Annotated in this window: 123 protein-coding genes, 1 pseudogene, 2 riboswitches and 1 other annotated feature (2 of these 127 cut by a window edge); of the genes and pseudogenes, 17 read left to right on the forward strand and 107 right to left on the reverse strand. The window is 41.3% G+C overall.

The window, feature by feature from the left end; translation table 11 throughout:
• The 4 genes in view from AB685_RS03515 to AB685_RS31650 are tightly spaced (at most 60 nt apart) and all read right to left on the reverse strand, a layout consistent with a single transcriptional unit that may run on beyond the window.
• A protein-coding gene (locus tag AB685_RS03515; protein WP_047969132.1) for a DUF3221 domain-containing protein crosses the window boundary here: on the reverse strand, positions 1-390 show its 5' portion. 216 nt of this gene lie to the left of the window's left edge; the window shows 390 of its 606 coding nt (coding positions 1-390); its start codon is at positions 388-390; its stop codon lies off the left edge, out of view.
• Between the two features lie 60 nt (positions 391-450).
• A complete protein-coding gene (locus AB685_RS03520; RefSeq protein WP_047969133.1) occupies positions 451-1242 on the reverse strand; it encodes an SDR family oxidoreductase in 792 nt (263 codons plus the stop codon).
• A 3-nt stretch (positions 1243-1245) separates the two neighbouring features.
• Positions 1246-2223, reverse strand: coding sequence for an MBL fold metallo-hydrolase (locus tag AB685_RS03525; protein WP_241773231.1), 978 nt, complete (start codon positions 2221-2223; stop codon positions 1246-1248).
• A 58-nt stretch (positions 2224-2281) separates the two neighbouring features.
• Positions 2282-2533: a hypothetical protein gene (locus tag AB685_RS31650; protein WP_198530447.1), complete on the reverse strand. Its 252-nt coding sequence runs from the start codon at positions 2531-2533 to the stop codon at positions 2282-2284.
• Positions 2534-2809: 276 nt separating this feature from the next.
• Between AB685_RS31650 and proC the strand changes: the two genes are divergently transcribed.
• Positions 2810-3649, forward strand: coding sequence for a pyrroline-5-carboxylate reductase (gene proC, locus AB685_RS03535; RefSeq protein ID WP_047969136.1), 840 nt, complete (start codon positions 2810-2812; stop codon positions 3647-3649).
• A 61-nt stretch (positions 3650-3710) separates the two neighbouring features.
• Here proC and AB685_RS03540 read toward each other — a convergent pair whose 3' ends face one another.
• From AB685_RS03540 to AB685_RS03555, 4 genes are all read right to left on the reverse strand, one after another.
• Positions 3711-4379: a hypothetical protein gene (locus tag AB685_RS03540; protein WP_047969137.1), complete on the reverse strand. Its 669-nt coding sequence runs from the start codon at positions 4377-4379 to the stop codon at positions 3711-3713.
• 99 nt (positions 4380-4478) lie between these two features.
• Positions 4479-5306 carry a GNAT family N-acetyltransferase gene (locus AB685_RS03545; RefSeq protein ID WP_047969138.1) on the reverse strand — a complete coding sequence of 276 codons (828 nt, stop codon included), beginning with the start codon at positions 5304-5306 and terminating at the stop codon, positions 4479-4481.
• Positions 5307-5336: 30 nt separating this feature from the next.
• Entirely contained in the window at positions 5337-5828 is a 492-nt protein-coding gene (locus AB685_RS03550) for an NUDIX domain-containing protein (protein ID WP_047969139.1), read from the reverse strand.
• A 628-nt stretch (positions 5829-6456) separates the two neighbouring features.
• The gene (locus tag AB685_RS03555; protein ID WP_047969140.1) at positions 6457-8058 is read right to left on the reverse strand and encodes a M20/M25/M40 family metallo-hydrolase; all 1602 of its coding nucleotides are present in this window, start codon (positions 8056-8058) and stop codon (positions 6457-6459) included.
• Between the two features lie 138 nt (positions 8059-8196).
• Between AB685_RS03555 and namA the strand changes: the two genes are divergently transcribed.
• The gene (gene namA / locus AB685_RS03560; RefSeq protein WP_047969141.1) at positions 8197-9213 is read left to right on the forward strand and encodes an NADPH dehydrogenase NamA; all 1017 of its coding nucleotides are present in this window, start codon (positions 8197-8199) and stop codon (positions 9211-9213) included.
• Between the two features lie 45 nt (positions 9214-9258).
• Here the strand turns inward: namA and AB685_RS03565 are convergent, their stop codons facing one another.
• The 5 genes from AB685_RS03565 to rnz all read right to left on the reverse strand — a co-directional run bounded on the left by AB685_RS03565 (position 9259) and on the right by rnz (position 13299).
• A complete protein-coding gene (locus AB685_RS03565; RefSeq protein WP_047969142.1) occupies positions 9259-10200 on the reverse strand; it encodes a hypothetical protein in 942 nt (313 codons plus the stop codon).
• 157 nt (positions 10201-10357) lie between these two features.
• Positions 10358-10858 carry a GNAT family N-acetyltransferase gene (locus tag AB685_RS03570; RefSeq protein ID WP_047969143.1) on the reverse strand — a complete coding sequence of 167 codons (501 nt, stop codon included), beginning with the start codon at positions 10856-10858 and terminating at the stop codon, positions 10358-10360.
• A gap of 33 nt (positions 10859-10891) precedes the next feature.
• Positions 10892-11587: a class I SAM-dependent methyltransferase gene (locus AB685_RS03575; RefSeq protein ID WP_047969144.1), complete on the reverse strand. Its 696-nt coding sequence runs from the start codon at positions 11585-11587 to the stop codon at positions 10892-10894.
• 346 nt (positions 11588-11933) lie between these two features.
• On the reverse strand, positions 11934-12353 hold the full coding sequence (gene fosM, locus AB685_RS03580) for a FosM family fosfomycin resistance protein (protein ID WP_047969145.1): 420 nt from the start codon (positions 12351-12353) through the stop codon (positions 11934-11936).
• 25 nt (positions 12354-12378) lie between these two features.
• A complete protein-coding gene (gene rnz / locus AB685_RS03585) occupies positions 12379-13299 on the reverse strand; it encodes a ribonuclease Z (protein WP_047969727.1) in 921 nt (306 codons plus the stop codon).
• 106 nt (positions 13300-13405) lie between these two features.
• Here rnz and AB685_RS03590 point away from each other — a divergent pair, with 106 nt between their 5' ends.
• From AB685_RS03590 to AB685_RS03600, 3 genes are all read left to right on the forward strand, one after another.
• Positions 13406-14242: an HAD family hydrolase gene (locus tag AB685_RS03590; protein ID WP_047969146.1), complete on the forward strand. Its 837-nt coding sequence runs from the start codon at positions 13406-13408 to the stop codon at positions 14240-14242.
• 111 nt (positions 14243-14353) lie between these two features.
• Positions 14354-14560, forward strand: a complete 207-nt coding sequence (locus AB685_RS03595; RefSeq protein WP_047969147.1) for a hypothetical protein — start codon at positions 14354-14356, stop codon at positions 14558-14560.
• Positions 14550-14750: a hypothetical protein gene (locus AB685_RS03600; protein ID WP_047969148.1), complete on the forward strand. Its 201-nt coding sequence runs from the start codon at positions 14550-14552 to the stop codon at positions 14748-14750. Before AB685_RS03595 ends, AB685_RS03600 begins: the two co-directional genes overlap by 11 nt.
• Here the strand turns inward: AB685_RS03600 and yunB are convergent, their stop codons facing one another.
• The 3 genes from yunB to AB685_RS03615 all read right to left on the reverse strand — a co-directional run bounded on the left by yunB (position 14751) and on the right by AB685_RS03615 (position 17467).
• Entirely contained in the window at positions 14751-15548 is a 798-nt protein-coding gene (yunB, locus tag AB685_RS03605; protein ID WP_047969149.1) for a sporulation protein YunB, read from the reverse strand. It abuts the gene before it with no gap.
• 129 nt (positions 15549-15677) lie between these two features.
• Positions 15678-16931: a DNA polymerase IV gene (locus AB685_RS03610; RefSeq protein ID WP_047969150.1), complete on the reverse strand. Its 1254-nt coding sequence runs from the start codon at positions 16929-16931 to the stop codon at positions 15678-15680.
• 110 nt (positions 16932-17041) lie between these two features.
• Positions 17042-17467, reverse strand: a complete 426-nt coding sequence (locus AB685_RS03615; protein WP_047969151.1) for a MarR family transcriptional regulator — start codon at positions 17465-17467, stop codon at positions 17042-17044.
• A gap of 176 nt (positions 17468-17643) precedes the next feature.
• Here AB685_RS03615 and AB685_RS03620 point away from each other — a divergent pair, with 176 nt between their 5' ends.
• Entirely contained in the window at positions 17644-18066 is a 423-nt protein-coding gene (locus AB685_RS03620; RefSeq protein ID WP_047969152.1) for an organic hydroperoxide resistance protein, read from the forward strand.
• Positions 18067-18558: 492 nt separating this feature from the next.
• On the opposite strand, the gene AB685_RS03625 is transcribed toward AB685_RS03620, so the two are convergent.
• The 4 genes from AB685_RS03625 to mce all read right to left on the reverse strand — a co-directional run bounded on the left by AB685_RS03625 (position 18559) and on the right by mce (position 22325).
• Positions 18559-19032: a chemotaxis protein CheW gene (locus tag AB685_RS03625; RefSeq protein ID WP_047969153.1), complete on the reverse strand. Its 474-nt coding sequence runs from the start codon at positions 19030-19032 to the stop codon at positions 18559-18561.
• An 83-nt stretch (positions 19033-19115) separates the two neighbouring features.
• Positions 19116-20234: a tripeptidase T gene (locus tag AB685_RS03630; protein WP_047969154.1), complete on the reverse strand. Its 1119-nt coding sequence runs from the start codon at positions 20232-20234 to the stop codon at positions 19116-19118.
• 128 nt (positions 20235-20362) lie between these two features.
• A complete protein-coding gene (locus AB685_RS03635; protein ID WP_241773232.1) occupies positions 20363-21916 on the reverse strand; it encodes a carboxyl transferase domain-containing protein in 1554 nt (517 codons plus the stop codon).
• Positions 21906-22325 (reverse strand): methylmalonyl-CoA epimerase, encoded by a 420-nt coding sequence (mce, locus tag AB685_RS03640; RefSeq protein ID WP_047969155.1) that lies wholly within the window; start codon positions 22323-22325, stop codon positions 21906-21908. The genes AB685_RS03635 and mce overlap by 11 nt, the downstream gene beginning before the upstream one ends.
• Before the next feature lie 159 nt (positions 22326-22484).
• Here mce and prli42 point away from each other — a divergent pair, with 159 nt between their 5' ends.
• Positions 22485-22580 (forward strand): stressosome-associated protein Prli42, encoded by a 96-nt coding sequence (prli42, locus tag AB685_RS31185; RefSeq protein ID WP_010194162.1) that lies wholly within the window; start codon positions 22485-22487, stop codon positions 22578-22580.
• Between the two features lie 159 nt (positions 22581-22739).
• On the opposite strand, the gene AB685_RS03645 is transcribed toward prli42, so the two are convergent.
• The 28 genes from AB685_RS03645 to AB685_RS03780 all read right to left on the reverse strand — a co-directional run bounded on the left by AB685_RS03645 (position 22740) and on the right by AB685_RS03780 (position 47979).
• Positions 22740-23285 carry a hypothetical protein gene (locus AB685_RS03645; RefSeq protein ID WP_047969156.1) on the reverse strand — a complete coding sequence of 182 codons (546 nt, stop codon included), beginning with the start codon at positions 23283-23285 and terminating at the stop codon, positions 22740-22742.
• A gap of 1 nt (position 23286) precedes the next feature.
• Positions 23287-24138, reverse strand: coding sequence for a hypothetical protein (locus AB685_RS03650; RefSeq protein WP_047969157.1), 852 nt, complete (start codon positions 24136-24138; stop codon positions 23287-23289).
• The gene (locus AB685_RS03655; protein WP_047969158.1) at positions 24131-24664 is read right to left on the reverse strand and encodes a GNAT family N-acetyltransferase; all 534 of its coding nucleotides are present in this window, start codon (positions 24662-24664) and stop codon (positions 24131-24133) included. Before AB685_RS03655 ends, AB685_RS03650 begins: the two co-directional genes overlap by 8 nt.
• Before the next feature lie 141 nt (positions 24665-24805).
• On the reverse strand, positions 24806-26086 hold the full coding sequence (locus tag AB685_RS03660) for a TRAP transporter large permease (RefSeq protein ID WP_047969159.1): 1281 nt from the start codon (positions 26084-26086) through the stop codon (positions 24806-24808).
• Positions 26083-26562, reverse strand: coding sequence for a TRAP transporter small permease (locus AB685_RS03665; protein WP_047969160.1), 480 nt, complete (start codon positions 26560-26562; stop codon positions 26083-26085). Before AB685_RS03665 ends, AB685_RS03660 begins: the two co-directional genes overlap by 4 nt.
• 95 nt (positions 26563-26657) lie before the next feature.
• The gene (locus AB685_RS03670; RefSeq protein WP_047969161.1) at positions 26658-27665 is read right to left on the reverse strand and encodes a TRAP transporter substrate-binding protein; all 1008 of its coding nucleotides are present in this window, start codon (positions 27663-27665) and stop codon (positions 26658-26660) included.
• A gap of 28 nt (positions 27666-27693) precedes the next feature.
• Positions 27694-28194, reverse strand: a complete 501-nt coding sequence (locus AB685_RS03675; RefSeq protein WP_047969729.1) for an FAD synthetase family protein — start codon at positions 28192-28194, stop codon at positions 27694-27696.
• 57 nt (positions 28195-28251) lie between these two features.
• Positions 28252-28443, reverse strand: a complete 192-nt coding sequence (locus tag AB685_RS03680; RefSeq protein WP_047969162.1) for a 2-hydroxymuconate tautomerase — start codon at positions 28441-28443, stop codon at positions 28252-28254.
• Between the two features lie 12 nt (positions 28444-28455).
• The gene (locus AB685_RS03685; RefSeq protein ID WP_047969163.1) at positions 28456-29229 is read right to left on the reverse strand and encodes a fumarylacetoacetate hydrolase family protein; all 774 of its coding nucleotides are present in this window, start codon (positions 29227-29229) and stop codon (positions 28456-28458) included.
• Positions 29230-29242: 13 nt separating this feature from the next.
• Positions 29243-30256 carry a 4-hydroxy-2-oxovalerate aldolase gene (dmpG, locus tag AB685_RS03690; protein WP_047969164.1) on the reverse strand — a complete coding sequence of 338 codons (1014 nt, stop codon included), beginning with the start codon at positions 30254-30256 and terminating at the stop codon, positions 29243-29245.
• A 19-nt stretch (positions 30257-30275) separates the two neighbouring features.
• Positions 30276-31175, reverse strand: a complete 900-nt coding sequence (locus AB685_RS03695; protein ID WP_047969165.1) for an acetaldehyde dehydrogenase (acetylating) — start codon at positions 31173-31175, stop codon at positions 30276-30278.
• A 217-nt stretch (positions 31176-31392) separates the two neighbouring features.
• Entirely contained in the window at positions 31393-32172 is a 780-nt protein-coding gene (locus AB685_RS03700; RefSeq protein ID WP_053073715.1) for a 2-keto-4-pentenoate hydratase, read from the reverse strand.
• A 23-nt stretch (positions 32173-32195) separates the two neighbouring features.
• On the reverse strand, positions 32196-33671 hold the full coding sequence (locus AB685_RS03705; RefSeq protein WP_047969731.1) for an aldehyde dehydrogenase: 1476 nt from the start codon (positions 33669-33671) through the stop codon (positions 32196-32198).
• Between the two features lie 250 nt (positions 33672-33921).
• Positions 33922-34383 carry a RidA family protein gene (locus AB685_RS03710; RefSeq protein WP_047969166.1) on the reverse strand — a complete coding sequence of 154 codons (462 nt, stop codon included), beginning with the start codon at positions 34381-34383 and terminating at the stop codon, positions 33922-33924.
• The gene (locus tag AB685_RS03715) at positions 34331-35386 is read right to left on the reverse strand and encodes an amidohydrolase family protein (protein ID WP_241773254.1); all 1056 of its coding nucleotides are present in this window, start codon (positions 35384-35386) and stop codon (positions 34331-34333) included. Before AB685_RS03715 ends, AB685_RS03710 begins: the two co-directional genes overlap by 53 nt.
• A complete protein-coding gene (locus AB685_RS03720) occupies positions 35377-35916 on the reverse strand; it encodes a 3-hydroxyanthranilate 3,4-dioxygenase (RefSeq protein WP_047969168.1) in 540 nt (179 codons plus the stop codon). Before AB685_RS03720 ends, AB685_RS03715 begins: the two co-directional genes overlap by 10 nt.
• Before the next feature lie 33 nt (positions 35917-35949).
• Complete coding sequence (locus AB685_RS03725; protein ID WP_047969169.1) at positions 35950-36699, reverse strand: IclR family transcriptional regulator; 750 nt, start codon at positions 36697-36699, stop codon at positions 35950-35952.
• A gap of 284 nt (positions 36700-36983) precedes the next feature.
• Positions 36984-38459 (reverse strand): 4-hydroxyphenylacetate 3-hydroxylase N-terminal domain-containing protein, encoded by a 1476-nt coding sequence (locus AB685_RS03730; protein WP_047969170.1) that lies wholly within the window; start codon positions 38457-38459, stop codon positions 36984-36986.
• 323 nt (positions 38460-38782) lie between these two features.
• Positions 38783-39283 (reverse strand): L,D-transpeptidase, encoded by a 501-nt coding sequence (locus tag AB685_RS03735; protein WP_128755810.1) that lies wholly within the window; start codon positions 39281-39283, stop codon positions 38783-38785.
• 63 nt (positions 39284-39346) lie between these two features.
• A complete protein-coding gene (locus tag AB685_RS03740; protein ID WP_047969172.1) occupies positions 39347-40312 on the reverse strand; it encodes an aromatic acid exporter family protein in 966 nt (321 codons plus the stop codon).
• Between the two features lie 87 nt (positions 40313-40399).
• Complete coding sequence (gene pepF, locus AB685_RS03745) at positions 40400-42268, reverse strand: oligoendopeptidase F (RefSeq protein WP_053073716.1); 1869 nt, start codon at positions 42266-42268, stop codon at positions 40400-40402.
• A 97-nt stretch (positions 42269-42365) separates the two neighbouring features.
• A complete protein-coding gene (locus AB685_RS03750) occupies positions 42366-43085 on the reverse strand; it encodes a hypothetical protein (protein ID WP_047969173.1) in 720 nt (239 codons plus the stop codon).
• The gene (locus AB685_RS03755) at positions 43082-43789 is read right to left on the reverse strand and encodes a hypothetical protein (RefSeq protein ID WP_047969174.1); all 708 of its coding nucleotides are present in this window, start codon (positions 43787-43789) and stop codon (positions 43082-43084) included. Before AB685_RS03755 ends, AB685_RS03750 begins: the two co-directional genes overlap by 4 nt.
• Positions 43789-44643: an ABC transporter ATP-binding protein gene (locus AB685_RS03760; protein WP_047969175.1), complete on the reverse strand. Its 855-nt coding sequence runs from the start codon at positions 44641-44643 to the stop codon at positions 43789-43791. The genes AB685_RS03755 and AB685_RS03760 overlap by 1 nt, the downstream gene beginning before the upstream one ends.
• A 5-nt stretch (positions 44644-44648) precedes the next feature.
• Positions 44649-45248 carry a TetR/AcrR family transcriptional regulator gene (locus AB685_RS03765; RefSeq protein WP_047969176.1) on the reverse strand — a complete coding sequence of 200 codons (600 nt, stop codon included), beginning with the start codon at positions 45246-45248 and terminating at the stop codon, positions 44649-44651.
• A gap of 477 nt (positions 45249-45725) precedes the next feature.
• Positions 45726-46448: an amino acid ABC transporter ATP-binding protein gene (locus AB685_RS03770; RefSeq protein WP_047969177.1), complete on the reverse strand. Its 723-nt coding sequence runs from the start codon at positions 46446-46448 to the stop codon at positions 45726-45728.
• Complete coding sequence (locus tag AB685_RS03775) at positions 46441-47067, reverse strand: amino acid ABC transporter permease (protein WP_047969733.1); 627 nt, start codon at positions 47065-47067, stop codon at positions 46441-46443. The genes AB685_RS03770 and AB685_RS03775 overlap by 8 nt, the downstream gene beginning before the upstream one ends.
• A 120-nt stretch (positions 47068-47187) precedes the next feature.
• Positions 47188-47979, reverse strand: a complete 792-nt coding sequence (locus tag AB685_RS03780; RefSeq protein ID WP_047969178.1) for a transporter substrate-binding domain-containing protein — start codon at positions 47977-47979, stop codon at positions 47188-47190.
• A 268-nt stretch (positions 47980-48247) separates the two neighbouring features.
• Between AB685_RS03780 and AB685_RS03785 the strand changes: the two genes are divergently transcribed.
• Positions 48248-48655 (forward strand): hypothetical protein, encoded by a 408-nt coding sequence (locus AB685_RS03785; RefSeq protein WP_047969179.1) that lies wholly within the window; start codon positions 48248-48250, stop codon positions 48653-48655.
• Positions 48656-48788: 133 nt separating this feature from the next.
• Here the strand turns inward: AB685_RS03785 and AB685_RS03790 are convergent, their stop codons facing one another.
• The 3 genes from AB685_RS03790 to AB685_RS03800 are packed head-to-tail and all read right to left on the reverse strand — an operon-like array spanning position 48789 to position 52203.
• Positions 48789-49295 carry an RNA polymerase sigma factor gene (locus AB685_RS03790; protein WP_047969180.1) on the reverse strand — a complete coding sequence of 169 codons (507 nt, stop codon included), beginning with the start codon at positions 49293-49295 and terminating at the stop codon, positions 48789-48791.
• Positions 49296-51533 carry a HAMP domain-containing sensor histidine kinase gene (locus tag AB685_RS03795; RefSeq protein ID WP_047969181.1) on the reverse strand — a complete coding sequence of 746 codons (2238 nt, stop codon included), beginning with the start codon at positions 51531-51533 and terminating at the stop codon, positions 49296-49298.
• Entirely contained in the window at positions 51511-52203 is a 693-nt protein-coding gene (locus AB685_RS03800; protein ID WP_047969182.1) for a response regulator transcription factor, read from the reverse strand. The genes AB685_RS03795 and AB685_RS03800 overlap by 23 nt, the downstream gene beginning before the upstream one ends.
• A gap of 419 nt (positions 52204-52622) precedes the next feature.
• Here AB685_RS03800 and AB685_RS03805 point away from each other — a divergent pair, with 419 nt between their 5' ends.
• The gene (locus tag AB685_RS03805) at positions 52623-52877 is read left to right on the forward strand and encodes a hypothetical protein (RefSeq protein ID WP_198530448.1); all 255 of its coding nucleotides are present in this window, start codon (positions 52623-52625) and stop codon (positions 52875-52877) included.
• Between the two features lie 85 nt (positions 52878-52962).
• On the opposite strand, the gene AB685_RS03810 is transcribed toward AB685_RS03805, so the two are convergent.
• From AB685_RS03810 to AB685_RS03820, 3 genes are all read right to left on the reverse strand, one after another.
• The gene (locus AB685_RS03810; RefSeq protein ID WP_053073717.1) at positions 52963-53376 is read right to left on the reverse strand and encodes a hypothetical protein; all 414 of its coding nucleotides are present in this window, start codon (positions 53374-53376) and stop codon (positions 52963-52965) included.
• Between the two features lie 121 nt (positions 53377-53497).
• Positions 53498-55000, reverse strand: a complete 1503-nt coding sequence (locus AB685_RS03815) for a glycosyl hydrolase family 18 protein (protein WP_047969184.1) — start codon at positions 54998-55000, stop codon at positions 53498-53500.
• Between the two features lie 284 nt (positions 55001-55284).
• Positions 55285-55722 carry a BrxA/BrxB family bacilliredoxin gene (locus AB685_RS03820; protein ID WP_047969185.1) on the reverse strand — a complete coding sequence of 146 codons (438 nt, stop codon included), beginning with the start codon at positions 55720-55722 and terminating at the stop codon, positions 55285-55287.
• 252 nt (positions 55723-55974) lie between these two features.
• A riboswitch (SAM riboswitch) is annotated at positions 55975-56085 on the forward strand.
• 66 nt (positions 56086-56151) lie between these two features.
• Positions 56152-56344, forward strand: a riboswitch (cobalamin riboswitch).
• Between the two features lie 151 nt (positions 56345-56495).
• On the opposite strand from AB685_RS03820, the gene metE reads away from it, so the two are divergent.
• A complete protein-coding gene (gene metE / locus AB685_RS03825; RefSeq protein ID WP_047969186.1) occupies positions 56496-58787 on the forward strand; it encodes a 5-methyltetrahydropteroyltriglutamate--homocysteine S-methyltransferase in 2292 nt (763 codons plus the stop codon).
• Positions 58788-58869: 82 nt separating this feature from the next.
• Here metE and meaB read toward each other — a convergent pair whose 3' ends face one another.
• From meaB to AB685_RS03840, 3 genes are read right to left on the reverse strand one after another with little or no spacing between them, the layout of a single operon-like run.
• A complete protein-coding gene (gene meaB / locus AB685_RS03830; RefSeq protein WP_053073718.1) occupies positions 58870-59895 on the reverse strand; it encodes a methylmalonyl Co-A mutase-associated GTPase MeaB in 1026 nt (341 codons plus the stop codon).
• Positions 59888-62068: a methylmalonyl-CoA mutase gene (scpA, locus tag AB685_RS03835; protein WP_082153484.1), complete on the reverse strand. Its 2181-nt coding sequence runs from the start codon at positions 62066-62068 to the stop codon at positions 59888-59890. The genes meaB and scpA overlap by 8 nt, the downstream gene beginning before the upstream one ends.
• Positions 62058-63917: a methylmalonyl-CoA mutase subunit beta gene (locus AB685_RS03840; protein WP_047969188.1), complete on the reverse strand. Its 1860-nt coding sequence runs from the start codon at positions 63915-63917 to the stop codon at positions 62058-62060. Before AB685_RS03840 ends, scpA begins: the two co-directional genes overlap by 11 nt.
• A 203-nt stretch (positions 63918-64120) precedes the next feature.
• Here AB685_RS03840 and AB685_RS03845 point away from each other — a divergent pair, with 203 nt between their 5' ends.
• Positions 64121-64549 (forward strand): hypothetical protein, encoded by a 429-nt coding sequence (locus tag AB685_RS03845; protein ID WP_047969189.1) that lies wholly within the window; start codon positions 64121-64123, stop codon positions 64547-64549.
• Between the two features lie 64 nt (positions 64550-64613).
• Here AB685_RS03845 and AB685_RS03850 read toward each other — a convergent pair whose 3' ends face one another.
• The 9 genes from AB685_RS03850 to AB685_RS03890 all read right to left on the reverse strand — a co-directional run bounded on the left by AB685_RS03850 (position 64614) and on the right by AB685_RS03890 (position 76633).
• Positions 64614-65588 (reverse strand): NAD(P)-dependent alcohol dehydrogenase, encoded by a 975-nt coding sequence (locus tag AB685_RS03850; RefSeq protein ID WP_047969190.1) that lies wholly within the window; start codon positions 65586-65588, stop codon positions 64614-64616.
• A 154-nt stretch (positions 65589-65742) separates the two neighbouring features.
• Complete coding sequence (locus AB685_RS03855; protein WP_047969191.1) at positions 65743-67062, reverse strand: dihydrolipoamide acetyltransferase family protein; 1320 nt, start codon at positions 67060-67062, stop codon at positions 65743-65745.
• 220 nt (positions 67063-67282) lie between these two features.
• Positions 67283-68266 carry an alpha-ketoacid dehydrogenase subunit beta gene (locus AB685_RS03860; protein WP_047969192.1) on the reverse strand — a complete coding sequence of 328 codons (984 nt, stop codon included), beginning with the start codon at positions 68264-68266 and terminating at the stop codon, positions 67283-67285.
• A 12-nt stretch (positions 68267-68278) separates the two neighbouring features.
• Positions 68279-69271 (reverse strand): thiamine pyrophosphate-dependent dehydrogenase E1 component subunit alpha, encoded by a 993-nt coding sequence (locus AB685_RS03865; RefSeq protein ID WP_047969193.1) that lies wholly within the window; start codon positions 69269-69271, stop codon positions 68279-68281.
• 221 nt (positions 69272-69492) lie between these two features.
• Positions 69493-70917: a dihydrolipoyl dehydrogenase gene (lpdA, locus tag AB685_RS03870; protein WP_047969194.1), complete on the reverse strand. Its 1425-nt coding sequence runs from the start codon at positions 70915-70917 to the stop codon at positions 69493-69495.
• 16 nt (positions 70918-70933) lie between these two features.
• On the reverse strand, positions 70934-72061 hold the full coding sequence (gene buk, locus AB685_RS03875; protein WP_198530449.1) for a butyrate kinase: 1128 nt from the start codon (positions 72059-72061) through the stop codon (positions 70934-70936).
• Between the two features lie 155 nt (positions 72062-72216).
• Positions 72217-73320, reverse strand: coding sequence for a branched-chain amino acid dehydrogenase (gene bcd, locus AB685_RS03880; protein ID WP_047969196.1), 1104 nt, complete (start codon positions 73318-73320; stop codon positions 72217-72219).
• Between the two features lie 226 nt (positions 73321-73546).
• Complete coding sequence (gene yqiS / locus AB685_RS03885; RefSeq protein ID WP_047969197.1) at positions 73547-74446, reverse strand: phosphate butyryltransferase; 900 nt, start codon at positions 74444-74446, stop codon at positions 73547-73549.
• Between the two features lie 135 nt (positions 74447-74581).
• On the reverse strand, positions 74582-76633 hold the full coding sequence (locus tag AB685_RS03890; protein WP_047969198.1) for a sigma-54-dependent Fis family transcriptional regulator: 2052 nt from the start codon (positions 76631-76633) through the stop codon (positions 74582-74584).
• Positions 76634-76830: 197 nt separating this feature from the next.
• On the opposite strand from AB685_RS03890, the gene AB685_RS03895 reads away from it, so the two are divergent.
• Positions 76831-77067 carry a DUF2627 domain-containing protein gene (locus tag AB685_RS03895; protein ID WP_047969199.1) on the forward strand — a complete coding sequence of 79 codons (237 nt, stop codon included), beginning with the start codon at positions 76831-76833 and terminating at the stop codon, positions 77065-77067.
• A gap of 63 nt (positions 77068-77130) precedes the next feature.
• Here AB685_RS03895 and AB685_RS03900 read toward each other — a convergent pair whose 3' ends face one another.
• Positions 77131-77865: a glycerophosphodiester phosphodiesterase gene (locus AB685_RS03900; RefSeq protein WP_047969200.1), complete on the reverse strand. Its 735-nt coding sequence runs from the start codon at positions 77863-77865 to the stop codon at positions 77131-77133.
• 92 nt (positions 77866-77957) lie between these two features.
• On the opposite strand from AB685_RS03900, the gene AB685_RS30115 reads away from it, so the two are divergent.
• Positions 77958-78110: a YycC family protein gene (locus tag AB685_RS30115; protein WP_082153486.1), complete on the forward strand. Its 153-nt coding sequence runs from the start codon at positions 77958-77960 to the stop codon at positions 78108-78110.
• Positions 78111-78227: 117 nt separating this feature from the next.
• On the opposite strand, the gene spo0A is transcribed toward AB685_RS30115, so the two are convergent.
• The 16 genes from spo0A to AB685_RS32330 form a co-directional block, all read right to left on the reverse strand.
• Positions 78228-79016: a sporulation transcription factor Spo0A gene (gene spo0A / locus AB685_RS03905; protein WP_047969201.1), complete on the reverse strand. Its 789-nt coding sequence runs from the start codon at positions 79014-79016 to the stop codon at positions 78228-78230.
• Positions 79017-79288: 272 nt separating this feature from the next.
• Positions 79289-80584 (reverse strand): SpoIVB peptidase, encoded by a 1296-nt coding sequence (spoIVB, locus tag AB685_RS03910; RefSeq protein WP_082153487.1) that lies wholly within the window; start codon positions 80582-80584, stop codon positions 79289-79291.
• Between the two features lie 447 nt (positions 80585-81031).
• Entirely contained in the window at positions 81032-82738 is a 1707-nt protein-coding gene (recN, locus tag AB685_RS03915) for a DNA repair protein RecN (RefSeq protein WP_047969202.1), read from the reverse strand.
• Positions 82739-82760: 22 nt separating this feature from the next.
• Entirely contained in the window at positions 82761-83210 is a 450-nt protein-coding gene (argR, locus tag AB685_RS03920) for a transcriptional regulator ArgR (protein ID WP_010194884.1), read from the reverse strand.
• Positions 83211-83321: 111 nt separating this feature from the next.
• Entirely contained in the window at positions 83322-84158 is an 837-nt protein-coding gene (locus AB685_RS03925; protein WP_047969203.1) for a TlyA family RNA methyltransferase, read from the reverse strand.
• 6 nt (positions 84159-84164) lie between these two features.
• Positions 84165-86057, reverse strand: a complete 1893-nt coding sequence (dxs, locus tag AB685_RS03930; RefSeq protein WP_047969204.1) for a 1-deoxy-D-xylulose-5-phosphate synthase — start codon at positions 86055-86057, stop codon at positions 84165-84167.
• A gap of 19 nt (positions 86058-86076) precedes the next feature.
• A complete protein-coding gene (locus AB685_RS03935; protein ID WP_047969205.1) occupies positions 86077-86682 on the reverse strand; it encodes a hypothetical protein in 606 nt (201 codons plus the stop codon).
• A 761-nt stretch (positions 86683-87443) separates the two neighbouring features.
• Complete coding sequence (locus AB685_RS03940; RefSeq protein ID WP_047969737.1) at positions 87444-88328, reverse strand: polyprenyl synthetase family protein; 885 nt, start codon at positions 88326-88328, stop codon at positions 87444-87446.
• Positions 88329-88340: 12 nt separating this feature from the next.
• Positions 88341-88577, reverse strand: a complete 237-nt coding sequence (locus AB685_RS03945; protein ID WP_047969206.1) for an exodeoxyribonuclease VII small subunit — start codon at positions 88575-88577, stop codon at positions 88341-88343.
• Positions 88570-89925 (reverse strand): exodeoxyribonuclease VII large subunit, encoded by a 1356-nt coding sequence (gene xseA / locus AB685_RS03950; protein WP_047969207.1) that lies wholly within the window; start codon positions 89923-89925, stop codon positions 88570-88572. Before xseA ends, AB685_RS03945 begins: the two co-directional genes overlap by 8 nt.
• Before the next feature lie 144 nt (positions 89926-90069).
• Positions 90070-90945, reverse strand: coding sequence for a bifunctional methylenetetrahydrofolate dehydrogenase/methenyltetrahydrofolate cyclohydrolase FolD (gene folD, locus AB685_RS03955; protein WP_047969208.1), 876 nt, complete (start codon positions 90943-90945; stop codon positions 90070-90072).
• A 29-nt stretch (positions 90946-90974) separates the two neighbouring features.
• Positions 90975-91370, reverse strand: coding sequence for a transcription antitermination factor NusB (gene nusB / locus AB685_RS03960; protein ID WP_047969209.1), 396 nt, complete (start codon positions 91368-91370; stop codon positions 90975-90977).
• Between the two features lie 371 nt (positions 91371-91741).
• Positions 91742-92146 carry an Asp23/Gls24 family envelope stress response protein gene (locus AB685_RS03970; protein WP_047969211.1) on the reverse strand — a complete coding sequence of 135 codons (405 nt, stop codon included), beginning with the start codon at positions 92144-92146 and terminating at the stop codon, positions 91742-91744.
• 21 nt (positions 92147-92167) lie between these two features.
• The gene (accC, locus tag AB685_RS03975; protein ID WP_047969212.1) at positions 92168-93520 is read right to left on the reverse strand and encodes an acetyl-CoA carboxylase biotin carboxylase subunit; all 1353 of its coding nucleotides are present in this window, start codon (positions 93518-93520) and stop codon (positions 92168-92170) included.
• Between the two features lie 16 nt (positions 93521-93536).
• Complete coding sequence (accB, locus tag AB685_RS03980) at positions 93537-94040, reverse strand: acetyl-CoA carboxylase biotin carboxyl carrier protein (RefSeq protein WP_047969213.1); 504 nt, start codon at positions 94038-94040, stop codon at positions 93537-93539.
• Between the two features lie 371 nt (positions 94041-94411).
• Positions 94412-94543, reverse strand: a complete 132-nt coding sequence (locus AB685_RS32330) for a hypothetical protein (RefSeq protein ID WP_277814267.1) — start codon at positions 94541-94543, stop codon at positions 94412-94414.
• 284 nt (positions 94544-94827) lie between these two features.
• Between AB685_RS32330 and AB685_RS03985 the strand changes: the two genes are divergently transcribed.
• Positions 94828-95808 (forward strand): nuclease-related domain-containing protein, encoded by a 981-nt coding sequence (locus AB685_RS03985; protein ID WP_047969214.1) that lies wholly within the window; start codon positions 94828-94830, stop codon positions 95806-95808.
• A 58-nt stretch (positions 95809-95866) separates the two neighbouring features.
• Here AB685_RS03985 and AB685_RS03990 read toward each other — a convergent pair whose 3' ends face one another.
• The 9 genes from AB685_RS03990 to AB685_RS04035 all read right to left on the reverse strand — a co-directional run bounded on the left by AB685_RS03990 (position 95867) and on the right by AB685_RS04035 (position 101909).
• Entirely contained in the window at positions 95867-96520 is a 654-nt protein-coding gene (locus AB685_RS03990; protein ID WP_047969215.1) for a SpoIIIAH-like family protein, read from the reverse strand.
• A gap of 3 nt (positions 96521-96523) precedes the next feature.
• The gene (spoIIIAG, locus tag AB685_RS03995; RefSeq protein ID WP_047969216.1) at positions 96524-97192 is read right to left on the reverse strand and encodes a stage III sporulation protein AG; all 669 of its coding nucleotides are present in this window, start codon (positions 97190-97192) and stop codon (positions 96524-96526) included.
• A gap of 6 nt (positions 97193-97198) precedes the next feature.
• Positions 97199-97822 (reverse strand): stage III sporulation protein AF, encoded by a 624-nt coding sequence (gene spoIIIAF / locus AB685_RS04000; RefSeq protein ID WP_047969217.1) that lies wholly within the window; start codon positions 97820-97822, stop codon positions 97199-97201.
• 12 nt (positions 97823-97834) lie between these two features.
• On the reverse strand, positions 97835-99007 hold the full coding sequence (spoIIIAE, locus tag AB685_RS04005) for a stage III sporulation protein AE (RefSeq protein ID WP_047969218.1): 1173 nt from the start codon (positions 99005-99007) through the stop codon (positions 97835-97837).
• Between the two features lie 251 nt (positions 99008-99258).
• Positions 99259-99648 (reverse strand): stage III sporulation protein AD, encoded by a 390-nt coding sequence (gene spoIIIAD, locus AB685_RS04010; RefSeq protein ID WP_082153489.1) that lies wholly within the window; start codon positions 99646-99648, stop codon positions 99259-99261.
• A 16-nt stretch (positions 99649-99664) separates the two neighbouring features.
• The gene (gene spoIIIAC, locus AB685_RS04015; RefSeq protein ID WP_010194848.1) at positions 99665-99868 is read right to left on the reverse strand and encodes a stage III sporulation protein AC; all 204 of its coding nucleotides are present in this window, start codon (positions 99866-99868) and stop codon (positions 99665-99667) included.
• 237 nt (positions 99869-100105) lie between these two features.
• Positions 100106-100621, reverse strand: coding sequence for a stage III sporulation protein SpoIIIAB (spoIIIAB, locus tag AB685_RS04025; protein ID WP_047969221.1), 516 nt, complete (start codon positions 100619-100621; stop codon positions 100106-100108).
• On the reverse strand, positions 100618-101550 hold the full coding sequence (gene spoIIIAA / locus AB685_RS04030; protein ID WP_053073719.1) for a stage III sporulation protein AA: 933 nt from the start codon (positions 101548-101550) through the stop codon (positions 100618-100620). Before spoIIIAA ends, spoIIIAB begins: the two co-directional genes overlap by 4 nt.
• A gap of 77 nt (positions 101551-101627) precedes the next feature.
• Positions 101628-101909 carry a YqhV family protein gene (locus AB685_RS04035; RefSeq protein WP_047969222.1) on the reverse strand — a complete coding sequence of 94 codons (282 nt, stop codon included), beginning with the start codon at positions 101907-101909 and terminating at the stop codon, positions 101628-101630.
• A gap of 154 nt (positions 101910-102063) precedes the next feature.
• On the opposite strand from AB685_RS04035, the gene AB685_RS04040 reads away from it, so the two are divergent.
• Both AB685_RS04040 and AB685_RS31655 read left to right on the forward strand, forming a co-directional pair.
• Positions 102064-103569, forward strand: a complete 1506-nt coding sequence (locus tag AB685_RS04040; protein ID WP_047969223.1) for a BCCT family transporter — start codon at positions 102064-102066, stop codon at positions 103567-103569.
• A 40-nt stretch (positions 103570-103609) separates the two neighbouring features.
• Entirely contained in the window at positions 103610-103783 is a 174-nt protein-coding gene (locus AB685_RS31655) for a hypothetical protein (protein ID WP_198530450.1), read from the forward strand.
• Positions 103784-103859: 76 nt separating this feature from the next.
• Here AB685_RS31655 and AB685_RS04045 read toward each other — a convergent pair whose 3' ends face one another.
• The 14 genes and pseudogenes from AB685_RS04045 to AB685_RS32010 all read right to left on the reverse strand — a co-directional run bounded on the left by AB685_RS04045 (position 103860) and on the right by AB685_RS32010 (position 112687).
• Complete coding sequence (locus AB685_RS04045) at positions 103860-104570, reverse strand: nitroreductase family protein (protein WP_047969224.1); 711 nt, start codon at positions 104568-104570, stop codon at positions 103860-103862.
• 110 nt (positions 104571-104680) lie between these two features.
• Positions 104681-105094 (reverse strand): Rrf2 family transcriptional regulator, encoded by a 414-nt coding sequence (locus tag AB685_RS04050; RefSeq protein ID WP_047969225.1) that lies wholly within the window; start codon positions 105092-105094, stop codon positions 104681-104683.
• Between the two features lie 273 nt (positions 105095-105367).
• Positions 105368-105524 (reverse strand): annotated as a pseudogene (locus tag AB685_RS32000) (N-acetyltransferase); the annotation flags it as partial.
• A gap of 37 nt (positions 105525-105561) precedes the next feature.
• Entirely contained in the window at positions 105562-106047 is a 486-nt protein-coding gene (locus AB685_RS04055; RefSeq protein WP_047969226.1) for a DinB family protein, read from the reverse strand.
• A 484-nt stretch (positions 106048-106531) separates the two neighbouring features.
• Positions 106532-106693: a hypothetical protein gene (locus AB685_RS31190; RefSeq protein ID WP_157860693.1), complete on the reverse strand. Its 162-nt coding sequence runs from the start codon at positions 106691-106693 to the stop codon at positions 106532-106534.
• A gap of 113 nt (positions 106694-106806) precedes the next feature.
• Positions 106807-107568 (reverse strand): STAS domain-containing protein, encoded by a 762-nt coding sequence (locus AB685_RS04060; protein WP_047969227.1) that lies wholly within the window; start codon positions 107566-107568, stop codon positions 106807-106809.
• Positions 107569-107855: 287 nt separating this feature from the next.
• A complete protein-coding gene (locus AB685_RS30125; RefSeq protein WP_082153490.1) occupies positions 107856-107999 on the reverse strand; it encodes a Type 1 glutamine amidotransferase-like domain-containing protein in 144 nt (47 codons plus the stop codon).
• Positions 108000-108566 (reverse strand): alpha/beta hydrolase, encoded by a 567-nt coding sequence (locus AB685_RS04065; RefSeq protein WP_047969228.1) that lies wholly within the window; start codon positions 108564-108566, stop codon positions 108000-108002. It abuts the gene before it with no gap.
• A gap of 227 nt (positions 108567-108793) precedes the next feature.
• Positions 108794-109081, reverse strand: coding sequence for a hypothetical protein (locus tag AB685_RS04070; protein ID WP_047969229.1), 288 nt, complete (start codon positions 109079-109081; stop codon positions 108794-108796).
• 181 nt (positions 109082-109262) lie between these two features.
• Positions 109263-109994: a class I SAM-dependent methyltransferase gene (locus AB685_RS04075; RefSeq protein WP_047969230.1), complete on the reverse strand. Its 732-nt coding sequence runs from the start codon at positions 109992-109994 to the stop codon at positions 109263-109265.
• 35 nt (positions 109995-110029) lie between these two features.
• Positions 110030-110485: a GNAT family N-acetyltransferase gene (locus AB685_RS04080; protein ID WP_047969231.1), complete on the reverse strand. Its 456-nt coding sequence runs from the start codon at positions 110483-110485 to the stop codon at positions 110030-110032.
• Positions 110486-110508: 23 nt separating this feature from the next.
• Positions 110509-110730, reverse strand: a complete 222-nt coding sequence (locus AB685_RS04085; protein ID WP_241773233.1) for a hypothetical protein — start codon at positions 110728-110730, stop codon at positions 110509-110511.
• 498 nt (positions 110731-111228) lie between these two features.
• Positions 111229-112134 carry an amino acid--tRNA ligase-related protein gene (locus AB685_RS32005; RefSeq protein WP_241773234.1) on the reverse strand — a complete coding sequence of 302 codons (906 nt, stop codon included), beginning with the start codon at positions 112132-112134 and terminating at the stop codon, positions 111229-111231.
• Positions 112079-112687, reverse strand: a complete 609-nt coding sequence (locus AB685_RS32010; protein WP_241773235.1) for an OB-fold nucleic acid binding domain-containing protein — start codon at positions 112685-112687, stop codon at positions 112079-112081. The genes AB685_RS32005 and AB685_RS32010 overlap by 56 nt, the downstream gene beginning before the upstream one ends.
• Positions 112688-112777: 90 nt before the next feature.
• Positions 112778-113042: a binding site (T-box leader), on the reverse strand.
• 152 nt (positions 113043-113194) lie between these two features.
• Here AB685_RS32010 and mraY point away from each other — a divergent pair.
• Positions 113195-114151, forward strand: a complete 957-nt coding sequence (gene mraY / locus AB685_RS04100) for a phospho-N-acetylmuramoyl-pentapeptide-transferase (protein WP_047969233.1) — start codon at positions 113195-113197, stop codon at positions 114149-114151.
• 343 nt (positions 114152-114494) lie between these two features.
• Here mraY and AB685_RS04105 read toward each other — a convergent pair whose 3' ends face one another.
• Positions 114495-115343 carry the 3' portion of a substrate-binding domain-containing protein gene (locus tag AB685_RS04105; RefSeq protein WP_047969234.1) on the reverse strand. 303 nt of this gene lie beyond the right edge of the window, so only the last 849 of its 1152 coding nucleotides appear in the window; its start codon lies beyond the right edge, outside the window; the stop codon is at positions 114495-114497.

The raw sequence follows: 115343 nt of genomic DNA on the forward strand, positions 1-115343 counted from the left end.
TGGAAAGGATTCGGCTACGATGCCAGAATTCCAGACTGTCACTTTCATTCCCGCCTTCAGATCAGCTGCTTCCAACGCCTCACCCTCAGAGTTCTCCACCTTCGTGCTCTCCTCAAGGGTGTACATGGTAGCAGATGTGCCAGATCCACCACTGCTTGGGTGCTGACCAGTCACTAAAATACGTGTTTGCCCTTCATCAGAAATCGAAACAATATAACCTGTCAGATCCTCGACGGCCTGCTCCTCGTCATCCACCGGTTCCTCATCCGGAATTTCTTCACCTGAACCCGGATTGGAACCCGAGCTACTGTTGTTGTTGCCACCAGCTGTTCCGCAACCAAACAAAAGAAGGAAACAAGCCAGCAATGACATGAATTTTAGTGTTTTCATCCTCTTATCACCTCTTGCCCTATTGGACGGAACATAAAATGAAAAGTTACAGGATGTCTATTATTTTTGTCGAAACGCCTTACCACCGAATTTCTCCACAAGCCCGGGAAACATTTGATAAAGCTTGCTGGCCATATTCATCCAGCCAGGAAGATTGATTTCGCGAGTACGTGTGAACATCGCATCGGCAATGCGCTCTGCAACAACTTCAGGCTCTAGCATCCACTTGTCCACCTTCTGCTTATAGCTGCCGGATGAGTCTGCTATATCAAAAAACTCCGTCCTGATTGGACCTGGATTAACCGATGTTACAAAGATATTAGTATCATGAAGCTCCATTCTCATGCTGTTGGTAAAGCCTAGAACCGCATGCTTCGTTGCAGAATATACACTCGATTTCGGTGTAGCAATCTTGCCAGCCTGAGATGCAATGTTGATGATATGCCCTTGATTTTGCTCTAGCATGGACGGCAGTACCATTTTCGTGCAGGCAATCAAGCCATACACATTCACTTCAAACATTCCGCTCATATCATCAAGCGACAAATCAGCAATATCGTCAAACTTACCGTACCCTGCATTATTCACCAGGACATCCACCGCTGGAATCTCGGTCATTAGCTGGCTGAACGTTTGCTCAATATCTGCATGATTTCGGACATCCAGCTTGTAATAAAGTGCATCTACCTGATGGTTGATCTGTATCTGCGCTGCCACCTGCTCCAATTTATCCAGGGATCGTGCCATCAGTATAGGAGTCGCTCCACGTTTGGCCACTTCAAGCGCGAGGGCTTTTCCAATCCCACCTGATGCACCAGTGATTACGATGTATTTACCTTTAAGACTAGCCACAGCTTACTCCCCTCCCGCTTTATACGTAAATGGCTTGGAAGAAGCATCTTCTATAATTAAGCCTTTATCAAGAAGATAATCAATTTGACCAAGTGTTTCAGAAAGCGTTAGTAACAGTTGTTTTTCATAGACAGATTTGAAAAGGAACTGACAAATTTCATAGGCTGTTGCAGGCTTCTCTTTAAGAAAACCATCCACTTTGTTTGCACGTTTATCCTGCTGCTTCAAACGGGTTTCCAATAATTCCGGTACATTTTCAACGATATCTCCATGGCCAGGCAGAACACGTGTAATTGGCAAGCGTTTCATTTTTTCAATAGAATGTATGTAATCGAGCATCGATTTCTTCCGATCGGATTCACCAACATAAGGTGGCTCCACCAACGGGTTAGGTGAGATATCTGCCAGAATCAGATCTCCCCCTATCAATGTTCCGCTCTTTTCATCAAAAAGAACAAGGTGGCTACTTGCATGTCCTGGCGTTTCAATAAGGCGCCAGTTCGCCAAGCCTTGCAGCCGATCCCCTTCCCCAATAAAGGAAGTAAGGCCACGATGACAGGAAAAACGTAAAGGCTTATCAATAGCATTCAACAATGGATAAAAACGCTTATCCACACCTATCTGTTCAAAAAGTTCCTTATAATAGCTTTCATGCATCGAAAAATAGCGTTGATCTTGCGTCATCCAAGGATGTGCACGCTTATGTCCATACACCGGTATATTCGATGGGAGGTAATCCAGCAATCCTACATGATCTGGATGATGATGTGTTACTACTACCTGGTCAATGTCCAACACTTTTAGCCCGTGCTTGTTCAGTTCCCGCTGAAACACTTCCCAAGCCTCCAACGTCTTGACTCCGGCATCCACCAGTGTGACTTTATCTGTAATGATAATATAAGTATGTACGTCTCCAACCGCAAACGGGGTCGGGATTGTAATTTGCTTTATCTCTTGCTTACAAGAAACCCTGTTCATCATTATCCCCTTTTTTACTTGTTTTTGTATGTTTATATGTAAGAAATGATTAATAAAGTTATTACAAAATAATTGACTCGAAAGGATAGGTGAATAACCATTCAATTATAGAATGCACTAAATAAGGAAAAAAAGAAAGGGGTATTCCTGAATAACTAATATAATTTCCCAGTTCATTTTTTTGAAATAACGTCAAGTCAAGATCGTAACTTATTTCACCTACTCCTGCCTCAATTTGCATTTCGCTGCCTTCCGAAAATAAAATAATAATGGTGACAAATATCCCCTTGACTTTCCCTTCCTTCCATTGCATAATGTATAAAATTACAAATGATAACGTGACGAATGGGACCAGTAGGAAGCTGCAAGATGAAAAGAGATGGAGGTTCACCGGCTGAAAGACCTCCTCATCCCCTGCACTTTCGAACCTACCCAGGAACAATCAGGAAAACCTGATCGTCCTCCCACGATACGGGAAACTAAGCTGGGTTCAACCAACCAATTAAGGTGGTACCGCGGATAAGACCTATCCGTCCTTACATACAGGACAGATAGGTCTTTTTTCTATTCTTAAAGGAGCGTGTTAACGATGAAGATAGCATTTATTGGTGCCGGTTCCATGGCAGAGGCAATTTTGGCCGGACTGCTGAAACAGAATATCTGTACAAATGAGGACATTACGGTGACGAACAAACAGGATCAACACCGTCTGGAAATCCTTGAAAGTAAATATGGAGTAAACACTATGGAGAATAAAGAGGCAGCAGTGAAAGATGCAGATGTGATTTTCTTGGCTATGAAGCCAAAGGACGCTAAAGACGGGATTCAGGCAATTAAATCCTATGTAAAAAAAGAGCAGCTCATTGTTTCCGTGCTGGCCGGTATTTCGAGTGAAGTCATCCAAGACCTTTTTGAACAAGAACTGCGTGTCATCCGCTCCATGCCGAATACCTCAGCGGCCATCGGTCTATCGGCAACCGCCATTGCCAAAAGCTCCTATGCAACAGATGGGGATCTCGCCCTTGTGCAATCACTGTTCTCGGCAATCGGATTATGTACCATAGTGGAAGAGGAACAGCTTCATGCCGTAACAGGCGTTTCCGGAAGTGGTCCGGCCTATATCTATTACATCGCAGAGGCGATGGAAAAGGCTGCATTGGCTCAAGGTTTGGATGTGGATGTCGCGAAAAAGTTGGTCAGCCAGACGTTGATTGGAGCAGCTCATATGTTGCAAGAGACAGATAAAGACGCAGAAGTCTTAAGAAAAGAAGTCACAAGTCCAGGCGGTACGACACAGCGCGGGATTTCTGTCTTGGATGACCGAAAAGTCTCCGAAGCATTTGAGACCTGCATAGATGGTGCAACGAAACGGTCCCGTGAAATGGGAGAGGAAATAGCGGAAAAACTCAAAGAGAAAACATCGAATTGAAAGTTACACCACACAAAAAGCAGCACTTGAAAGAAGGATTCCTTCTAAGTGCTGCAACACTTTACTCTATCACTTCCACCACGAACACTTTCTGTTCATATTCATCAAACACGCTCATAAAAACTTTATTTACAATCACTCGCAACTTTTCATCTGTTAATTCATTTTTTGAATACTTGCCAACCTCGGCTTTTAGGCTCTCCTGCCACTTTTCCTTCATCACTTCTTCATGGTAACTAGAGTAGGACAGGAACAAAGGGAGATCATCTGAACGATCCTCCGCTATTGCTTCAGCAAATTTCACAGACATGTTTTGCACCGTTTTCACATCAAATTCTTGAGAGGAGATGCGCAAATTAAACTTTACCGTTTTGTTGTCTTGCGTTCCAACACGATACTCCTGCATTTCGAACATATCGTAGTTGATGAAAACAAATAAATCATCATCCGTTGTCCATAGCCACTCATCCTCCTCCACCTCTATCACCTCTCCGTCACTTTGCACTACGAGGTCGCTGCTATATACACTAAAGGTTTTATAAGACTTATGTATAAAAAGGAGAGTAGCAAAGGTCGCTATTGCCAGTAGTATGATAAATAATCGCTCATATACTTTCTTCTCCACCCTTTTACTGATGAAATTTGAAAAGAAGCCGAATAACGAAATAACAGTCAGATAAACAGATACATGAAATACTATTTGAACCCATCCAGGAAAAAGAAATGTCACCGGGCAGCCCTCCACATAAAATAATCAGGGTATCAACACCTTTTGCTCCAATCAACAGCTAGAAACTAGTTCAATTATCAACTGTTAACTTTAACAAGCCTAGGGATTAATAGGAAACTCATACCCGGCATATCTATAAACAATTTCAAATCCACAAGCCTCTGCGACTGCAATTGACGCCTTATTCTGTTCCACACAATCCCAATAAGGTTCTTTATTGTTTTCTACACATTCTTTCACATGGTGGTAGGTTAAATGCTGGGCCAGCTTTTTCCCTCGATGCGCTTCCGCCGTTTCAATGGCAATGGCATGCACAGTCCCGTCTGTAAATACAGAGAAACAGGTACTTACGATTCTATTCTCGTAGGTGACGCAAAAGCCAATTCCATTTTCAAAAAAATCCTCCATGGAAGACCAGGAGTCCAAAATTTTATCAACCATAGAATCAATATTGGTCACTTGATTATCAGCACAGAAATAGGTTTCAATTTTATGTACTTCATATCTATTCTCCAAGAAAGCATCTTTCGATATTATGGGTGAGGTTCCCTTATATTTATAGACTCGTTGATTCCAGCTGCCTAGTGGACGATGCCGAAAAGTACTTTCTAAGCTGTTATGCCAATCCGCATGATCTCCAAGCGCTTCAAACCACTTTAAACCCACCTTTGCTGCTTCGGGCTTTATTACCTCTTCAATAAACGCATTCAACTCCTCGTTGAATGTAAGATTGTTCTCATTTCCAAAAAAAATGAAACCGTCATTATTTCCTAACCATACAAACCCTGTGGTAGGCGAATTCTGATCATCCACAAAAACTCGACCCGGGTTAATTCCCTCGATGATCGCCTTTGCTTCTATAAGTCCCTTTTCATGTATAAGATTTCTACACTTATGAAATTCTTTTTTCTTTAATTCAATAATCATTGGCTACCCCTTCTTTGAAAAACGAATTTATCATTCGCATTTTAAGCTATCATGTAAAATGGTTTGATAAACGTTATTGAAGCCACTGTAGTACTTTGATAAATCTATAGGTTCAATTAAAATCCTTTCGGAGGATTCATGTTCTGCCCTAAAACTATGAAACTTGGTAATGTCCATTCTATAAAACACCTGATATCCTACTTTTGGATAAGGGCTATCCTCGTTCCATACCAGATTATCATGATGATCGACCACTATGGAACCGAGCAAGCGGCAATCCCCTTCCACATACCCCTCCTCCATTGCTTCCCTTTGAAAACATGTTTCTGGGGTTTCATTGAGTTCGATATGCCCACCTGGAAAATCCCACCCTCTATCTCTAAGGTTGACCAGCATCAGCTTATCCTGATAAAAGCAATAGCCGTGAGTACTGGTAATTAGGTCTCTTGGCGGAAGTTCAGACTGCTTTTCCCAGGTTAATTGAACGATAGAACCTCCCCAGTTCACTTTAATAAATGTCATACATATCAAACTCCAATCGTAAACTATATATAAAATACAACATAATTAACCAATTAGGATTGGTTTTTTTTTCACCAAACAAGAAAGCTCACTTTATCCTTTACTAAGGGTTTATTCGGAATATTGAATAGTCTAATATTGAATAGTCTAATTGCTGATTGTTGGTGCTGCTTCTTCAACTCAAATGTCCGAACATTACGGGTTCTTGTCCAAAGATTTTGCTTACTTGTCCAAAGATTTCGGTAAGTTGTCCGAAGTTTTGCGATTCATGTCCGAACCTTAAAACTCAATGTCCGAACGTCTACTATAAGTTGACCGAACCCCCCGGTACTTTGTCCGAACCATTCGTTTTTCCAGCGTTATTTGTCCGAAGTAAGAAGATTTGTGTCCGAACCATATTTTCACAAAAAAAATAAAGGTATTTTCCTTAAAAAGATAGCATTTTTTACTCGATTACCACCAAAGACCAGCAAACCCGAAGTTGAATCAAAAAATCGCTCATCACTTCAAATGCTTCCTCAATAATGAACGCATCCAATAAGAACAAAAACTCTCTAAAATACTGGCAATTTATCCATAATAAAAAGCCTGTTCAGAAAGACTAGGCACTCCAAACAGGCTTACACCATTATAAGTTCTTCACAAAATCAGCCAAAATCGGCGGGAATTCCTCAAATGAAAACTTGACATTCAACCTCTCCGTCCACTGGTGCGGATCTTTTCCTACCGGACCAAGGTTGAATACCGGCATCTGCAAGGTTTCCATCTCCGCAAATGGCAGTGAATAGGTGGACCCGTAAACCGGAATATTGAAAGGCAGACGATCTTTTGCAGAAAAGTCCCCCTTGCCTATGAAACTCAAATCACATAAGCCCGAAAAATATCGTTGCTCATTAAATTCAACATCCGCATCCACTTTCCACTTCTGAATAAACTCTCGAGCAGAATCCAATAATTCCTTATTGTCCGTTGCCACCGCTGGATAGTATGGTGGTGCAAAAAACAAGATGATCATCGGTCCAAAATCCTTGCAGAGGGAAGCCACTTCTTCTACAACTTTGATGGACTGCTCCCTTTCATCTAAATGCAAATTGGATACAATCACCGAGGAAATTCTCATCTCCATCTCCTGATCTCCATGGATTGCCTTTGCTTTTTCGAGAATTTCTTCATACGTATAGACCGCTACATCCACTGGCATTTCGGTAAAAGTAGTGAAACGCTTAAACTGCTCCGCTTTCCCTTTGCAAAATTTATTGATGTTTTTTGCCGCCTGCTTTGCAATGTTAAGGAAATCCGCCTCCCAATCGGTCAGCGACTTTTCCATAAATAAAACATTATATAACGTCACGGCAGTGTGTGGGATTTGCACAGAATACTCCGTTTTAAGATCCTTTTGAATCAAGCTTGTAGGAGGTGGTGTCACTTCCGCTCCCACCTGTTCACACAAATCCGTGTTCCACTCCATCAGCTTCTGTATCTCTGAAACCATCAAATTGGCATTCAGGCCAGCCAATGGTTCGCCGACATGTGTTTCTTTGCCGTAACAGAAGAATCCAGGCAACAGTTTTCCGATTGCACCTGTATATAAATAAAGGTTGTTATCGCCCGGATATTTTTGAAACATCGGCTCGGAATTGACACATGCCTTATAGTTCAGTTCGTGCCTTTCCGCAAGATCAGCCAAAGCCGGTAAAGCTTGAAGCATACCTTGCGAATTCACTTCTTCATCCGGAACAGCCAATAAGAGCAGGTTTACATCCCATTTTTCCTCAATCGCTTTTTCCAGGAGGGACATTTGAAGAGCCAGTCCGGCTTTCATATCCATGACCCCTCTGCCAAACAACCAATCACCTGATAATAGGTGTTCCTTCGCTTCAGCAGGAAGGGCATCGATATTGTTCTCCAGCTCCCGGGTCAGTTCAATCGGCTGGAAAGCCAAATCCTTTAGAAAACCGTAATCCTCTACCCCTACCACATCAAAATGACTGACAAGCACAATCGTCTCTTTCTTCTCGGACTGCTTCACTAAAGCAGTTACAAAAGAACGCCCATCCTCCATCCGGTGCAGCTCCAGGTTGCCGGGGTTCTCTTGGAAATAATCCAGATGGTTCAATTGGTAATAAATGAAGGAAGCCAAACGCTTCTCTTCCCCGGATAATGTCACACTGCCGTGCTGGACAAGGGATACAAGTAGATTCGTCAACTGCTCTTTCGTTTGCCAGTGCATCTCCCATCCTCCTCTAGATAGTAGTATTTTGCTCCTATCATACTACTATTTTCTGAAAATGAACACCTATCTTTTGGTGGGAACAAAAACATTTGATATAATATTTTAGGTACTCGAAATATATAGGAGGAATCACTTATGAAATCCGCTTTATTTTCCCAATATACAGTAAAAGGTGTCACTTTGAAAAATAGGATTGTCATGTCACCGATGTGCATGTATTCCAGTCATAACGAAGACGGACATGTGCAAGATTGGCATATGACCCACTATGTATCTCGTGCAGTCGGCCAGGTAGGTCTTATCATGGTGGAAGCAACGGCAGTCCAGCCACAGGGACGCATCTCCCCGCAAGACCTTGGCATCTGGAACGACGAACATATTGCAGGCTTCCAGGAACTAAATAGACAGATTAAAGTCCATGGAGCCAAAACTGCAATCCAGCTTGCCCATGCGGGGCGCAAAGCAATGGTCGATGGCGACATCTATGCACCTTCCGCGTTGGCATTTAATGAGAAAATGAAAACTCCTTTGGAAATGTCTCAAGAAGATATTAAAGAAACTATCGCGGCATTCGTCGAAGGCGCCAAGCGTTCCAAGGAAGCCGGATTTGATATCATCGAGCTTCATGGTGCCCATGGATATTTAATCAATGAATTCCTATCCCCTCTTACGAACAAACGTAACGATGAATACGGTGGAAGTACAGAAAATCGCTACCGCTTCCTTCGTGACATCATTGATGCCGTCAATGATGTGTGGGATGGTCCATTATTTGTCCGTGTTTCAGCTAATGACTATCACCCTGAAGGCTTAACTGCAGAAGATTATGTAACGTATGCAAAATGGATGAAGGAACAAGGAGTGGATCTGGTGGATGTAAGCTCAGGTGCAGTGGTGCCGGCAGCCATAGATGTCTACCCAGGCTACCAGGTAGGATTTGCTGAGACCATCAAGTCCGGTGCAGATATGGATACAGGTGCAGTCGGACTAATTACTTCCGGTTTGCAGGCAGAAGAGATTTTACGAAACGACCGCGCAGATTTGATCTTTGTTGCTAGAGAACTTTTGCGTGACCCTTACTGGCCAAGAACAGCTGCGAAGGAACTTGGAGTTGAGATTGAGTCTCCTAAACAGTATGATCGATCTTGGTAATAGAAACGGCCACTCCCGGGAGTGGCCGTTTTCCTTTCTTCAATACTAATTAGAAGCCTCAAGAAGGTTTTTCTTTTCTTCTTTTACAGAAAGCAATTCTTCCTCCATTTGATCCCGCTGTCCTCTTAAACTTTCGAGCAGCGTGGAAACTCTACCTATTATCTGAGACGTCTGGTCATAGCTTTGTGTAATCTTTCCATGCACCATCCAGTCCACAATCAAACCATCAAAGAAATAATCAGCAAATGTCAGCATCCCTCCCACTTCAATCGTGGAATCAAAGTGATGCTTAATGTCGAGTAACTCATCCTGGAAAACTCGCAGCTTATTCTGTGCTTGGTGAATATGCGCCTTGGCATCATCCAAGCGGCTATGCTTGATCGCGGTGGAAACCAATCCTCCCCCGAACATGTCAAACGTGGACCAGCCTTTTGCCGAATCCAATGAAGATAATGCCCGCTCCAATGCATGAATGGCCGAATCCCCTGCAGTAATCGCTTCATTGTATTCATTCAGATTAGATTGCAAGTCCGCCTCCCTATCTGCCAGATCGAACAGTTTCACACTCCATACCGAATTGGAGTCATGTATCAGCCTTTCCTTTTCACGGATAATCTTTTCGTATCTAATAGGTGCATTAGCAACAGGTATCAGAAGCGCTTGGAATTCAGCCAGTTCCCGTTCAACGTCCTCTATCGTCTCGATAACTTCTGTGTACTTCAGTTTTGCGGAGAGCACCTCTTTCTGTTCCTGATCAAGTTTCTCTAGCTTTTTACCGATCATGGAATAAAACACGCTCGTCAGTGTAAAGCGCTCAAGACGCGCAACATCCTCTTCTTCTTTTTCAAGCAGGGACTCCAATTGATATTTTTTGCGTTTTTCTTCTGTCAAATATGTATTCAATCTATCGATATGTTCTGCGTATTTCGCTTTTTTACGTAGATTGTCCTTAACTTCCAATAGCTCCTGGTTTAAATCTGTGAACAAATTGATTCCCCCTTTGATTTCTTGTCCCTCTTATAGTCTACGGAAGTAAGTATGTGTTAGTTTCATATTTTTTGAATGAATAGATAGTTTCTTAGTTTTTGAAGTAACAGAAAAGCTAAGAAACTAAGGACATTACACAAGATAAAGCTAATGCTTTTTATAAGCCTACTATACTGCTTCTCCTTTCCAACAAGATAACATCCCGCCATCGACCATCCATTTTTCCAAGCCGTTCCCGGATGCCGACTCGACGAAAATCGAATTTTTCGTGCAGTCGGAGACTTGACAGGTTTTCTGGAAAAATGCCAGATTGCAATGTCCAGTAACCGTGTTCTTCACTTGATTCTATTAAATTTTGGATAAGCATGCTGCCTATGCCTTTCTTGCCATGGTTACCAGCTACATATACGCTTACTTCGGCAACACCTGAATAGACACATCTACTTGAAACCGGACTCATTGCAGCCCAGCCGACAATAACGTCACCAGTGCGAGCAACAATTCTGCATTCTGCTAAATGACTTTGATTCCACTCTTCCCAAGAAGGTGCCTCCGTTTGAAAAGTTGCATGACCGGTAGCGATACCCTCCTGATAAATCTCTCTGACTTGACTCCAGTCTCCTGCTCTCATAACGTCAATTTTAATAATCTCTCCCATTTTATTCCCTCCTGACAGGAATCATCTCTCTTTTTAAATATTCCACAGACTAGCCCATAAAAAATCTTCTCCGAACACTTCGTCCGGTTGAGAAACTTTTTGCATTTCCCTGAACTCAATCATTTCAAAATCCTCGGAGAAAATTCGTTTCAACCTTTCATCCGTATAACCTATCCCTCCGTGCAAACTGCCTTGTGCATACACATCCCAGTCCGAAGTTTTGGAAGCCGCTTTCGTATTAAAGCAGACCAGACCGAAGTGCCCATCTTTTTTCAACGCTTTTTTAATCGTTTCTATATAACTTAATCGTCTATGTGGAGGCAAATGATGGAACAGGCCGCAATCATAGACAAAATCATATGTATGGGGTTCAAAATCATATTCAAAAAGCGAGGACCTGCTGAAGTTGATATCTGCACCTTCAGAAGCCGCTCTTTCTTTTGCCCAGGACAGTGCATTTTCCGAAATATCTAATGCATCTACACTGCTCCCCAGTTTAGACATATAGATGGCGTTTCTACCAGGACCACAGCCAATCTCCAGCACTCTTTGTGGTTTTAGACCACTATTAAAATAAGAAACTAGATTTTCATCCGGACCCTCCACTTGAAAGAATGGAATCTCTTTATTTCTATCTTCATAAAATTCATCCCAGAAAGCTTTAGGTTCTCTCAGAAGCCCGTCCAACATTTGAAAAAGATCTTCATTGTTTAGAATTTCCTTAGCCATTGTTAATCCCTACTCTCTAACTTTATACATAATATTGTACCAATATCTACCTAATCTATTGTTACAATGCTTTTATAGTTAGGTGAAATTAACAATTTTAGAAAGGTGAAGACCCTATTAAACAAAGCTTATGGACGAGTTTAATTCGGATATTTTAGTCGTTCTGACACTTCTTATCCTTTAGTGTTTAACCAATTGAAACACCGTCAGATGCCTCCTAAACAAGCCAGAATATGAATGATTTTTTTATGGAACTCTCCACACGTAACATTTGTAATATAATTGTCATATTTATACTTTGCATAAACAGAAACAAGCGATTACATCCACTGCAATCGCCCCGCACTTAGTCGAAAAATTCCATATAATCTTTGTCCTGTCTATAGTATTCTAATCTATCCTCTAATGTCCCTGTATGGAACTCAAATTTATGCTGATCCGGATCCGTAAAATAGATGGACTTTTTATCCTTGTCGTTCCTTGGACGACTTGGCAGAATGTTGACTTTCAAACTTCGAAGTTTATCAAGCATTTGATGGTATTCCGCTTCATCAATCGTAAAGGCTATATGTGTATAAGAATGGTTGATTTCCGTCCTCGGGATATCCTTTTCCACATTCAAGGCCAGCCACATCCCGTTCAAGTCGAAATATGCAGTGTTTCTCCCTTTAACCAATAGCTTGGCATCAAAGACGTTTTGATAAAATGTAATAGATCTTTCCAAATCGGAAACGGAAAATAGTAAATGATTTATCCCCTTAATCATTACCCTAACTCCTCTAATAACAAATTTATTTAATTGTAATCACATCAAAATCATTCACCACAACCGTATCGGGAAAGACCTCTTTCGCTTCTTCCATCAATGATTGAACATCCTCTTTCTGGTATCTGGCACTTATGTGAGTAAGTAGTAGTTGTTTAGCTCCTGCCTCCTTGGCAACCTTTGCAGCCTGGATGGTGGTGGAATGAAAATACTCTTTTGCAAGCAATTCGTCCTTTGCTGCAAAAGTCGCTTCATGGATGAGGACATCAGCAGCTTCTGCTAACTCGACAGAAATAGGGTTGTATCTCGTATCCCCTAGAATGGTGATCACCTTCCCCTTCTTTAGAGGGCCGATATAATCTTTCCCTTCTACTATTCTACCGTCCGCTAAAGTGACGCTTTTGCCCTCCTTCAATTTTTGGAGATGGGGGCCGGCCGGAATATTGCTTTGTTTAACCTTATCCATCAGCAAAGCACCCGGTAGATCTTTTTGGACGATGCGAAAACCATAGGAAGGAATACCATGGACAAGCTTCTTTCCTACAATAGTGAAATCTCTTTCTTCCAATTTAAGTCCTTCACCTTCAAACTCTTCAATAATCAGTGGATACTTAACATGTGTCATACTCACACTCAGGGAGGTTTCAATATAATCTTTTATACCTACTGGCCCGTAAACTATTAAAGGCGTTCCCCCCCCTTGAAACGAACGGCTGCTCAACAGTCCCGGCAAACCGAAGATATGATCCCCGTGTAAATGAGTGATAAATATTTTTGATATCTTTCTCGGTTTCAATGATGTATGTAAAATCTGATGCTGCGTTGCTTCCCCACAATCAAAAAGCCACACAAAACCCTCTTTATCATCTATATGTAAAGCCAGCGAGGACACATTTCGATGTTTCGCTGGAACACCTGACCCCGTACCTAAAAACGTCAATTTCATTTTCATCCGCTCCTCTTTTCCCATTATACTCAAAAATAAAAAATTCCATAAGAGAATCAATGAATATAGTACAATGATAGTAACAAGGAAAAGGAGAACTGATTCTATGGATAAAATTTCAACAATCGTATTTGACCTGGATGGCACACTTTATGAAGACACGCATCACTTTCAATATTATGCCGACCTTCTAAAAAACAAACTGACCGGCGAAAAGCAGGATGCATTTGAAAAGGACTATCTGGCAGTCGGCGAAGGGAAACATACACTTAAAATTGGTAGAGTGTATGATGCTGAACAAGACCTCATTCTTGCACACAATGACGGGACAGTGACACACGGGTGGACATGGGCTGGACAGGAAGTTCCCCAAGAAAAACTTGCAAGCTTATATCCTGAACCTCTTCCATTTGACCTACTGAACATGCTCAGTATCGGAGACCTATGGTGGGTGCCAGTTTCGATCGGCAAGCATTATGGACTAAGCAGCGAAGAAGCCTATCGTGCATTTCTACAAACAAGGGAACATATGATGACAGACGATTTTCTATTAGAGCCTCTTGTAGAATTTGCAGAAGTATTAGAGAAGTTGCACAAAAAATACACATTGATTCTAATGACCAACAGTCCACAAACGGACAGTGATGTCATACTGAAAAAACTGGGATTCACGTCATATTTCCACGATAAAATCTATGAAGCCAATAAACCGATAAACACAGCAGACCGCCTTACATATATATCACAACAGCACTATGTCCCTTTTACTCAAATGTTAAGTGTAGGCGATAACTATATTAATGAAATTCTCCCAGCAGCACGATTAGGATGTAAAACAATTTGCATTGACCCTTATGGAATTTTTGAAAATAGTGAAGCGACACAAACTGTCGCCGGTTTGGCAGAGCTTGCAGTGACACTAGAAAAATGGCTATTGAAATAACACCTTTACAACGGTGTTATTTTTTTTGCTAAAAAACACTTGCAATCAGAACGCTTGTTCCCTTATAATGAAGACAGAACAAATGTTCTAATAACTGATGAGGTGATACTGATGAAAATAATCCAACAATCTTTCTACGTCACACTAAAATTCCTAGCTGTTGCCGGCTTTGCCATTCTTTTTTATTTCATGATCACAGATAAGACAAGCAATGCTCCTATGTTTATGCTAAGTCTTATGACTTCCCTTAGCCTGATAGCAATCCCAGGAATGAAAAATGTCATCAACAACCAAGAAGAGTCCCATCATGGCTCCTAATTCTCCATCTGTTTCAAAAGATACAGCCCTGCAAATTGCGAAAAGATTAATTGAATATAAAGTAACCAATGATTTGGATGTAATCAGCTCAGTTGTGCATGTCTGTAAAGAGGATGTGGTTACCTACCTAAAAAAACCGACCAGTCAAAATAAAAAAAGCCCTGCTCAAGATCATCACAGGACAGGCTAATCAGTTATTATTCTTTTCCTCTTCCACAGGATTTTCAGGGATAATGACTGGCGCTACTCCTCCGCCACCGTTTCCACTTCCCTGATAATACATCGGTACTTTACCTGGAATAATCAGATCTCCTATCTTAACGGAGTTATTTATTTCCATCGGCTCCTCTACCAACGGAATGATTATGTTCATTTTCACACTAACATTCACGTAAATTTCAATTACTGTATTGTTTATCCCAGTTTCAATCACTTTCGTTTCAACATTTGAAATGACATCCCCCAGTATTTCAAAACGCACAGGTATTTTTGGACCTAGATTCGAAAAAAGTGTGGTTTTGGTCGCCATTCCCAACGGAACTTTATAAACAATACCATTCTGCCTTTTTGACTCCTCATAATCTATATTCAAATCGTTTTTATAGGATTCCATTCCTTCCAGATTCCCTTCCTCCAGAAAGTCCAGATACCTTTGAACTCTTAACGTAGTTTCAGAAATCACCCTATTAACGACCCGGTGATTTGTACCAAAAGCCACATGATCTGTACCTTCATTTAAGACAATTATCAATTCCTCAGGATTTAAACTGTCAGCAATCTTCTTTGAAACTGCATCGTTTATCGCCTGTGTTGCAATTTGTCGTGCTTTTGTTTCCGCGATACTCCTTAAACTTGGCTCCAAATTTTTATTTATAATGACCAAACTAAATACTGTCAAAATGTTAAATAAAATAAACGTAATTAAAAAAACATACCTTAATGGCAATGGCCCGCTTTTCAAAAGGGAAGTTCGACGCATTCTCTTCATGGTTGCAATCCTCCTCCCCTTATATATATAGTTTTATGGGACAGATTATTAATGATTTATAACAACACAATGTCAAAAATATAAAAAAATACCTGCAAACCCAAGAAGGTTCACAGGTGGTATTATTGCTTAGTCCAAAAAATCTTTTTGAAAACTAGTAGTGATCTTTGCTTTTGATCCGGTATCTGCTGTCCTTTTGTCTCTGATTCCTTTTTTTATTATCCCCTTTCCATATTTCTCTTCCAGGTCCTGAAGGGTTTTATGCAATGGTTCTTTTTTGGCATCCTCTTGAAACGTGAATAGATCCAGCTGCTTAACAGAGTCATCTTTTTCCACAAGTTCCTGAGCTGTTACACCAAGTAACCGAACAGGTTCGCCGCTCCAGTGCTTTCTCAATAAGAACATGGCCGCCTCTTTAATATGATTAACAGATTCAATTGGGTTGGAAAGCTTTCGGCTTCTCGTCACCGTATGATGAATTCCATATTTTATCATCAGCTGAATGTTGGTACTGAGCACTGACTTTCTATCCATTCTTGCACTGACAGATGCAGCCAACTTCTCGATGGTCTTCTCTATTTCACGTTCGTCATCTGTATCTTTTGGCAATGTTGTTGAGTTGCCAATACTCTTGAATTCTGACACACTCTCAGGATCCACTGGCCGGTTATCTTCCCCATTTGCCCTTTTCTTCAACCTCTCTCCATTAATCCCGAGCAGGTATTTTAATTGATAGTCATTTCCATTGGCAAGCTCACCTATAGTAGTAATCTGAATTGAATTCAGCTTCTCGGCAGTTTTAGAACCAACACCATGCATCTGCCCTACTCCCATCGTCCAAAGCTTGGTTGATAGTTCCCTTTTTCGAAGAATCGTAATACCCATCGGTTTTTTCATATCGGATGCCATTTTTGCAAGGAACTTATTTGGCGCAATCCCTATACTACAAGGCAATAAAAGTTCCTTATTTAATCTATTTTGAATATCTTCCGCAATCTGAATAGGTGTCAAGGAACCGTTATAACTTGTAACATCCATATACCCTTCATCTATAGAAACAGGTTCTACTAAATCCGTATATTGACGTAATAGATCAAACATCGCACCTGAGCTCTTCCGATAGCGATCAAAGTTCGGCTTACGTACTAGTAATTGTGGACACTTTTGTTTAGCTTCCCACAGAGGCATAGTTGTCTTCACACCAAAAGCCCTGGCTTCATAGCTACATGTAACGACGATTCCTTTTCTTTCTTCCACGTTTCCGGCAATAGCTAGTGGTTTCCCACGCAAGGAAGGGTCATAGGCCATTTCTACCGAAGCATAGAAGCTGTTCATATCGACATGAAAAATAATTCGATGTCCTTTTTTGGGTGTTTCACTCATAAGAATCCATCCTAAAATTTGTTATCTATATTATATGAAATTAAGGGGCATTATCAAAAAAATAGCATATAAATAGGCTCTTTCTAACTATGAGCTCAAATCTGCAAAGGTTACTTTTGTTTTTCTATTAATATTGTTAAAAGATTGTTTAATGCCATGAGTTCCTCTTCATCCATCGATATATTTTCAAGCAATCGGGTTGGGATACATTCTGCTTTCTTATACAATTCTTTTCCTATTGGGGTAAGGGCTATAACAACACTTCGCTCATCTTCTTTGGAACGACTTCTAGTGAGTAACTGATTGACTTCCATGCGCTTTAACATCGGTGTCAATGTGCCGGAGTCAAGGAATAATTTCTCTCCTAGCTCCTTAACAGAGATAGAATCTTTCTCCCATAATACTAAAAGGACCAGATATTGGGGGTATGTTACTCCTATCTCATCCAATAAACCTCTGTACAATTTTGTGATTTTTTTCTCTGCCGAATAGATCTTAAAGCAAAGTTGTTTCTCTAACTTTAGTTTACTTTCCATACATATATCTCCTCTTTTACCCATCATTAAAACTATTGTACCTCTCACTACTCTCATGCACAAACTTCTTTTGCACAACTTAATTGTTGACTTCATATTAATCGGAAGTTATGATAAAAGAGAAATAAAGATTGTGCACAATATAATTTTACAAAATTTAAAGGGGTGATTTTTTCATGGATGCATTATATACAGCTAAAGTAACCGCGTCAGGTGGAAGAGCGGGGAAGATAAATAGTGAGGACGGAACATTAGACATTGCTCTTGCTATGCCAAAGTCGCTCGGTGGTACAGGAAAAGAGGAGGCTACTAATCCCGAACAACTTTTTGCTGCAGGTTACGCAGCTTGCTTCGATAGCGCACTAAACCTTGTTGCACGTCAAGCAAAACAAAGAATAGAATCTGAAATCATCGCTGAAGTTTCCATTGGTAAAGATACAGATGGAGGATTTAAATTAGCAGTGGTATTAAATGTTGAGATTGGTGGCGTAACGGAAGAAGAAGCAAACACTCTTGTTGAGCAAGCCCATCAAGTTTGCCCATACTCCAAAGCTACACGAGGAAATATTGATGTTGAATTGGTAACAACTGTTAGATAAGAAAAATCCGGGAAAAAATATTATTAGATGTCTGTATAATCGCCGCTGTTCCTTTCCGCAAATGGCTTCGCTTATCCTAAGGGCGACCTTGGGCCTCCTCGGCGATGCTGCGGGGTCTCAAGATTGTCGCTACTCCCCCATAGTCGCCATTTGCTCCAATCCACAGCTAGAAACCAGTCACCTCATTTAGATAGCTTTTAGTTACCCTTTCGGTGAATGATATTACCTTGTTGATTGTAGTGGAAGGCGCGCAGACTCCTGCGGGAGGAAGGGACAGGAGAGACCCCGAAACGGAGTGAGGAGGCTCACGGACCGCCCGCTGGAAAGCGAAGCGCCTGGAACGGAAATCAACAGAATTATATACTTATCTTAAAATGAAAAAAGGCGCCGTATTGGCGCCTTTTTTGGCAAAACACAAATCCTATTATTATCTCAATTCATTGCATTTAGCTTTTGAAGTCGACTATAGGCACCTCGTACTTTTTAATTATTTTAATTTTTAACCTCTTGTTTTTCGACTGCTTCTTTTATGCTTTCCATCCCGTTAAGGCTGTTGAGTAAGCTACTTGGATCGAGGATCGCAATCAAACGATTTTCTAAATTGATCATTCCATGAATGTATGTGGTTGTTTGTGAACCAAACAAATTTAGTGACTTTATTGATTCTTGTGGAACATCCAGGATTTCTTTAGCATCTTCAACTAGTAGCCCAACAGAAAGCTCTGAGCATTGGACCATGATAACCCTAGCTTTATCGGTTGCTTCCGTTGTTCCCGAAAACAATATTTGTTTTGTATCAAGTAGAGGGATCAATTCTCCTCTTACTTTCATCAAGCCTTTCAGGTAAGTTTCCATTTCAGGTAAAGCAGTGACTGTTGCCAATTTCTCGATGGAAACTACATATTCCACTGATATGCCATACTCTTCACCGTTCACTTCGAAAATAACTAGTTTTTGGGATTCCATGACTTTTCTCCTATTCGCCTTTTTCTTCTATTATAAATCAACAATATAAAAAAAGCTTGGCAATTTCACCAAGCTTTTCCACATTATTTTGCTACTTCCTTCATGATACTTACAACTAATTCCGTAGTTTTTATCAATTCCTCAATCGGCATTCTTTCATTTGTAGTATGAATTTCTTCATAACCAACTGCAAGGTTTACTGTTGGAACCCCAAATCCTGCGATCACATTTGCATCGCTACCGCCACCACTGCGCTGTAGCTCAGGCGTTCTGCCAATTTCAGAAACGGCACGCTTCGCCACTTCCACCACATGATCGCCATCGGCAAATTTGAAGCCAGGATACATAACATCCACTGTCACTTCAGCACGGCCACCCATGTCCGCGGCTACTGTTTCAAATGCATCCTTCATTTTCGCGACTTGCGCTTCCATCTTTTCAGGAACCAAAGAACGCGCTTCCGCTAAAATATCTACACGGTCGCAAACGATATTCGTTGGTCCGCCACCTTCGAAACGGCCGATGTTTGCAGTCGTTTCTTCATCAATACGACCTAAAGGCATTTTCGCGATGGATTTAGCAGCAATCGTGATCGCGGAAATTCCTTTTTCCGGCGCTACACCAGCGTGAGCAGTCTTTCCATAAATTGTAGTTTTTACTTTTGCTTGTGTTGGAGCAGCAACAATGATGTTCCCAACTGTCCCGTCACTATCAAGGGCAAAACCGAACTTCGCTGTTACTAATGCTGGATCTAAAGCTTTTGCCCCTACAAGACCGGATTCTTCTCCAACCGTGATAACGAACTCGATTTTTCCATGTTCGATATTGTTTTCTTTTAATACTTTTACCGCTTCCAGCATTGCCGCAAGACCGGCTTTGTCATCAGCACCAAGGATTGTTGTACCGTCTGTCACAATGTAGCCATCCTTGATGGAAGGTTTGATTCCTTTACCAGGAACAACCGTATCCATATGGGAAGTGAAATAAATGGTATCTACTCCCTCTTTTGTACCTTCCAATGTACAGATCAGGTTTCCTGCACCATGACCAGTCTCGTTCATAGTGTCATCTTCCACTACGTGTACCCCAAGAGCGGAAAACTTCTCTTTTAATACCTTGCAGATCTCCGCTTCGAATCTTGTTTCAGAATCCACCTGAACAAGCTCTAAAAATTCTTCAACAAGTCTGTCTCTGTTAATCATATGTATGTTCCTCCTACTACTTATTAAATCCAACCCTATTATAACCTATTGAAGTGATTTTTTCCTTGTTGAGCCATCCACAGATAAAAAAGATAGCAGGTCTCATTGCCTACTATCTTCTACAAACATTAGAGCGGGATGTTCCCATGTTTTTTATAAGGTCTAGTCTCTTTTTTATTGCGGAGAATTTCGAGTGATTGAATTAATTTAATCCTTGTCTCTCTCGGATCAATCACATCGTCCACCATTCCTTGGCTTGCCGCCACATAAGGATTGGCGAACTTTTCACGATACTCTTCAATCTTTTGGGCTCGTGTCGCTTCCGGATTGTCGCTTTCATTGATTTCACGGGCAAAAATGATGTTTGCCGCACCTTGAGGTCCCATAACCGCAATTTCCGCATTTGGCCATGCGAATACAAGATCTGCCCCGATTGATTTACTGTTGAGCGCCACATAAGCGCCACCATATGCTTTCCGCAAAATGACAGTCAGCTTTGGTACAGTCGCTTCCGAATACGCGTAAAGAATTTTCGCACCATGACGAATGATCCCCCCGTGCTCCTGTTTGACTCCAGGGAAGAATCCTGTAACATCTTCAAAGGTAATCAATGGAATGTTGAAAGAATCACAGAAACGGATAAATCTTGATGCTTTATCGGAAGAGTCGATATCAAGTCCGCCTGCCATCACTTTAGGCTGGTTACAAACAAGGCCAACAACTTCACCCTTTAGCCTTGCCAACCCGACTACGATATTTTTAGCGAAGTCTTTATGAACTTCCATGAAAGAACCTTCATCTACCACTTGGTTAATGACAATTCGCACATCATACGGTCTGATTGCGTCAAACGGAATGGCATCTGCTAAGTCCGGACGGTAGTCATCGCCCAGTTCGCAAGAAATACGCTCCGGCTTTTCTTCATTGTTTTGTGGAAGATAGCTAAGCAGGTTACGTACCTGTGCAAGCACCTCTTCCTCCGAGGAACTGGAAAAGTGAGCATTCCCGCTGATGGCGTTATGTACCTTTGCTCCACCGAGACCTTCCGAGCTGATTTTCTCCCCTGTCACAGTTTCAATTACCTTTGGACCTGTGATAAACATCTGACTTGTTTTTTCCACCATGAATACAAAATCCGTAATCGCTGGGGAATAAACGGCACCACCAGCACATGGTCCCATAATGACGGAAATCTGCGGGATTACTCCTGAATAGATGGAGTTTCTGTAGAAGATATGACCATATCCATCAAGAGAAAGTACTCCCTCTTGAATCCGTGCTCCACCAGAATCATTCAATCCGACGATTGGTGCACCATTTTTCGCCGCCATATCCATGACATTGGCAATTTTCTTTGCGTGCATTTCCCCGAGGGCTCCGCCAAACACGGTGAAATCCTGTGAAAATAAATAAATTGGTTTTCCGTTGACTTTCCCATAACCTGTGACAACACCATCTCCAGGGCCTTTTTTCCCTTGAAGGCCAAAGTCATTGCAACGGTGCTCGATGAATGGGTTAAGCTCCACAAAAGTACCTTCATCCACCAAAAGTTCAATACGCTCTCTTGCCGTCAGTTTCCCTTTTTCATGTTGCTTATCAATGCGGTCGTCTCCACCGCCAAGTTCGACCTCGCGACGTTTATCATAAAGCTCGTTTATTTTTTCATAGATATCAATTGTCATGATGTTTCGCCGCCTTTTCACAGAATTCTACCAGTACGCCATTGCTTGCTTTTGGGTGCATAAAGGCGATATTCGCCCCCCCAGCTCCAACACGGGAACTTTTATCAATCATCGGTATGCCTTTATCAATCATTTCTTGAATTCTTTCTTCTATTGATTCTACACTTAATGCGACGTGGTGAATCCCTTCCCCACGTTTTTCAATAAACTTGGCAATCGGGCTGTCTGGAGAAGTAGGCTCCAACAACTCTAGCTTACAATTCCCTGCATTTATAAATGCCACTCTCACCCTTTGCTCCGCTACATGTTCCACGGCTTCAAAGGTCAACCCCAATGTCTCTGTATAAAATGGAAGCGCTGTCTCAATGGAGCTGACAGCTATCCCGATATGATTTACATTTTTAATCATGCCAATCCCCCTTGTTGTATGTCCCCTAACTATGACTCTATATCATTTCGACTTTTTGTGCAAAATTCCTTCCTTTTTCGTCTATAATCCTTACTTGAGAATGGACAAGAATCCATGTACAATAGGAATAGCAGATAAAATGGGGAGTGACAAACTTTAATGATGAACCGAAAATTCCAGAAGGTTGTTGTATATTTAATGATTGGCGTCATGTTGATTACTACACTACTGGCTGGAGCTTCCATGTTTTTTTAATAGATTAACAAATAAAAACGAGCCTAGAATGAACTTGGCTCGTTTTTTAGTTAGAAAATGTGTTTATACCCTTATAAATTATATCCCAAAAACTTCAATTAAATTGACGATAAAATATAAAAAGGAAATTCCTGTAAACCCCATTCTCCTCATCCCCTATTATAGGACTCTACGAAACCTTGCAATTAGGAACAGCATAATTATTTCTAGGATAAAGATGAATATAATTACAAAGAATAAGAGAAACACCAAACTCTCCCCCCAATTAATGGCGAAGGGTGTGGCAATAAAAATGGAAATGTTGGCTATGACATACACTTTTAATCTACTTGAAGCACTCTTAGCAATATGAAATAATCCTTTACCCTCTGCCATCCTGATCAGCATGGATATAGTCAGATACATAATATAAAGGTGCAAAACTCCTAAGGATGTATGATAAACAGATGATAAATAAAACTGTCCTTCATACAGCAGTGGTTCCATTACATTTATATTTGGAATGAAAAATTCAGGGAATGAGAATATAGCCAAGAAAACAGCCCAATTCTTTTCTTTCTCAGAATCCAATTGCATCAGGCCATACGCAACCATACCATAACCGATAAAGTCCGGTATAATATTGACATAGGCTATATTTATATCAATTAAAGCAATAATAAAGCCCATCAGTATCTTTGTTAGGCCCCTATAAGTATCATGCATTTTACTCCCCCTTGGATGCTTTAATTATTTCCTTTATGTCTTTTTTGTTGAAATGTGCATGTTGGCTAAGAAAAAAATCATGTTCAAAAGGAACCCCTTCTCCAACCTCCCCCACAATAGCAGGTGTAAGTTGATAAAAATTCCACCTGTTAGGATCGTCTTCAAGAAACTCAAACCTATATTCAATACTAATATTTCTATCAGTAATACGTGCAGAATCATCGGAAAGTTTCAAAAGTGTATAACCATCTTCCTTACTGTGTATCTCCAATTCCTTATTATTAATAGAGAGTTGAAAATTTCCTAGTTTATCATGGGCACGCATTTTAATCCCAGATATTTGGATATCATCAACTGGTTTAACTAAGTAGGTATAGCCTGCTCCTTCAGTTGAAGAACCTGATGCTGAAAAACCTAATGGACCCTTAGAGTCCTCTTTAAAAATCACTTCACCCAAAGGATAAGTATAGGTCTCCCCGCTTGCTAGATGGACTGTCATTTCTGTAAGAGTTAAATCATTTTCCAATTCCTTCAGGATCTCTTCATCCACCATAAAATCTAATACTCTTAGCTTATGATGTGTAAAGCTATCATCTATATCATAAGATCCCTGCATCGTGATGGCATACTCTTTCCCATGTAGCTGAGGAAACTCGACACTTACAATATCCCTATCCTCCATTTTATTACCTATGTAGTAGATATTGAATTGACTGTTATGGTTCTTCGGTAGATCATAATAGTGTAAAAGAATAATAGGCTTATCAAGCTGCTGATTGACATAATATAATCCATTGCCAATCCAGCTTACAACCGTAAGAAGGATACCAAAGAAAAGTATCTTCCTAAGCATGCTGTCTGATCCAGAATCTCTGTACGACATTACCGTCTTCTTCAATAAAATCTTTATCTTTTTGACCACCATTGTTCATGATTGTTTTCCGTGAAGCTTCATTGATTTCATTACAAACCACCAGTATATCCTTTACTCCGAGCTCTCGGGTTTTTTCAATCGACAGAGCGAGAAGCTTCGTTGCATAGCCCTTCTTTCTTTCTGATGGTCGGATACCATATCCAATATGTCCTCCAGCATTCATAAGAGTTTTTGTTAATTGATGACGAATGTTCACCACTCCTAAGATCATTTGGTCCTCTTCTCGTAATAGCCAAAAAGTAGAATCCGGTATCCACCCTTCAGGAAGGCCAATTCCTTTTTCTGAATTCAACCGCTCCTTAACCATTTCCTCAAAACTGGAAGGATCTTTTGAAATTACCCAGGGAACCATTGGCTCTTTACTTTCTTTCCATTCCTGATAAAAAGAAAGGTAAGCAGTTTCGAGGCTTGTCGTTGGTTTAACCAACGTTAAATTTACTACCATTAGACTTCTCCCCTCTCTATAAATAGTTATAATTTTCCTTTTGTCTCATTATAACCCATGCATTGTTAGTTGTTTAGAAGTTTAAATAAAACTTAATAACAAACAAAGGAAAACCGGACCATCTATCGATCCGGTTAACAGTTAGAATCCTAGCAATCTTGGAATAAACAATACGGCATCTGCCCAATAAGTAATAATCAACAGTATAAATATCCCCATGAGAAGGAATGGCGTGGTAGCCTTTATCAGCCTTTCTATTTTAACATCTGCGATGGAGGATACTACAAAAAGCCCTGTTCCAACTGGAGGTGTCAAAAGTCCGATTGTAAGGTTGATACAGATGATGACGCCGAAATGAATGGGATCAATGCCAAACGCTAAGACAAGAGGCATTAAAACAGGGATTAAAATAATCAAAGCGGCAATACCATCCAACACGGCACCCAGTAAAAGGAGCATCAAGTTCACCAGCAACAGGAAAACCAATGGATTATCCGACAGGCTTAGCATTCCGTCAGCAACCAGTTGAGGAATTTGTTCAAAGGCAATCATCCATCCAAATATGTTTGCCATTGCAATAAGAAAAGTTACAGTAGCGGTACTAATCACTGTATTCATCAACAGTTTTGGTAAATTCTTCAGTTTGAGTTCCTTATATAAAAACATACCGACAATTAAGGCGATAAAACATGCAACTGCAGCTGATTCCGTTGGAGTGAAGGCCCCACTTAAGATACCAAAAATGATGATAAAAGGAACACTTAATGCCGGTATGACGTACAGGCCATGCCGGACAATTTCCTGAAAAGACGCTCGTTCACTTTTTGGAAAATTATACTTATATCCCATATATGCAATTAGCCCAATAAAACCTATTCCATACATGATTCCAGGAATAATTCCTGCCATAAATAATCCACCTATGGAGGTGCCAGAGAGTGTACCATAAATGATGAATATCATACTGGGAGGAATGATGGGGGCGACAATGGAGGAGGCAAGGGTGAGTGCGGAAGAAAACTCTCTTTTGTACCCTTCTCTTTCCATTTCCGGAACCATAACTTTACTCATCATTGCTGCCTGGGCATTAGCTGAACCTAAAATGGATGCAATAAACATGTTGGAAATGACCGTTACGTAGGCAAGTCCACCTCGCACATGCCCAATGAGCGTTTTCGAGAACTTAACAAGCCTTGTGGTAATTCCCCCACTATTCATCAACTCTCCTGCAAGCATAAAGAGCGGAATAGCCAATAATCCGAAATTTTCAAGTCCCGAAAAAAGACGCATAGGCGTGGATTGCAATAACACCGGGCTTCCCACCAGTAAAAAATACAAAACGGTTATCATCCCTAATACGAGGGAGATGGGAATACCAATGAGTAAAAATACAAAAAATAGGACAATTACAAGAATCGTCATTTTACTTCCCCCTCTTGGAGAACGATAAGAAAGTTAGCCAATATATGAATGGTTGCACAAGTGAGACCAATCGGAACTGCGCTATATGGAATCCACATAGGTAACAGAATGCCACTTGATTTTTGCAATGCTACATTGGGGGAAAGTATCCATATATAGGTATAGTATAAGATTATTAAAAGAAAAATCAGCATACAGATGTGGCTGATCAGAGTTAATATCTTGCTTATTCTTGCTGACACGTACTCCAGGAATATCGTAACAGAAGCTTGGGACTTATATTTTAGTCCCAAGCTGCCGCCAATAAAGCTGATCCAGATTAATAGAAAGATGGATACTTCCCCAGCCCATGACAAGGGGGAGTTCAGGAAGTATCGGAAGGCTACAGATAGTGTAATGATAACGGCCATGCAGAACATTAGAAATGCACCGAGAAATTTCTCGATCTTGGCTATTCCATCACTGATTCTTGTCATAATTGTTACTTCCCCCTTTCAATGAAACTCTGTTAAACGCCGCTGTTGATTTCAGCGAATGGCTTCGCTCACCAGCTAACTATTTCTAAAATCAATTACTTTCTATATGTTTCAATGAACTCTTTAATTAGTGGGTCTGCCTCTTTGTACTTCGCATCAAACTCTGCAATCTGGTCTGCAAATGCCTTAGCAGGAATATCATAAATTTTCATGCCGTTGTCACTTAACGTTTGTCTAAATTCCTCTTCTTGTCCTGATCGAGTGGATGCTGCAAAATCAGTGGCTACCGTTAGGGCATCGCGTACTATTTTCTGGTCTGCTTCTGACATACCTTCGAAAGTCGACTTATTCACGATGGCAACGGATGGCCAAACCATATGATTGGTAACCGCTCCATATTTTACAACTTCATAGTATTTATTTGTAATGGCTGCATCCAGGTCCATATCCATTCCATCAATTACACCTGTCTGGACTGCTGCATAAACTTCAGGAAGAGGCAGCCCTTCCGGTGATGCACCTGATGAACGATAGAAGTCCTGCATCGGTGGACTAGGTGTCACACGTAATTTCAGCCCAGCCATATCTTCTGGGGATGTCACTTCTTTGTCTTTGAAAAGCATGACACGTTGACCGGCAAATAGATAATCCAACCCGATCAGCCCCTGATCATCTAGAGTTGCCAGAATCTTTTTTGAAACATCGGAAGTTCTCGCTTCATGGGCAGCATTGATGTCTTCAAACGCATATGGCATGAACCAAGCTGCAAAAGATGGGGAACGGGAGCTCATGTAAGCTGCTGTAATCAGTCCGAAGTCAACGGAACCGGCCTCAATTTGTTGCACCATATCCGCTTCAGTTCCAAGTTGACTTGCCGGATAGATTTCCACTTTCATTCTTCCATCGGATTTGCTTTCCAGTTCTTCTGCAAATTTTTCTGCAGCTAAATGCCACATATGGTTGGTTGGAGTAATATGAGCTAGTTTAAATGAATATGTCTTACCGGACTCATCTCCACTTGCTTCGTCTCCACCACAGGCTGCCAGCAGCCAAACTAGTGTCATGATCATAATCAATGAGATACTTCGTTTCATCTTTTTCATCGTTCTCCCCCTTTATTTTCCTTGCATCCTATACGGGCCAACCTAGTAATGAAAAAGCTTGTCTGTTTTCTCCTCTGCTGACTAACTCTCTGATTCTAGTGGATGAAATGACTTTGCCGTTGGAACATATAATGGGCTCGATGATTCGTACCTTAAAGCATTCTTTTAATAAGGTAACGTCACCACTGCGGTCCTTTCCGAAGCGAAAGTCTTTACCAACCACTATTTCTACAGGATTCAATTGTTGTAGTTCATCCATAAATTGACACGCAGTTTGTTTCAGGTATTTTTCATTGAATTTAGCGACGATACAATGGTCCAAACCTAATGCTTGCAACCTTCTTACTTTTTCATGAATAGAAGAAAGCATGTGGGCATTTTGAAAATATGCTCTTGGAGGCGGATCAAATGTATAGACCACAGTAGGAATATTTAACAACCTTCCCCTTTGAACAATCTCCCTCATAAGTGCTTGGTGTCCTCGATGAACCCCATCAAAAGCACCGATGGTTACTATGGATTTAGGCATGCGGACCTCTCCAGCTCTATGAATCAACAACTTGCTTGCCTCCCTCTCTAAGTTGTACTAGGTATCATTCTGTGCCTTAGTAACACCACCGGTTCCCCAGTTTTCCTTAGATACCTCCATGAGCAACACCCGTACTTTTTCTGGAGAAGCCCCAAGGCTTTGGCTGATAGCTATGGTTACATTTTGAATCAACTCTTGCTTTTGTTCGACGCTTCTTCCTTCCAACAGATGAATATGGGCGATAGGCATGGTGTTACCCCCTTACAACTCGACATTCAACTTCATGGTACCTAACTGATCATACTGAACTTCGATTACATCACCTTGGTACACATTGATTGCTTCTGTAATCCCACCTGCCAGGACCACCATTCCCGGTTTAATGGAAAGACCTTCTCTATCTAGCATCTTCACCAATTCCACAATGGACTTGACGGGATGGTCTAAAACGGCCGCTCCAACACCTGATTGCACTGTCTCTCCATTTCTGTTCATTGTCACTCCTACTTTATCCCAGGATGTGAAATAAGGAGAGAAAGCCTGATTTCCTAAGATGAACTTGGAAGATGAAGCGTTGTCTGCCACCACATCTTCTAAAGTGAAGGAAAAGTTTCGATATCTGCTATCAATCACCTCTATAGCAGGAAAAATGCATTCTGTTGCCATCCACACATCTCGAACTGTTATATGTTCACCTTTCAATTCCTTGTTCAGAACAAATGCAAATTCAGGCTCCACCCTTGGATGAATGAGCTTTTCAATATGCAACGTAGGTTCCGTTAGCTCCATGGATGCTGTTAATCTTCCATAAATAGCCTCTTCCACTCCTACGGACATCTGCTTCGCTTTACTAGTAAGTCCCATTTTCCAGCCTATCAGTCTATCTCCACTATTTATTGCCTGATCCATACTCAGCTTCTGGATTTCGTAAGCGTGATCCACATTCATATCCGGATGTGTCAGTGTAATCTTATCCATCTCTTGACCATTTTTCTGATGGTCTGCTACGAGCTTTGCTATTTGAAGTAAGTCCATTTGACACCCTCCTTTATGCTTTTACGGTCTTCTTGGCCATCTCGGCTGCAATATCGACAATCATGTCTTCTTGCCCACCGACTACTTTCAGTCTGCCCAATTCTATTAATATATCTTTTGCATCAACTTTAAATTGTTTTGCTGCTTTGTTGGCATGCACCAGGAAACTGGAGTAGACACCCGCATATCCCAGAAGTAGGCTTTCCCTTGTGATTTCCTGTGGCTTCTGCAGGATTGGTGCAACAATTTCTTCTGCCACATCCATCATTCTATAAACATCTATACCAGTTTGGATATTTAACCTATCAAGCACGGATACCAGCACTTCTGTCTGGGTGTTACCGGCCCCTGCACCAAGGCAACGAATGCTTCCATCAATCCTGGTAGCTCCCTGTTCTATCGCAACCAACGAATTGGCCATCGCCAAGGATAGGTTGTTATGGGCATGGAAACCGATAGGAATATCCAGACTGTTACGAAGGCAATGAATTCTTTCTTTAACTTGATGAGGTAAGAGAGCTCCAGCCGAATCTACGACATATACCACGTCCGCCCCATAGCTTTCCATCAGGCTCGCCTGTTCCAGCAGTTTTTCTACTGGTGCCATATGGGACATCATCAAAAAACCAACTGCCTCTAAACCTAACTCCTTCGCAAAAGAAATATGCTGTTTCGATACATCCGCTTCTGTCACATGTGTAGCAATGCGGGCGATCTTTGCTCCACGGTTTGCCGCTTCCTTTAAATGTTCCACGGTACCAATTCCCGGAAGAAGCAGGACTGCTATTTTCGCTTGGGTTACGACTTCTGTTGCTGCACTGATCAGGTCCATTTCATTTGTGTGTGACAATCCATATTGAAGGGAAGATCCTCCCAGACCGTCACCATGAGACACTTCAATAACAGGGACATTTGCTTCATCCAGGGCTTTGGCAACGCTTATCACTTGATCAACGGTAAATTGGTGACTGATGGCATGACTACCATCCCTAAGCGCAACCTCTGTGATCCAAATATCACGTTTCAACCTGCTTCACCTCCCTCTCTCACGTTATTTTTACTGTTTTAGTTTTATTACCTATCATTCTCTTTGCTTTTTCCTCGCCCACTTTAACGGCAGCGGCCGTCATGATATCAAGATTTCCCGAGTAGTTCGGCAGATAGTCCCCAGCACCTTCCACCTCAATGAAAATACTGACTTTATTTCCTTCAAAAATCGGTTCTGTTCGAAGCCGATAACCAGGCACATATTCTTGGATTTCCTCAACACGTTTATTAATTGCTTCGCTGATCTGGCCTTCTTTCCCTGCCAGATTTTCGACTTGGCAGTAGACTGTGTCCCTCATAATGATCGGTGGTTCTGCAGGATTCAATATAATGATTGCTTTCCCTTTTTTGGCTCCGCCGATTTTTTCCATTGCACGCGCTGTAGTGGTAGTAAACTCATCGATATTCATTCGTGTCCCTGGGCCGGCACTTTTACTTGCAATGGTTGCAACTATCTCTGCATACTCGACAGTGCAGACATGATTGACCGCATGGATGATAGGAATGGTTGCTTGACCACCACAAGTAACCATATTTACAACAGGTTCCTCCATGTGCTCCATCAGATTGACTGTTGGAACAACAAATGGTCCGATTGCTGCAGGAGTGAGGTCTATCAGTTGTTTTCCTGAGTCTTTCAATGCCTTTGCATGGCTGTAGTGGGCTTTTGCTGAAGTTGCATCAAAGAGTATATCTGCAAGGTCCGGTTTTTCAAGGAATCCATCTATTCCGTTCATGATGATGGAATGCCCGTATGCTTTGGCACGACGTAGACCATCTGAATGGGGATCAATTCCGATCATGGCTGTTAGTTCGAGAGATTTGGAGCGATGCAATTTAAGCATTAGGTCTGTACCGATGTTGCCTGAGCCTATTATGGCTACTTTCACCTTTTTCAATTAATGGTCCTCCTTTCTTATAACTCTGAATTGAGTTTAGGGTGTTGCGTTCAACTCCCTGTTGTCTTCCGTTTCAGGTGTTCGCTTTCCGCGGGGCGGTGCTTGAGCCTCCTCGGCTTCGCCTGTGGGGTCTCAAGTCTACCGCTATCTCCCGCTGGAGTCTCACACCTTGCACTCCAGTCATCAGGGGGGACAGCAATTCACATGCAAAGACTTACTACAGAAAACTGACCTTCACTTCTCCGAGTGTTTGGAATTTGGCTTCAAATTCATCTCCGGCTTCTGCATTTACTGCTGCTGAGAGGGCACCTGATAGGATGATTTCTCCTGCTTTCAGTGAAATGCCGAACTCGGATAGTTTATTGGCAAGCCAAGCGACACAATAGGCAGGGTCACCTAGAGCAGCTTTTCCAATGCCCTCGTTTACAAGTTTTCCATTCTTAAAGAACGACATCTTCTCTTCTTTAAGATTCAGTAATGGAGGAGAAATCATTTTTTCACCAAGTACATAAAGGCCTGAAGAAGCATTGTCTGCAACTGTGTCACAAAGCTTTATTTTCCAATTCTCAACCCGGCTGTCGACAACCTCCAATGCAGCTACCACATACTCTGTAGCATCAAGCACATCCTCCACAGTTATATTTGGTCCGGATAGATCTTTTTTTAGAGCAAATGCTATTTCTCCCTCCACTTTCGGTTGAAGAAGCTGTTGCCTAGAAATCAATCCTTTGTTCTCGACTTCCATCGAGTGAAGGAGATGACCATAATCCGGTTCATCCACTCCCAGTAGCTCTTGCATCGCAAGCGAAGTTAGACCGATTTTTTTCCCGCTAATCGTTTCCCCGTTTTCCTGCTTTATTCGAATTGTATCCAGTTGAATCTGATACGCTTCTTCCACCGTTAAATTAGGCTGAAATTCTGTCAAAGGAGTTATGCCTTTTCTGGATTTTTCAGCGCTGATCAACAGGTCTGACAGTTCTTTCGTTTGAATGGACAAATTCAGAACCCTCCTCTCTATTATTAGAGTTTTATCGTGACATTCGATAGTTCACTGTAAAAATCAAAGCTATGCATGCCGCCTTCCCTGCCAATGCCACTTTGTTTCATACCGCCGAATGGGGTTCTTAAGTCTCTTAAATACCAAGTGTTGATCCAGATGATTCCTGCTTCAATTTCTCTTGCAACACGATGAGCACGGCGCAAGTCATTTGTCCAGATGGTTGCCCCTAATCCGTAATGGGTATCATTTGCCTGCTCCAGCACCTCTTCTTCCGTTTCAAAAGGCAGAACAGTAACGACCGGGCCAAAGATTTCTTCCTTCACACATCTTGCATCACGGTCTAAACCTACCACGATAGTCGGTTCAATGAAGTACCCTTTTTCCATTGAGTCCGGGCGACCTCCTCCAGTTAAAATGGTGCCCCCCTCTTCTTTAGCCAATTTTATATAGGAAAGAACGCGATCATAATGTTCTTTACTGATAACAGCACCTACTTTTGTGGATCTGTCAAAAGGATCGCCTGTCTGAAGTTCTTTCGTTCTGGCTGTGAACTTTTCCAGGAACGTCTCATAAACGGAGCTTTCCACATAGATTCTTGAACCGCATAAGCATACTTCCCCTTGGTTCATGAAACTTGATTTTAGAGTGGTATCAATGACTTCATCCAAATCGGAGTCTGCAAAAATGATATTCGGATTTTTTCCTCCAAGCTCATAGGAAAGCTTTTTCAGTGTAGGAGCTGCCGCTTTCATTATGGCGGACCCTGTTTTTGTTTCTCCTGTAAAAGTTATCGCATCTACATCTGGATGTTCCGTTAAAGCAGATCCTGCAGAATCTGCTCCAAAGCCGTGAACTAGGTTTACCACCCCGTCAGGCACTCCCGCTTCCTTGCATATTTCCACAAGAACCGTAGCTGTCATCGGGGACCATTCAGCAGGTTTCATGACCGCTGTATTTCCTGCGGCCAGACACGGAGCCAGTTTCCACGTTAATAAAAGTAATGGAAGGTTCCATGGGTTAATCATCCCCACAACCCCTACCGGTCTTCTGATGGAATAATGAAGAGCGACATTATCCTGCTGGTAGGATTCACCACCCATGGATGTTAAGAAGTCTGCAAAAAAATAGAAATTGTATGCTGAGCGGGTAATGTCCATTTCTAAGGCCAGTTCATATGGCTTACCAGTATCGAGCGCTTCAAGGACAGCCAGTTCTTCTTTTCGCTGTAAAATACCATCGCCGATTCTTCTCAGTAGATCGGAGCGTTCTTTGGTAGTGAACTTTTTCCACGGACCCTTTAACGCCTTTTTGGCAGCGGTAACCGCTCTATCAATTTCTTCTTTTCCACCTTCCGCCACTTTTCCGATTACTTCTTCTGTTGCCGGATTAATATTGTTAAAGGTTTTCAGATTGATAGAATCGATGTAACTGCCGTTGATAAAGTGACGACAATCTATTGGTTTGATTTTGCCAGGAATATATTCCTTTACTTGCATCAGACAACCCTTCCTTTCTACAAGGTATTCTTTAACACCGCTGTTGATTTCCGCACAGGGCTTCGCTTTCCACGGGGCACTTGTGGAGCCTCCTCGGCAAGCCTGCGGGGTCTCCACTAAGCGCTACCTCCCGTTGGAGTCTTCGCCCTGTGCTCCAATCAACAGCTAGAGTGTCCAACGACCATCTAAATTCGTTAATACCGCTTTCCAAAATTAAGACTCCCTCTCATCCAAGAGAGAGAAGGAGTCGTTACTCTGCAATTTCAACAATTAATTCAATTTCGATGGCGGTATTGTTGGGCAGCTGTGCCATACCCACTGCAGAACGAGCATGTCTCCCTCTTTCTCCGAACACCTCCACCAAGAGATCCGACGCACCGTTCATCACTTTGGGCTGATCGGTAAAGTCTTCTGTACTATTGACAAAGCCTAACATCTTCACCACTTTTTTCACTCTACTCAATTCACCCAATTCATGCTTCAATACACTTAGCAGATTAAGCATCGATTGGCGGGAAGCCATGTACCCCTCTTCAATGGTAAAATCCCTGCCCAATTTACCATGATATTGATCCACTCCCTGGCCGGCGGTGAAGATTAGATTACCCACTCTGACATGGCTGACATAGTTACCGACTGCAGGTCGCACATCCTTTAACTCAAAACCTAATAGTTTCAGCTTTTCCTCTGGAGTCATCAGCTTTTGTTCCATAGTCAAAATCGGTCTCCTTTATATTTAAAAATTCCAACGCATTCTTCCCTAACAGCATCTTTTTGTCCAATTCTGATAGCTCCTCCATCTCATCTATCACTTTCCCTGGTGGAACTTCACGTAACAGGAATGGATAATCAGACCCCATGATCACTTTATCGATACCAAATCGATCAATTAGATATTTCATCGTAAGAGAATCATAGTTTAAAGAGTCGAAATAAAACTTTTTGGCATAATGGCTAGGAGGATGTGTCGTAAGCCTTAGTTGCGGCCATACCTCCCACCCTTTATCCAGACGCGGTAATACATACGGGAACGAACCTCCACCATGGGCAAAACAGATTCTAAGGTTCGGGAACTTCTCCATTACCCCACTCCAAATCAAACTTGCAGCAGCAAGAGCAGTCTCACTTGGCATACCGATGGTGTACATGAAATTATGCCTAGGAGTGCGGTCCTTCGCCATCGTTTCCCAAGGATGAATGAATAAAGGTACATTCCATTCCTCTGCCATTTTAAAGAACTCGGTCAAATGCGGGGAGTCCAGGTTCTCTCCGTTCACATTTGTTCCGATTTCAATTCCGGCAAGCTTGAGGTCATGCATACATCGATCCATTTCCTGAATCGCCACTACCGTATCTTGAAGCGGTACGGTTCCTAATCCGATAAATCGTTTGGGATACTCTTTCACCGTCTCTGCGATGAAATCATTTTGAAGTTGTGCCATTTCAAGGGCCGCTTCTTTGTCTGCCCAATAGGAAAAAGTCACAGGGATTGGGGACAACACTTGAATATCCACACCCTCCCTGTCCATATCCTGGATGCGCTTATGAGGACACCAAACCTGATCGGTCACTTCCCGAAAAACCTTCCCAGCCACCATAATGTTAGCTCCGCACGTACAAGTCTGATGCAAGGTCGGCCAGCGGTCACCTCCATGTTTTTCTGCAAAGTCAGGAAACTCCTTGGGGATGATATGCGTATGGAAATCTATTCGCATTTCCACACATCTACTTCCTCTGGCATCACATGACCGCAATGGTCGCATGTGCGCAGCTCTTCGCTTCCGTTGAACTCCTCTATTGCTCCTTTTACCTGAGTTTCAATATTGGTCAATTGAACTGTCACTCGATGCATTTCTTCATTACAGTTGTCGCAGAACCAAACGAAATCCTCCAGCTCCCCCTTCTCTCTTTTTCTCTCCAAAACAATTCCATACGTGTCTGCTACACGGTGGGGCGAATGCGGTACATTTGCCGGGAGCATGAACATCTCCCCTTCTCTAACTGTTACCACTTCCCGTTCTCCGTTTTCATTGATGCATTCTACATAACAGTCTCCTTTTACTTGATAAAAGAATTCATCAGAAGGATCGACATGAAAATCCCTTCTTCTGTTCGGTCCACCTAATAACATGGCGATAAACTCGGAGTCTTCCCAAAGAACTTTGTTATTTACCGGTGGTTTCAATAGGTGTTTATTGTCCTCAATCACTTTCATAATGTTCATCGATCTCGTTTTTAATGCCATTTTTACTTCCTCCTCTTCATATTGTAAGCGCTATCATATTGCGCTAATATAACCCAGTTCTTTTGAAATTTGCTGGGAGGTACGCAGCATGCTCTGAATAATGGATTGCTTTTGCTCCCCTTGCATATATGAGATTGGCCCAACCATATTGAGAGCGGCTACAGTCTGTCCTGTGTATGAATGAATAGGTGCGGCTATTCCATATAAACCTAACTCATTCTCATTGTTGCTGATGGCATACCCTTGCTCCCTGATTTCTTCCAGTTCTTTTTTAAATTTCTTCACACAGGTAATGGTATTGGGAGCCCGTTGTAGCAGACCCTTTGAAATAGTCGGCTGGATGAAAGATGGGTTAAAGGACAATAGAACCTTTCCTGTACTTGTGCAGTAGGCCGGTTTTCGTGCCCCAACAAAAGTGGGAACAGGTACCGAATTTTTAGCAGATACCTTCAGGACAAACCGTACTTCTCCAGCATCAAACATACCGATATGAACGGTTCCGTTGTACTGGCGGACAAGGTCCTCCACAATTGGAATCGCCTCGCTGTAAATCTCCTGCTGATACATGACATGGTTACTCCACTCCAGCAGCTTCCATCCAAGGCGGTATTTTTTTCTGCTGTCTTGAATCAAGATCCCTTCATGGCATAAAGTACTCACAATATGATGAACCGTACTTACGTTCATACCTAACTTCTCTGCAATTTCCCGGTTACCCAAAACTGGCTCATTACCTGTAAAACAGTCCAAGATCTTAGCGACTTTCAGCACAGAGGATATCATGTCTTCGCCCCTTTTTCATCAAAGTTCCACAAGAAGTATCAGAATATATGTAATATTCTAATATTTATACAAAGAACGCCATTTCCCTCTATTTTATAGGCTCTTTTATCAAAGTTTGTTGCTATTCACTAGTAAAAAGTCGGCTATTGGACTTTTTCGGCTTATCTACTCAAAAAATAGGCATGTAGTTTACTCTGGATACCCGAGAAAAGAGCACGATAGTAAGGAATATAACGGTAGGTTGATAAATACGAAAAAGCAACAAAGTTTACGAAACAGCCATTTTATATAAGGTTTTTTTCTGGTTTTGTCGTATCCTTCAGAGCCTGTTCAGCCATTTCGAATTTATTCTTCCGTTTGTACTGATTGTAGAAAATCGCTCTTTTTCTGATCGGATCCCCAGTATAATAACGTTCATATTGCAGGAGGCGTTGTCCGAATGCTTCCCCGCAGAGGTCCCATGCTAATTTGAATATGCGGACACGTTCTTCTGCACTCACCCCTTCACGTCCTCCAAAATACTTGTCCAAGTCTGGGCGCAATTCTTGATTCTCGAAGTCAGCCCCTGTAGGAGACATCAGGAGGCCTCCAGCTCCAATCACTTGCATCACTTCAATCGCCCGCGGATACATTTTTGGCAACAGACCCCTTATCGTTTCAAGCGGTGCAGGTGCTGGGCGGTATTCTCCATCCTTTGTCACTTCGTACTCGTATTCGGAAACCCGTAACAGTGCGCGGATCGTCTCCACAGCTTGAACCAATTCCCCAAGGTCATTTTGCACATTCAGGAACCCATCCACACCGATCGAGTCGGCTACTTTACATGCCACTTCTGTTGCGAAGGCCAATTTCACATACCCTCTTACCCCGGACTGATGAGCAGGCTGCTGGGCAATTCCTGTCATTGGATATAAGGAGTTGGCCGCTTCGACATTGTTATACATAAACACCCTATCCCATGGCACTGTCACATCGTCAAATGCAAGGATGGCATCCATTTCTTCAAACTTTGATGCCAATGGATGATCGAATACAGATCGCTTTCCATCCTGCATCGGTTCGCGGCAAATAATCCGTAAGCCAGGCGTATCAATAGGAATGGCAAAGGCCAATGCATAGCGCTCATCTCCTGCTTGGAAGCCCGGGAAGGAGTAGATGATCACCTCATCAGTAATAGGAGCCAAAGTAGCGAGCATTTTTGCACCTCGGACCACTAATCCCTCCTTCGTTTCTTTTACAGTCCCTAAGTGAGTAAACAAGTCCTTTTGTTCATAAGAAGCTTTACTTCGATCATTTTGTGGATTGATGATCGCATGTGTTAAAAATAGATCATTATCCCTGATATGCCGATAATAGTTTCTTATATTCACTGACCAGTCCGGATTATATTTATCCAGGAACCATGAATTGCTTGCCATGGATGTGACTACTACATTCAGGAAATCTGGTGTTCTTCCCATCAAACCGAATGTTGCTCTTGCATATGCTTCAAACAATCTGCTGCGTGCCATAAGGTCTTCATGTGACCTTGGTACAAGAAAAGCATTGTTCACCCGCTCACCTGTTTCCTCACACACATGCGTAATCTTTTCCTGATATTCTGTATCAAACTGAAGATCATAAAGCTTGGCGATTTCATGAATTGGTTGTTTAAAAACATCTTCGTTATATAAGTCCTCCACTTTCCGTCCCCCAAGCCAGACTTCAGGCTTTCTTGACCTTAAAGAGTTAATGTATTGCTCACCTGTCCTGATTCCCATTCCATCTCCCCCTCTTTATAACTCTCTATAAGCTTTCATTTCGTCTCAAAACTTAAAATGTAATCGCTTTCAAATTTTCGATAAATTAATTTCCGATGAAGATTTCACCTCCATGAAAACTTTCTTCTTACACTATAGGTCAAATTATTTATCTAAACAATCGGAAAATTTCAAATAGTGAAATTTAAAATATTTCTTGCCGAAATATCTGTATTTCAAGCAAAAAAATCCCGTTCTTTTCCGTGTAGAAAAGAACAGGACTGCTTTTACTAGTAGTAGTAACAATTTTTGAGAAAAGAGCCTAAGAGATTCTACCTCTTATTTTACTTCAAAACACCCTTCTCTCTCCCAAGCTCCTCAAAAGATTTCCCTGTTTTGACTATCCAAATCTTTGTACCCACCGGTACCTGGTTGAACAAAGCTTCCACATTCTTATTTTCCAGGCGTATGCAACCTTGTGTGACATAGCCTCCGATTGAATATGGGTTGTTTGTTCCGTGAACACCATAGGTCCGACCGTCGGTGTCCTCTGCATCAAATCCGATCCATCTTGTGCCAAGGGGATTCTTCGGGTCTCCGCCAGCAATGTCTTTTTTGCGATAGTATGGATTGATGGCCTTTACGGTGATAGTAAACTCGCCTTCAGGAGTAAGCTCTTTGGATTTACCAGTGGCTACTGTATGTACCTCTTTCAATTCTTCACCTTGAAAATAGGCAAGTTGATTCGTCTGCTTATTCACGATAATATATGGATCGCCCGGAAGAGGATTTGGTCCAAGCGGCCAGAGTGGTGAAGTCACCAACGCAAAAATTAAAGTAAAAATGAACACCTTTCATCCACCTGCCTTTTAGGTATAGTGTGGATGAAAGGTGTTCATTCCATTCGTTTACTCGGAAGTTTTCAATCCAATAAAATCACTCTTCAAAATCAGGTATTGTTCAAACTCTTTCAGAAGGTGACGAAGTGCTGCCCTTGTCTCAAATTCCTCACGGGTTTGAGGCAGTGGCATTTCCTGAAAGGTTTCGTGCATATCGCGTAAACGCTGCAAAAAAAGATAGGCTGTATTTCCCCCATGAATGGCATGTTCAATATCCTCAATAAAGTCGGCGACTGTGTGCGCCTGCTCGACATCGTGTTCAATGGTGGCGACAATCGGTAGCATCCGCTCCATGACATCCAATTGCTTTTCCCTCATTTTAAAATAGAAATAATGATGATTTTCCTCCCGTTTAAAATGATTTTCGACATCACGGAAGGCCAAGCTTTTGGCTTCTTTCAATATTTTATTCGTTTCGGGTATTTCATGGCCATCCCAGCCTCGATCACCATGCCGCAGAAAATGGGCAATCTCCGTGAAGACCTTATGGAAATTCTCCTCTATTTTCAGTTGATAGCTCTTTAGTTCCTTGTCCACACTTGGCATGTAGGTATTTAAAATAAGTGCTACACCTATTCCTATGGAAATGATGCTTAGTTCATTTATGACTAATCCAATCGAATAAGCTTCCACAGAATACACATGAAGGAGAATGACTGAACTTGTGGCAATTCCCTCTGTAATCCGGAGCGAAACTGTAACCGGTATGAAAAACAACAATAGTAATGCGATGGAAACAGGATTATACCCTAGCAGTTCAAAGAATACATAGCCGAATACCAAGCTCAAGGAACATGCCAAGAAACGGGCTGTGGCCACTTTCCAAGACTTCCTTACTGTATTCTGGATACAAAGGATTGCAATGATTCCAGCAGACGCATAAAAGTCCAGATTCAGCAGTTGGGCGATACTGATGGCAATTCCTGTTCCTAGAGCAGTTTTGGTTGTTCGGTACCCAATTTTAAATTTTCTCATGTTTCAAGCTCTCCCGACTTTCATTTGTTCAATATATCACATAGTACAACTATACAGGAAAATTGGTGGGAGGTGTTTACATATCCATTATTTTAATAGCTGCTCAAATTCATTGACCAGTTCCTCATACCTTTTCAACGATTCCTCAATCGGCTCTTTTTTGCTCATATCCACGCCAGCGCGCTTTAATATATCAATTGGTGGTAGGCTGCCGCCCGATGAGAACAGCTCCTTCAATATTTTATTCTGGGCACCCGCACCGCCGTCTTCTAGTTGTTCGGCAAGTGCTGCAGAAGCGGCAAAGCTCGTTGCATACTGATAGGTATAGAAACTCGAACGGAAGAAGTGAGGTACTCTGGCCCATTCCATGGCAATCTCCTTATCCACTTCCACACTTTTGCCGTAATACTTCTTATTTAAATCATAGTAGACCTTTTTTATTGCTTCAGCATGTAACGGTTCTTCATTTTGACCCATTTCATGGATAATCTTTTCAAATTCCGCAAATTGTGTCTGACGGAAGAGTGTCACACGGAAATCTTCCAAGTATTGATAAAGGGCGTGAAGCTTTTCCTCTTTTGTAGCAGCTTCATTCATCAATTGCTTATGGAGAAGATGCTCCTGCAAGGTGGAGGAAACTTCGGCAGTGAAAGTTACATACCTTGCATCCTGATAGGGTTGATTTTTATTGGAAAAGTAGGAATGCATCGCATGTCCCATTTCGTGAGCGAGCGTCAACACATCACTTGGCAACCCCTGATAGTTCAGGAGCACAAATGGATGGGAATCGTATGAACCGATTTGATAGGCACCATTAGCTTTCCCAGGAGTATTATAGACATCCACCCAATTGGAAGTGAGACCATTGGATAAGGCTTTCAAATACGTTTCTCCTATCGGCGATAATCCTTTTATGACTATATCCTTTGCTTCCTCATAGGGAATCTTCTCCTCTTGCGTAAAAGGAGATGGTGCGGATAGGTCATACATATGCATCGAATCGATGCCAACATACTTCTCTTTTAGCTTTAAGTATTTATGCAACAGTGGGAGTCCCTCTTCTACGGTATCAATCAATTGTGTATAAACTTTCGGGTCCACGTCGTTCCCCTCCAGATGGGCTTCAAGGGAGGAAGGATAATTTCTGGTTGTCGCAAAAAAATTGTTGGCTTTGACAATATTGGCGAGCATGGAAGCAAAGGTATCCTTGTAGTTTTCAAGCGTCTGATAGTACGTCTTGAAGGCAGCCTTTCTCACTTCCCTATCTTTACTGGACATATAGACTGAATAAAGCGGTGCCGACATTTCATACATTTTGTCCTTTACCGTAAAGCTTGGCAGGACAAGATCTTTTGACATCATCGTAAAAAGTTCGCTAGGAGCGTTTACTATCGGCATTGTTTTAATCAGCATCTTTTCCATTTCAGGCGGCAAGGAATGTGCTTTTTCATCATAGGTTTCTCTCAAATGATTGTAGTAGGGTTTGAGTTTTGGGCTTTTCAATAGGCTATCCCATTTGTCTTTATCGATTGCCTGCAACTCATTGGCGAACCATGCTGTCCGCTCCACCACATACATCATCATGTTCTGACCTTCATCTGATAATCCTTGAGCAGATGTGTTGCTGATATCTACATCAAGATTGATACGTGAATAGACAAAAATTTTCTCCATCACTCGAAACAGCTCAAAGTAATCCTCCAACAGATTAAGAATCTGTTTATCGCTGTCGAGCTTTTCTTCTTTTTTGGCAAAACGGTCCGCCAGTTTTTTAGCTTTGTACACATCCTGCTTCCATTGGGTTTCATTCTCATAGAGGGTCTGAAGATTCCATTTATATTCTTTTGGAATGTCAGCGCGCGATTTATAGGCTGGACTTTCAGCATATGTGAAAGTAGTGGTTAAGATCAGAATGACTGTTAGAAAAAAGGTTGTGATAGTCCGTGTGGTTTTCATCGTGGTCCTCCCTTAGTTGCTGCTAAGAGTTAGTGTTTGTTTTCCAGCTTTTTCTATACAGAAAGTTTTGGGTTTTTGTGGAACGAAAACACCACCATCACTCCGACCGAATGATAAAGTTTTTCACTAAGAATAGTAAAAATACAATATGCACCACCAATCCTACAAAGAAGTACAACCAAATTTCTGTAGTACCCTCAAACATAAGTGCCCACACAGGCCAGTAGGTAGGGGAAAACATGAGCAGCCAATGCAAACCACCAGGAACAAAGTAGGCTACAACAGGTATGATGATACTAACACTCAGCACTTTGTTCAATGCCAGCCCCTCCACCTTATTTGCTGCAAAAATTGCTAATATTAATGCGAAAATTGGAGCCTCCAAAGCATAAAGAATGCTCAAAATAATAGTAGTCCACCAGTTTAGATTCAACAGATCGGATAAGCCAATAACTACAAAAAACAATAAAAATGAAAGAAAAAAGGTGACCAAGATCCGATAGCGAATATAGCCTGTTTTTTCAAGTGGTGTCACAGCATAATATGCTAGCAATCCCTCATCCCGGTCATCAAGTAGCATAAACCCTGTAATCATTCCAATCATGGACGGTGTCATCAAAAGAGTTACTCCCATAATCAATCGGAGATGATCATATAGGTCAACGTTTGCAAATTGGAGTACCAGTTCTGCCATAAAAGGAAAACCAAATCGGAAAAGAACCGCAATTAATATAGGTACAAGTATCCCTACCAAAAGAATGCCGTCCCTCTTTATTAAGCGAAAGTCACTGATCAATCTATCCATCATTGAACTCATGAGTTTCCCTCCCCTTTTTCCAGAACATGATTAATGAACGATTTAACCGCAAGTAAGAATAGAACGAAACTCCACACTACAAGAGTAATAATTGCATACACAACTTCTCCCCATGATATTGATTGAAAAGCGCCTTGAATCAACAAGATCCCTGCATAGCTGGGAAGTAGTTTCAATAGGACAGAGTCCCACCAATCAAATATGATGACAACCGGTAGAAAAAATACCGTTATCACCAGTGGAGACGCCAGTAAAAACTGGTTTACTGTCTGAACTCTAACAGCAAGCAGAAAACCGATAAGTGTAAAAACAATGGAACTCAACACAACACCTGCCAAAATCGGTGCAAATTGAAATTCAACCTTATGCACAAAAATCAAAATAGCTAAACTGGACACAAGTGAAATAACGGATAAAGAAAGCACTTTGGAAGCGATAAATGTTTTCACTTGGAGACTGGTCATAAAAAGAGGGCCATAGACGTTCTGACTTTTTTCCAGTAAAACGATTCCTCCTATAAAAAAGCAACCCAATACTGTCGGGTCAGTAAAAACGACAAGAATAGTTAGTGGTTCAATAAACTGTTGCGGTGAGGCATGAAGCAGTAAAATATAAACAGTCACCATAAATAAGTAGGCATAGTAGAATCCATGCAAGTATTGAAATCTAATGTCCGCTTTCAGCATTTTAGGTAAATTCCACATTACTGAAGACTCCTTCCCGTCACTTCCAGGAACACTTCCTCCAACGTGCGTTCTTTCGTATAAATAGATAGGATTTTTTTTGAGCTAAGAAGCCGGTGAAAAGCACCGTTTTCAGCTAGTGTTTGGAGGGGAAAGCTAGAAATGTCAGGGTGTGAGCCTTCCATATACTCCACATGCACCCGCTTTTCCATATTTCCCTGTTTCAGATTGGAAGGCGAGTCGATAAGTGCTAGCTTCCCATCGACCATAAAAGCCACACGATCGCAAAGTTCCTCTGCCAGATGCATGTGGTGGGTAGTAAGAATAATGGTTTTTCCCTCCTTCTTTTTCTGCAGCATGATGTTTTTTAAGAGTTTACTATTGTTAGGGTCAAGTCCTGAGGTAGGTTCATCCAAGAACAAGATATCAGGATCGTTTAAAAGCGCCCGGCAAAAATTAAGCCTCATTTTCATTCCTTTTGAATACTTGTGAAATCGCAGGTTGGCTGCGTCCTCAAGACCAACTTGCTTCAATAGGGCCATCGGATCTGTTGTTTCTCTTGTATATAACCCTCTAAACAGATTCATGTTTTCCAGTCCAGTGAGCTTATGATAAAAGTTAGGAAACTCGAAAGCTACACCGATGTGTTCGTAGAAATCCTTTTTCTTCCGTTTCATCTCTTGTCCGTTTATTCTGACGGACCCATGATAATCGGATAATAAGCCGATCATTATTTTTTGAGTGGTACTTTTCCCTGCACCCGATGGTCCAAGGAATCCGAATATCTCCCCTCTTTCCACATGGAAGTTAACATCCTTCAAGGTGGTATCTGATGCCTTCTTATATCGATAGTTTAAACCGGTAACTTCTATCACCTTAGTCACTCCCCCTTGAACAGTTGGTTTGCTAACGACTCTGCCATCAGCTCGATTGTAGAATTGTACACCCCTTCACCGATTTCCTTTTTATGCATGGCAAGCAGGATTAACGAACGGAAAGCTCCACTTATTACCTCCGGGGATTCCTGAACCATGCTTCCTTCCTTTTGCCAGCTTTTAATAAGTGGTGTGAGATCATCGGAGTCCTTTTTGATATGTTGCTGCATCTTTTCAGCTGGAAGCTTTCGAATGATCTGCTCCATTTCTTCCTGCTTGAAAAGTTGCTGGATGAAAGGGTTTTCCTGTACCATTCGGACTGACAACATTAACAAATTTTTAAAAGCTCTTGCTGTCATCGGGCTTTCGATCTGTTGAAGAATTTTTGCTTTCAGTTGTTCTTCCTCGTTTTCAAGAATTGCGAAATATAATTCCTCTTTTGAGGAGAAAAATAGATAGAAGGAGCCTTGTGCAATTCCAACGGACTTAGTGAGTTGGGACATGGATGTCTTTTTTAGTCCGTACTTTTGAAATAGTTCTCTTCCATTTTCAATCAATTTGGTTTGGATTGCATCACGTTCTTGTTCGCTGAATCCTTTAGCCATGTGGGTGGTCCCTCCGTTCCTTTATGAACATATGAATATTTATATTTTTTATTCATAATTTAATTATAGACGATGAATATCGTAAAGGGAAGTAGTAAGTGTGTGGAGGCAGTTACTCGTTTTCTGCATTTTCTTCATTCTTTGTCTATGAGGACAATGTTTCTGCTTTTCCCACTTACTTTGTCCTCATACGGGGGCTATGAGTACTATGTTTTGGTTTTTTCGCTTACTTTGTCATAATATAAGGCTGTTTTCGTAAACTTTGTTGCTTTTTCGTATTTATCTACTAACCGTTATATTCCTTACTGTCGTGCTCTTTTCCTAGGTGTACAGAGTAAACTACATGCCTATTTTAGAATAGATAAGCTGTGAAAAATCCAACGGCCGACTTTACTAGTGAATAGCAACAATCTTTGAGAAAAGAGCCTAATATAAACAAAACCAGCTCCAAAACAGAGCTGGTTCCACTTTTATTTCCTATAGCATCTTTTCCAAAAACACCTTTGCACGCTCGGATTTCGGTGCAGTAAAGAACTCCGCAGGCGGGGCATCCTCCACCAACATTCCGTCATCCAAGAATAATACCCGGTCCGCGACCTCACGTGCAAAGCCCATTTCGTGTGTCACAATAGCCATCGTCATTCCGGTATGAGCAAGTGCCTTCATTACTTCAAGCACCTCTTTTACCATCTCTGGATCCAATGCGGATGTTGGTTCGTCAAAAAGCATGACTTCTGGGTCCATCGCAAGTGCACGAGCAATCGCTACACGCTGCTTCTGACCACCGGACAGGCGATTTGGGTATTCCTTGGCTTTCTCGGCCAGTCCTACTTTTACAAGCAGGTCCATACCCTTCGCCTCCGCTTCCTTTTTCCCCATCCCTTTTACGGAAATAGGAGCATACGTTAAGTTTTCAAGAACCGTCTTGTGAGGGAACAGATGAAAGTGCTGGAACACCATCCCCAAATTCTGACGAACCTTATTAATGTTCGTTTTTTTATTTGCCACATCCTGATCCTTAATCCAGATGTGCCCGGAAGTGGGTTCCTCCAATAGATTCATACAACGGAGCAGTGTGGATTTACCAGACCCCGATGGCCCGATGATTGCCACTACTTCCCCTTCTTTGATTTGTGTCGAAATCCCTTTCAACACCTCTAGCTTGCCAAAGGATTTATGCAAATCTTCTATTCTAATCACTGCGTCTCATTCTCCTTTCAATGAGCTTGCCAATCAATGTCAGGATCATTACTAGCACGTAATAGATAAGTCCGGCAAACATGAATGCTTCCAAATATGCATAAGTATTCGATGCGGTCATGAAGGAACGCCTCATGACATCCATAACCCCGATGACTGTGACAATTGCCGATTCTTTTGTAAGAGTAATATATTCATTCATAAGTGCAGGTAAGATATTCTTTAATGCTTGCGGTAAAATTATGTCTTTCATCATTTGTCGATATGGCACACCAAGAGCCATTGCAGCTTCTCGCTGTCCTTTGTCAACCGCCATGATTCCAGCGCGGATAACCTCTGAAATATATGCTCCGGAATTTAACCCGAAAGCAAGGATAGCAGCAGTAACTGGTTCAAACGTTATGCCGGTTGCTTGCGGCAATCCGAAAAATATTAACATCAATTGAAGAACAAGTGGTGTTCCTCGGAAAATGGATGTATAAACATCAGCAAAAATTCTAAGTAATTTGATTCTGCCAATTTTACATAAAGCCAACAGTGTTCCAATGATAAATCCGATAATCCCTGCAAGTGTTACAACTTGAAGTGTTACCTTCACACCAGCAAGGATATAATCCATGGAACCCGAGATGGCACTGAAATCTAAGAAGTCGATCGTCAAGTGCTACCAGTCCTTTCTATCATTTTAACAAGAAAATCAAAAGGGCAAATAAAAACACCCTTTTGATTTCGATTAGGTTTATTCTTCTTCTCCACCAAACCATTTGTTAATTAACTTTTCCATCTCACCGTTCTCTTCCATTTCTTTTAGTACACGGTTGAATTCCTCCGTTAATTCACTGCCTTTTGGAAGAGCGATTGCAGAACCTTCTTCGTCAGACTCAAGTGTAAATCCGGTAAGGTCTGAATCTTTTTCCATGAAGCCTTTCATAACTGTATCTTCAATGATCGCAGCATCAAAACGGCCAGTTTTCAAATCTTGAACAATTTGTGGGATACGGTCGCGGTTTTCAATAGTAATATTCACTTCTTCCGCAATCTCTTCCGCTTTGTCATACTGAATGGAACCCATCTGAACCCCAACCGTTTTACCTTCTAAATCTTCCAAACTAGTAATGTTGCTATCTTTCAATGAAACAATCATGTGATTAGCAGTATAATAAATATCCGTAAAGTCTACTTGTTTAGCACGATCCTCTGTAGGAGTCATCCCTGCTAAAATAAGGTCAATGTTACCTGACTTCATCGCAGTAATTAAACTTCCAAAGTCCATATCTTGAACTTTTAATTCATAACCAAGTTCTTCTGTAATAGCTTTTGCAAGATCCACATCAAAACCGATAATCTCTTCTCCAACTTCTGTATCAATATACTCAAATGGTGGATAGTCAGCGGAAGTTCCCATTACTAACACTTTCTTTCCATCTTCCCCTTCTCCACTCGTTTCATCCCCATTACCGGATGTTCCACAAGCCGACAACAAGCCTACTACTAAAATACTAATTAATGAATACACGAACCATTTTTTCACAATAACTTCCCCCTGTTCTTTTTTCAGAAAAGTAAAAATTTTAACCTAATTATGAAACAAACCTACATTAAAATCAAGTATTATTATGATGTATGTTTATTCGAATAAATGTATTTTAACACATGTTAATATTTATGCAATATAGTTAATAAAGATAAATGAAGTTTTTGTATTTTTATTATTCTGAAATATTCAGTTCCTGTTATAGTTCCTTTAGTCTAAGTTCATGTTATAATTACATTGAACTAGAAAAAGGATTTGATATTAGATGAGTACAGATGCTAAATTGGACTTGATTTTGAATAATATGGTGGATTTACAACAGTCTCAAGAAGAAATGAAGAAAGAATTAAAAGACTTGAACGAAAAAACTTCCATCCTTTCTGACAATCAGATACTAATGAAAGATGAAATTAGCGGGCTTAGTGAAAAGACATTCATGCTTTCTGTAGGACAGCACCAGATAAAAGAGGAACTCCATTCTTTAACAAATTCAACTAGCACACTTCGCGAGGAATTCTATTTATTCAGGCATGAAGTAAACGATCGCTTTAATGAAATCAACGCTACCCTGACTAGAATAGAAGAGGATCAAACGAAGGACATTGAAGCGATCCTCGAGGAAATTTCTGCAAAATTGGATGAAAGAGATCAACGTGATTTTGAATCAACATAATTAATTACCTTTAACATCCCCAATGGAAATTGTCCTCGTTAAAACTTCTCTAGTAAAGCATTTATACAAATTCTTATTCAAAAAAAGTGCAGGGAGCACTTTTTACGAAAGTGTTCCCTACACTAATAATCCCTTAAGCACCCAACTCTATAGCCATCCGCTCTTTTAACTTCCTTCTTGCCCTATGAATCTTCGACTTGACAGTAGCAGGATGCATCTCTAACGCCTTGGCGATTTCCCGCTCCTTTAATCCTCTTTCCATTTTTAATACGAGCAATTTTTTGTCTTCTATTGTGAAATCTTTCATATTTTCATCTAGTAGCTGCTTCAGCATTTTGACTTCCACTTCTGCTTCAACGTTATGCCCTGCTTCTTTCCCAAGACAATCTAACACCTCTAATTCCATCGGACATCCTTTGTTTTTTCGCTCTCGTCTGACAAAATCAATAGCTGTTCTGGTTGCAATTACGCAAAGCCAAGCACCTACTTTTTCAATTTCCTTAAGGCTATCCAACTTCTTAAACGCCTTTATGAAAGTTTCCTGTACATTGTCTTCAGCCAACTGGCGGTCGCGAATAACGGAGAAGCTCACGTGAAACACTCTGTCAAAATGCTCATTGTAAATAGTCGTGAAATCCACCTATTCCACCACTCTCAAACAGATATTCACTTTAAATAAATCGCCGTCCGTTTCAATATCGAGACTACCTTCATGAAGATCGATGATGGATTTTGCAATTGCAAGGCCCAGTCCAGATCCATCTGTATGTCTAGATGTATCCCCTCTTTTAAAGCGCTCGTATAATTCCTCACTTTGATCATTCAACTCGTATTTTGATACATTTTTAAACGTAATTTTTGCTTTGTTCTCAAACTGCTGAACTTGTATATATACTCGTGAATGTTCCAGTGAGTATTTCACGATATTTCCGATTAAGTTATCAAATACACGCCACATTTTCTGTCCATCCACCATGGCATATAATGGCTTATCCGTGTTAGTAACTCGAAATTGTAAATTAGATTCCTTCAACGAACTATCATATTCCGCCAAGGCTTGTTGAAGAAGCTGATTTAAATCTACACGCTCTTTTACAAGCTCGATATTACCACTCGCCATTTTTGATACTTCAAATAGATCCTCAATTAACCCCTTCAGACGCTGTGACTTCCTTTCAATAATTTCAAGGTAGGCGGATCGGTCCTCAGCAGTCAGATCGTTTTTCTTGAGAAGCTCTGTGTAAGTAATGATAGAGGTCAACGGCGTTCGAAGATCATGGCTGACATTTGTAATCAGTTCCGTTTTCAAGCGCTCACTTTTTGCCTGCTCGTTTAAGGACACCTTTACCCCTTGATTCAATACATTTAGGTTAGCTGCCATTTTAGCAAGAATAGAGTTCCCTTTTACTTCAAGTGGATCGCCTAATTTCCCTAAAGCCATTTCTTCTGTTTTTATGGATATCTTATTAAAATTACCGACACTCTTTACTAAAAGAATGAACGTTGGCACACCTATAAATACAGCAAAAAGGAAATATAGCAGGAAGAAAGCTATATCAATAAAAATCATTAAGAAACCAAAGCCTAGTCCAAATACTATCGCAAGGAGAATGAACACTTGGATGCCTGTAGCTGTATTTAGGAATGCTTCCTTAACAACTTCATAGATGCGTTGATATACTTTTTTACAGATTTTGAAAATAATAAAGAACAAACTACTCTTCCATAGTTGCCTGGAGTCAGTCATACGCCTCATACTAGCTGTCAAATAACGCAATTGCACGTAAGTGAGTACACTTAAAATAGTTGAGATTATCACACTTATAACAAATTCAGTGAGATACATAGTGGAGCTATAGGTTAGCTGATTGATACAATCATGCACCCACATTAAACTGAATAAGAGTAATAAAGCGGAGAATCCCACCACTACTACGCTTAGGTCAACTAGAATTTTGTCATATAGATTTTGCCATTTCCCTCGTTCCTTTGGCATGGAAACAACTTTTATCATCGCGACAATCCAAATCAATAAGGCAACCAAAGACCCTATCCCAAGTCTCCAAAACCAATTTCTATTTTCTTCATAACGAGTTTTTGCAATCATCAATTCGCTATCCGTAGCTAGTCCTTTGGGAACACCTATAATCCCTTCATAATCCCCTCTCACTTCTGCTACTAATTGGTACAACCAGTCCTCATATGGCCAATTGTAGGAATTAAAATAGTCATCTCCTTTTATAGTATAAATGGTTACATATTGCATATTTTCGTCACCGAACATTCGATCTACGGAAGTTTTATTCGCGCCTACGTTGGTGAAACTTTCCCCATCTTGTTCAAAAAAGTACTGAAAATCTTGATGAAACCTTGAAAAATACGAATCGAAGTTTGAATCCTTAGCAAAGTACTCTTCCACTATTTTTTCTTTTTCCGCTTTTATTTTCTTCTCTACATGCTCATCACTAGAAAAGTTTTTTCGAATATCTTCTAATTTTGTATCTCTTTCTGCAATTACCTCCTCTGGATTCTCACTAGATTCCCCATTCTCTGCCAGTTGAATTCTTTCTTCATATTGATAGCGGATGTTATCAAGCTGAGCGTCCAATGAACCGTATTCATATCGATGCTCTTCTATTTCTTCCATCGTAACGGTAATCTTTTCTTTTACACTTTCCGCTGATATTATTCCAAACTCATTTGTAAGCAAATAGTTGGCATATTCTTGTAACTCATACTGAAACCCTTCCGTCTCAAAATAATTATCCTGATTAAACCTATCTAGATTATAGATAAAATAAAAGCTCCCGCTAAGCGCACAAACAAAAACTAGTGCCATTAAAAAAGCTACTATTCTATTTCTCCATCTTGTACCCAATCCCCCATACCACCTTTAAATATCTTGGATTTTTCGGATCTATCTCTATCTTTTCTCTAATTTTGCGAATATGGACCGCCACCGTATTTTCCGCATTGTAGCCAGGCTCTTTCCATACCCGCTCGTAAATATCATTGATGGAAAACACACGTCCAGCGTTGGTCATCAACAGTTCCACTATTTTGTATTCAATCGGCGTCAACTTGACTGGATCTCCGTGCACCGTAACTTCCTTTAATTCTTTATCAATGGTCAGTCCGTTCAAATCAATCACTTTCTTGATTCCTTCAAACGTTCCAAGTGTGACATACCTCCTGAGCTGGGATTTCACTCTTGCCACAAGCTCCATCGGATTGAACGGCTTTGTTACATAATCATCCGCTCCGACCTGCAGTCCGAGGATTTTATCGGTATCCTCACTTTTTGCGCTTAGGATTATGATTGGAATGTTCTTCTCCTCGCGAATCCTGTGCGTAGCAGAGATGCCATCGAGTCTCGGCATCATCACATCAAGCAAAATTAAATGCACCTCGTTTTCATGAAGCATCTCAAGTGCTTCCACCCCATCCTGTGCTTTCAGGACCCTAACACCTTCGTTTTTCAAATAAATTTCAATTGCATCACGTATTTCCTTCTCATCATCCACTACCAACACCGTATAGTTCGCCATCTCTCACCCTTCTCCCACTTACCATCTTTCTATAAAACCATCATATATGGTAAATCTTAAGTATTAATGAATTATTTTCTTAAGAATTTCTTAAGTTACTAACCTATTATATAACTCTTTCTAAAGGGAAAACATACCAAAACAAGTAGACCTCAGCGATTTACTAATCCGTTCTCCTTTAGGAAAATCAGCAAGTAGATAAATACTCACTAACATACTCTGTTTTTAATTGAAATAGTTAGTTTTTAGATACTTCATTATCGATGGACCATTTCAATCAAAAAAATTAGCAGGAGCATAATAAAATTATGCTTCCTGCTAAAAGTTTGAGTTCCATCGTGAAATAATTTGGACTTACTCCATATTGCATACTTTAACATATATTAAGAGTGCAGATTTTATTTTCGGGAGGTATTGTTTTGGAACAACACCCATTTTTAAATTCAGAAGTAATTTCATGGCAAAACGGTGAAAATTACACTGGTCAGATTGATGAAAGAGAGCTTGGTTCTTATTATCCTTACCCACGACCTAGGCCTAGACCAAGACCAAGGCCTAGACCATACTACCCTTATTTTTATCCTTACTATTTTCCTTTTTTCCCATTCCCCCGTCCTTACCCCTATTACCCAGGGTATGGTTACGGCGGAGGATATGGTGGTTATGGATATTAAATAGCTTAAAGCAAGAGGGACCCTTTTTAAAGGCGGTCCCTCTCAATCATTAGGTTTCTTTCAAGTTACTGCTTCAAGCACTGTTTTAGAATTTGTCAGGGAATTGTTTTACTACTCCATTTTTTAGTGAGTCAGCAAGCTGGATGATATGATCCATCCCTTTGTCTAAAGCAACGATACTTGCATCCCAATCTTTTGCAAGTCTTGCTGCAACATCCTCTGTAATTAATTCTAAATGCATTTCCAAAGACTCCTTTAGTTCTACTTTCGACCAATGTGGATTGGCTTTGTTAAGGAAATCGGCTATATCATCAGCATTTTTATACCACTCTTTATTGTAATTTTCCAAATTAGCTTTGTTATCGCTTTTTGCTGCATCGACCACTTTTCCGGCGATGAGGATATGGTCCTTTAACAGCTCAGTCAGTTTGTTGCCAGCACGTCGGAAAGTGCATGAACAACCTGCAGATTCCTTTTCAGAAACTTTTCTTTTTTGCAAAATTCCTCAATTTGTACGAAATGCACTTTTTTAAATTTATTTTGTTTACAATTGCGCCTGATGATTATAATAAAAGGTTAGTCAGATTCCTAGAGACCGACTTAATAATAATTTATCTAGGTTATTCCTGATTTAAGTCTATATAAATTTTATTTAACAGCACTTCCCCAGGGTCCTGACTCAGTTCCCACATCATAGCGCCACCTAGCTCAGCAAATTTTATATAATCTGTTTTCTTTCCAATTGATTCTTCGTCATCATAACTGATAAATGTAGAACCATTATAGAGAATCGGTACCTCTGCATCCTCTTTCCAATGGCGTAAAAATCCATTTCTATCCACGAACTCTGTATCAATCTTGGCAAAGGTAAGTGAAGTCCCACCAGAAAAACTTTGGTTCAAACCATTATTAAGATTGTCCACTTCATGAAAAGCCCTACCATAGAATGGCAATCCCATCACAAGCTTCTCTGAAGGAACCCCACTGTTTATATATGTTTCCACACCATCGCGGACACTCCATGAACTATCTGCGTTCTGATACAATGGCGCATTCAAACCTGTAACAGCATCCCACTCACCATGGATATCATAGGTCATCAACTGAATATAGTTCACATAACGCTGAAGCTCCGCTAACTCCATATTGGCAGCATGACCTTTACTAGCACCAGCCGCAATGGTCAATAAATATTCCTTGCCATCTATCTCACTCTGGTTATCTAGCGTTTCCCGGATTTTCTTTATGAGTAAGGTATAGTTCCGCTTATCCCCCGGGCGATTCTTATTATCAGGGTGTCCCCCGCTTACCGGGTACTCCCAATCCAAGTCCACCCCATCAAACCCGTATTTTAAAATAAACTGGCGTACACTTTCTGCAAACGTTTCGCGAGCAGCCTCGGTCAACGCCACATCCGAGAAGTTTCTCGACCAAGTCCACCCGCCGACCGAGATCAATGTCTTCACATGCGGATGCTTCTCTTTGAGCATTTGTAACTGCTTAAAATTCTCGTAATCAGTGGCTGTATCGCCAACCGCAATTTTTCTGTCATCCGAGATGTTTGCAAAGGCGTAATTGATATGAGTCAGCTTACTTGCATCAATATCAGAAACGTTATAACCGGAATAGCTAGCCCAACCAGCATAATAGCCTACCATCTTATAGCCCGTTTCCGCTTTTGAACTGTTTTCCACCCTTACCGTTTCCTTTGTTTCTACCACTTGACCGGCGCTATCATACACAACAACTTTTAAAGTCTGCTCGCCATTTTCCACCCAAGGATCAGTCGACCAGTTGATTGTGAATGGTGCTTCCGTTTTTTCACCGATTAAGTAGTCACCGTTACTGCTGTAAAACTCGACCTTACTAATGGAGTTGTCATCTTTTGCCTCGACTTTTAGCTCCACATCTCCTCTAACAGTAGACTCTCGCTTTTCCTCAGAAGAATAGCTGAAGCTTAAGATTTCTGGTGGATTATCCTTTGGTTCCTCCACCGCTTCCGCTTCTTTCACAGGAGTGGTTTCTGTAGGTACATGTTCAGTATTTAAAAAGTGTACAAGTGTTGCACTAACAAGCGCGAGCACAACAAAAATATAAATCATCTGTTTCCATCTAAGTTGCATTTTCTGTTACTTCCTCCTATATAACTGCTTATCTATCATTTTAATATGTAGCAGGCAGTGGGAGTAGCGGTAAATATTAGTACGCTCGTTTTCCAAAATACGGTATTATTTATACAAAATAAGCGTAATTGTGGCATAGTTGATGAGGATATTAATGGGTAAAAACATAATTTTTGTTACGGTGTTATTATCTGCCTGCACTTCTGATGCAGCTATTATGTCCTGGAAGTAAAATAAAAAGAGTACCGATCCCATTGAGGATTTCGGCACTCTTTTTAAAACTCTTACAACTCTTCACAATGCTCTTCAAAATACCCTTGTAGCTTTGTGATTACTGACATTGGCGCATGGCCTTCGATTTCGTGTCTTTCTACCATCGTTACAATCTTGCCGTCTTTTAATAGCGCGAAAGAAGGAGAGGATGGCGGATAGCCTTCGAAATATTCACGTGCTTTCTCAGTTGCTTCTTTATCTTGACCTGCAAAAACAGTAACCAAGTTTGTCGGGCGCTTGTCATAATGCACCGCATGCGTTGCAGCAGGACGTGCAATACCACCAGCACAACCACAAACGGAGTTTACCATTACAAGTGTTGTACCTTTTCGTGCAAATGCTTCTTCTACATCTTCAACTGTTTTCAGTTGCTCATAGCCAGCGTTATCCATTTCTTCTCTGGCAGTACGAACAACATCATTCATAAACATATTAAAATCGATATTCATGTTGTATCACCTCTTCTTTAACTACCTCTATCATACCAATTTTTTTCTAATAAATAAAATAAAAAAGGTTTATTTTCTGTTTTGGCGGGTATTATAATTGTAACATCTTGATATCCATACCCCTATACTCCCTAGTTGAAGGAAAGTGATATGCTCGCTTTCCTTTTTTTGTGTTTAAAAAAATTACCTTTGACAGTATGGATGGGTCATGCTAGTATGTTTATTAATTCTAAATTAACCAAATATTTAACACTCTTATTAAGAGAGGCGGAGGGACTGGCCCTATGATGCCCGGCAACCATTCAATCATTTTATTGTAAAGGTGCTAATTCCTGCATAGCAAATTGCTATGACAGATAAGAGAGGATACTTCTACACAGCCTCTCTATATTTTTAGAGAGGTTTTTATTTTTTGTTGATTACTAAAACTTCATATCAAATGCATCAGGTGCTGAATGAATAAGTAACTTATTCGGCCAAAAAGGGAAGATCGGTGAAATTCCGGCACGGTCCCGCCACTGTAATGGGGAGCGACTTATCGTCCACTGTTTAGAATGAAATGGGAAGGGATAAGAAGCAATGAACCTAAGTCAGGATACCTGCCTGTTGTATGCGCTTGTACTCTACGAGGTTATAGAGGGGAGTGAGAAATGCGTGTTGAGTAAACCAGAATGTCTCAACTCTAGTTAAGTGTGCGTATGAATCTCTCTTTTATTTGAAAAGGGAGATTTTTTAGTTGATGACAAAATCCAAACAAATTAAGGAGAGATAAAATGTGTAAAGTTTTAAATTCAAACCTTGGTTATCCAAGAATTGGAGAAAAGCGCGAATGGAAGAAATCACTTGAACAGTTTTGGGCAGGAAATCTGGAGAAACAGGAATTTTTAAAACAAATGGAAGAGTTACGTCTTCAATTTCTTCAGAAACAAAAGGATCTCGGAATTGATTTAATACCGATTGGCGACTTCAGTCTTTATGACCATGTACTTGATACTGCAGTAATGTTTGGCCTAGTGCCTAAGCGATTTGACTATCAGGGAGGAAAAGTACCTCTAGAGACCTATTTCAATATGGCAAGAGGAGCAGAAAATGCTGTGGCTTCAGAAATGACGAAGTGGTTTAATACAAACTATCACTATATTGTTCCAGAGTTAGAGGATACATTGCCAAGTTTAGTTGAAAACCGGCCACTACACTTTTATAAGGAGGCCAAAGAAAACCTAGGAATAAAAGGAAAACCTGTAATTTTAGGGCCCGTCACCTTTGTAAAATTGGCCAAAGGCTATGATAAAAATCAGTTTAAAGCTACTGTTGAGCAATTTGTTCCGCTGTATGCACAGATTTTACGAGAATTGCAGGAGGAGGAGGTAGAATGGATACAAATTGATGAACCCATTCTAACCACAACCATCACAGAAGAAGAAGTTACATTATTTCACGAAATCTATCAAAGCCTGCATGAAGCAGCACCAGCTGTAAAAGTGTTACTACAAACCTATTTTGAGGTAATTGATCACTATGAAAAAATTACTTCTCTTCCTGTTCATGGGATAGGACTCGACTTTGTTCATGATCATGGTCGAAACCTTGTTGAATTAAAGAAGTATGGATTTCCTAAAGATAAGGTCCTTGCTGCTGGAGTCGTTGACGGCCGTAATATCTGGCGTTCGAACCTTGAAGATACTTTATCAATCCTTGAAGAGATTACAAAAGAAGTAATCACTCTAATAGTACAGCCTTCATCAAGTTTATTGCACGTACCAGTAACCGTAAAGAATGAAGAAACACTTGATGATAACCTAAGAGATGCACTTTCCTTTGCTGATGAAAAATTAAAAGAAGTCGCCGTGCTTTCACGAGGAATCAGAGATGGCAAAGAATCTATACAGGACATACTTGCTTTAACTACAAAATCTATACAAAAGCTAAAGAATTCTGCCCTACGAAATAACACAGAGGTCCAAGAAAACATCAAAAACTTGCGCTCATATAAAGCTGAACGGGAAGCTACATATGATGTTCGCCAAAAATTGCAGGAGGCTGCTTTCCAATTACCACTTCTTCCTACTACTACTATTGGCAGCTTTCCTCAAACACAAGAAGTTATTAAACAGCGTCAAAAATGGCGTAAAAGCAAAATAACTGATTCGGATTATGAGGAATTTATTAAATTTGAAATAGAAAAGTGGATTCATATTCAGGAGGAAATCGGCCTTGATGTTTTTGTACATGGAGAGTTTGAACGTACTGACATGGTAGAATATTTCGGGGAAAAATTAGCTGGCTTTCAATTCACGAAGTCCGGTTGGGTACAGTCATATGGATCAAGATGTGTAAAGCCACCTATTATTTTCGGTGATGTTTCATTCAAATCCCCAATGACAATTAATGAAACCTTATTTGCCCAATCGTTGACAGACAAACCTGTTAAAGGCATGCTTACAGGCCCCATTACCATTTTAAACTGGTCTTTTGTTCGAAATGATATTTCCCGTTTTGAAGTGGCAAACCAGATAGCACTTTCTCTAAAAAAAGAGGTGGAATTCCTCGAAGAAAATGGAATACGTATGATTCAAGTGGATGAACCCGCACTCCGTGAAGGACTTCCACTAAAGATTGAAAAATGGGAAGACTACCTTAACGCAGCAGTCTATTCATTTAAACTTGCAACATCCTCTGTGAAAAATGAAACACAAATTCATACACATATGTGTTATTCGGACTTTGAAGATATTATCGAAGCAATTAAAGCACTCGATGCTGATGTTATTTCAATTGAGACCTCCAGAAGCCATGGTTCGCTCATTCACTCTTTTGAAGTAAATACGTATGACAACGGGATAGGGCTTGGAGTTTATGATATTCATAGTCCAAGGATCCCAAAACTTGATGAAATACAAAACAACATTGATCGCGCCCTTCAAGTGCTTGATCCAAAGCAGTTCTGGATTAATCCCGATTGTGGCTTAAAGACTCGCGGTACGCCTGAAACGATTGCAGCCCTTGAAGTGATGGTTCAAGCTGCAGCACAAACAAGAGAAAAACTGATGGTGAGAAAAGGATAGACTTGGTTTATTAGATGGATACGAGATCTTACAATAAGATCTCGTATTTTTTCAGAACTGTTCCTATTCTTCAGACTCCTACCTATTCATTCCGATTATATAATCCCATCAAGCTATTCACAGCCGCAGAAACAGAAATCTCCCCTGTACTTATTTGATTCTCCATCAGTGGCAACTGTGATCTAACATTTGTATCACTAAAGAAAAGCATTTCTATCTGATCTTTTAAAGAAGTGTAGAACCAGCTCCGCTTTTGTTCTGTTCTCCTTCTATCAAATTCCTCAGAAGCTTTTGTCACATCCATGAATTCTTTCACAAGGCTCCATGTTTGATCGATTCCTTTATTATGCAACGCCGAACAACTAAACGTCTTCGTCTCCCAGCCATCTGTTGCAGGCTGCAAAAAATGGAGGATCTGCCGGTACTCATGAGCAGTTTTCTCAGCCCTTGCTTTATTATCTCCATCCGCTTTGTTCACAACAATCGCATCCACGAGCTCCAAAATGCCCTTTTTCATTCCTTGAAGCTCATCTCCTGCACCTGTAAGAACAAGCAACAGAAAGAAATCCACCATATCCCGTACAATCGCTTCACTCTGCCCTACTCCGACTGTCTCCACCAAGATTACATCATACCCAGCAGCTTCACACAAAAGGATACTTTCACGCGTTTTCCGATGTACTCCACCTAGCGTGCCACTTGATGGTGACGGACGGATAAATGCCTTCGGATGTCTGGCCAGCTGTTCCATCCTGGTTTTGTCACCAAGGATACTTCCACCTGTCTTGGAGCTGCTCGGATCGACTGCAAGCACGGCGACTTGGTGGCCCAGCTCGCACAAATACAAACCAAATGCTTCAATAAATGTACTCTTTCCTGCACCAGGAACTCCACTTATTCCAATTCGAACGGAACGCCCTGTGGAGGGCATGATCTCCTGAATAATCTCCTGGCTTTTATGAAAATGTCGTGATGCATTGCTTTCTACTAGCGTTATGGCTTGGGCCAAATCGGAACGGACTCCTGCATGGATACCTGCAATGATATCCTCGGTGCTCCGTTCCACTTTCCGGAGCACTTTTTTACGAGGCTTTCGCTCTTTAGTCATTTGTCTCTTCCACTTCCTCATAACCGAGGCGTTCGTATATCTCCTCCATGACCTTCTCCGCTGCACGTGGAATGACCGTTCCAGGTCCGAAGATGGCCGAAGCGCCTTTGCTGTAAAGAAATTCGTAATCCTGTGCAGGAATTACTCCACCGATTACGACAATAATGTCTTCACGGTTCAACTTTTTCAGTTCTTCCACAAGTTGTGGCAACAAAGTTTTGTGTCCTGCAGCAAGGGAACTGATTCCAATAACGTGAACATCATTTTCCACTGCTTGCAATGCTGTTTCTTTAGGAGTTTGGAAAAGCGGTCCGATATCCACATCAAATCCAAGGTCTGCGAAGGCTGTTGAGATGACCTTAGCCCCTCTGTCATGGCCGTCCTGCCCCATCTTGGCAATCATAATCCTCGGTCTTCTTCCTTCGAGCTCTAGGAATTCCTCAATTTTATCCTTCACGGCACTCATCTCTTCCTCATTTGAGAATTCACTGCTATAAACGCCACTGATGGAGCGGATCACAGCACGATGGCGGTTGGCCACCTTTTCGATGGCATCCGAAATTTCCCCAAGGCTTGCACGGGCACGGGCTGCGTCCACGGCAAGCTCCAACAGATTGCCTTTACCTGTGCGTGCGGCATCTGTAAGAGCTTCCAATGCGGAAACCACTTCTGTTTCCTCTCTGTTTTCACGAAGCTTCTGTAAACGTAGTATCTGCTTTTTACGAACCTCAGCATTATCAATATCAAGTACATCTATTGTCATGTCCTCTTTATCCAGACGGAACTTGTTTACACCAATAATTGCTTCTCTTCCAGAATCGATTTTTGCTTGACGGCGTGCCGATGCCTCTTCAATTTTCATCTTTGGCAGTCCGGTTTCTATTGCTTTTGCCATGCCACCCAGCTCTTCAATTTCCTCTATATGTGTCCATGCTTTATCAATCAATTCTTTTGTCAATGTTTCTACATAGTAGGATCCAGCCCAAGGGTCAATGACCTTGGTAATATCCGTTTCCTCTTGTAGATATAGTTGCGTATTACGTGCAATACGAGCAGAAAAATCCGTTGGTAGCGCAATAGCTTCATCTAATGCGTTAGTGTGCAAGGATTGAGTATGGCCGTTTGCAGCCGCCAGCGCTTCAATGCATGTGCGCGTCACGTTATTGAACGGGTCTTGCTCGGTTAAACTCCATCCCGAAGTTTGTGAATGTGTTCGGAGAGCCATCGACTTCGGATTCTCCGGAGCAAACTCCTTCATCATTTTTGCCCAGATAAAACGGGCTGCACGCATTTTCGCCACTTCCATGAAGAAATTCATGCCGATTGCCCAGAAGAAAGAAAGTCTTGGAGCAAACTTATCAATATCAATGCCAGCTTCAAGTCCTGTTCTAACATACTCCAACCCGTCTGCCAACGTATAGGCAAGCTCGATATCCGCCGGCGCTCCCGCCTCCTGCATGTGGTAGCCAGAAATACTGATGCTGTTGAACTTCGGCATATGCTGGGATGTGTAAGCAAAAATATCACCAATGATCCTCATCGACATTTCAGGCGGGTAGATATAGGTGTTACGAACCATGTATTCTTTTAAAATATCATTTTGGATGGTTCCAGAGAGCTTTTCCTGACTGACACCCTGCTCTTCAGCCGTCACAATGTAAAATGCCATGATTGGCAATACCGCACCATTCATTGTCATAGATACGGACATTTTATCCAACGGAATCCCGTCAAAGAGGATTTTCATATCGAGAATGGAGTCGATGGCAACACCGGCTTTTCCGACATCCCCTTCGACACGGGGGTGATCGGAATCATAGCCTCGATGAGTTGCGAGGTCAAAAGCAACCGATAATCCCTTCTGTCCCATTTCCAGGTTTCTTCTATAAAATGCATTGCTTTCTTCTGCTGTGGAGAAACCTGCATACTGACGGATCGTCCATGGTCTGTTGACGTACATCGTCGGGTAAGGTCCACGAAGATACGGGGCAATACCAGGAAGTGTTCCCAAGTGATCGGCTCCATCCGAGTCGGCCAGTGTGTAATTAGCCTTCAATTTTATCTGCTCATTCGTTTCATAAAACAACTCTTCCACCGCTTCGTTAGAGAGTGGCACGGTTTGGGTATTGGTAGCTTGTCTGTTCAGTGTTCTCGTTGAAAAATCAGGCTTCATTATCGGTCAACCCCATTTCTTGGTGTATCTTTACTAATTGCTCAAAACAGTTGGAGCGCATATGAATAAAATCACTAACCCCTATTTCCTGCAACTCTTTTTGACGTGTTGCTTCCGGTAAGCCAGCAACCAATACTTTTCGGTTAGGCGAATTGACAGCCATAACCGCTCCACTAAGCAACTCCTCATAGGTGTCATCACTTCCACAAATGCATACATAGCCAGTTATGTTTTGATTAGATACCCACTCCACAATTCCTTTAGCCTCTTCAAAGCTTGGACTAACGACAGGTTGAAGGCCTCCTACCTGAAAAAAACCTGATGCGAAGTCAGTTCGCGGCTTGTGTGTTGCTAATGACCCAAGATTAATTAAGGTAACTTTTGGAGATGTCCCCTGTTTTTCCTGATACACCTTAGCTTGGTAACGCAAGCTTTCAAAGGCTTCAGATAGCCTTAAGGTTTGAATGGCCTGTACTTTTACTGGAGCATGTTCATTTCCATCCACACGTTTTTTGCTTATTTGCCACTTTAGCTCCTCTTGAAGATTTGCATACATATTGATACCGACCAATATTTTTCTCCTGCTCTGGACATCCTTAAGTCGCTTTTCTTTTACATCGGCAATGCGGTCTTGTATGAAATTTGTTCGCAGAGCTTCCACGATTCCGCCAAGCTTGTCCAGCTCCTGAAACAGCTTCCATGCCTCATCAGCCAATTGATTTGTCAGCTTTTCGACGTAATAAGAGCCTGCTGCTGGATCGACGACTTTGTCTAAAAAGCTCTCTTCTTTTAAGATGTAGTGGGTATTTCTTGCGATTCTTCGTGAGAAAACATCTTTCCCTTGCTGATAACTGTCTACATTAATACTGTCTGCTCCACCTATGGCCGCAGAGAATGCCTCGGTTGTCGAACGGAGCATATTGACGTACGGATCAAGATTAGATTTGGTAAACATAGAGGTTGTGGCATGCACTGTCATCTTCTGTGCTTTTTCATTTCCTCCAAAAGCCTCCACGACATTTGCCCATAACACTCTTGCCGCTCTCAGCTTGCTGAGTTCCATGAAAAAGTCACTTCCTACCGGGAAAGTAAATGCTATTTCCTGGGAAGCTTCATCAATGGACATACCTCTATTCATAAGTGCCTCCAAATATTCAACGGCCGTCGCCATGACAGCTGCAAGCTCCTGCACGGCATTGGCTCCCCCGTTGTGATAGGCATTGGACTGCACCCATACTGTTTTAAGGCACGGGGCATTGTTTTCTTTCCACTCAATGTTGGATTTCATTTCGTCATAATACTGCTCCAATGGCTGTTTCAGCAAGCCTGTTGCTGCAAGCTCACCAACAGGATCCGCTCCAATGATTCCTTGTAAGTTCTTTGTTTCCATCCCGCTATCGATCAACGCATTGATGAACGTTGTTGCGCTGGATCCCACTTGTACTTGGAGAGCTATGTCATTCAGTGGGAGGTCTTTAAATAAAGTCTTAAGGTCAGTTTGATCTTTAATAAATAAAGCATTAGGTTCCATTGATGAATAAGTGGCAAAATGAATGGATTGCAAGCCACTTTCTAGTTCCAGTTTTAATTGGGAATTTAACTCCTCAAATGATGTAGAAGCATATAATTGTTGGCTGACTGTCCAATCAGACTTGTCTATAAATAGTTTAGATGCATGATCCTTTCTATCATTTTCTGTATAAACCGGTTTTCGTGTAATGCCTTCGTATGTAACGGTGTTGAGCTTGGAAACAGGCTTCCCCTTCAACGCCTTCTCTGCCTGCTCAACCCACTCTTCCATTGTCACTTTCGGGAAACTATTGTTCTTCATCTCTTTTAATCTACTCATCTTCATCCCCTCGTTCCCTCAATTACGTAATCGCTTACAAATTAAATTTTTTAAAAGTTCATATATTTATTTTAATATAGTTATGTGGGCACGGCAAATAAAGAAAGCATTGGAATTACTTATTTTCGGTGGTATTCGCCTGGCAAAAAAACTATACTTACTATATAAATGATAGTTTCTTATAAAGGTAGTGATTTGTAGCGATGTTATACATATGGAATATTGAAAATATAATTAAAGAAACACTAGAGGAACTTGGTTTAGATATTAATTTTGAATTTGACAATGGTTTAAAAGCACCAATGAGTTTTAACATATCGACTAACACGATCAAATTTAATTATTTGCAGATTAATGGATACAAAGCCAAGATAAACAATAAAATTAGAGAATCTGATGAGAACTTTGTCAAACTCATTCTTTATCATGAAATTGGCTATTATCTAGATTTCAAAAAGAACAAACATGATTTAAGGATATTGATGTATGGCGGAGAAGATGAGAAAGAGATTCTTATGAGTCAAATCGAAAAAAATGCGTGGGTGTTTGGTAGAACAGTTGTACCTGATCATCTAATGGATGCTTATGATAAGGTTCGGGAGCTGGATGGGATGTTCTTGAAAAGTAGATAACCTGAATAACTGAGAAAAAACTAAGAGTGTATGAAAACATAGCGTTTTCATACACTCTTCCTATTTACTTAGTGATCGTATCTATAGTTTCATCAATAATAATTCCAACATTCCCTTTCTTATGTCCCTTTTCCACATAGCTGTGAGCAACTGATAATTGTTCCATCGGATAGCTTTTATCGATAACTGCTTTATACTTGCCTTTTTCAATCAGTTCTTTAAGGAATCTAATATCGTCTCCCTTTTCCAATGCAAGCCCTGAAATTATTTTATAGCCATGTGCCATCCCACTCCAATATCCCTGAACCATTTGAGTAACTCCCGCAGCCCCAAGAATCCAGGTTCCTTTTTTCTTAAGTGTTTTCTTGACCACTTTATAAGGGATTTTTCCTACTGTATCGAAAATGACATCATAACGCTCTCCAGCAATCTTTTCTTTGGTATAGTCAATTACTTTATCTGCACCTAAAGACTTCACCATTTCGACATTAGCTGTACTACATACACCTGTGACCTCTGCTCCGTAAAGTTTGGCTAGTTGAATTGCTGCGGTACCGACCGCCCCTGATGCCCCATAAATGAGAATTTTTTGCCGACTTTGGATATTTGCTTTTCTTAGAAAATGGATGGCAGTGTTACCTCCGAACGGCACAGTTGCGGCTTCAACATAGCTTAGATTTTGTGGTTTTAGTGTGACCACTCCGTTTTCAGGCAGACATATGTATTCCGCATAAGTACCAAAACTCATTCCGGAAGAGCCAAATACCTGATCACCAGATTTAAATCGAGTAACCTCACTACCTACAGATTCAACTACTCCTGCGAGCACACCTCCAAGAATGGACTTTTTGGGACGTGTCAGTCCAAAGAACAATTTAACTGCAACTGGGTCCGCTTTTCTCAAACGCCAATCTGCTGCATTCACAGCTGTTGCCACTATTTTAACCAGAATTTCATTATTTTTCGGAACAGGTTTCTCGACTTCTTTCAGTTGAAGTACCTCTGGTGGACCATACTTGGTATATACAACAGCTTTCATGTGGTGCCTCCTCTGGGTAAGCGTTTTTTGTTTCCCTTGCAATCATTGTATGTAGCTTCACAAGAAATTAAGTCAACCTGTCTTTATAATTTATTTGAACAAAAAAACCGACAAAGTCCATAAATAGGACCTTATCGGTTTCTGTAAATTCTTATTAATAAATCGAAGTATTCTCTTTAGACATTTTCTCGATGATTTCCTTAACGCGAGCTAAGAAGCGGCCACACACTAAGCCATCAAGAACACGGTGGTCAAGAGACATACATAGGTTCACCATATCGCGAACAGCAATCATGCCGTGGTCCATTACCACTGGGCGTTTCACGATGGATTCCACTTGTAGGATTGCCGCTTGTGGGTAGTTGATAATACCTTGAGATTGTACAGAACCGAATGAACCTGTGTTGTTGACAGTAAATGTTCCACCTTGCATTTCTGCAGAAGTTAATTTACCAGCGCGAACTTTGTTTGCAAGTTCTGTAATCTCACGAGCGATGCCTTTGATTGTTTTTTCATCAGCGTTGCGGATAACCGGTACGTAAAGTGCGTCGTCGGTTGCAACTGCGATGGAAATGTTGATGTCTTTCTTCTGGACGATTTTATCGCCAGCCCACATGGAGTTAATCTGTGGGAATTCTTTCAGTGCCTGAGCAACTGCTTTTACAAAGAAAGCGAAGAACGTTAAGTTGTAGCCTTCTTTTTTCTTGAATTCGCCTTTTAGAGAGTTGCGGTATTCCACAAGATTTGTTGCGTCCACTTCAATCATCGTCCAAGCATGTGGAGCTTCGTGCTTGCTACGCAGCATGTTTGCAGCGATTGCTTTACGAATACCAGTAACAGGGATTTCAATATCGCCTGCTTCCACTGGTACGTTAACAGGTTGAGCCGCTTTTGGTGCACTTGGTGCTGATGGTGCTGATTTCGGAGCTTCCGCTGCTGGAGCTTGAGCCGCTGCCGGTTTTGAATCTGCAGTTGGAATGTTTCCGGAATCGATCACCGCTTGGATGTCTTTTCTGGTAATACGTCCGCCTGCACCGCTTCCTTTAACTTGCTCAAGGTCTACATTGTTTTCTTGTGCAAGGCGTAGAACTGCTGGCGAGTAGCGACGTTTATTTGGTGTGTCTGCATCCTCTTGAGCTGCTGGAGCTTTTGAAGTTGCTGGAGCTTCAGGCTTCTCTGCAGGTGCACTTTCTTCTTTCGGTGTGTCAGCCGTTGCTTCTGCTGTTCCGCCACCTTCTGTTTCGATATAGCAGATGATTTCACCAACTGCTAATGTGTCGCCGTCTTCTGCTACAAGTTCCTTGATTGTTCCTGTAAATGAAGAAGGGATTTCTGCGTTAACTTTATCGGTCATAACCTCTGCTAGAGGGTCGTATTTGTTTACTTTGTCGCCTACGCTTACGATCCAGCGGCTGATTGTTCCTTCAGTTACGCTTTCTCCTAGCTGTGGCATTGTAATTTTCTCTACTGCCATGATGAGAACCTCCTTTAATCGGTGGGCTCTGTTGAACACTGCAGTTGATTTTCGTTCCAGAAGCTTGCTTTCCGCGGGCGGTCCGGGAGCCTCCTCAGGCTACGCCTTGCGGGGTCTCCCATGTCCCTTCCTCCCGCAGGAGTCAAGCTTCTTCCACTACAATCAACTGCAGGAAACTCAACATTACCATTCGTTCACTTTTCCACTTAAAAATAAGGTATTAGTACTGAGCAAGCTCACGCATCGCTTTTTCCACTTTGTCCGGGTTGACCATGAAGTATTTTTCCATAGTCGGAGCATATGGCATTGCAGGTACGTCTGGACCAGCAAGGCGCATGATTGGTGCATCAAGGTCGAATAAGCAGTTTTCTGCAATGATTGCAGATACTTCACTCATGATGCTTCCTTCTTTTGTATCTTCTGTAAGTAAAAGTACTTTTCCTGTTTTAGAAGCAGCTTCCATGATCGCTTCTTTATCAAGCGGGTAAACTGTACGCAAGTCAAGAATGTGTGCGGAGATTCCATCTTGTGCAAGACGCTCTGCAGCTTGTAGTGCAAAGTGTACACATAGACCGTAAGTGATAACCGTGATGTCTTCTCCTTCACGTTTCACGTCCGCTTTTCCGATTGGAAGTACATAGTCATCAGTCGGTACTTCGCCTTTGATCAGGCGGTAGGCACGTTTGTGCTCGAAGAATAGAACTGGATCTTCGTCACGGATGGCCGCTTTTAGTAATCCTTTTACATCATAAGGTGTGGAAGGCATTACAATTTTAAGACCAGGCTGGTTTGCGAACACTGCTTCAACTGATTGAGAATGGTAAAGTGCACCGTGAACTCCCCCACCGTATGGAGCACGCACAACAAGTGGACAAGTCCAGTCGTTGTTGGAACGGTAACGGATTTTTGCAGCTTCCGAGATGATTTGGTTCACTGCTGGCATGATGAAGTCTGCGAACTGCATTTCTGCGATTGGACGCATTCCGTACATTGCTGCACCAATTGCCACACCAGCGATTGCGGATTCTGCAAGAGGTGTATCGATTACTTTGTCTTCACCGAATTGATCGTAAAGGCCATTAGTCGCTTTGAAGACTCCACCTTTTTTCCCCACATCTTCTCCAAGGACAAATACTTTAGAATCACGTTCCATCTCTTCACGGATGGCCATGGTTACTGCATCTATATAAGAAATAACTGCCATGATGGTTCCCCCTTACTCTGCGTAGACATGCTTCATTGCGGATTCAGCATCTGCATATGGAGCATTTTCTGCGTATTCTGTTGCTTCGTTTACTTCTTTTGCAATCTTGTCATTAATTTCTTTTTCTTTTTCGTCTGTTAGTACGCCCACCTCTTTTAGGTAAGCGGCAAAGCTTATGATTGGATCATTCGCTTTTGCTGCTGCCACTTCGTCACGCTCACGGTATGCACGATCATCGTCATCACTGGAGTGTGGTGTCAGGCGGTAGGAGATTGCTTCAACAAGTGTAGGGCCTTCGCCACGACGTCCACGGTCAGCTGCTTCTTTAACCGCTGCATACACTTCAAGAGGATCATTTCCGTCAATGGTGATACCAGGCATTCCGTATCCAAGTGCACGGTCTGAGATTTTCTCACATGCCACTTGCTTCTCATAAGGAACAGAGATAGCATACTTGTTGTTTTCGCACATGAAGATAACCGGTAACTTATGAACCGCTGCGTAGTTAGCGCCTTCATGGAAGTCACCTTGGTTGGATGAACCTTCACCGAACGTTACAAACGTACAAAGGTCTTTTCCTTCTAAGCGTCCTGCAAGTGCTACACCTACTGCATGTGGTACTTGTGTAGTTACTGGTGAAGAACCTGTAACGATACGGTTTTTCTTTTGTCCGAAGTGACCTGGCATTTGACGGCCACCTGAGTTTGGATCTTCCGCTTTAGCGAAACCGGAAAGCATCAATTCAGTAGCTGTCATTCCGAATGTAAGAACGACACCCATGTCACGGTAGTATGGTAATACGTAGTCTTTTTCACGGTCTAAAGCGAATGCCGCTCCAACCTGCGCTGCTTCTTGACCTTGGCATGATATAACGAAAGGGATCTTTCCTGCACGGTTAAGTAACCACATACGCTCGTCAATACGGCGAGCCATTAGCATTGTTTCAAAAATTTCTAGTACGTTTTCATCTGTAAGCCCGAGAGCTTGGTGACGATTTTCTGCCATTTAAGTTTACCTCCTATATGTAGAGAGTTGGGAGCAAGTGAACACCTGCTCCTCTTCCATTTAGAACTATATTGATTTTTGCTGTTGATTTTCGCTGCAGTCGCTTGCTTTCCGCGGGGCGACCTTGAGCCTCCTCGGCTCCGCCTGCGGGGTCTCAAGATTGTCGCTACTCTCCCGCAGGAGTCAAGCGCCTTCCGCTACAATCAACGTCATTCTTAGCATTACGAATGTATCGCTTTGCCATCCACTGCAAGTGCTGCTTCACCGATCGCTTCAGATAGCGAAGGATGCGGGTGGATGGTGTGACCGATTTCCCAAGGTGTTGCGTCTAGTACACGTGCAAGTCCAGCTTCAGAAATCATGTCTGTAACGTGTGGCCCAATCATGTGGACTCCAAGTATGTCATCGTTTTCTTTGTTTACTACCATTTTTACGAAGCCGTCGGATTCTCCATATACAAGCGCTTTTCCGATTGCACGGAAGGAAAACTTGCCTGTTTTCACTTCGAAGCCTTTTTCCTTCGCTTCTTCTTCGGTGTACCCAACTGATGCCACTTCAGGGCTTGAGTACACACATTTGGAAATCATAGAATAATCGATTGGTGCCGGATTTTCATTAGCTATATGCTCAACTGCTACGATTCCCTCGTGAGAAGCAACGTGTGCTAATTGCAAGCCACCGATTACATCACCGATTGCGTAGATGTGGGACTCTTTAGTTTGGAAACGGTCATTTGTTGTAATGAAGCCTTTTTCCACTTGTATGTCTGTGTTTTCAATACCAATGCCTTCAACGTTAGCTTGACGGCCAACGGACACCAACATTTTTTCTGCAGTAAAGGATTTTTCTTCTCCTTTATGCTCGGCTTTAATAGTAACGGAGCCTTCCGCTTTTTCTAATGTTTCAGAAAGAACCTTCGCACTAGTGACCACTTTGATGCCGCGTTTCTTCAGAAGGCGTTGCATTTCTTTGGATACTTCTTTGTCTTCTGTCGGCAACACGCGATCAGCATACTCGAGTACCGTCACTTCTACTCCGAAGTCATCAAGCATGGAAGCCCACTCGATACCGATTACGCCTCCACCAACGATGATGATGGATTTAGGAAGCTCTTCAAGGGATAGTGCTTCATCCGAAGTCATCACTTGGCTGCCGTCGATTTCAAGTCCAGGAAGAGAACGCGGACGGGAACCTGTTGCTACGATCACGTTTTTAGGGATCAGCATTTCGTTTTCATCTCCGTTTTCAAACTCCACAGAGATTGTTCCAGGCATTGGTGAGAAGATAGAAGGTCCTAAAATACGACCTGTTCCGTAAAATACATCTATTTTCCCTTGCTTCATCAGGTGCTGTACGCCGCCATGAAGCTGGTCGATAATTTTTTGTTTACGCTCTTGCACTTTGAAGAAGTCCAATTTCACTTCACCAGAGATGACGCCGAACTCTTCACTGTTCTTTGTTTGAGCAAAAACCTCTGCACTGCGAAGCAATGCTTTACTTGGGATACAGCCTGCATGCAGACAAGTTCCCCCGATTTTTTTCTTTTCTACTACTGCTGTTTTTAAGCCAAGTTGAGATGCACGAATAGCCGCGACATACCCGCCTGTTCCGCCACCTAGGATGACTAAATCATATTCTTGTGCCATTATTCCTTGCTCCCTTCTAGCTCTGTACTACTTTTGTGTCCACAATCGTACCAGGATATTCTTTTGCGTTCTCTTCGCCACGTAACACACGAAGTGCCCCTTCTGTCAGGGCTTGCAGTTCGTTTTCACCTGGTTGTACGATGACATCAGCAATCCAACTGATGCGCTCGGAGATTTGTTTTACAAACCCTTTTCCGTAAGCAAGTCCACCAGTCAAGATGATTGCGTCTACTATTCCTGCCAGAACAGCACTTGCTGATCCGATTTCTTTTGCAACCTGATAAGCCATTGCATCGTACACTAAAGCGGCATTTTCATCGCCCGCTTCGATCATCTGTTCCACTTTAACTGCATCGTTTGTTCCAAGGTACCCTACAAGACCACCTTGTCCCACTAGTTTTTTCATGATTTCATCACGGTAATAGTCTCCTGAGAAACATAATGACACAAGCTCACCGGCCGGAACCGTTCCAGCACGCTCTGGGCTGAATGGGCCATCTCCATGAAGACCGTTATTTACATCAACTACTCGACCGCCAACATGCGTACCGACCGTAATACCACCACCCATATGGGTAACAATAAGGTTAAGGTCTTCGTATTTTTTTCCAAGGTCTTTCGCTACTCTGCGTGCAACCGCTTTTTGGTTCAACGCATGGAAAATACTTTTGCGCTCGATCAAAGAGAATCCTGTGATACGGGCAATGTCGGATAGTTCATCTACTACTACCGGGTCCACGATAAAGGATGGAATATTCAATCCTGTCGCAATTTCGTAGGCGATGATTCCACCAAGGTTAGATGCGTGCTGCCCTGCAAAACCGATTTTCAAATCTTGCAGCATTTCTTTGTTAACAGAGTATGTTCCGCCTTCGATTGGACGAAGAAGTCCACCACGTCCACATACGGCACTTAGCTTTGATATATTGATGCCTTCTTGATCTAATGTCTCAAGAATGGTTGTCTTTCTGAATTCATACTGATCGTAAATACTTGCAAAGGAATTAATCGTTTCGCTATCGTGACGTAATGTTTTCTCAAAAACAGAGCGTTCATTATCAAATACGCCGATTTTCGTAGATGTTGATCCTGGATTGATGACAAGTATGCGATATTCCTTTTCTAACAACGTTGAAACCTCCATTTCAGACGGATGGCAAACGAGCGACTTACATGATCAGCGCGTTTGCCCTATCTGAGATACTTATATTTTATTTAAGCTCTGTTAAACGCCGCTGCTGATTTCAGCAAAAGGCTAGAAACCATCACAACTTCAACCTTTAACTGAGCCTTTATTTATTAGCGTCCGTTACGACGGCTTAAGATATTATGGCCATTTTGTAAGAATTGACTGCGAGAGTTTTTCATACGTTCGATACGCTCTTCTGCTAGACGGTCAGCAGCACGGTAAGTTGGGATGCCGTCACGCTTTGCAATTTCGATAACTCTCTCGATGTTGTCGTAAATTCCTTCTACTTTCTTCATTGCACGCTCACGGTTGTAGCCGTAAAGCTCATCTGCAACGTTGATTACTCCACCAGCGTTGATTACATAGTCTGGTGCGTAAACGATACCCATTTCGTGAATGATATCCCCGTGTTTAGTATCAAGTAATTGGTTGTTTGCTGCACCAGCGATTACTTTTGCTTTTAATTGAGGAATTGTTTCGTCGTTAATTGTTGCTCCAAGTGCACATGGTGCATAAATGTCGCATTCAACACTGTAGATCTCGTTGATATCCACTGCTTTTGCGCCGAACTCTTCCACTGCACGGTTAACCGCATCTTTATTGATGTCCGTTACGATTAGCTGAGCTCCTTCTTCATGTAAGTGGCGGCAAAGGTTGAATGCTACGTTTCCTATACCTTGAACTGCTACTACTTTACCTTCTAAAGAATCCGTTCCGAATGCTTCTTTCGCTGCAGCTTTCATTCCGCGGTAAACCCCAAATGCTGTTACAGGAGATGGGTTACCGGAAGAACCGAATGCAGGTGATACACCAGTTACATAGTCCGTTTCTTCATAGATTAAGTCCATGTCAGCTACAGTTGTCCCAACATCTTCTGCTGTGATGTATCGTCCGTTCAATCCTTGGATGTAACGACCGAATGCGCGGAACATTTCTTCGTTTTTGTCTGTACGTGGATCTCCGATGATAACTGTTTTACCGCCACCAAGGTTTAACCCGGCAGCCGCGTTTTTATAAGTCATCCCTTTTGCAAGGCGAAGTGCATCTTCAATTGCTGCACCTTCGTTTGCGTATGTCCACATACGTGTACCACCAAGAGCTGGCCCAAGTGTAGTGTCGTGAATAGCAATGATAGCTTTTAGTCCTGATTGTTTGTCCTGGCAGATCACCAGTTGCTCGTAGTCGTAAGTCTCCATATATTTGAAAATTTCCATGATAAAATTCCTCCCCAAGATAGTAAATAGTTTATTATATTGTTACATTTACACCGCTGTTGATTTCCGCTAAAGGCTTCGCTTTCCGCGGGGCGCTGCTGGAGCCTCCTCGGCTTTCGCCTGCGGGGTCTCCACCAAGCGCTATCTCCCACAGGAGTCTACGCCTTTCGCTCCAATCAACAGCTATGTTACTTTTTAGAAAAAAATTTAGGTACTGACAGAGTAATTATTTAACAGAGCAAACCGCTAGGGCCAGTGAGTTTAATTTACTCTCGGCTGAGTCGGCTCTGGATGTTAATACAATTGGTGCTTTTGCGCCGGCAATAATAGCGCCGACTTTTGCTTTTGCAAAGTATATCAATGATTTATATAAGACATTTCCTACTTCAATGGTCGGTACAAACAGGATGTCCGCTTGTCCGGCCACTTCACTTTGGATTCCTTTGTGTTCAGCAGCAAGTGCTGATACTGCATTGTCCAATGCCAAAGGCCCATCAATAATGCAGTCTTTGATCTGCCCTCTATTGTTCATTTGTGTAAGCAAGGCTGCATCGACAGTTGCTTGCATGGCCGGATTCACTACTTCAACCGCAGCCAGAGGAGCAACTTTAGGTAATTCAATACCTAGTGCTCTTGCTACTTGAACTGAGTTTTGAACAATTTGGATCTTTTGATTAAGGTCAGGCTCCACATTCATCGCTGCATCTGTTACGAAAATTAACTGCTCGTAACCAGGCACCTCAAATGCTGCCACATGTGATAGGACATTGCCTGTACGCAACCCATATTCTTTATTCAGTACTTCTTTCAAAATCGTTGCTGTTGGTACATTACCTTTCATCAGTACATCTGCTTCCCCGGATGATACAGCTTTCACTGCTAGCTCGGAAGATTTTTTCGCACCATCAGCAGCCACAATTTTAAGTGCGTTATGTGATGGGGCGATGTCGTGATCGTTCAATAATGCTATTATTTTCTCCTCATTCCCAAACAATATGAAGGATGCCAACTGTTTGTTTAAGGCGTGCGAAACCGCTTCGATCACTTCTTCATCTTCGGCAGCTGCAATCGCTACAACCTTTGAGGTGAGCTGGGTTGCTTTGGTGATAAGTTCCTCTAGTTTCATTTTCTCAACCCTTCCTTTCTACTCCAATATTAACTATGCAAGAAGCGTGCCAACTTTTAACTAGTGAAAACGCTTTATTTCTATAATGATTAACGTGCAACTTTTTTCTTTGTACGCAACTTTTTGCAGGCAACATTATTCAATCGAGAACTTTTCCATCTTATAATAAAGATTCCTGATTGATACCCCCAATTCTTTGGCAGTTCGTGTTTTGTTTCCCTTATTCTTCTTCAATGTCTTAAGAATTATTTTCGCTTCATATCCTTCAAGCATTTCAGCAAGAGTATAATCACTTGATACTATTTCAGAAGATTCTTGCGAAACCTTATCTCCGGTCGTGGCAAGAGAGGGGATATGTTCTGTATCGATAAACACTTCGTTAAATTTCATGAAGATGATCGCTCGACCAAGAACATTTTCAAGCTCTCTCACATTACCTGGCCAATCATACGCTGCCAAGTGATTGATTGCTCTAGGAGCCAAACCCTCAACATTCCTTCCATAATCCTGGTTGATTTTTCGAATGAGGTGCTCACTCAAAAATTCAATATCCTCTTTCCTTTTCCGAAGTGGAGGAATATGAATTGGCATGCGGTTCAACCTGTAGTAAAGGTCTTCGCGGAAAGATCCATTCGCAATCCCTTTTTCAAGATTGACATTCGTTGCCGCTATGACTCGAACATTTATCGAAATTGATTTAGTTCCGCCTACCCGGATAATTTCACTTTCCTGCAAAACTCTTAACAGTTTCGCTTGAGTATTGGCCGATAATTCCCCGATCTCATCAAGAAAGATACTTCCATTATTTGCTTCTTCAAAAAGTCCTTTTTTACCGCCACGCTTAGCACCAGAAAATGCACCTTCTTCATATCCGAACAGTTCACTTTCCAATAATGTTTCTGATAAAGCAGCACAATTCACACGGATGAACTTGTTGTATTTGCGATTACTCGCATTATGAATGGCATGCGCAAACAACTCTTTCCCCGTACCTGATTCCCCTCGCAAAAGGACCGTCGCCGGAGTCTTCGCTCCAAGCTTGGCCTGTTCAATCGCTAGACTCATCTCTTCGGAGGAACCGATAATATCTTCAAACGAATATTTCGCCTCGAGCGTTCGGATGATTTGTCTGGCACGGTCAAGTTCGGTTGTTAACGTCTGAATTTCCGAGACATCATGGATAACTCCTACACTGCCTTTAAGCTTTCCATCGACTATGATCGGCGCTACGTTGACGATAACTTCTTTCTTGGACGGACCTACCTTCAGATTCACCCCACGGACGGCACGCCTGGTTTCAAGCACCTTCATATGCATACTTTCACCTTCGGAAATATCCGCAGTGGCAGGTTTTCCGATGATTTGTTCTTCCTCTAGTCCTGTCAATCTGGAGTATGCAGGATTAATCATTAATCCTCGTCCAAACTCATCTACTACCGAAATGGCTTCATCTGAAGATTGAATGATCGCTTCGAGCATCGTCTGAATTCCTTTTAGGTTTGTTACTTCCTCAGCAAGATTCACGACCTCTGTTATATCCTTGAAAACAGCAAAGGCACCGATTACCATTCCATCCTCATCAATCAAAGGAGATCTTGTCGTAATGATTTTCTTACCGTTCTCAAGTAGCATTTCTTTATTTTTTTCAACTTTTTGTGTATGTATCACATCTTGCAATCGGCTGGTCGGAATGTTTTCCAAAATGTGCTGACCAAGCATGTGAGCCTTTTTTATCCCCACAATCTTTTCTGCACTTTTGTTATAGATGATTACCTTCCCAGATTGATCGACAACCATTAATCCATCATGCAATAAATTAAAGATCAGATCACGCTTATGGGATTCATATTTCATTTTAGCAATCAGTTCTTCTTTTTCTTCTACTAATGTAGCCGTGATATGGGCTACCGTCCCCGGCACAAGAACCGTTTTTTTATCCTTCGCATCACGGATTTCCCGAAACACTTCATCAGACCCCGTCGCTTCAATGATGATATCAATCTTCTCAGAGAGGAATTCCTTCCACTCCTGTCCGGTCGTTATCCCCATCTCTTTCGCCAATGCCAAACCGGGCGCAGCCTGATTTACATCGACTACCGCAAGCAGGTTAAACATTCCTGAATGCGTTAACATTTTTAAAATCGCAGAGCCACCTTTACCAGCACCAACTACTATTACCGTCTGCATATAAAACCCCTCTACACCGGATACATTTATTTCTCTAGCCTTTAAATCCTTGTAAAATTGAAAGAAAATTCACAGTGTTCTTTAAAAGGTGTGAAATTTCTTGCACACTTTTATCTTAATTCTTTTTCCTCTTCTATGCAAGTTAATTTCTGATATAATATAAGTCGATAGCTTTGAAAGTGAGGCCCACAATTGATATGCAACGGATAGTCGCTTTAATAATTCTATTGATTCCCGGAATCATTGCCGTATATGGAATAAAGTTAATGCGTGACATGGTATTCAACATCGCTCACCCATTAATTCCGTCACTCACGCTGCAGTTTACCATCGGATTTTTATTTTTTCTGATTGGTTTATGGTTTGTGGCAGGATTCATTTTTTACCGAGATCGAAAGCGTAATAATGTTCAGAAGAGGTTTCAGAAGAGATAAGAAATAACTGATGTTTTGTATAGACCAAGCTTTATAAGCCAAAAGTAAAACCCGCTGAACATGTCAGCGGGTTTTACTTTGGTATTTTAGCTGTACAGCCTTCTTTGGATAATCGGTAAAAAAACCTGCACATCCTTCTTCAAAAAGTCTTTTCATTGTTTTTTCATCATTGACTGTAAATGGTCGAACCGGTACGGAAGCTTGTTGAGCCCTTTGAATTATGTTAGGTGTAGCTACCTTTATATGCGGATGAATCCCGTGTCCTCCCACCCATTTCGTGTAATCCCATGGTTTGTAAATCCCTTCCATATACAATACTGCTTTTTCAATTTCCGGGGCAAGTGTTTTTAACCTAGCAATGCTGTAGTGATTAAAGCTCGAAAAGATGATCAGATGTTGCATATGGTACTTTTCAATCAACCCCAACACTTTTTCTTCCATCCCTCCATAAGGTACTATACTGTTTTTCAGCTCAATGTTTACAATCGTTTGCTTTTTATATGCCCATTCCAGCACCTCTTCCAAAGTTGGGATTTCAGCATGCTTATATTGTTTTTTAAATTTATGCACCGCATTCAGTTTTTTTAGTTCCGTCAAGGACATATCCTGCACAAATCCTTTTCCATCAGTTGTTCTGTTGACCTTTTCATCATGTATGACAACTGGAATGCCATCTTTACTTAATTGAACATCAAGTTCAATACCATCAGCTCCATCTTTGTATGCTTGATCAAAGCTTATCATCGTATTCTCAGGGTGAGTTCCTGCAGAACCTCTGTGGCCGAATATTTTTGTCATTTTTCCACACCTTTCAACATATTTCCTGACAGAAAAAATTGTAAACTTACGTAGTATTTAGTAAGATTTATTAATGAAGCGAGGTGAACAGAATGCGCCCACTACAAATATCCGCTGAAACCGCTCAAAAACTCTCTAAAGCATTGGATGTCCCTATAGAGCAAGTGATGCATTTACCACAACATATACTCATTCAGAAGCTGGTGGAAATTGAACGGAATGAAACTAACGGGGATAAGAAATAATCCCATTCGTTTAAATGCCTATCTTACATAACAAATGCCCATACTTAACAATAATAAACCCAACATACAAGTTCGCATGTTGGGTTTTCTTTTTACCTATTTTGAGCCCTTACCCTCTCAGGATGCTCTGTGCTCCAGTCGCAACTTGTCTGCTACCATCGCAATGAATTCACTGTTGGTTGGCTTCGCCTTTGTCATGGAAACTGTATATCCGAAAAGGGAAGAAATGCTGTCAATATTGCCACGGGACCAAGCAACTTCGATTGCATGGCGGATTGCACGTTCCACTCGGCTTGCTGTGGTGTTGAATTTTTTTGCAATATCAGGATAAAGGACCTTCGTGATAGATCCTAATAATTCGATATCATTATACACCATGGAGATTGCTTCGCGTAAGTAAAGGTAACCTTTGATATGGGCAGGTACACCAATTTCATGAATGATACTTGTGATATTTGCATCAAGATTTCTACCTTTATTTTCCGGGCTTGAGGAACGGAAGGACGAACTGGATCGCTTAAGGATAGGTGAAGCTTTTCCGCTTACTTGACGGATGTTGCTCACTAGGTTTTCCATGTCGAATGGTTTCAGGATAAAGTAGGATGCACCTAAGTCCACTGCTTTTTTCGTGACGTCTTCTTGTCCGAAAGCGGTTAACATAATAACGTTAGGAGACTTTTCCAGGTTCAATGAACGCATTTTTTCAAGCACTCCCAATCCATCAAGGTGAGGCATAATGATATCAAGCACCAAAACGTCAGGATTTTTATCTTGAAGCAACTGAAGACATTCTTGACCATTGTGAGCTACCCCTACAACTTCCATGTCCTCTTGCGCTGAAATATACTCTTCCAAAAGACCAACTAATTCACGATTGTCATCAACGACACATACTTTAATTTTCATATAACTAGTTTCCTCCTCAGTCCCAATACTTTCTTTAAAGCAATTAAGCCTTTTATATTATTCTAATTGTTAAATTCGACAATGCAACCTCTTTTCCTTTAAAAAAATAAAAATTCCTTAAAAATTATATAAAATCTTTATTTTTCTCCAGAATACTCTTTATTTCGACGTAATACGCAATAAATTACATTTACTGGCACTTTTGTCGAATAATCTTTTTCTTCTTTTCATATTCCACCTTACATCAAAACAAAAGAAAAAAAAGCGAGCTATTAGCCCACTTTCTTCTCTTTATCCTGTTGATAAATATCAATTCCGGCTTCGTTCAGCATCCACTCAATATGGACACCGTACCCACTAGTCGGATCATTGACAAATACGTGAGTAACAGCACCAATTACTTTGCCGTTTTGAATGATTGGACTACCACTCATTCCTTGTACGATTCCACCTGTCTTTTCCAAAAGAACCGGATCTGTGATTTTGATGACCATCCCTTTTGTCGCAGGGAATTTTTGAGGAATGCTGCTAATTACTTCAACATCAAACTCCTCCACTTCATCTCCATTCACAACGGTAAGGATTTTAGCAGGACCTTCTTTCACTTCTGTTGACAATGCGATTGGCAAGGCATTGTCCATAATGCCATTCTCAATATCTTTATTAAGCGTTCCGAAAATACCGAAAGGGCTGTTTCTTGATATATCACCAATTGCCGATCTGTCACTAGAGAACCTTGCGAGTTTCTCTCCGGGCACCCCATTGCTACCTTTATCGATGGATGTTACCGTTGACCGAACTATCTGGCCGTCTTGGACTATAATTGGTTTCTTGGTATCCATATCAGAAATCACATGCCCCAATGCACCATATTTCATTGTGATCGGATCATAAAATGTCATCGTCCCGATTCCAGCGGCGGAATCTCTGATATATAGCCCGATTCTGAATGAACTGTCCTGCTTGTCTTTTAAAGGAATTAGTTTTGTTTCAATGGTCTCTTTTTCTCGTGTGATGACAACATCAAGGGGATTTCCGGTCTTACCGGACTCTTGTACAAATGGAGCAACGTCACTCATCTGTTCAATGGTTTTACCGTTGATTTTTGTTATAATGTCGCCTACCTGAATACCTGCTATTTCCCCAGGCGATTGTTTGCCATCTTCTGTATCAACCTGGTGGTGACCAACTACAAGTACGCCTAAAGTGTTTAATTTCACTCCGATGGATTGTCCACCCGGATACACTTTATATTCCGGAATGACATCCACATTTACCTGTTTGACCGGAATACCAGCAAGTTGCAGCACAACCTGGCCTTCTCCTGCCTGCTTTCCATTCAATGCTAACGTTTTATGATCTGTCTTAATTCCGAGAGAGGAGGAAGAATCTTCATTCACCTTGGCAGTCACCGGAACGGACGACTGGAAATGTAATCCTTGTCCTTCAAACATCGTTATTTTATTCGGAATTTGGACATACTCTTTAAATGGTTGACTTACACATAATACCATGACTGAAACAAGGAGAAATACACCAACAACTTTTCTAATTATATCTTCTCTCAAACATATTCACTCTCCTCGGTCCTATCCCACACCATTCATGGCTACATTATATAATTTTGCCTTGTCAGGCCACATTTATAACAACGGAATTAATAAAAAAGCTACCCATTATGGATAGTTATGTTATATCGGGAAACAGGGATAATTATTTGGGAAGTGAGATTGTGGCGTTTTATGTAAAAGGTCTGATATACACCGCTGTTGATTTTCGCAAAACGGCACCGCGTCAACAGCTGGAAAAATAAAATTAGCCACATTCAACTTTAACTAAGCAACTCGAAAGCAAATGACCGAAGTTTTTGCTTTCTTGACCGAACCATAAACCCCCGAACCGTTTTATACACACAAAAATACAACCAAAACACACATAAATCGACTGATCCCCCCAAAAAAATTCACCTAAAAAACCGTCCACATCTCCGAATGTGAACGGTTTTCTCAAAAGCCTTACCCTTGCTTTATACTCCCTGCAATCTCTAACAGCTCACGCGCATGTTCTTTCGTCAAAGAGGTTATTTCCACACCTGAAATCATCCTGCCGATTTCGCGGATCTTTTCATTCTGATCCAATCCGCGCACCTTGGTCTTTGTACGTTCACCAGATACCTCTTTGCTGATGAATAGATGGGTGTCCGACATCGCTGCGACTTGCGGTAAGTGGGAAATACATAGCACCTGGGAATCGACAGAAACCTGATAAATCTTTTCGGCAATTGCTTGTGCTACCCTACCGCTGACACCAGTATCGACTTCATCAAAAATGATGGAAGTGATGCCTTGATGTCTCGAGAAGATACTTTTTAGCGCAAGCATGATTCTGGAAAGTTCTCCACCGGAAGCGACCTTTGCCATCGGTTTTAACGGTTCTCCTGGATTTGTTGTGAGATAGAACTCCACAACATCCACACCATTTTTTCCAAACAACATATTCCCTGTTGCCTTTTGCTTTTTCACATTCATGTTCACATCAAAAATTGCTTTTTCAAGATAGAGGTCTTTCAGTTCTTTATGTATGCTCTTCATAAGCTTTTCTGATGCTTTTCTTCGGGCTTCCGTTAGGGATTTCGCCTCCAAGGAAAGATCCTGTTTAAGCGAATCCAAGGACTCCTGAAGCTGGTGAATATGCGAATCACGGTTTTGCAGGGTCTCAAGCTCTTCTTCAATCTTGGCGGCATACTCCAAAATTTCAGCAACCGTATTGCCATATTTGCGCTTCAGCTGCTTAATCTCATTTAATCTGCCTTCAATGAAATCCAAACGGTTCGGATCAAACTCGAGCTGATCTATTTCATCCCTGATTCGATAGGAGAGCTCCTCCAATTGATAATAGGAATTCGAAATGATTTCGTGAACATCTTTGAGGTTTTTATCGATCTCTTCTAGACCTTCCGACTCCGACATCGCCTGGCCTACCCAATCCAATCCCTTCTGCTCGCCATGCATTGCATAGTAACAGTTATTCATGGACTGATAAAGGCGCTCGTAGTTACTGATTTTATTTCTCTCCTCAAGAAGGTCGTCCTCTTCATTCATACTTAATTGTGCATTGCTGATTTCCTCTGCCTGGAATTGGAGCAAATCAAGGCGGTGCGCTACCTTTTGCTCGTTTTCAGTCAGCTCGAGTATCCTTTTTTCTACATCCTTATAGGTTTTGTAAATATCACTGTATGTCTGAAGCTCCTTTTGAACAGATGCTCCACCAAACTGGTCCAATAGTGACAGGTGAAGATCCGAGTCCATCAGTTCCTGGTGTTCGTGCTGTCCATGGATATCGACCAATGTTTGACCCACTTCTCTTAACAGTGCAATAGTAACAAGTTTGCCATTGACACGGCAGACGCTTTTTCCGGTTGCATGAATTTCTCTTCTCAAGACAACCATTTCATCTTCAATATCAATGCCAAGTTCCTTACAGACCCTATAGGCAGGGTGACTATCACCTTCGAGAAGGAACAGGCCTTCCAACTCGGCTCTTTTTTCACCAAAACGGACAAATTCATGCGATCCCCTACCACCTGCAAGCAGATGAATAGCATCGATAATGATGGATTTACCTGCACCGGTTTCCCCTGTCAATACTGTGAGCCCTTTGTCAAATGAGATTGAAAGGGATTCGATAATAGCGAAATTTTTGATCATCAATTCAGCAATCATACCATCACATCCTTTGGTGATTTTATAGCATATTAATAAATCGGTCGGATAATTCCTTGGCATCCTCTGGTGTACGGCAGATAATCAGACAGGTATCGTCTCCGCATATGGTTCCAAGTATTTCCGACCAGTCAAGATTATCAATTAGTACACCAATTGCATTGGCATTACCCGGCATTGTCTTCATTACAATCATGTGACCTGCGATATCTATTTTGACAAACGCATCCATGAGGGAGCGTTTAAGCTTCTGCAGTGGATTGAAACGCTGATCTGCTGGCAGGCTGTATTTGTATCTGCCATCCAGAAGCGGAACCTTTACAAGATGCAGTTCTTTAATATCTCTTGAGACGGTTGCCTGTGTCACATTGAATCCCAAGCTCTTCAAACGGTCGACAAGCTCGTCCTGCGTTTCGATTTCACTGTTAGTAATCAGTTCTCTAATCTTTATATGTCTTTGGCCCTTTGTCATGTTGGCCCCCCTTATTGTCTATGTAACCTTTACTGCCTAGCTCTATGTTAATTCAATCCTTATTTTATGTAAAATAGTAATCCAAGAAAAAAGGAACAACCATAGGTACAGTTATTCCCCTTTTTCGACCTTCAATTGTTGGTGCGCATCTGCAACTAAATCAGGGATGGTTACCTGGAGATTGTTCTGTGAGCTTTCTTCTGTATGCCCATTCCATTGCAGATGAAGGAGGAATTCAATATTCCCCTCACCTCCCGTTATAGGAGAGTAGGAAACGTTCATCACGTCATAGCCTTCCTTCATACTAAACTCAATAATCTTCTCCATAACCGCTTGGTGCGTCTTCGGATCCCTGACAATCCCCTTCTTCCCAACCTGTTCTCGCCCTGCTTCAAATTGAGGTTTCACTAATGCCACCACGTCACTTCCTGGTACAATCAGCGTTTTTAAAACAGGCAAGATCAATTTCAAGGAGATGAAGGAAACATCTATGCTTGCAAATTCCGGCATTCCTTCGTTTAGATCTACAGGTGTGACATATCTGAAGTTTGTTCTCTCCATCACGACAACACGCTCGTCCTGACGCAGTTTCCATGCCAGTTGGTTGTAGCCGACATCAAGCGCATAGCTTAATTTCGCACCATTTTGCAAGGCACAGTCAGTGAATCCGCCTGTGGATGCGCCTATATCAAGTAAAACTTTGTCCTTCACATTCAAGTCAAAGACTTTCAACGCTTTTTCCAGTTTCAAACCACCGCGGCTTACATAGGGAATAAGGTTCCCTTTCACACTAAGCGGTGCATCAATTGCTACTTTTTCACCCGGCTTGTCCAACCGCTGTTCATTTGAATATACAAGTCCTGCCATAATGGAGCGCTTTGCTTTTTCCCGTGTTTCCACTAGACCACGTTCCACCAGGAGTACATCTACTCTTTCTTTTTTCGCCATATATAATTAAGCCCTTTTTTGTTTTCTTCTTGCTGCAATCAATTTAACATTTTCCACAACTTTTTCTGTTGTTAAATCGATTTCCTTTAGCAGCTCCTTCACGCTTCCATGTTCAATGAAACGGTCTGGAATTCCCATTCGAATTACTCGGTTCGTGTACCCATTATCGCTTCCAAATTCGACGACCGCGCTACCGAATCCACCTTGGAGGACCGCCTCCTCAATAGTTACAAACGGGATGCCTGATTTGAATAAATCGTGCAGTAGTGCTTCATCCATCGGCTTGATGAAACGTGCATTGACCACTTTTACAGAAAGGCTTTCTTTCTTCAAGTAATCTGCCGCTTCAAGTGCCATTCCGATGGTCGTCCCGAAGGTCAGGATAACAGCGTCCGTTCCTTCTCTAAGCACTTCCCAAGATCCGATTGGCAGCTCTTTCAACTCTTCGTCCATCTTGACGCCTAAGCCGTTGCCACGAGGGTAACGAAGAGCAATAGGACCTCCGTCATACTTGTTTGCCGTGTACACCATGTGCTGGCCTTCATTTTCATCTTTCGGCATCATCAATACCATGTTCGGGAGATGTCTAAGGAATGCAATGTCGAATACTCCCTGATGCGTCTCTCCGTCCTCACCAACCAATCCTGAACGGTCTATTCCAAAGAATACATTCAGGTTTTGACGGCATACATCATGGACCACCTGGTCGTACCCTCTTTGCAAGAAAGTAGAATAGATGGCAAGAAACGGCTTCATTCCTTGCGTCGCCAAACCGGCTGCCATTGTTACAGCATGCTGTTCCGCAATCCCGACATCAAACATTCTATCCGGAAATTCCTTTGCAAAAGTTTCAAGCTTTGATCCAACAGGCATAGCTGGTGTCAAAGCAACGATGCGATCATCTTCACGTGCAAGCTTTCTCACTGTTTCGCTGATTACACTACTCCACGCTGGAGCAGCTCCAACCGGCTTCAGGAAATCCCCTGTTTCAATTTTATAAGGGCCGGTACCGTGCCATGTTCCGATTGTATCCAATTCGGCAGGCTCATACCCTTTACCTTTTTTAGTGACCACATGAATTATGACCGGGCCATCCGTTTTTTTCGCATAGTTAAGATTATCAATCAAGTCGTTATAATTATGTCCATCAATCGGACCCAGGTATGTAAAGCCCAGTTCCTCGAAGAACATGCCACTGACAACGAGGTACTTCAAACTGTCTTTGATGCGTTCAGCCGTTGACGCCAGTTTCCCGCCAACTGCAGGTATTTTCTTGAGAAGCACTTCCAGTTCGTCTTTTACCCAATTGTATTTCCCAGCTGTGCGCATTCTTCCAAGCGCACTGTGCAGGGCACCTACATTCGGAGCGATGGACATTTCATTATCATTCAGGATGACAATCATGTCCTTTTTTTCATGCCCGATATGATTCAAGGCTTCAAGTGCCATACCACCAGTCAAAGCTCCATCACCAATTATCGGAATGACATATTCGTCTGTTCCCTTGATGTCACGTGCAGCCGCCATTCCCATTGCACCGGAAAGAGAGGTGGAGGAATGTCCTGTCTCCCAGACATCATGCTCGCTTTCATTCCTTTTTGGAAATCCACATAGACCTTTGTATTTTCTTAAGGTGCCAAATTCACAGGCTCTTCCTGTCAGGATTTTATGAACATACGCCTGATGGCCAACATCCCATAAAAACTTATCCTTGGGGCTGTCAAATACCTTATGGAGAGCAATTGTAAGCTCTACAACACCAAGATTTGGACCGATATGCCCCCCTGAAGTGGACAGCTGCTCAATCAGAAAGCGCCTGACATCTTCACTCAGACTCTCCAATTCATCTATAGACATTTTCTTTAAAAACTGCGGGTTTTCAATCTTTGTAAGATCCAAAAGGGATCACTCTCTTTCCTTACTGATTTCGCTTATTCTTTCGTTTGTTTTTGTTTTCTTTCATGATAACTATTTTAAACCTGTCTTCTAGGAAATAAAATAGCTTCCCCACTTGAAATAGAATGGGTGTTGAATAGCGGATTGCCATCGATTTCCCGAAGGCTTTTCCACCAACAGTCACTGAAGCCACAACGCTCGTAAATACCACTGCCACTATATAATGGAATAACGAATCTTCCCGTTGGCCAATGGAAATGGTAAATGAAATCACCACAATCGCTGAAGCGGTACCACTGATAATTCCGGAAATATCCCCGATTACGTCATTACAAAAGCTTGCAAAGCGGTCAGCACTCCTGACAATCTGAATGGCCTGCTTGGAACCGTTTACCCTTTCGGCTGCCATGGCATGAAATGGTGTCTCATCTGCCGCTGTAGCAGCAATCCCAAGCATATCGAAGAATATTCCGATAAACACGATGATGAACACGATGACCATTCCAATCGCCCAAGTGACCCCTGATAGCAGATAGGTCGAAACGATTGAAAAAATAGCCGCTAACACGAGTGTGATAACGGCGATAGCTAAACTCCAATTTATTGCATCTTTCCATTTATTTAACATGGTATAATTTCCTAACTCTATATTAGTAAGCTTTTGTAGTAATCCTACATTTTATTATAGACATTTAATTTTAATCCACCAAACTTAAATATGTAAGGGTGGTCATGCATTAGGTAAAGACTGCGGCTTAGGTCCAGTAGGTTTTCCCAAGCAAGTACCAGATGTCGCCATACTGGCGGTTTCCCATTAAACCTGCCTTAGCTGTGTCGCCATCAGCTAGACTGGATTACCACTTAGTCCGCACTATAATCCCTAACGCATGTCTGGAAATCGGAACAGTCTAGGAGTTTTCCCCTACAGCCTTTAACCAGTTCTTAGCCTCTTTTGCAGAGCGGATTTCATATGGAATACAAAGATAGATTCACTGGCCTAGCGAATAGATCCTATACCATAATCCCCTCCAACTCCACTCAAGGCAGGCTACGCTGTATATGTCTAACCCAGTTAAACATATAGCAGGTTTATCACCATTCCACAACTGACTCCCCTAGGGGAAAACCCAGCGCGAAAATGGGCCTCCACGGAAGTAGGGTCTTCGCCCACATGCCATTGTGGATCGCCCTACAACCTTAACTCCCAGCATCAACCCAAGGCTGGGCGCCTCAAGCCGACACAAGGAACTTCATCGATGTGCCCTTTAGCGGATTTTTAGGCCCGCCTTCAGAAAAGGTAGACTGACTAGAATACTGCACCACCCATTTGTATCATATACTATATCACAAAAAGAGGAAATGCTCAATTTCCACCACCATTTTTGTCGATTAATGGTCTCTTTTGGCAATCAGATCACACAGCTGTGATAAGAGATCGGACTCCAACGGTAAATCCGAAAGCAAGCGTTTAGCCTCACTAATATGATATTCCAACTTCTCTTTAGCTCCACTCATTGTTAATAAAGAAGGGTAGGTCACTTTTTCATTAAGGGTATCCGACCCGATTGGCTTGCCAATTTTATCAGCGTCCCCTTCAATGTCAAGTATGTCGTCACGTATCTGGAAAGCGAGTCCAAGATGATCAGCAAACAACGCAAGCTTAGAGATTTGGTCCTCGGTTGCATCCGCAAGTATAGCTCCTGCCACAATGCTATAACCGAGAAGCTTCCCGGTTTTGTTTCTATGTATATACTCCAGATCCGCAAGTGAAAGTGCTGCACCTTCCCCCTCCATATCCGCTACCTGTCCCCCGACCATACCTGTTGGACCTGAGGCTTTCGATAGTTCTTTCATAAGTGTGACCACTTTAATAGGTGACACATCTTTATTTAAAAGATCTTCCATCACATCAAAGCTGTGGGTTAATAGCGCATCGCCTGCAAGAATTGCCATGGCTTCTCCGTAAACTTTATGGTTGGTTGGTTTGCCTCGTCTGAAATCATCATCATCAATGCTTGGAAGGTCATCATGGATCAATGAATACGTATGAATCATTTCAACGGCGCAAGCTACTGGCAACCCCAGCTTTTCGGACTTGCCAAATGATTGCAACGTCGCCAAAACCAGTAACGGACGCAACCTCTTCCCTCCTGCTTTCAGTGAATAGTTCATGGATTTGAGTAATACTTGCGGAGCTTCCATAGCATTCATATAGGAAAAAAGCGCATCTTCCACTATTTTCTTTCTTTCCTTCATAAAGGTTTGCAAATCCATCACCTGTGACAATTAAGCTTCATCCTCCTGTACCTGGAACGACTCCAGTTCCCCGTTTTCTTTCAAAATCTGCTCCATTTCTTCCTCGACATGTGACAACTTGTCATGACATAGCTTGGAAAGCTTCATTCCTTCTTTGTAAAAAGAAATCGCCTCTTCCAATGGAACATCTCCTTCTTCCAGCTTTTCCACAATGTTTTCAAGTTCTTTCATCGCTTCTTCAAATGTTACTTCCTTCTTTTCAGTCATTATCTTTTCTCTCCTTTACTTCCTGTATTTCACATGCTAATTGGCCATTTTGGAGATGCACTTGAATGGTGTCCCCTTTCTCCGCCTGATCCACACTTTTAATAATGGTCCCATCTTGTTGATAAGCTAAACTGTAGCCTCTATTCATGATTTTCAGAGGACTTAGCCCATCTATTTTCGTCAATTTATGTTGGAATTCCCATTGTTTCTTTTGTAAAGCTTGCTGCATCAGCTTGGTCAGCATTATGGTGCGCTGTTCGAGGGAGAGCTTTTCTTTCTCCCATTGCCTTTTTGGATGGTTACGTTCAAGCAAGGCAGAAAGCTGCTCAAATTTAACATACTTTCGCTCCACCATTCTTTTCATTGCCATTTCCAAGTCATCCAGCACACGATCAAGGTCCTGTTGCTTTTGCGAATAAAGGTTCTTCGGAAATCGGAAAGCATACGATTTTTGCAAGGTGACCAGCCTGTCCTTATAGGATTGCATCAATTTATTGGATGCCCTATGCAGGCGGAATTTGCGATCAGACAATCGCTCCATCAACTCATTAATGTGAGGTACGGCAAGTTCGGCAGCAGCCGTCGGAGTCGGAGCCCGCATATCTGCTACAAAGTCGGCAATCGTAAAATCAGTTTCATGTCCTACTGCTGAAATAATCGGAAGCTTTGACGCGAAAATCTCTCTCGCAACGACCTCTTCATTGAAAGCCCACAGTTCCTCGATAGATCCACCACCACGCCCTACAATCACTACATCCAAATCCGGTTGTTGATTGGCTTTCTGTATCGCCTTGACGATGGAAGGGGCAGCATTAGCGCCTTGGACGAGTGCGGGAATCACGATAATTTTCGTTAGCGGATATCTACGTTTCAGGGTTGTGATGATATCCCTTACAGCAGCTCCGGTGGGGGAAGTAATTACTCCCACTGCACGCGGATATTTAGGTAGCGGCTTTTTATGTTCCGGTGAAAAGAGCCCTTCTTGCGATAGTTTCTTTTTCAGCTCTTCATATGCCAAAAACAGACTGCCTACTCCATCCGGTTGCATTTCTTTTATGTACATCTGGTAAGATCCACTTGCTTCATATACCGTCACTTCTCCACGAACGAGAACCTTCATCCCTTCTTGGGGCTTGAATACAAGGTTTCTGTTCTGACCAGCAAACATGACCACAGATAGGCGGGCGTTCTGGTCTTTCAGGGTGAAGTACATATGGCCTCTGCTATGTTGTTTGAAGTTTGAGATTTCCCCTTTTAGCCATACATCTTGCATATGGGGGTCCACATCAAATTTTCGTTTTATGTATTTCGTCAGTGCAGTAACCGTTAAGTATCTGCGTTCACTCATATTGTTAACTCCTTTTTGAGGCATGGAATACGGCTTATTTGAATGCCCTGTAAAACACGCCGCATTTAACATCTACTTTATCAATACTTATACGAAAAAAAGACGGAAGAACGTGAGGTTCTTTCCATCTTCTAAGATACCATATTAGCAGGAAAACGTCTTGTTTTCACTCGCTTCGTTTTGTGCGGATTCGAGGGTATTCTGCAGTAGCATTGTAATCGTCATCGGACCAACCCCTCCAGGAACAGGTGTGATGTAGCTAGCCTTTTCTTTCACCGTTTCAAAATCGACATCGCCACACAACTTCCCAGTCTCCAATCTATTGACTCCGACATCGATGACGATCGCCCCGTCTTTGACATATTCAGGACCAATTAGGTTCGCACGACCAACTGTTGCAATCAGGATATCCGCCTGTTTGCTGATAGAGGCCAAGTCCTTTGTCCGTGAATGGCAATACGTTACAGTTGCATCTTCTTTCAAAAGCAATTGACCGACCGGTTTACCGACAATATTACTTCTTCCGATGATTACTACATGCTTCCCTGAAATGGAAACATTAAGGGATTTGATCATTTCCACAATCCCATAAGGGGTACATGGTAGAAAGGATTTCTGGTCGATCATCATTCTGCCGATATTAAGGGGATGGAACCCATCAACATCTTTATTAGGGGAAATATGTTCAATAATAGCCAGTTCATCAATATGATCAGGCAAAGGTAACTGCACCAGAATACCGTGGACAGAAATATCATTATTAAAGTGGCTGATTCTTTCAAGCAGTTCCTCTTGAGTGATGGAGCTTGGATACTTTTCCAAGATGCTGCGTATTCCAGCCTCTTCACAAGCCCTCTGCTTAGCTCGTACATAGGATTGGGATGCAGGGTCTTCCCCTATCAGAATTACCGCCAAGCTTGGTTGAATGTTCTTTTCCGTATGTAACTCTGACACTTTTTCCTTAATAAAAGCCCTTTTTTCCGTTGCAAGTTCTTTACCTGATACAATCACTGCTGACATGAATAGCTCCCCCTTTTACTACTTATGCATTATTTTTCGATTGTTGTTTTGACTTTGGACAGGACCGCGTTGATAAAACCGCTGGATTTATCATCACCAAATGTTTTCGCAAGCTCGATCGCTTCGTTCATACTCACATTCGCCGGAATCTCTTCCACATACATCAGTTCAAATACTGTCATACGAAGGATGGTACGATCGACGGTTCCTAAACGATCCAACGACCATTTTTCCAAATGGGCTTTAAGCGTGGAATCAATTTCCTCTTGATGCTCTTTTGTGCCAAGCACGATACTTTTTAAGAAGTCGTCCGCTTTTTCTCCTTCTTGCAACACATTTTCAATTGCTTCATCCGGCGCTATATCACTAAGATCCATTTGAAAAATAGCTTGAAGCGCCTTTTCTCTTGATTTACTTCGTTTCATTGTTCGATCTCCTTATCGTGCCTATACTAGTATAAAAAGATAATAGCACATTTTTATAAAAAAACACATGTTTTTTGTTCGTTTTTCCACTTATTCACTAACGAAATTAAAAATTTATTCTATAATGTTCGGAATTAACCGTTTTCATTTTTGCTCTGGGGGAGCCTGAAATGAGTGATGCTTCTATTTAATAATGTCAGTTTCATCATTACCGAGATATTAACCTACTATACTTTTCATCAAAAAGAGAAAGCGACTAAAATTGTACCTAATATTGTGGGGGAACACAAGGGAAACTTCAAGATACGGAATTTCCTCAAAAAAATTGTAGGCACCCTTCTGATGAGAGTGCCTACAAGGTGATCGTGCTTTTAAATTTCCTGCTCTACTTCTACTTCATTCTTTTGAGTTTCAAACTGGACACCAACTACATGAATATTCACTTCCGTGACTTCAAGAGCTGTCATGTTCAGTAATGCCTGACGGATATTATCCTGCACTTTTTGTGCGACAGTCGGAATGGAAATGCCGAACTGCATCACACAGAACACATCCACTTTAATGCCTTCTTCATTAAGGTCCACTTTTACACCCTTACCGTGGTTCTTTTTCCCAAGTCTTTCTACCACACCTGCAGCGAAGTTCCCACGCATCTGCATGACACCCTCAACTTCGGAAGCAGCAATGCCAGCAATGACTTCAATTACTTCAGGAGCAATTTCCACTTTCCCAAGGGAATTGTTGTTTTCCATTTCCAATAAATTTCTTTCGCTCATAATTAACCCTCCTACTATTTTTTATGAATTCATGACATCATATTTTTCAAGGAATTTCGTATTGAAATCCCCATCTTTAAACTTCTCGTGATCCATTAGTTTCAGATGGAAAGGAATCGTAGTATGAACGCCTTCAATAACAAATTCGCTTAATGCACGTTTCATTCGAGAAACCGCCTCTTCACGCGTTGCTCCATAAGTGATAAGCTTTGCAACCATGGAATCATAATATGGTGGAATGGTGTATCCTGGGTAAACCGCGGAATCCACACGAACACCAAATCCGCCTGGTGGAAGATACATCTCAATCTTCCCGGGAGACGGCATGAAATTCTTTTCTGGATTTTCTGCGTTAATTCTACACTCAATTGACCATCCGTTGAAAACGACATCTTCTTGCTTGATCGATAAAATTTCCCCAGATGCCACACGAATCATTTCCTTAATCAGGTCCACACCTGTTACCATTTCTGTAACCGGATGCTCTACCTGAATCCGTGTGTTCATTTCCATGAAATAAAACTTCTTATTCTGATAGTCATATATAAATTCTATCGTACCTGCACCTGTATAGTCCACCGCTTCAGCTGCTTTTACTGCCGCATCACCCATCTGAGCACGAATTTCTGCATCTAGAACTGGCGATGGCGTTTCTTCGACAAGCTTCTGTAAACGGCGCTGGATGGAACAATCACGTTCCCCAAGGTGGATGGTATTTCCATGACTATCCGCCATTACTTGGATTTCCACGTGACGGAAGTCCTCGATGTATTTTTCTAGGTACACTCCAGGATTACCGAAAGCAGTAGCCGCTTCCTGCTGGGTAATGGAAATCCCTTTTTTCAGTTCCTCTTCATTTCTTGCAACACGGATCCCTTTACCGCCTCCGCCTGCCGTTGCTTTGATAATGACAGGATAACCGATATCATTGGCGATGGACATGCCATCCGTAATATTTTCGATGATACCTTGTGATCCAGGAACAATTGGTACATTTGCTTTGCGCATCGTTTCACGTGCAATATCCTTCGTCCCCATCTTGCTGATAGCCTCAGGACTTGGACCTACAAATGTGATGTTGCACTCTCGGCACAGCTCCGCAAAATCCGAATTCTCTGCAAGGAACCCATACCCTGGATGTATTGCGTCTGATGCCGTAAGCTTTGCCACACTGATGATGTTCGTGAAATTAAGGTAACTGTCTTTAGAAGCGGTCGGCCCTACACAATATGCTTCGTCAGCCAACTGAACGTGAAGGGATTCCTTATCAGCTTCCGAATAAACCGCCACCGTTTCGATATCCATTTCTTTGCATGCTCGAATAATACGTACTGCTATTTCGCCTCTATTGGCAATCAATAATTTTTTAATCATCGTTGTCTCCCCCTCCTTATATTGTTTTTACAAGGAATAAAGGTTGACCATATTCTACTAATTGGCCATTATCAACCAGAACCTCTACAATCTCGCCTTTAACTTCCGCTTCGATCTCATTGAAAAGCTTCATTGCCTCTACGATACAAACTACAGAGTTTTCGCCGACTTTGTCGCCTTCCTGTACGTATGCCGCTTGATCCGGTGATTGCGAAGCATAGAATGTTCCAACCATCGGGGAAGTGATTTTATGTAGGTTCAGGTCTTCCTGCTTTGGTGCTTCTTGTTTCGTTTCAGCAGTTGCTGTTGAAGCCTGTTGAGCCGGAGCTTGAGGTGCCTGCTGTTGAAATTGTTGTGGTGCTTCCTGAGGTGCGGGTGCTGCAACCTGTGTACTCACAACAGTTTGTGCGGCATGCTTCTTCATTTTGATCTTTGAACCTTCATTCTCATAAGTAAATTCATCTATATTCGATTGGTCAATCAACTTGATAATTTCTCTGATTTCTTGGATCTTTAACATCTTTACGTTCACTCCTTGGTCCTTTTGATGATTAGTTGCCGCTTTGTTGTCCATATGTACATTTTAACAAAATAGTTCATATTCATCATACGATACAAGCGCGCGAAATTCAACTAGAAATAGTAATAGATATTATTACCTAGTGCTAAATTGCGGTGCGTTGGGTGCCAGTTTCGATGATGGTGCATGAAAACGCTTTATATTTTTATTATAGGGGATTTGGGTCGTGGTGGATAGGGGAAGTGTTGAGGAATAGGAGGTTTTCGGCAGGGCTGCGGGGACGGATGTGGTTATGCGGAGCGAAGTCGCTAGCATGAGAATGGGATATGGTAGGATTTTTGCGGGATTTTTGAAGAATGACCGAAGTTTTGCTAATCTTGACCGAAGTTTTCACGAAATTGACCGAAGATTCCGCGAATTTGACCGAAGTTTTTCAAAAGTTGACCGAACCAGATTTTCAAATGACCGAACCCACAAGATTCTTGTCCAAACGCTACATTCAATTGTCCGAAGACCCCTTCAAAAACAGTACGGAAATGACCGAACCTACTTAAAAATTGTCCGAACCATTTTCAACTCGCTCAAAATGCTCACATCTCTTTAATTTTCAGCAAATTTTTAGTTCCTTTTTTACATATGTAGTTCAAAGGATTAATTTGCTTAAAAGCTTTCCACTAAAACCTTTTCACCCAAACATTTAAGAAGATTATAATTTTCTTAATATCTTGCAGGAAAAACCTTCCTCTTTGTCAAAACTAGTAACATCTAGAAAAGGAGTTGCATGCCTATGATCATATTGAAAGAACGTGAATTATCTTTAAAAATTAAAGTATTAGAAGCTTTAAGTCGGCGGTTACCTCTCTCGCACCCGATGTTGCAGAAGATAAAATCAGATCTTGGGAAAAATATAGCTGGTTTTAAGGGGGAAGAGTCGCTCAATTACTATTTGGAATTGTTACCTGACACGGAAGCGGAGCTTTATGTTTTACAAGATATAAGGCTGCCTTTTAAAGGACATCACTTTCAAATGGACACACTTCTTATTTTCCCTACTTTTTTCCTCGTATTAGACACTAAGTATATGAAGGGTACCCTCGAGTTTGACCCGGCCTTCCAACAACTCATTCAAACAATCACCGAAAATGACGTTGATAAAACCATCACCTATTCCGATCCTATTATCCAAGTGCAGAACCAACTCACTAAATTCAAAACCTGGTTAAAAGAATTTAATATCCAACCTGGTCCCAGTGAAAGTTTAGTAGTTATTGCGAATTCAAGGGCAGAAATTAAATGCATTTCGCATCCCAATCTCGTTAAAAGTATGGTAGTCCGCAATTCAGGGGTTGAGTCAAAGGTTTCAGAATTCACGAAAAAACATACTAAACAAACGTGGGACGCAAGAAATGTGCGTAAGCTAAGCTCTCTTATAATTAAAAAGAACGAGCCCGTAACCTTTATAGACCTGAAGAAAGAGTATGGAGTAACTCCAAATTGTATATTAAAAGGTGTGCAATGTCAGAAATGTCTTCATATAAGTTGCGAGAGAATTTATGGTGCTTGGCTCTGTCCTAAATGTAACAACAGTTGTAAGAATGCACACCTTAAGCTACTAAAAGATTATAAGCTATTAATCGGCCCAACCATTACTGCTTCTGAGTTTCAGAAAATCACGGGAATTAGATATGAGAGAACTGCACGACGTTTGTTGCTTTCATCTGGCCTCTCGTACGCAGGTAACACGAGTCAAAGAGTCTATTATTTATAAAAAACACCGGACCCCCTCACATCCAGGGCCCCGGTGCTTTATCTATCCTAAAATATTATTATTCACTCTCTTCCGCTGGCGGGAAGTGGAATGCGATGTCTTCGTTGCGTACATCAGCAAACTCTTGGCGGACCATGTGGTAGATATCGTTTGCCATTTGTGGTGAGTGAGCTTCGGTTTTGACTGTTACACGGATTTTGCCGTCTGTTACTCGGACAAGTGCGTCATCCACGTCCTTGCGGGAACGGATGGTGGATTCCAGGATCTGCTCTTTTTCAGAGACATGAGCAAGTTCATTATATTGGTCGACAGCTTTGGAGATCTCTTCTGCCGGAAGCTCTGTGCTTGCCATTCTATCTTTTAGTTCTGCGCGATGGACGCTACGGAGGTTTTCTAGCTCATAGCGCATTTCGGCGAATGTTTCATCAGTGGAGATATATTTCACAACTGCGCTACCATCTTCCTCAGTAGCTTCCTCCCCTTTGACACCTTCAGCACCTTCAGCACCTTCTGTCCCTTCTTCCCCATCAGTTCCAGCAGCTTCCCCTTCTTCTCCATCATGATTTTCAGCGGATTCCGTTGCTGCAGGCTGTTCTGCATCGTTTACCATTTGTTCACCGGCTTGTTGGTCGCCGATGAAATAGTAAGCAGATAGGACAAAAACTAGACTAAGCATGGTTAGTAACCAGACGGTTTGTTTTTTTAATAACATGGATTATTCCCCCTCGGATTTTTTCGGAAGTATTGCGACTTTGTGCTGCGGTACGTCGAGCACTCTGGTGACAGCTTCCAAAATCATTTGTTTGACATGTATATTTTCAGCGCCCTTTGCGACTACCAGAACACCTCGGATGACCGGTTTTTTTGTTTCGGATACAACCGGGATCTCTTGTTCATTTTTCCTGATTACGAGAACCTGTTCGTCTTGTGAACTGTCTGTCACGTTTCGCTCCCCACCTTGCTTGTCTGTTTCGACGGTTGTTTGTTGGGATGTCGTTTTGTTTATCTGAAAGACTTTCTTTTCGGAGGCATCGATATTTACGACTACGGAGACATCATTAACCCCGATAATCCCTTCCAAAGCTTCTTTCAGCTGGTTCTCAAAACTTGCCTCGTAATCAGAGATAGTAGAAGGTGCGTTGGCATCATCGCTATGTCCGAATACTTCTTCATCTTCCGTTTCTTGCTGATTCATGGCCGGAAGCACGCCACCTCCTGGAGAGCTTGCACTTTCCTCACCGAAAAACAGAGTACCAAAAAGCATGAATCCCACACCAAGTACGAGAACTACTGTCATGTATTGGTATTTGGCTTTTTTGTCCTTTGACTGATTGGATAGCAGAGATTTTAGCCATGGAATGAAAGCTTGGTTTTTCTTTTCCACCTTGTACTAATCCCCCCCTTCGACTGCTACAGATATATTGGTTGGTTGTAGTTGCCATCGATTTGCTAGGAAAGTTGCTATCTTCCCTTCTTCTTTCGAGGAAGGAGCTGGTTCCTTTTGTCTGGAGGTGTCAATTTGTACAGGCTTTACTACTTGAATGGCTGTCTTTTGTTCGGCTTGTTCGAGTAGAATCACAACGGATTCTATGTTTTCTTCTATAGGTATTTCTGTAAGCTGGTCCTCATTTTTCACAACAACTTTCAGGTCTTTTACGGTTAAACCATAGCTTTCCCTCAACTCCTCCTCCACATCTTCTTTCATTAGGACAGCCGCTTTATTTAAAATGTATGCAGCATGTGAGGCTTGTATTTCTTTTTTCTTCATTTCTATCAAAATTTCCGTGTTTTTTTCTGAAGTGTAGGACGAGTGGGTCGTTATCTTGGCAAAGAGCTCGTCCATGTCAGTCGAAAGCAGCTTCAAGATGGGAGTGAGTATGACGACGATCAGCAATAGACCGATCACCAGTTTCGTATATTTCTGCATGGAAGAATTCGGGAGCAGCATTTCTACTACTGTCGCTAAAAGAATAAATAAAATGATACTAGTAATCCATTCAGTTAAGTAACTCATCGTTCCTCCCCCTTACCTGACCATCACAGTGATATTACCTGCTGCAATGATGACCGTTATGCTTAAGAAGAACATAAAAGAGACAATGGCGAGCGCTGCAAAAATGTAGATGATGCTTTTGCTGATGATGTCCAGGCACTTGATGACCGTTCCCCCACCCAATGGTTGAAGCAGAGCTGCAGCGAGCTTATAGATGATGGCAATGGATAAGATCTTCACTGCAGGAAAAGCGGCCAGTAAAACCAACGTGGCAACTCCAAGAATTCCCACCGTATTTTTCAATAAAAGAGAGGCTGTAATGACCGTATCCGTGGCATCGGTGAACATCCTTCCTATTACCGGTATGAAGTTTCCTGTCACAAACTTTGCGGTCCTGATGGCGATCCCGTCCGTTACAGCCGCTGTGGCCCCCTGTACGGAAATGACACCTAGAAAAACGGTCAGATAGATTCCGAGAATTCCGATACTGACATTTCTTAAAAGTTGTGCAAGCTGCGTCACTTTGTAGTGTTCACTAAGGGTGCTGACAATGCTCAAGATGGCGGCCAAATATAATAGGGGGAGCACGACATATTGAATGAGCAGACCGCTTGTGTTCATTAAAAACAGAATAATAGGATGGAAAAATGCCGCTGAGACCAGTCCCCCTGAGGATGCAATGAGTGCGATAAGAAGTGGTACTAATGCGATGATGAAGCCCGTCATGGCACTGATTGCTTCCTGGGTATAGGAAATGACAATATGGAAGCTGTTGAGCGCGATGATGATCAGCACCATGAATACGACACTGTAGGCGACTTTACTGACCGTTTTCTGTTCAAATGCGTTTTGGAGCGTTTGCAGGAACATGCTGAAGATAGTAAGTAAAATAAGGCTTCCCAGTAATTTTCCGTTTGCAAGAAGTTCGTGGAATAGATATTTGACAAAGCCTTTCGACCACTCTTTCAAAGAAAAGGACTTGTCCCCTTTAACAAATTCCATAAAAGTTCCTTTTTGGCTTTCCGGCAAAAAACCGCCATATTCCTCCATGATCTCTTCCCAATACGCCTTTATTTCCTCCACATCGACCCCTTCTATTTGCTCTGTCACTAGTTCAGACGGTGAGGAGGGGGAGGCTTGTACAACTTCGAATGGAATGAACAGTAGAATTAACAAGGCTGCAATAATTGCAAGAATGAATTTCATGGGTATGCTCCCCTCTTTAGGTTTCATTTTTAAGAGGCTCTTTTCTCAAAGATTGTTGCTATTCCCTTGTAAAAAGTCGGCATTTGGGACTTTTTACTAGGAAAAATCGGTCTTTGGATTTTTCACTGCTTATCTACTATAAAATTGGCATGCAAGTTATCCTGTACCGCCAGGAAAAGAGCATAACAGAAAGGAATATAACGGTTGGTTTATAATTACGTAAAAGCAACAAAGTTTACGAAAACAGCCTTTTAAGAAGGAATGAGATTGATAATGGTTTCGATGATGACGGTCAGGATGGGAATGGCCATGGCCAATATTAAAACTTTTCCGGCCAATTCGATTTTGGATGCGATGGCACCCTGGCCTGCGTCCTTTGTAATCTGTGCACCGAACTCTGCGATATAGGCGATGCCGACAATTTTCAGTATGGTCTCTACATAGATCAGGTTCACATTGGCATTAATGGCGATTCGCTCGAGCATGCGGATGACGTCAAACACTTGCTCTACTAAAAATAAGAAAATGGCACAGCCGACAAATACGACCAGCATGAATGCGAATGTCGGCTTCTGCTCTTTCACAACTAGTGCAAGAAACGTGGCGATTAAGCCAAGACCTACTATTTGAAGGATCTCGATAGGTCAACACCCCTTATCATTGGAACAGGAATACCGATTTAATTCTTTTGAACAGGTCGTCGACGATGCTTGCTACCATAAAAAGAATATAGATAAAGCCGAGTAGGGTTACCCAGTGTGCGTATTCTTCTTTGCCGAGCTGTTTTAGCACGGTATGCAGAAAGGCTACGACGATTCCGATGCCGGCGATTTTGAATATTACGTCTACTTCAATGCCCATGGACGCTCCTCCTATTTTTTGCGGTTTGCTTTGGTGCGTTTCTCTTTCCTTTTGCCTCTGGTATGCGCCGCTGTTGCTTTCCGCAAAAGGCTGCGCTTTCCGCGGGGCGACCTTGAGCCTCCTCGCTTCGCTGTGGGGTCTCAAGATTGTCGCTACTCTCCCGCTGGAGTCTACGCCTTTTGCTCCAAGCACCAGCTAGAAAATCTCGCATTTCCCAACAGGAAACATCTCCAGCCCCTAAATCAATAAAATTACAAGTAGTAACCCGGAGAGCACTCCTAGACTTTTTACCATTCGTTCGTACCGGATTTGTTTGTCGCGGGCTTCTAGCTCTTCCCGTTCGAGGTGCGTCAATGCTAGCTGGATGTGCTTTTGTTGGGTGTAGCGATCGTGTTGGCCAAGTGTTTCGCCGAATTGTTTCATGATTTCAAGCTCTGCATTTTTATAGGCGGTTGTATTCCAGACATCCTCCAGGCTTTCATGCCATGCCTCTTTTACAGACAAATTGGCTTTGTCCAATTTATAAGAGAAGCCTTCAAAGAACCAGGAGAGAGGTTTTTCCAATTGCTTGGCAATGTTTTTCGTCGCATCTGAAAGGGGTGTATGGCCATACATGATTTCCGCTTCAAGCGACTGCAGCGCAACCTTTAATTGCCTCAATTGCCTTGGTCTTTCTGTTAGATGCCTTGCAGCTTCAAAACCTGCCCAAGATGTAGCCACTATGATGAACACTGCCCCTATCAACTTAATCATCGTCTCACACTCTCTTCCCGGTAGATCTCCTCTCCCACTTCATTCACTATTCTCTTGATGGAGCCGGGACCGTTGCTTCTGGTCAATTCCACAAAGCGTTTCACCGCCCGCAAGGATAATATCTCCCGAAGACTTGGTCTGCTACTTAATTCATCAAATGAGAAGGCATGTACTGACATGAGCAGTCCTACACCTGCATTGACCGCCTCCATGACCGCCTCGCTGTCTTCCATTCTTCCGATCTCATCAACCACTATGACATCCGGACTCATAGAGCGGATCATCATCATCATTCCTTCTGCCTTTGGACAACCGTCCAACACATCTACCCTTTGTCCCAAATCATGTTGAGGTATCCCATGTACACAACCTGCAATTTCGGACCGTTCATCCACTATCCCGACCTTGCAAGATGCAACACGCTTTTCTTCACAGCCTGAGCTCATGATTCTGGCCAGATCTCTTAATAGTGTCGTTTTCCCTGTTTGCGGAGGGCCGATTACCATCGTGCTTAGCCACCTGTTTTTGTCGTAAAGGTATGGCAGTAACGGTGTTGCCACTCCGATTTTCTGTTTAGCTATACGGATATTAAAAGAAGAAACGTCCCGGATCGCCTTTACCTTTCCTTTTTCAGTGATCACCTTGCCAGCAAGTCCAACACGATGACCTCCAGTAATGGTGATGTAACCACGTTTGAGTTCTTCTTCTAGAGCATAGATAGAATGCTTGCTTATTTTATTCAAAATATGAATCGCGTCCGTTGCAGTGACAATATAGGAAGGAAAAAAAGGATCTCCATCAATAATCAGTTCCAAGGGGCGATTCACGCGGACTCGAATTTCTTCCATTCGTTCTTTTAATGGCACTGAAAGTTTATCAATTACACCGGATATATCCGGTGGCAAAACGGCAGTAATACTTGCAAGCATACATATCCCCTTCTTGTCCTTTTGTTACTTACAATGTATGCGCTGGTGGACAATATATAACAACGGAATACAATTTCTCATTTATAGATACCGAATAAGATAAACCCCAAACCAATCGCGATGTAAATCATTTTGGAAAAAGAAATTTCATCCGCCATGCTAATAAGTCCTATCATCATGGTGGAAATGAAGATCAGCGGCCCCACCACCGCAAGCATCGAGTTCACCACAACCGCTTTTTTCACATCATTCAAACTGAGCATGATGATGGCAGCAGTAATTTCTAGTAATCCCGAAAAAATTCGAATCCCTGCCATAGATAAAACGGACGGGTCGAAATGACTTAACATTTTTTTCATTGTTATTTGTCCTCCCTCTTGCAGTTGCACGATTAGAGCATCTTGTACAACCTATGCTGTTGAGAAAGAAAGAAGAAGTGAATTTAGTTTGAAAGGAATGAGGTAATTTAGGGAATGCTAGCGAAAGGATTAATTTGGGAAAGGCGTGGGTGCTATGAAAGGTATCGGCAAAGTTTTTTGGATCTCCGTTATCATTGCTGCTTTGTTTGTTTTAATTGGGGTGATTTTCCCCGAACCCTTTAGTAAAGGAATGGATCAGGCAAACTCCTTCATTCTTGATGTGTTTGGCTGGTTTTATCAACTAGCGGCTACTTTCTTTCTTTTGTTCGCTCTATATCTCATTTTCAGCAAATACGGCAAAATAAAGCTTGGCAAAGACAAGGATCTTCCCGATTACTCTACTTTGACTTGGTTTGCAATGCTGTTCAGCGCAGGTATGGGGATCGGACTTGTTTTCTACGGAGTAGCAGAGCCTATCTCTCACTTTTCCTCTCCACCACTTGGCGAAGGAGGCACTGCTGCTTCTGCAAAATTAGGACTTCGTTACACCTTTTTACACTGGGGTTTTCATGCATGGGCCATCTACGCGACCATCGCTCTTTCCATCGCGTATTTCAAATTTAGAAAAGACGCTCCAGGATTGATGAGTGCTACTTTGTCCCCTCTCTTTGGAGAGAAGACGAATGGAACTTTTGGAAAAGTGGTGGATATCGTTGCTGTGTTTGCCACTGTCTTCGGAGTTTGTGCTTCTTTGGGGCTAGGGGCACAACAAATAAATGGGGGACTTAACTATCTCTTCGGTATTCCGAGTAACTTTACTATCCAGCTGACCATCATGGCGATTGTGACGGTGTTATTCATCATTTCTGCAGGGACTGGCCTTTCCAAAGGAATCAAATATCTAAGCAATACCAATATGATTTTGGCCACGCTTCTGCTATTAGCCATGCTCTTTATCGGACCTACTACTTTCCTATTGAATTTATTTACGACCACTCTTGGTGACTATATCCAAAACCTCCCGAGCATGGGGCTCCGTTTAGCTCCATTCAATAATGAAAATGCGGAATGGATAGAGGGCTGGACGATTTTCTATTGGGCCTGGTGGATTTCCTGGTCACCATTTGTTGGCACGTTCATCGCGAGGGTGTCTAAGGGGAGAACCGTTCGAGAGTTTGTCATTGCCGTATTGTTGGTGCCGACGCTTGTGTGCGCATTCTGGTTCAGTGTCTTCGGAGGTACTGGAATCCATTTAGAACTGTTTGAAGGGGCTCAAGTTTCCGCCCAAAGTTTTGAAACTGGCCTATTCTATGTGTATAAACTCTTACCATTCGGGACCGTCTTATCGATAATTACTATTTTGCTGATTGCAACCTTCTTTATCACAAGCGCGGATTCCGCTACGTTTGTGTTAGGCATGCAGACAACCAATGGAGATATAAATCCCCCATTTTTTGTAAAATTAACATGGGGATTAATCCTTTCTGCTTCTGCTGTTGTGTTAATGTACTCAGGCGGATTGGAAGGTCTTCAAACCGCCATCATTGTGAGTGCTTTTCCTTTGACTTTTGTGTTACTGATGATGGCCTTCGCAATTGTCAAAGCCTTTCGAATGGAGGTTAAGGGGAAAGTTCCTTTGAAGAAGACGAAGGAGAATTGAGTGGATTCACTATACAACATGTTGAAAGGGACGATTTACTATGAACTTTAAAAGTGAACTACAAAAAGCGCAAGATATCATCCATAAAGCACATCATCATTTAAAACAAGTTAGTTCAAGTAGTACAGAATCAGAAGCATGTTATTTTGCTATAGGCGAACTTGAGAAGGCTCAACAGAAAATCCAACAGGTTCAACAACAAATCAATGAATAGACGGGGATTAATTCAATAACGACTTTATTTAAATATCAAAAAGTACGCACCCTCCATTGAGAATGCGTACTCTTTTTTATTCAAATCGATCCCAATTTACAACATCCTCAAGCGGGAGACGCGTTTTCTCAAAGCCCGCTTTGGCTCCTTTGCCTAGGGAAATTAGCATAATGGCCTCATAGTTTTTTGGAATATTGAATACCTTTATGAATTGCTCTTCATCGTAACCGCCCATTGGAACAGTATCATAGCCTTTTGCCTTAGCCGCCAGCATTAATTGCATAGCGACAAGTCCACCGTCTATGTGAGCAATTTTCGCTAAGCGTTCCTTCGAGAAATTCCCATAACCAACAAGAATGCTGTTTACATACATGTCTTTAACGTCTTCTGGCATTCTACCCTTTTCAGCGATTGCACTATAGATGCGGTCAGCATTTTTGTAAGCTTCTCGGTCTCCAAGTACAGCAATGACAACGGAAGCATCCACAATTTGTTGCTGATTATTAGCGATTGGCAACAAACGCTCTTTTTCCTTTTGATCTTCAATCACTAGAAATCTCCAAGGTTGAAGGTTGCTAGATGATGGTGCTAACGTAGCTGTTTCTAGAATCTCTAGGATTTCACTTTTATCCATTTTGAATGCAGGATCATACTGTCTTACTGAACGGCGTTCTTTTGCGACTGTTAGAAAGTCTGTATTTTCTAACTGCTTTGGAGCTTCTTTCGTTGTATCTATTTCTTTTACTTTATTTAAATATTCTTCTTTACTCATGGTTTTTTTAGACATATTCATTCTCCTTTAACTGTATCTTCTACAAGAACAGTATAGGTTGTTAACTGTTCCTTTGTCAACTACAGTTAATCGAGAGCAAAATAAAAAAGCGAAACAGCTATGTTTCACTTTTTCATTAAATCAGCTATGGTCTTTTGTTCTAAACCGGCTACGACCCAGCCTTCCATTTCATCGCGAAGTGTACACAGAGATTCACGCGTAGTCGGAGCAAAACATTCTTTACTTTCTACATTAAAGAATCCTTTAGGAAACGTTTCTGCTTTCATTGCATCATAAACTTCTGACAATTTTATTTCGCTAGGGTCCTTTACAAGAAAATAACCACCATCCCGGCCTTCTTTCGCATGTATTAACTCAGTTTTGACCAGATGACTTAATATTTTTCTTAAAAAGACAGATTTAGAATCAAGTTTCTCTGCCAATTTTCCGCTCGGACATAGGCCATCATTATTAGCAAGCACGACGAGTGCCTGAATGGCCATACTGAACCACTTTGTACTTGTTACTTTTTCACCCATTGTTTCACCTCTTCATCTACACTTTATTCTGAGACATCTCCCATAAAAAGTCAAAGTGTTTACGGAGGTTGGTGGGCCTTATTTCACACAGGAAAAAGCCAAAACAACTGGAATTCGCTGTCTTCTAACATATTCTTCTTCGTTACTAAAAAGTTCGCGTTTTGGTGTGCCTTCGAGTAAATCTAATACCGAAAACCAGCTTGTCTTAGTGCCATGAAATCTTCCATCCCTTTTTATCTACCCTTTGTACAGTTACGAACACTAAAAACACATCTACCTATGCCGATCTTTCCTCGCTTGAATATATCCGTAATACGCACAAGTTCCATTTTGGGGTTAAGTCCTTAACTTCAAAACCGCACTTCTCATAGAAACTGAAATTATTAGCGGATGTGTGTGCAAACCAATCACCGCGAGGAAGGATTTGAACAATATTTAGAGACCGATTAAATTAATATCTGTTTGAATTATTTATTCGAATGAGAGGAAAGACCCCGACCTATAAGGTTTGCAGAAACAGGTTTTATTCCTAATTCCCTTGCCCAAATTGATAATTGTCCTATATGGTGAATTTCGTGAGCAATGGCATGTCGCATGATTTCACCCCAAGTATCCGTCAGAATTCTTCCATCTGGTAACGTATCGTAAAATAATCGATTTTCCATACTAGCATCCCAATTGTTCACAAAGTTTTCCACTTCTAAATGAAATTCAGCGTCCAATTTTCGAACCTTGTTCAAGCTTTTATAACTATCGAAACTCTCCTGAAAGTCAGTTTTACCTTGTAAGAGACGTATCCAGCTCCATTCAACATCAACAATATGGAAAAGTGTATGCAATATACTTCCCATTCCACCCGTCCGATCCCGTAGAAGTTCTTCTTCATTTAACTTTTCACACCAACGATACCAGTCTTCTCTTACCATCCAGTTATATCTAAAAAAAATTTGCAAAAAAGCCCCTCCCCATATATTAAATAAATTAACTGCTAAAATACTATAAGAGCGATACCAACCATTGTTAATATTACTATTTCTATAAACATAGGTTGAAATCCTTGTTCAACTACCCCTTTAGTCGAATGATAAATCAGAGCTGCCCTAGCAACCCCTTTTTTACTCAAGCAGCACGTTCTTACACTATCCTGTCATTTGCTTCAACAAAAATAAGCCATTCTCCTTCTTGAAGAATAGCTTCTGTGGGAATAAGAAAGCGGCCACTAAATGATTATCTGATCTTGCTCAAAAGATGCGCATTAAATAATGATTGTTCTTTCCTTGGTACTGACCTTCCCCCTGTCCTTGCGGGTCCGGCATCCGCATGGCCCGCTCGATGGCTTCTTTTCTCGACTTCACTATGGAGAATCGAACAACTTGTTAAACAATCTTGGTTTTTCTGGAATAAGGTTAATTTCACATTAATAATAGCAACCTACTATTATTTTCCTCTAAATCTTTTAGTGGAAAATATCCAACCAAAAATACCACCCACCCCTAGCCCAAAAATTAACGATGAAGCAATGTTGTCAAATACTAGAAAACCAACAACTGTCATCATGAATATAAACAAAAAGACTCTAAACCAACTTACTTTACTCATTCATATTCCTCCTCAATATTCAGCTAAATTACCGTCTTTAAGAAATTAAATTAAAAAGGCCGATAATCCTTCCTGGATTAAAAGCCCGCAATTTTTAGTAAGATATATCTGGTTTACTTCGTATTATTAACCCCTAAAAAGTATAAGGCATCCTTAACAGTAGAAAAAGTGATTATGTTTTTTATGTTAATGCCACCTTTAACTGCTTCTAAAGCTAATTGGGGCCTTATCCCTGTTAAAATGCACTTAACTCCAAGTAAATTTAGTATATTGTTAATTTTAAAAAGGGAGTCAATAACCAAATTATCAATTTTATACATTCCTGAACAATCTATAATCAAACGGCTAACCCCTTGTTCTTGAACATTAACTGGTATTAATTCTAAGAGTTGTTCTGCTTTATCCTGATCAATAGCTCCTAACAGAGGAAGAACAGCAATACCTTCTATAAGGGGTACAATTTTGGAGGCTAACTCATTTATTTGCATATTCATCTCATATTTTACTTTTTCTTGTTGTTTTCTCTCGGTGATATCTTTTACATAAGTTTGGATAGCTTTTGCTGCTCCTATTTTAATAGGGTGGCAATATAACTCAACTTCAACTGGTGTTTCATCCATTCTATATATAGTTTCCTCAATAACTTCTGCAGGTTTATTATAAGCCCCCAATATTCTTTTTGTTATTGTGGGTTTAGAGGTATCTTTAAAGATATCTAAAGGACTGGCTCCAATTATCTCGTCCCTGGAACCTCGAAAAAATTTCTCTGCTGCTTCATTTATATATATTATCTTCAGCTGCGAATGGACAATTAGCGGATCCAATGAATATTCAATTACTTCTTTGTAATTAATACCTTCAATATTATCACTCAATATTTTCACTCCTTAAATAAAGGGTAATTCATTTTATCGTTATGTACAAGGAGAAATAATTGTATTTTTACATTCATGGGTTTTCAAAGTTACTCAAATAACAGCTCCGTTATTTGAAGTGCATAATGCCATTCATTCAGTCCAAATTCAACCTCTATAACAGCACATTTCCCGGATTGTGCAAAATGAATAGCAAAAAGACGCCTTCTTATTTAGAAGGTACTGCAAAAGTATATTTTATTAAAAAAGAAAAATAGTAATAGAAAAACGAGCCTCCAGAATCGCTTCTAAGGCTCGTTTGGCATAAAATAGAGAAGGTGAGAAGGTTTGCAAGGAAGAAGCTTAAATGCTTTATAAAACCTCTCTATATAATTTGATTGGTCTCTGCTAGCGGTTGGAACAAACAATACCTGGGGTAAGTCTTTTTTCACTTAGGAACTGAAACGATTCTTTGCTTCGATATCTTGAACAAGTTCAGGCAGATCATCTTGAAATAAATGACCGTAGCTCTCGAAGATCCTTGACTTCGCGTGTGGAAGCTTATAGGAATAGTGCTCAAAATGAGAAAAAGGTACTACTTCATCATTTCGGCTATGATAAAGATAGATTTGTGAGATTTGAGGTAGTCTTGTAGCAAATTTATCGGAGAGTTCAAATTCTTTAAATAGCCAATCTTTATCCAGGCCCCAGTATGGCGATCCCATCACAAACAAACTAGAGATGGATAAATTACAATTTTCTTCTGAGAGATACTTTAGGAGGACAGAGCCACCTAGTGAATGGCCGATCAGAATAACGGAACCATTTAACTCAGAAAGTTTCTCTTTCAGTACGTTCTTCCATAGATCATAACTCGGGTTTTCAGGATCTGGCATGGCAGGGGAGGAAAAACTGTAATCCGAACTAATCGATTTTTGTAAGTAGGCGATTAGTTGGTTACTTCCCTGCTTCCCTTCCTGGGGTCCCGCGCTGTGTAAAAACAATACTTCCTTCTTCAAATAATAACCTCCCTCTATAAAGTTCTTTTTCGTTATCTTCAGTTAAAGCTCCCCTTTAGTTGAATAACAAAAAATAATTTTTATTTGTTATCACCGATATTCACACCCCATAATCTTTGAACATTCACTAATTCCTGCTCAGTGAATTCCATTCTATAAATATCAGGTTTTGATGTGCTATGTAAAAAAATAGTTGCATATTATTTAAACGATGTGGCACTAAGTCATTATTTCTTACCCTTTCGTTCTAAAAATATAGGTGCTAGATTTAGTAAGATAGAAACAATTGTTAAAAACCATAATGCCCTTTCCATACCAGGTACTACATCCTCTAAAGCTGCCCAATCTTCCACTTCTACCCACACCGATACAAGGCTGTATTCTGCACAAAGTGTTAATGCTGTAAATGATAATCCTAACGCCATAGCGAGCTTATAATCCTTTCCTGCTGCATACATATAAAGATTTATAAAAGTTGCTACTATTGCAATAACCCCAAATGTTATAAATAACATTACTAACCTCCATATATTTTTATTTATGACATGTAATAATACTGATATCTCCATTCATTCCCTTTCTATACAACCTCTCCAGCATGCATCCATTCATACAAATGCATTAATACATCGCTTTCTTGAGTTCCAATGGAATTATCCCTTTTTCTACTAGGTGTGTTCCACCTCTTTTAGAATTTTACTTCCCACAAGCAAACGCCAATACCACTGGTATCCGCTGTCTCCTCACAAATTCTTCTTCGCTACTAAGATGTTCTCGTTTTGGAGTACCTTCGCGTAAATCATCTACCGTGAAACCAGCTTGTCTAAGTGCCACAAAATATTGTTCAATCGTGCGATGGTACTTAACCACCACTTGATTAATCCAAGGTTCTCTTCTTTCACCATCACGGAAATAATCATCCACAATCCAGCTCCCACGTTTATCTCCTGTCTGCTTACTGGCAAAAGATGAAGTTGTAAGCGGATGTTGGATGCTGAATACAAATCTACCATTCTCTTTTAAGGTTTGATAAATGTTTTGAAACAGACTGTTAATGTCTGATACGTAATGAATGGCGAAACGAGAGGTTACGAGATCATAAGAATTACTCGGGTATTGAAACGATTCCATTGTTTCATTATGTATAGTGGCATCTAGTTCAAGTAAGTTAGCATGAGCTGCTACTTTCATTTGTTTAGAACCTTCGACTCCTGTGTAATGCCTTGCCCCTAAGTGTAGTAGTTCTTTACCAAACGAGGCATCTCCACACCCTAAATCTAAGATGTTCTTATTTTGAATGGCCCCAACTAATTCGTACATAATGGGACCTTCAATTGCATTATTGGGACTGTCTTTTCTATTTCTTCTTTTCATGTAATTTGTCAAAAAATCCGATTGATCGTAAACACTAGATCCTCTGAATTCCATTAATATATCTCCCCATTCTTTTTCAAAAACAATCTCTATCTATGCCCATCTTTCCTCGCTTGAATATATCCGTAATACGCACAAGTCCCACTTTGGGTTAAGTCTTTCACTTCAAAACCACACTTCTCATAGAAACTGAAATTGTTAGCGGATGTGTGTGCAAACCAATCACCGTGAGGAAGTTTTTGAACACAGAGTTCTACGATTTTCTTCCCGATTCCTTTCCCGCGATATTCGGATAAAACAACTAAATCCATTATGTTAGCAACCATTATTTGGTCCGAAATCACTCTAACCATCCCAATCATCTTATTTTGATCCCAAACTGTAAATGCCCATGTAGAGTTTTTGAAAATTAACGAAAATTTTTCTTTTTGCCAAGAGGGTGTATTCCTTGCCCATCCTGCATCTTCAAAAAGAGCTTCCACATATTCAGTTGGAACCCCTTCTGTACCTTCCCTTATTACTAAGCCATTGAAATATTGGTACATAATTAACACCCCTTATACTTAGATCATTTTCCACTCTTTATAACTTTAAATGACAAACTCGACAAAACAAACGCCAATATTATCAGCAATGGCGCCACCACAAATAATCCTATTAAATCCGTTTTAAGATTCCAAGGTACAAATGCATTCCAGAATATCCCCATTGCCTTCCATAACATAACAAATATAAACATAGTAAATACAAAGTATATTATTTTTTCAAACCCTTGTTTCAACATAGGCATTCCTTTACCTCCTTTTTTGCGAGATAAGCGGTCGTTTATTAATCATTTAAGGCCCATAGACAATCATAAAGATCATTAGACACAGGTTAAATACAATCAAAATCTTTCCAAAGATATTTTTAAAAGCTAGCACGGAAAAAAACATAGAAATTACAAATGAAGGAATTCCAACTTTTGAGGGGAAATATGTAAAATCTAAAATTCCTATCATGGGAAAAAGTAAAATAAGGATACATATAAATGTAAATACGAATGAGAACATACTTGCAAGGGTGAGATAACTAAATGTGGCCATACTTTTTATGTGTTGTTTTTCATACATATTATTAGCCATATTAATCTCCTTTTTATAAAGTTTTGTATAACGTTTGGTATTCTTAACCTCTATAAAAGTAATGTCGTCTTATACCAATTATTTCAAATTTTTAATATTTACACAATATGAATTTCATAAAAAAGAAGCTTACCTTTTTTCAGATAAGCTTCCAAAGGTATTATTTATTTTCTAGTTAACGGAAACAAAACGCAGTCCTTAATCGTTTCACAATCCGTCAAAACCATTAGTAATCGTTCAATCCCAAATCCCCACCCGGAAATCGGTGGCATCCCATATTCCATAGCCAATAAATAGTCTTCATCCATTTCCATGGCTTCTACATCACCGCCACTTTTTAAAATAGCTTGGGCCTCTAATCGTTTTCTCTGTTCAACAGGGTCGACTAATTCTGAATAGGCATTGATGATTTCAGCACCATTTACTACTAATTGAAAACGATTTGTAATTGATGGATTGTTATCATTCGCTCTGGCTAAGGGTGATAAATCAATTGGGTGGTTAATTAGGAATGTTGGTTCGATTAAATGTGGTCGACACACCTTTTTGTATAAAAGGTCAATAAAGTTCCCTCTTCCTAATGTCTCGATATCGTCACCTTCTAAATAAATATTTCTTCGTTTTGTTTCTTCATATAAGCTTTTCACATCAGGATACAAATCAATATCAATGCCTGTATCTTTTAAAATTAAATCTCTAAACGACACGACATTCCATTCTAATGAAAAATCAATCGATTGTCCTTTTATGCTAATAACTGTTGAGTCGAAAGTTTGTTTTAGGACATAGACAATCATTTCACGCATGAGCTTCATCGTGTCCTCATAATTCCAATAAGCTGCATAGCCTTCCACCATTGTAAATTCTTGAAGATGTTGAGGGCTGATTCCCTCGTTTCTAAAGCATTTTGCAATTTCAAATACTTTTGTAAAGCCCCCTACAATAAGCCTTTTCAAATAAGTCTCTGGAGCAATTCGTAAGTTTAGTTCCGTATCTAACGAATTATGAAACGTTTTAAACGGGCGTGCTAAAGCACCAGAGGAAGTATGTTGTAATACAGGTGTTTCCACCTCCAAAAAGTCTTTTTTCTTCTAAAAATCTACGAACAGCACGCACTACTTTTGTTCTCATTAACATGCGGTTTTGTGTTTCTTTTGTCATCATCAAATCTATATATCGTTGTCTATAACGTGTATCTGTATTAGTTAATCCATGCCATTTATCCGGCAGTGGATGTAACGCTTTCCCAAGCAGCACATAATTTTCGATACGAAGCGTTTTTTCATTTGTTTTCGTAGAATACATATTCCCTTCTACACCAATAAAATCACCTATATCGAAATAGTTGAGGAAATCACTCATAGCCTCCTCCCCAACCTCGTTTTTTTTCAGGAGAAGTTGCAACTTACCTTGTATGTCTGAAATGCTAATGAAACTGAATTTACTAAACTGGCGAATCCCCATGATTCTTCCTGCAACTCGAACACCCGATGTTCCATCCTCAAGTGAAGAAGCTTCGTATAGTTCGTAATTTGTCTGGAACCTTTCAGGATATACTGAAATCCCCTGTGACTTTAAAACTTCTAATTTCTCTAATCTGAGCGCGGTTTGTTCTTGACTCATTTTTATCAACTCCAACTTTTATTGATCTATTTTCCTACTGCCATACTATTTTTCTAAAACAAAAAAACTCCAACCCCCAAGATTATTCATCTTGAGGACGAGAGTTGTTAACTTCGTGGTACCACCCCAGTTTGTTGACATGTTACCATATCAACCTCTTCGGGTACTTTCGTTGTAAAAAAGAATTATACCCTATCTCTATAACGGGAGATCCCGTGGCAGTATCACTAAGAAATCTTAGATCCGTGCAAAGGCTCCGAGGCTTTTTTCATTAAGATCATTATTGCTTCTTCACACCTACCGAAGCTCTCTGGAAATAATGAATCTTAATTACTCTTCTCTTCACAGCCGTATATTCCGTATGTTTTTTAGAATATTAGCATAAATGAAAGATTTAGGCAATCTCCTAATCACCAAATTATTTCACAAGTTTGGTTGAAATAGAGGAAATGATTAATTTGTTTAGAATTTATTATAGATGACAAAGAAAAAAGGAGTAATGGAAGAGTGATTGATCATATAATTCCAGCGCTAATTGCTTTTATTATTGTTGCAATTTTATCGCCACTATTTATCGCTGCCTTGAGGAAACTTAAATTGATACAACCAATTAGAAAAGAACTACCTTCCGATCATCAATTAAAGAAAGGCACTCCGTTAATGTTCGGGATTATTCTGTTTGTTGGAATTTTAATATCGATTCTTTTTTCACCTACTCCCTTGATGTACTTCTTGTGTATAACTTACATTCTTTTTAGTTTTATTGGGTTTTTGGACGATTTTTGGAAAGCTTCGCGTCAAGATCCCGGGGGAGTTTCAGGCAAGACTAAACTTATTCTTCAATTTATGTTCACAGGTACTATGCTTTATTACGTAATTGTCGAACTAGGCATAGACACCAAAATTAATATTTTCAAAGACATTACCTTAGATTTCCCGATGGCGTTATATGTCATTGTCATTACCTTATTTGTCGTGGGATCTGCAAACGCCATTAATTTCACGGATGGATTAGACGGTCTTTTAGGAGTAGTAGCAATCCCTACATACTTTTTCTTTTTTGTGGTTTCAGACAGACCAGAGGTGCAACTTTTTAGTTTAATTATGATTGGATGTTTACTGGGCTTTCTCATTTATAATATATACCCTGCAAAAGCTTTTATGGGTGATACAGGATCATTAGCTATAGGTGGATCCCTATCATTTCTTGCTGTCCTCGAGAAGGTTGAAATTCTAATTCCCATTTTGTTTTTTATATATTTTGCTGAGCAACTGTCGGTTATCTTACAAGTTACTTCTTTTAAACTTACGCATAAGCGCATTTTCAGAATGACACCGATTCACTATCACTTTGGCTTAAAATATGGCTGGTCCGAAACGACTATTGTCACGGTATTTGGATTTATTTCTTGGATTTGTGTTTTTATTTGTTTAGCTTATTGGAAATTTCTTCTATATCCATAAATGCACTTATAGCTATTCCAATGATTATTAGAGGTAACCAGGCAACACACAATGCAACGCAATAATACAAAGGGCAAAAATCTGCCACAAGATAAATGGAAGCACTAATCAATACCCCGATAATTACATAAATGATGATGATCTCCATTTGGTCATCGAACTCCTTTTTAGTAGTATAAAAAGGTGTACTTGCAGGGGTTCTTCAATTATACGAAACTTTATATTTTTCATGATTAAACTATTTTCGACATAAAACCTTACAAATACAAAGTAAATTACCTTTTGCCTAAAACAAAAATAAATCCAGCCCTCTTTGTGGCTGGATCCTTGTATCCTACTCAAATTATCTATGATACGGAACATACCCAGCTTTTTCGACAAGCAATTGGCCTTCTTCCGATTTGATCCACTCTAAAAATGATTCAAGATTTGGATTGGTTGCTGTTGAGAGATGTACAGCGTAAAACGGACTCACAAACGGATAGGTATCCTTCTGTATAGATTCAATGGAAGGAGCAACTCCGTCCACCTTTAAGTGCTTAATCTTGTTGTTTTTTACCATCGTTTCCGAGAAGAAGCGGAACGAGAAACCAATTGCATTTTTTCTATTTTCATAGTCTAAGGTTTCTTCAATGATTCCTCCCATACCTGAAACCCGCTGGTCACTTGGTGGGTCCATTAATCGTTTGGTTCCCATCACTTTTCGAAGCATCTGCTGACTTCCACTATCTTCTGGTCGTTGGAACGCCAGGATAGGCTCATCGTTTCCTCCAAGCTCTTTCCAACTTGTAATCTCACCTGAATAGATGTTTTGAATATCTTCCACAGTAAGATTAGTAACTGGGTTATCTTTATGTACAAAGAAAACAAAGGCTTCTTTTCCAACCGGCGTTAACACGAGCTCCACGTCTTTCGCCTTTGCTTGAGACTGGATAGAATTTGGAGGTTCTGGAACAAATATTAGTTCTCTTTCTTCTTTTAGGAGACCAGCCCAAGCTCCTGAGGTCTGGGTGGATTGAACTTCACTCATAGTAGAATTATAAATTCCTTCTGGATAAACAGCCTGAGCGAAAGAGGCAAAGACAGGGTATAAAGCCGTTGATCCATCAAGCTTTAAAAGAGGTTTTTCTAGCTTCATGGATGCTTCTTTGCCTAAGTCGGCAACACGATCATTATTTTGGAATGGTTCATA

This window comes from Bacillus sp. LL01, from assembly GCF_001037965.1.

Bases quoted from the DNA above. Each gene is read 5' to 3' on its own strand.
- AB685_RS03775 (WP_047969733.1), bottom strand. From the start codon at position 47,067: ATGGATTATATCCTTGCTGGTGTGAAGGTAACACTTCAAGTTGTAACA.
- AB685_RS03545 (WP_047969138.1), bottom strand. From the start codon at position 5,306: ATGATTATTGAATTAAAGAAAAAAGAATTTCATAAGTGTAGAAATCTT.
- AB685_RS32010 (WP_241773235.1), bottom strand. From the start codon at position 112,687: ATGAGTCAAGAACAAACCGCGCTCAGATTAGAGAAATTAGAAGTTTTA.
- rnz (WP_047969727.1), bottom strand. From the start codon at position 13,299: ATGAAATTGACGTTTTTAGGTACGGGGTCAGGTGTTCCAGCGAAACAT.
- spo0A (WP_047969201.1), bottom strand. From the start codon at position 79,016: ATGAAAATTAAAGTATGTGTCGTTGATGACAATCGTGAATTAGTTGGT.
- AB685_RS03820 (WP_047969185.1), bottom strand. From the start codon at position 55,722: ATGAATATCGATTTTAATATGTTTATGAATGATGTTGTTCGTACTGCC.
- AB685_RS03925 (WP_047969203.1), bottom strand. From the start codon at position 84,158: ATGGCGAAAAAAGAAAGAGTAGATGTACTCCTGGTGGAACGTGGTCTA.
- fosM (WP_047969145.1), bottom strand. From the start codon at position 12,353: ATGATTAAGGGGATAAATCATTTACTATTTTCCGTTTCCGATTTGGAA.
- AB685_RS03610 (WP_047969150.1), bottom strand. From the start codon at position 16,931: ATGAGTGAAACACCCAAAAAAGGACATCGAATTATTTTTCATGTCGAT.
- AB685_RS03710 (WP_047969166.1), bottom strand. From the start codon at position 34,383: ATGGAACAAAAGCTGATGACTCCAGAGGAAAAGCTGAAACTATTAGGT.
- AB685_RS03675 (WP_047969729.1), bottom strand. From the start codon at position 28,194: ATGCCTAAATCCATAGTAACCATCGGTGCTTTTGATGGGGTTCATCGA.
- AB685_RS04045 (WP_047969224.1), bottom strand. From the start codon at position 104,570: ATGTCTAAAAAAACCATGAGTAAAGAAGAATATTTAAATAAAGTAAAA.
- AB685_RS03730 (WP_047969170.1), bottom strand. From the start codon at position 38,459: ATGGGAATCAGGACAGGTGAGCAATACATTAACTCTTTAAGGTCAAGA.
- AB685_RS03620 (WP_047969152.1), top strand. From the start codon at position 17,644: ATGGATGCATTATATACAGCTAAAGTAACCGCGTCAGGTGGAAGAGCG.
- AB685_RS03595 (WP_047969147.1), top strand. From the start codon at position 14,354: ATGAAAATAATCCAACAATCTTTCTACGTCACACTAAAATTCCTAGCT.
- AB685_RS03860 (WP_047969192.1), bottom strand. From the start codon at position 68,266: ATGGCAGTTATTTCTTATATAGATGCAGTAACCATGGCCATCCGTGAA.
- AB685_RS04070 (WP_047969229.1), bottom strand. From the start codon at position 109,081: ATGTTATTTATAACATTTGGGGTTATTGCAATAGTAGCAACTTTTATA.
- folD (WP_047969208.1), bottom strand. From the start codon at position 90,945: ATGTCAGCAGTGATTGTATCAGGTAAAGAACTTGCAACGGAAAAAAGG.
- AB685_RS03575 (WP_047969144.1), bottom strand. From the start codon at position 11,587: ATGGCTAAGGAAATTCTAAACAATGAAGATCTTTTTCAAATGTTGGAC.
- argR (WP_010194884.1), bottom strand. From the start codon at position 83,210: ATGACAAAGGGCCAAAGACATATAAAGATTAGAGAACTGATTACTAAC.
- AB685_RS03940 (WP_047969737.1), bottom strand. From the start codon at position 88,328: ATGGATTTGCAAACCTTTATGAAGGAAAGAAAGAAAATAGTGGAAGAT.
- yqiS (WP_047969197.1), bottom strand. From the start codon at position 74,446: ATGAAACTAGAGGAACTTATCACCAAAGCAACCCAGCTCACCTCAAAG.
- spoIIIAB (WP_047969221.1), bottom strand. From the start codon at position 100,621: ATGATTAAGTTGATAGGGGCAGTGTTCATCATAGTGGCTACATCTTGG.
- AB685_RS03645 (WP_047969156.1), bottom strand. From the start codon at position 23,285: ATGCATGATACTTATAGGGGCCTAACAAAGATACTGATGGGCTTTATT.
- recN (WP_047969202.1), bottom strand. From the start codon at position 82,738: ATGATTGCTGAATTGATGATCAAAAATTTCGCTATTATCGAATCCCTT.
- spoIIIAE (WP_047969218.1), bottom strand. From the start codon at position 99,007: ATGAAATTCATTCTTGCAATTATTGCAGCCTTGTTAATTCTACTGTTC.
- AB685_RS03550 (WP_047969139.1), bottom strand. From the start codon at position 5,828: ATGACATTTATTAAAGTGAACTGGGGAGGTTCTATCGTTCAATTAACC.
- AB685_RS03865 (WP_047969193.1), bottom strand. From the start codon at position 69,271: ATGGCAGAAAATCGTCACCAAGCTCTCGGGCTTACAGATGAAAACGTA.
- lpdA (WP_047969194.1), bottom strand. From the start codon at position 70,917: ATGGCACAAGAATATGATTTAGTCATCCTAGGTGGCGGAACAGGCGGG.
- AB685_RS31650 (WP_198530447.1), bottom strand. From the start codon at position 2,533: ATGCAATGGAAGGAAGGGAAAGTCAAGGGGATATTTGTCACCATTATT.
- AB685_RS03655 (WP_047969158.1), bottom strand. From the start codon at position 24,664: ATGGTAGTAAATTTAACGTTGGTTAAACCAACGACAAGCCTCGAAACT.
- nusB (WP_047969209.1), bottom strand. From the start codon at position 91,370: ATGAAACGAAGTAAATCAAGAGAAAAGGCGCTTCAAGCTATTTTTCAA.
- AB685_RS03650 (WP_047969157.1), bottom strand. From the start codon at position 24,138: ATGCTTAGGAAGATACTTTTCTTTGGTATCCTTCTTACGGTTGTAAGC.
- xseA (WP_047969207.1), bottom strand. From the start codon at position 89,925: ATGAGTGAACGCAGATACTTAACGGTTACTGCACTGACGAAATACATA.
- metE (WP_047969186.1), top strand. From the start codon at position 56,496: ATGTGTAAAGTTTTAAATTCAAACCTTGGTTATCCAAGAATTGGAGAA.
- AB685_RS03935 (WP_047969205.1), bottom strand. From the start codon at position 86,682: ATGTTAAATAAATGGAAAGATGCAATAAATTGGAGTTTAGCTATCGCC.
- AB685_RS03630 (WP_047969154.1), bottom strand. From the start codon at position 20,234: ATGATTAACAGAGACAGACTTGTTGAAGAATTTTTAGAGCTTGTTCAG.
- pepF (WP_053073716.1), bottom strand. From the start codon at position 42,268: ATGAAAACCACACGGACTATCACAACCTTTTTTCTAACAGTCATTCTG.
- AB685_RS03525 (WP_241773231.1), bottom strand. From the start codon at position 2,223: ATGATGAACAGGGTTTCTTGTAAGCAAGAGATAAAGCAAATTACAATC.
- AB685_RS04075 (WP_047969230.1), bottom strand. From the start codon at position 109,994: ATGGAATTCAGAGGATCTAGTGTTTACGATCAATCGGATTTTTTGACA.
- yunB (WP_047969149.1), bottom strand. From the start codon at position 15,548: ATGAAGAGAATGCGTCGAACTTCCCTTTTGAAAAGCGGGCCATTGCCA.
- AB685_RS03750 (WP_047969173.1), bottom strand. From the start codon at position 43,085: ATGAGTTCAATGATGGATAGATTGATCAGTGACTTTCGCTTAATAAAG.
- AB685_RS03715 (WP_241773254.1), bottom strand. From the start codon at position 35,386: ATGCGAATAGATTTCCATACGCATATCATCCCCAAGGAGTTTCCTGAC.
- AB685_RS03845 (WP_047969189.1), top strand. From the start codon at position 64,121: ATGTTATACATATGGAATATTGAAAATATAATTAAAGAAACACTAGAG.
- AB685_RS03660 (WP_047969159.1), bottom strand. From the start codon at position 26,086: ATGACGATTCTTGTAATTGTCCTATTTTTTGTATTTTTACTCATTGGT.
- AB685_RS31190 (WP_157860693.1), bottom strand. From the start codon at position 106,693: ATGAGTAAAGTAAGTTGGTTTAGAGTCTTTTTGTTTATATTCATGATG.
- AB685_RS03970 (WP_047969211.1), bottom strand. From the start codon at position 92,146: ATGAGCGAAAGAAATTTATTGGAAATGGAAAACAACAATTCCCTTGGG.
- AB685_RS03850 (WP_047969190.1), bottom strand. From the start codon at position 65,588: ATGAAAGCTGTTGTATATACCAAGTATGGTCCACCAGAGGTACTTCAA.
- AB685_RS03945 (WP_047969206.1), bottom strand. From the start codon at position 88,577: ATGACTGAAAAGAAGGAAGTAACATTTGAAGAAGCGATGAAAGAACTT.
- spoIIIAF (WP_047969217.1), bottom strand. From the start codon at position 97,822: ATGAGTTACTTAACTGAATGGATTACTAGTATCATTTTATTTATTCTT.
- AB685_RS03725 (WP_047969169.1), bottom strand. From the start codon at position 36,699: ATGATATCCTCTGTGCTGAAAGTCGCTAAGATCTTGGACTGTTTTACA.
- AB685_RS03600 (WP_047969148.1), top strand. From the start codon at position 14,550: ATGGCTCCTAATTCTCCATCTGTTTCAAAAGATACAGCCCTGCAAATT.
- AB685_RS03840 (WP_047969188.1), bottom strand. From the start codon at position 63,917: ATGAGTAGATTAAAAGAGATGAAGAACAATAGTTTCCCGAAAGTGACA.
- AB685_RS03800 (WP_047969182.1), bottom strand. From the start codon at position 52,203: ATGGCGAACTATACGGTGTTGGTAGTGGATGATGAGAAGGAAATACGT.
- AB685_RS04050 (WP_047969225.1), bottom strand. From the start codon at position 105,094: ATGGGTGAAAAAGTAACAAGTACAAAGTGGTTCAGTATGGCCATTCAG.
- AB685_RS03895 (WP_047969199.1), top strand. From the start codon at position 76,831: ATGCAACGGATAGTCGCTTTAATAATTCTATTGATTCCCGGAATCATT.
- AB685_RS30115 (WP_082153486.1), top strand. From the start codon at position 77,958: ATGCGCCCACTACAAATATCCGCTGAAACCGCTCAAAAACTCTCTAAA.
- buk (WP_198530449.1), bottom strand. From the start codon at position 72,061: ATGGAGGTTTCAACGTTGTTAGAAAAGGAATATCGCATACTTGTCATC.
- mce (WP_047969155.1), bottom strand. From the start codon at position 22,325: ATGATTAAAAATGTAAATCATATCGGGATAGCTGTCAGCTCCATTGAG.
- AB685_RS03625 (WP_047969153.1), bottom strand. From the start codon at position 19,032: ATGGAATCCCAAAAACTAGTTATTTTCGAAGTGAACGGTGAAGAGTAT.
- AB685_RS03665 (WP_047969160.1), bottom strand. From the start codon at position 26,562: ATGACAAGAATCAGTGATGGAATAGCCAAGATCGAGAAATTTCTCGGT.
- AB685_RS03900 (WP_047969200.1), bottom strand. From the start codon at position 77,865: ATGACAAAAATATTCGGCCACAGAGGTTCTGCAGGAACTCACCCTGAG.
- AB685_RS03635 (WP_241773232.1), bottom strand. From the start codon at position 21,916: ATGACAATTGATATCTATGAAAAAATAAACGAGCTTTATGATAAACGT.
- spoIIIAC (WP_010194848.1), bottom strand. From the start codon at position 99,868: ATGGGCATTGAAGTAGACGTAATATTCAAAATCGCCGGCATCGGAATC.
- AB685_RS03685 (WP_047969163.1), bottom strand. From the start codon at position 29,229: ATGGACTTACTTCAAATAGCAAAGCTCGTAGCAGACCATCAGAAAAAT.
- proC (WP_047969136.1), top strand. From the start codon at position 2,810: ATGAAGATAGCATTTATTGGTGCCGGTTCCATGGCAGAGGCAATTTTG.
- AB685_RS03855 (WP_047969191.1), bottom strand. From the start codon at position 67,062: ATGGCAGTAGAGAAAATTACAATGCCACAGCTAGGAGAAAGCGTAACT.
- AB685_RS03765 (WP_047969176.1), bottom strand. From the start codon at position 45,248: ATGGCTAAAGGATTCAGCGAACAAGAACGTGATGCAATCCAAACCAAA.
- AB685_RS03615 (WP_047969151.1), bottom strand. From the start codon at position 17,467: ATGGAAAGTAAACTAAAGTTAGAGAAACAACTTTGCTTTAAGATCTAT.
- bcd (WP_047969196.1), bottom strand. From the start codon at position 73,320: ATGGAAATTTTCAAATATATGGAGACTTACGACTACGAGCAACTGGTG.
- AB685_RS03785 (WP_047969179.1), top strand. From the start codon at position 48,248: ATGAGTACAGATGCTAAATTGGACTTGATTTTGAATAATATGGTGGAT.
- AB685_RS03705 (WP_047969731.1), bottom strand. From the start codon at position 33,671: ATGCAAGTAAAGGAATATATTCCTGGCAAAATCAAACCAATAGATTGT.
- AB685_RS04035 (WP_047969222.1), bottom strand. From the start codon at position 101,909: ATGAAAAAAATGTTAAGTCATTTCGACCCGTCCGTTTTATCTATGGCA.
- namA (WP_047969141.1), top strand. From the start codon at position 8,197: ATGAAATCCGCTTTATTTTCCCAATATACAGTAAAAGGTGTCACTTTG.
- AB685_RS03670 (WP_047969161.1), bottom strand. From the start codon at position 27,665: ATGAAAAAGATGAAACGAAGTATCTCATTGATTATGATCATGACACTA.
- AB685_RS31655 (WP_198530450.1), top strand. From the start codon at position 103,610: ATGAACTTTAAAAGTGAACTACAAAAAGCGCAAGATATCATCCATAAA.
- AB685_RS03590 (WP_047969146.1), top strand. From the start codon at position 13,406: ATGGATAAAATTTCAACAATCGTATTTGACCTGGATGGCACACTTTAT.
- AB685_RS04040 (WP_047969223.1), top strand. From the start codon at position 102,064: ATGAAAGGTATCGGCAAAGTTTTTTGGATCTCCGTTATCATTGCTGCT.
- prli42 (WP_010194162.1), top strand. From the start codon at position 22,485: ATGATGAACCGAAAATTCCAGAAGGTTGTTGTATATTTAATGATTGGC.
- AB685_RS03740 (WP_047969172.1), bottom strand. From the start codon at position 40,312: ATGAGAAAATTTAAAATTGGGTACCGAACAACCAAAACTGCTCTAGGA.
- scpA (WP_082153484.1), bottom strand. From the start codon at position 62,068: ATGAAGCCTGATTTTTCAACGAGAACACTGAACAGACAAGCTACCAAT.
- AB685_RS03720 (WP_047969168.1), bottom strand. From the start codon at position 35,916: ATGGCATTAAAAACGAGATCGATGAACATTATGAAAGTGATTGAGGAC.
- AB685_RS03815 (WP_047969184.1), bottom strand. From the start codon at position 55,000: ATGCAACTTAGATGGAAACAGATGATTTATATTTTTGTTGTGCTCGCG.
- accB (WP_047969213.1), bottom strand. From the start codon at position 94,040: ATGTTAAAGATCCAAGAAATCAGAGAAATTATCAAGTTGATTGACCAA.
- accC (WP_047969212.1), bottom strand. From the start codon at position 93,520: ATGATTAAAAAATTATTGATTGCCAATAGAGGCGAAATAGCAGTACGT.
- AB685_RS03990 (WP_047969215.1), bottom strand. From the start codon at position 96,520: ATGTTATTAAAAAAACAAACCGTCTGGTTACTAACCATGCTTAGTCTA.
- meaB (WP_053073718.1), bottom strand. From the start codon at position 59,895: ATGACTAAAGAGCGAAAGCCTCGTAAAAAAGTGCTCCGGAAAGTGGAA.
- spoIIIAA (WP_053073719.1), bottom strand. From the start codon at position 101,550: ATGCTTGCAAGTATTACTGCCGTTTTGCCACCGGATATATCCGGTGTA.
- AB685_RS03985 (WP_047969214.1), top strand. From the start codon at position 94,828: ATGATCATATTGAAAGAACGTGAATTATCTTTAAAAATTAAAGTATTA.
- AB685_RS03680 (WP_047969162.1), bottom strand. From the start codon at position 28,443: ATGCCTATCGCCCATATTCATCTGTTGGAAGGAAGAAGCGTCGAACAA.
- AB685_RS03570 (WP_047969143.1), bottom strand. From the start codon at position 10,858: ATGGGAGAGATTATTAAAATTGACGTTATGAGAGCAGGAGACTGGAGT.
- AB685_RS03755 (WP_047969174.1), bottom strand. From the start codon at position 43,789: ATGTGGAATTTACCTAAAATGCTGAAAGCGGACATTAGATTTCAATAC.
- AB685_RS04080 (WP_047969231.1), bottom strand. From the start codon at position 110,485: ATGTACCAATATTTCAATGGCTTAGTAATAAGGGAAGGTACAGAAGGG.
- AB685_RS03890 (WP_047969198.1), bottom strand. From the start codon at position 76,633: ATGCAGACGGTAATAGTAGTTGGTGCTGGTAAAGGTGGCTCTGCGATT.
- AB685_RS04085 (WP_241773233.1), bottom strand. From the start codon at position 110,730: ATGCCTATGTTGAAACAAGGGTTTGAAAAAATAATATACTTTGTATTT.
- AB685_RS03555 (WP_047969140.1), bottom strand. From the start codon at position 8,058: ATGCACTGGCAAACGAAAGAGCAGTTGACGAATCTACTTGTATCCCTT.